The sequence below is a fragment of the Chlamydophila parapsittaci genome (genome assembly GCF_006385615.1).
In the GTDB taxonomy this organism is placed as follows: Bacteria; Chlamydiota; Chlamydiia; order Chlamydiales; family Chlamydiaceae; genus Chlamydia; species Chlamydia psittaci.
In genome coordinates this window covers 1-115343 of sequence record NZ_CP041038.1, presented here as the reverse complement: position 1 = coordinate 115343, position 115343 = coordinate 1, and the positions used below count along the sequence as shown (strand labels likewise).

The following is a 115343-nucleotide window of genomic DNA, read 5'->3' as shown; positions in this document are numbered from 1 at the left end:
TTAAAATTATCTTAAATATCTCAAGTTAAATAAAATAATTCGAAAAAACAAAAAACTAAATCGTATCATTTAAAATTTGTTTGCGGATATTTTTCATAAATTCCTGCATGTAGTGAAGATTGTGGATTGAGGACCAAATTCCTGCGTTAGGCTCGTGAACTTTGAAAAGATGTCGCAGATAAGCTCTAGAGATCTTTGAGGTACATGTTAGGCATCTGCACTCTGGATCTATAGGAGAGAGATCGTTAGTATAAGCTTGATTGGTGATTTTGATAGGGCCTTGAGAAGATAGGATTAATCCGTGTCTTGCGGCTTTAGTTGGATAGGAACTATCGAAAGAGTCTATACCAAAACTAACAGTCGCCTGTATAGAGGGAAGGTCTCCTATTCCTAAAAGGTGTATGGGACGGTCTTTGGACAAGTAAGAAGTTGTTATTTCAACAATAGGGACCATTTCGTTTCTATTTCTTCCTAGGCTTCCCCCAATTGCAAATCCGTCAAAAGGATGATCTTCAACAAATTCACAACCAATTTTTCTTTGTTTGAGATCTATACCGCCGTGAATCACACCATACATGGATTGATATCCAGGGTCTTTTTTATGGTAATCTAAGGAGCGCTTTTCCCATACGTAGGTTCGTGCACATGAGGATAAGAAATCTGCTGTGTTGGAGTGAAATGGTAAAAGTTCATCTAGAGGAATGATAATATCGGCACCTAGGTCTTTTTGTGCCTGTACAGAAACTTCTGGGGATAAGAAAAACTGGCTGCCATCTCGATAGGACTTAAACCAAACCCCCTCATCAGTAACTTCTAAGATGGATGACGATCCCTTTTTTTTTCCACAGCTTTTGATTTCTTCGGCAACGGAGCCGTAAGCAAGGCTAAAGATTTGGAATCCTCCGGAATCTGTGATTATGGGGGCATTTCTATTAATAAACTTATGTAGGCCTCCCATAGCGGCGATAACTTGTGCGCCGGGGTGGAGAAGAAGGTGGTAGGTATTGCAAAACATTAACTGGATATTGCTGTGGTCTACTACACCCTTCAGGGCACCATTTGTTGCCACAGGAACAAAAGCCGGAGTATCTATAACTCCATGAGCAGTTTCTATTTTGCCCACACGTGCTCTAGATTTTTTAGATTGATGGAGGACATGAAATTTCAATGCCACGATAGGAACCTGAAACCGTTACCTCAAGAAAACATTTCTGCTTCGAAAATGATAGAACTATTTTATAGAGCTCGTATTTTCTTGTAAATAGAATTTTAGGCAGCAAGCTCTTTGAAATAGCAAAAATTCCTATGTACCCACATTACCATTTTAGGTAGCGCTGCACTTTCTTAGACGTTTGCCAAAGACAGCAACGGGGACAGACACGGCGATTACACACATTTTGGTAATTAAAGAAAATAGAATGACATGAGTAATGTTCGCTACAATTCCGTAGAGGCCTAGAAAAGAAAATAACAATGTGTCTATGATTTGAGAAGAAACTAAGGATATGGCTGATCTGGTTCCGAATGCTTTATCTTTGAACAAGGTTTTTAGGTAGGAAAAGAGTTTAAGGTCTATAATTTGTACGAGGATTACTGTTACTAAAGAAGCTAGGGTTAATCGTAGTGTTGGTGAGAAAAGTGCGATAAAATAGTTTTGGGTAGTATCGTTAGGAGAGGGCTTCAGTGCAAGATGTAACTGGGTTAAAAGAAGAAAGGCTATAGTTATTACCCAAGAGCCAACCATAGCTTCGTTTACTTTACTTTGTCCGTAAACTTCTCTAGAGAAATTTAAACAAGACAGGATACCAATCGTATAAACATCAGCTGAGGTAATTTCTAGATTGCATAGCACAATTTGTTTTAACACAAAAATGTTCATAATCACTGATAGGGCAGCCAACCAGCCCGTTAACCAGCCTGTACTTTTAGAAGAAAAAAATATACCCGTAAACACAACAAAAACCGTTTGTGTTATGAAGATTATTTCGTTATGCATAACAGCATCTCCGTGGATTGAGTAGATTTATAGATCTAGGATTCATAGACAGTAAAAATAAAAAGGCATTCTGACCAGGAAACGACTTACAAGTATAGAAAAAAGGTCTTAATTTGTATCGATTTTTCTTGAAAGTTCAGAGAAAGTTCTCGAAGGTTATTCAAATAAAGATTAGAGTAAGTCGTTTGATTTTAGGCGAGCGATTTTCTAGAAGATGCATCTAGGTGTGATTGTTATTGTGTATTTTTCTCTTGGATTCATCCTGTTTTCACAATGAAGGAAATAATTTTATCCAGGAGGAGAATTAATATTCCCAATCCCATGGTTTCTAGAATTCCTGTTGTTATATGGATTTAAGGTTTTCTTTATCGATGAGAGACTGCCTTCTTAAGGCGAAGACACTCGCTCCTATGGGTGATGGGACCTGAGCAAATAAAGGTGTTATTGAGGAGGAAGATTTGGTTCTTGGAACTAAAGTTATAGACGGGTTGAAGGAAGCAATCTCGCTAAACTTCTTCTAAGGGTTACGTTGTTACTTGTATAGCGCATGTTTCGGGTAAGTTGGGGAGTAGAGTTTCTAACTAAGTCAGAGTGGGAGACATTACTGAAATAGAATACAATATTCTCCCACTCGTTGGGACTTATCTAGAACAGCAAGATTTGTTGATACATTCAATGAGTTTGGTAATGGAGCAATAGGCGAGGAATCCTATTCCACCAATGGTTAGGACCACGAGCAAAATAGTAAGTACTAAGATTGATGTTACGGCCATTGAAGAGATCTGTAAAGCGAGTAGAAGAGGAGCTAGACCTAAAATTTCAAAAATAGCGATGGTAGAGTGTTGACCTAAATCCCTAGCTGTATCCAGGCTTCTGTTTTTAACAGACCAAAGACTGTACATACGTGCTAAGCCTCGGATTGTACCTAAAATGGGTATAGAGCTTATCAGTACAGATAGCATGACTTCGTTAATAGATTCTCTATCATGTATTTGAATAATTTCCCCGTTGGAGCCTTTGCGAGCAAAAGCACTCTTAATTAGGTAGGGAGCACTCGTAGTTTGTTCTATAAAGTCGGCAGGTGTGTTATAACTTTTAATTAACATAGTTCACCAAATCTTTTGTTGAGGGAAACATTTTATCATAAATTATTAGAATCAAACCAGACTTATTTTAATAGAGGACACAGCAACCTATACGAGGGGAGGAAAGTTTCTATAATTGAATAGGCTCGGTGGTTGAGTAGAGCATTTGCAATAAAACAAAACTAAGAGTCTGATTGAGCTACTAGCAGATGGTGAGGGGAGTTATTTTCTAACTCAATTAGAAACTGTATTCCTTTTTGGCTACTAAGTAGTCGGGATGGTTTGATGGATTTTAGAAGAGCATCTGTGTACGGGTGCTTTGAGAACATGCAGTCCCAGGATACACGAAGTAACACAATTGAGAATTTTTAGTTCTATAATTTCATAAATCAATCCTTTTCCGTGACTTCCTTTGCGATGCAATTGATATTCACAATGACTTTTAAACGTTTAATTTTTATTCCTGTAAATAAAAGATGAGCAATGTTTTTTTTAATAGTTGTGTTTTCTCGGGTTTAGTACTCATTGCTTAGCCCTTCGAAGGAAGACTGTCAGAATGAGCGGTATTAAAAATCACAGGCTGATCATTGTTGTTGTCTTTAACCAACATTCTATTAATTATAGTTGTCCTCATAGCAGGGCTTTATGGTAAAGGAAGATCCGAAAGCGAGTAGATTTTGCATTAATTCTAAATGGTCTTGGGAAAGGGGGATTTAATTTTTAATAAAGTTTATGTGATAGAATTTTTCCTGTTAGGATTGCTTAGGGAATTTATCTATATTTATTTGAAGAATGAGGAGAAATATTCATAGTTTCTAGGGATTATATTATCACAAGATAAATCTTGTTAAAGAAGAAACTATAAGTTTAAATACCGCAGCGTAGTAATGGGTTTTTCAATCTTCGGTGCAGTGTTCTGGTGAATTCAAATAGGTTGCCAATAACATATGTGATGCGGAAATAGGATAAGAAACGCACTGATCTATCCCTTGAGTAAGAACTTCCAGTTCAAATTCCTAATTTTCCCAGATAATCAGCCGGAGCTAGTTAGTCCCGTGGAACTTTTCCCTAAATGTTCTGAAAGGGAAAAAGCTGTGCTATACAACATTAGGTATTTCCATTAGCTCCGCAATATGGGCCCTGAAATTTAAAATCTTACGCGACTCTTAGAGGGTTAAACTATTTAAAAATAATTTCCTATTCCGTTTGGAGACGTGTCCTCTCGGATAGTATAAGTTTTTTAATAAAAATCGGATTTATCTCGGTTATAAGGACGGAGATAGCTGCTTAAGAAAATAATTTCTTCTCCTTATTCGGTAACTAATCTAGCTATTAAATATTTTATACGGATAATAGTAGTGACGGCGAATCCTAAGGCGATAGTCACAGAAACTCCAATACTAATAGGAGCAGCAACTATAGATAATCCTTCTCCTAAGGTTCCTAAAGCTGCTAAAGACATTAGCGATAAGACGACTATATCGGTATCATAACCCTAGATATCCCTTGCATGCGCTAGGTATATTCTCCTTTTGGGTTGAATGATATTCAGTGAAGTAGGGAAGTTTGTTGTTTTGATTCGAAGTATTTTATATTTCCCAGAGTTTTCCTGTATCTTAGTTCCATAACCAATATTACACGTGCTTTTAAGGTATTGATTAGTAGTGGCTGTTGGATAATCTTTAGTGTATCCCCAATCCCGTTTTGTTTTCATTGTTTCTCATTGTTACTTCTAATACGTGTTATGCAGTATTTTTTATCATCTATAAAAGCCAACTAGTAATTCTTTGTAAAATTTCTATACCGCTAAGCAGAAACTCTGCGTCACTTGTTTATGAAACAGTATACTCCTCTTTGTGGTTTGTTAGTTTTCTTTTAGTCCTCACTTAAAACGCAGGATAATACTAGTAAACCTATGGCTGCACATAATAAGCCTAAAGTTCTACTAGATATTTAATAACCTCCACAAAATCAATGGATTAATTAAAATATGTTGTACCTCAATTAATTGTGTATTGTCATTAAAAATAAATTTTTAAGATTTTTGAATGTTGTTTTAATACTTCGGATATTTGTGTCTGTAGCGTGCATAAAAGCTATTCCAAAAAGCATGAGCGTGAGTAATCGGCTTGGTGGATTGTAAAGGTTTACAAATGAATAATAAAGAAGATGATCGAGAACTTATTGGTAGCTTTTTATGGAAAAAATATATATAGTCGAGCCTTTTCTAGAATGAATTTAATGCCTTATGAGTCTTCCAGAAAAAATTAACTCTTCCCGCTCTTCTGAAAATCAAAGTGAAACTTTTTCTTACAATTTTTATAACAAAAGTCTTCTCGCTTCCTCATCAGTGTTTAATAATCACAAAGATATAACCCTTTATAACTCCTTGATAAAACAAGATAATACTACAGAAGATGTTGTTAAAATTGGCGGGTTAATCCAGGAGAGTATTCGTAATGCTATAGAAAAAAAAAGTATGAGTTGGGGGAAGTAACTCCTTCCCATCATACAGGAAACTGGAAGACCTCTCTTTTATACAATGCCTCTCGTCTTCTTGCGCATTTGTTTTCGATAACAATACAGCCAACTAGAATTACACATTCTACAGTCTTATCTCAGTCAGACAAATTCAAGAAGACATCTTCTATGTCTTCTATTAAAAAACTGGTCCCTTCACAAACGGGTAATGTATCTTTTCCTACATCATCCTCTCTTACTAAAAAGATAAATAGGTCTAACAACAAAATACCGGGAAAGCGCGTGTCTAGAAGAAAGCGTGCAGAAGTAGATCCAAATCGAGGTACAGAACAGAAGTATGATCTTACTGATAAGAATATTGTTAGTCGCCTTCAATTAAGTGATCAGCAGGTAAAATCTTGTCAGAATGCTGTTAATAATTTAAGAAAAGCAACGAATCGTTACCAAACTCTTCGTGATAAGAACTCTAGGATTGGTCAAAGTTTATTAGTTCAGCAAGCAGAGCTTCTGGAAGAAATTCGAAAGAGACTTAAATTGCCCAAGGAGCATCCAGCTTCTCAGGTAATGGCAATGATCAAAAAAGAATACAAATCTCATCGAGTGCAAGTAGATAAGTTTCTCCACGGGATTTGGGTTGCAGGTTCACCTCCAGATGGCACGAATGAATATATCAGATCATTCCTAGAAGCATACGATGATTTTAAATTTTATTTTTGGGTAGATGAAAAAGCATATGGTGCTGCTAAGTTTACTTCCATTATGAAAAAAATTGCCTTTGATTCGGCAATTAAAAAGTTAAGGGCGAGTGTACCTAAAGCTAACCAAGAATTCATCAAAAAGTACGATGAATTGAAACAGAAATATCGATCAGAAAAAAATCGTAACCTTCAGAATCAATATCTCAAAGACATAAAATCTATGAGGGAGACCTATGCTGGTCTACATAAGAGTGTTAAAGATGCTTTTAATTCCTTCTTTCTTCAAGAGACTGTAATTCAACAGGATAATTTTTTCAATTTTTGCAGTCTTAAGGGTGTAGACTCTATTTCTGATCAAACACGTATAGACTATCTTGAAAAAGAGCTGCTTCTTCCTAGGGAAGAAGTAGAGGGTTATAAGAAACTGATAGAGAAAAACAAGAAGAAAATCGAAGAGATAGTTTCAAAAGTTAATAAGGATATAGGAGAAAATAGGGTTTTTATTAAGGACATCAAAGAACTAAAATCTATGCATGATAGAACCAATCTCTATAACTACAATACAGAGATGTTCTTACGATGGAATTACGCTGCTGCAACAGATCAAGTCAGAATGTACATGTTGAACGAGATCGGGGGAATCTATACTGACTTAGATATGATGCCAGCTTATTCTTCAGAAATTATAAAGATAATTGATAGGGTTGGAGGAAACGAATTTTTCGAGAATCTCCAAATTCGACGGGCCATATCTTATTTTGTACTAAAGCTTGTTAACGACCGCTCTCAGCCAATTTCTCTAGGTGAGGTTGCTCAAGAGTTGGACATATCCAGAATATCGTCAGAAGACAAAACAAAACTTTCTCGATTAATTGACGAGCTACAAACATTCTCCCAGTCTCATGAGAAGAAAGCCTTTTTTGCAAGAATGGCTCCAGACGTAGTTCGTGATTTTATGCCGATTTTACAACGATACCACAAATGGACAACAAAATGGAACGTTCGAGGATTGAATGGTTTAATGATGTCTCATAGAGGAAGTGGTATGACAGAGGCTGTTATTAAGGCTCAGCAGCAAGCTTATACAGAATTGAAAACTTTGAGACAGAATGTTCTAAGCGGTCAGTTCTTTAATGGTTTTGAAGACCTTTCGGAATTAGATCGCATGTCAATAGTGGGGGGTGCATTAGTTAAAGATTATCTTTCAGGATCTTTGTTTTATGATTTCCGTCAAGACTCTATTATTCCTGGTGCAGTCAGTACTCTAGGTATTTCAGGCCCCGACTTGATTGTAAATGAAATGAAGAAATTTTTCCGTGAGCAAGGTCCTATAGGGCAAGATTTCCTAGAAGATGAAGGAAGAAAATTAGGGAAGGAGGCTTTCTTAGGGGCATACAACAGACTGCCGGGGGATACTATTCACTTTGATTGGCTCAATCCCGTAACTATTGGAGCCAATGATGTAACGCCTGCAGACGATAGCACTTGGTGTGGAATTAAAAATTGGGATCCTGGTGATTTATTGTTTTCTGATTCCTCAGAATTAAGTAGTAAGCCTGTACAAAGTATATCTCGGACTACGGTTGATGTGCAAGAATTCACCAAACTATGGTCTGAACATTCAAAAGTTATCTGCTCTGTAGAATTGTTACAACGTTTTAACAAAGTTATTGTTAATCCCGAGTTAGACATTAGAGAAGTTGCTGAGCTAGATAGAAGTTTTTCTGAAGCAAAGCAAAATTTATCCCAAGACCGAATAGCAAAGGAAGGAGTATTTTCTTTACAATTACAATTAGCCGAGCTCGTTCGATCTGTAAAATTTCCAGTATCTAATCAGGTGAATTTTTTTCCTAATAGGCATAGTAATTTTGAGCGTGATTTAGAGAAGGCAGTTAAACTATATCTAAACGCTAACCCGCAAACTAAAATTGTTCTTTGGGAAAGTCCCCTAAGTGATCGTGTCTTATTTCTTAAGGACATGATTTCTATATCTGAAAGATTATTAGCGATTTCTAATTTTATTGACTCTGTAGATCAATCGCCTCCTTCTCACTCTGAGATTAATCTTTTGACTACGTACGGTGAACTTAAGGCAAAAGAAAGTTTAGATCTCTTATCTCCTTCAGAGCTTGATCGATTTTTACATGTTACAACTCAGATTTCTGAAAATGAAAGACTACAAAATAAAATTAAGGAGATTGAATACCAAATTACTTCGGGACATTTGTACAGGGATTATGAAAGGCATTTATCTTCCTGGTTAGGTTTATCGGATAGTGAACTTAAGAAAAAAATTCTATCTTTTTCTAAGGACTTATCACAAGATGGTAGCCTAGGTAAGATTGAGCAGAAAGAACTGGATCATTGGTACGTAGAAGTTTGTGAGAAAATATATGAGCAGCGTGTTACTGAATCTTCCTCTAGAATAAGAGAGTTTATGAATAAGTTTCAGCAAAATGAACGTGTTGTTTTGGTAAGTATGGATGAACATCTATCTAGTCATACCTTGTTTGAAAGGATACAACGGGAAGGATACGCTTTCAAAGATTTTCAAAACATTGCAATGTTGATGTTAGCAAACTCTGGGGTTTCAGGTATTTTTTCATCAGAAAGTTCATTACCAGCGCCTTCCAAGGAGCTAGTAAGTATTATGAAATCGGTTCTTGGAGAGGATTACGATGAGATTAGTAATAAGGCTATGCCTCTTGTATATGAACTCCTCGCTTTAGATAAGGACAGTAAAGAAGTTAAACAAGTTCAAGAACGTATACAACAGCAGGGATTAGAAGAATTAGGGGAAAAATTATCACCATACTCTGCTTCAAATTTACTTGTTCCACCTACTGATAGTAGTGTAACAGCTTTAGGAGTCCGTTATGGGATTGAGTATGACAGGGAATCAGAACACGTAATCGTGAACATGGCTCCTGGGATTTTTAATCCTGCCGGTTATACTATGGAGTTTTATTTAGAAGCTCTTTACGACATACACAGGGAGATTCATGCAGGGTCTTTGACAAAGGAAAAAGCTCAATCTATTCTTCAAGATAAAGGAGCAGACTGTTTTATAAATGAGCAAGGAATTGCTTCTCTGGTTAGATATTCGGACAGCATGTATTACTGTTCCTTAACTGAAGTACATCGGATATTAACAGGAGAGTCTTTCTTAGCAGAAGCAACTAAAAAACTAATTGGTGGTTTTCTACCTGGAATAAGCACCATTATCGATAGCGATAAGAACTTAGGTCGACCATTATTAACAGCTATAACAGCCTCTCCTGTGGTAAATCCACATGATTATCGAGGCGTGGGATTAAGCAAAGATTTATTGTCTGCTCCTCACGATGTCCCCTCAATACGTTCTATTGTAGAGGGTGCAAAATATACAGTATCCTCTTGGCCAGAGTTTTTCAATACGCATGCGGAAAGCTGGTCAGATTTAGCTAATCGTTTAGGAGGTAAATCAATAGACGTTCATCCTCAAACTTTTTTGTACAAAGTGGAAGGTCGCTGTATTGGGGTCTCAATGTTATATCTGCTAGCAAAAGATACAACCTCTTATAGTCTTATCCAAGATAATCTCACGGTGATTTCGTCTTTATATCAGGAAAAGGAAAGAGAAAGGTTACCGTTAACAAAAACTGATCAGGACTTGTTAGATAGAAGTACTACGTTAATTGACTGGTTACAATTTCAGGGAAATAAATATCTAAAGTCTCCAGAGGTTTTCTCTCGGATACCTTGGAGTCTTCTCACATTAAAAGACAAGTTTGAAAAAACACAATTAAAGAGTGTTTTAATTACTACACCTAATCATAGTTTAACTTTGCATAAGCTAGGCAATGATGTGTATAGGCTTACGGACCCTAATTTTGGACATACTGATTTTCCATCCGTTGAGAAAGCTTTTTATTTTGTAAGCGGAATTATGGAAGAATCTTATGAAATAAAAACACGTTATGGTTTCTCTGATTACATGCGTACTCAAGATCAGATAAAGGTGTATGTTCCAAGCACTAATCTATTCGAAAACACTTTATTCTCTGGAACTAATTTAGGATTAACTTCTAAACATCAATCTACTACTTTAGAAAAAATGACAGAGAGGGGAAAAGTTGTTATTAGTCAGATTGAAACCTCGTGGCGTACTCTATATCAAATTGGAGGTACTGTTGATCATAAAAGAATATCAGAGACTACAACAGTAGAAGATTTAAGTAGATTGAAGATAGACGGGAATGTTTTAGACAACTATCTCTCTAAGCATGTGTTGGATTTGGATATTTCTAGTTTGCTTCAAACTCTCTTAAAAACTCATGGTCTAGAACCCGGAACTAAGGGAATTAAAGGAAGAGCTATCGTGGATGTACCTAATGAAGTAGCTTCTCTTATCAAGACATCTAAGAACAAAATGGCAAAGATTCGATCCTCTTTGCAGGTAATGCTCGATCTGATTTCTAGGAAACTGAAATCAATATCTGTTACTGATAATGATCGAGCAAAGATCAAAAGTGTGCGTATCAATGATGATGATTTCCTAACGATAGAATTGGAAATCTCTAATAAACAATCCAAAACTATTACGTTTAATGGAGAGGGATTAGCTCATTCATTTAGACGTTTTAGTAATATGCTTAATGAATTATCTAGCACCGGGGTTTTGGATTTGGATTTAGGCATGTCCGTAGTTTCTCTAGTTCAATATGCTCGTATGGTAGATCAGGGAAAACCTACTGATGCGTTAGCACAATTTAATTTAGTGATGGGTGTGAAGGCAACGTCTGAATTAACTCTAGGGTCTGTGATTCAGGCAATGGGTAAGAAATTTATTACAGAATCAGGAGTGAATGCTTTTAGATTAGAAAGCGCTTTAGCATCTAAATTGCAAACAGTTGCCCATAGGGTTGGAGGAAGTGCGGGCAGAGCTTTATCTAGTGTAGCGAGGGTTTTAGAACTTCCTGTATTAGAGACGGTAGCTGGAGTTTGGAATCTATACAATAGTGTTAGCGTTCTTACCCAAGAAACCTCCTACAGTGAACAGATGGCTGCAAGAGTTCAGGTAGCTTTTGACTCTATTGCTCTTGCTCTTACATTATCAGCTGTTGCTGCTCCGTCTCTAATGTTAGCAGCAGGTCCGATTGCCGCTATTGGTATGGGAGCAGCATCAATCGCACGAAATGTGGCGTATCACGAATCTCGTCATGAAATATGGTTGAAATATAAAAATTTTTTGGAAATAGGAAGCGAAAACATCGTTGTTAGTTTACCCGAGAGAGGATTATTAGATTTTTCAGGTAACCAGGTTTTAGGGAATGTTTTTTTAGACTTAAGGAAGAATCCTCCGGTTTTTACAGGGGATCCTTCATACAATGCAAATAGATACGCAGGTCATCATCGAGAATTAACAGATAGGCAAGTTCGAGATATGTTATCCTATGCCTATAGTATTACACCTACGTACGCGTTGGCACAAGGGCATGCTAATAGTTACTGGCCAAGAAAAGTGCCTTCCATACCTAAAGGAATTTATACTACGGTCATTTTAGGATACGGTATCCAATATAAAGCTGTTACTGAGGTGATATATCTTTCCAATCAGATTGTTTGGAGAGAGGCTGTTATGGAGCCCGATTCACACTATTACCAGCCTCCTTTAAATCCTATATCAAAACAAACAAAAATTATAGCAGGGGATGCTCCTCTGACTGTTATACCGGTGCGGCTATTGGATGGAGATTCTAAGGAAACATTGCAAGCACATATGGATCAGGCAAAGTCTTATAAGGACTACAAGATCAGCATTCAAGGAGGATTAGGAGGATTAGTAGTTCAAATTGGTGGGGCTGGATTTTATGATTTAAAAGGAGATCCAAGAGCAGATAATGTTATTTCATTTCGTGCTATACCACAGCCATATTCTGTTGTTTTCGATCTTGGAAAAGAGGAGCAAGAAGTGAAAATAGTGAAGAACGATCAAGAATACAATATTCTCAAGATTAAGCAAGAAGGTTTTTCAACTATTTTCGGGTCCGAACGGGGTTATGATACTCTGAAAGGGAAAAATAATACGAGATTTTACCTAGGATTAGGTGGTGGTGCTGTGTACTCTGGATTAGGGACATGTTATTATCATATACCCGATATCCCTCAACATACTTCCATGTTTTTACATTCTGCATCTACTTTTCATACTATCACTTTAGATAAGAAAATAGACAAGATTAAGATGATGGAAGAAGTTTTAGCGTTAATACCTTCTTACCAAACAGAAGATTCTACTGCTGGATTACATTTTTATTCTGAAGATAGCAAAGTAGATATGTCTGTTTGGGTAGGAAAGGTTAAAATACTCTTATTGGATGGAGTGCAATTAGGATTACTACAAAAAGAACATCATCGTCTTACTTTTGGAATCACGGGGTGCGATCATAGTAAATGGCAACAACAACATCCAGAAGAGCCAGGATATCCGGAAAGTATTCTTAAAGCTTTGCAAAAACTATCTTGGGAATTTGATGAAGAATTTACCTTGATTCGCAAGGATAGTTCAGTGGTATTTAGTTTTATAAATCAGCAGTTTACCTATTATCCTCATCCATATGCGGATGTTTCAGTCCGTACCAGTTCTCAATATGATGTAGTAGTTAAAGGAGAGGAGGGATGCACTTATCTCATCAAATCTCTCCCGAATATTATGTCGAAAAGTATCACGATACGACTAAAAGAAAGTTTGGTGACTTCTGCAATTCTTGATTTATATTCTCTCGTTATTTCTTCTATAGAAGGCAGAATTCCATTGAATTTAGATAACAGATTAGAACTAAATATTTCGTCTCCTAGATATCACATTCCTGTGATTCTGGAATGGTCTGGAGAAGTGCCTAGAGGAACATTTATAGAAGTTACCGACGGCGTTCACGGTAATCTAGGAAAATGGTACGACTTGCTGATCAAAGACCGAGGAATTAAGCAATCTCTTTACAGACGGAGTATGTTAGTTGCCGATAGAATAGAAAGTGTATGGAGTTTAAATGATGCTATTACTCTACTTAATGCTGAGGATGATCAAGGTGATAATCCCATCCAATTTTTAGGCATAGAAAATAAAGAAGATGCAGATTTACAAGTTGCTGGAAGTTTACAGTCAGGAATTTTCATAGGCAGCATGGAAAATTTAAGATGGGTTACTGTTGTCCCTTCCAAAGTATTTAACGTGACTATTCCTGCACGTAATATTAAATATTTGTCCTTCCAGGGGGGAGCAAGGTCCGGGAAAAATATAGTATTCTATAGTAGGATATCACTGCCTGTTATCGAGGCAAGGCGACAACCTCTTGTTCTAATATCGAGAAATCAATGGAGATCTTGTAGTCGGATAGATGTTTACTTTACTTCCTTACAACTAGGAGATTTTATTCGTTATCGTGTGAGTGGCGAACAACAAGGACTTACTAGACAGTTGATGTATGCTCAGCGTTTAGTAAAAATAGTTGGGCAGGATTTTATTTTAAGGTTCTTTTATATTCGTGGGGGAGATGGAATCGGTAGTATTGATCTTAGGTTTAAGGATTTCTTTAACAAGTCTATTGAGAAAGATGAAAATATAGATGATAAAAACCTATCAATTAATGAGCAGTATAGAGAGCATTTAAACCTAAAATTAGGGTCAGAAACTTTTAGCTTAGCCATTTTAGCAACTGAATTCTTATCAACCCATCATGTAATTAATTTAGTACATCATAGGAATGTCAAATATCAATTGGAATTCCCATACCCCCTTCTTCGGTTTCCCGATACTAATGTTTTTGTTTATACGGTAAATCCTGACCATATTTACAGTTCTTCCGAGGATCTGCGTTGGCTACCAATAGATTCCTCTATGAAGAAATACGAACTTACTGGTTTAGCTAAACAAGGAGCTTCCTATTACCTAGACCCTGAGTCCGGAGACTTATACTTAACTCGAATAATATTATTCGGGGAAACTAGAACAGAGGCTCTCCTTGTGAAATTCCCTAGATATAAGTGTAAATGGAGGGAGTTTCAGAAAGTAATAGTGACAGGAAGAGACCTACTCACCATTGCAAATAGTGAGACTATCTCTCTATCAGGAACAACATTTTCCGGTCCTTCTGTACAGCGTATCCGATTTGATTATAACAAATGGTTGAGAGGAATTTCTAGTCAACCCTCTATTACTTCAATAGAGGTAGGAATAAACTCAAATAGCGATCAGGTTATTCATTATGATTTTATGAAAGGCGGAAAACATCATTCAATGGTCGACGTTGATTTATGGGATTTACGCGATAGGTCCAAACAATCTGTTAGATCTAGGGTGTATGACGATTATTTATTAAAAGAAGCCATTCATCTATGCGAGAGAGAGCAACAATGGAAAGTTCCTGAAAGCGTGTTAGAATACGCTGTTGGTTATTATACTCAAGTCACTTCGACATGGATCAAACACCAAGTAACGGCGGGTATAAAATTATCATTACCAGCAAATTCTACAACAATATCTCTAATAACATCTCAAGGGATGATGTTTACCAAGCAACAAGAACGGTCAGGCTATTCGGTACACTATAGATTAGGGGGGCTACATAAGGTGGCTAAACACGTGGTTCTAACCCAGATCCCAGGTAAAATGTTATGTAGTATCAAAGCAGACGTTATTGTTCTTATAAAAAAAGTTGACGTGTCTCAATACAACAGTAGGAACATTTATGTGGTTGCCGAGATTATCGGAGAGGATTTGGGAGAGACTACATTATTTTGATTATTAAAATAGCGTTTCTTTTTGATAACTTTATTAAGTTTATTAAGATTTTTTTATAATACTTGTTGATAGAAAAGTATGGTTGGAAATTTACAAAAGGAGTAAAATGTTTTTATATTATTGTCTATAAATAAACGAATAATAGCTCCGGATAAGCGCGTAGATTTCTTTACCTCAATTCTGTTTTCTCAAAGCTGTTTAAGTGAAATAGCTTAGGCTCAAAAATTTACTATTTTTTGTTTTGAGAAATTATCCAGACGTTTAGTATTAGTATGGGTGATATAGAAATAGAATCTTTAAACGTAAACGGAGTCTTAATGAGAAATATCTTATAAAATACGAAATGGTAAAGCTATATTTTTGTGCTTCAATATCATTTTCTCCTAGATACATAGATAAGAAAATGTCCTCTGGGCAGTCGGTGTTCTTAGAAAAAATGATGGAGTTTGTCGATGCCTTTCTTTGTATTTCTGGTTCTAGAATTCAAGTAATAGATCGGGTGGGAAGGGAGGAATTACTCTTTAGGTTGGTTAAACCGGAGTTTTCTTGCACGCAAAGTTGTATGAAGATGCTAGGATACCTTTTAGTTGTTCCGGTCATTATAGCTCTAGTTGTTAAACTTATTGCACATATTTTATTTTTTAATAAGTATCAGTTTAAACAAGTAAACTCTTGCGATTCTGTTGAGACGAGTTCTGTTGAGACGAGTTCTGTTGAGACGAGTTCTGAAACTGCACAAGTATCGGGAACTTCGCAACCGCAAGAAGTAGTTGCCTCGGCGATAATGTCGGAGGAAGAGATACAGGAAACTGAGGCGGGCGAAAGACGTACAGCTATTTCTCAAGATCTACTAGCAGTTTTTCAAGATAATTTTCCAAAAACTATAGGAGATCTATTAGTAGAGCAACATCTGAGCTTTGAAGAATTCCAAGTGTTTATAAATAAGCTTATTGATATTAAATATTCTGGTTCATTGAGTGTTCTACCGCCTTCTCTAAGTGAAAAATTGGCAAGGTTCGGTATAAGTAGAATTCTCGAATTTCTTAGTATGCGAGATACAGAATTTCTGTTTCTGTGCCAAAATAAGTTGGGGGACATTCTGCTGTCTTATTGCCCCTTTATGTGGTTGTCAAGATTTTGTGATGAGTGTGCTCTAGAAAGACATCGTTTTTTACTATCCCCTGTTCCCCAAGTGGCTTGGAAATCCAGGGCGTCTCTTTCTGCATACTGGGTTTCTCGATTAGGTTTTTCAGATGAGGAGACAACTATTTTTTCTCCTGTTTTCTGGATACTTGCCGAAATGATATCAGATTCCGAGTACGTAAATCTTGTTTACTACGCAAGCTCAGACAAGTGGGGCCAAAGTCAAGAAATTGTAGACGCGCTGCTAGTTCGTCATCGTCAATATGTCCGTAGTCGCTCAGAACCCAGTCTGAGAAATCTTAATCTTGACAGAGAACTTTATGCAAAACATTTGCTTTTGTTTGCAAAACACGGGTTTTCGTTACCTGGGCTACGTCTTTTGAGATGTCTTACTTTAGATCAGGTTCTAACTTTACAGGATTTGACAACGGGATTGCATGGAAATAGGTTGTCGAAATGGATGACGTCCTTTGGAAATGCCATTTATGATAAAGAGCGCTTCTACGCAGTATGTTTGCCTTGTGATTTCGGTCGCAATACGTCTTTTTCTCAGGAGATACTGTTGCTTACCTGGTCAGAATTAAGAGCACGCGGGGTTGGTAGGAGTGGGAGCGAGTTTGCTGAATATCTTAGTAGGGTCAGTGGCCGCCCTATTGTTATTTCAGATTCTACTTTTGATGAAGCTGAGGAGCGGAAAGTAAGGAAATTTGATTTGACCACAGGAGAGCTCTTGCTTAATCTGGAACCAAGAGTTGGGTTAGCTTCACAACAGTTAAAATGGACTAACTGGTCCCGGTCCGTATATCCCAAATACTCCTATTCATAATCACGCGTGGTAGTGCTCTCACTTGTTTGTTGCTAACGTCTGATAATATTAATTATGTTGAATTAATTAATATTATCAGAGGATTAACTCATAGTATAAAGATATTAATTGTTAGATACTTAACTGTATTATCTTTGGACAATTATGGGCTTGCCTCGGTATTTTCTCACGTCCATTCTTTTCAATCCTCGCCAAAACTAAAACCAATCGAAAACTAGCACCAAATATCAATCAGCATGAGGCAATGTAGAAAAATCTTTTGATCTTTTTCTGTCTTGGTATAATCATAAATTATTTAATGTAAGTGATTTGAATAAAAAACATTATTATCTTTTCTATAATTAAGGGTTCGAGTACATGTTTTGGAGGCTATGTTGAATCACTTAGAACCGGAAAGAACCGGAAAGAACCGGAAAGAACCGGAAAGAACCGGAAAGAACCGGAAAGAACCGGAAAGAACCGGAAAGAACCGGAAAGAACCGGAAAGAACCGGAAAGAACCGGAAAGAACCGGAAAGAACCGGAAAGAACCGGAAAACCGGAAAGACCGGAAAGAACCGGAAAGAACCGGAAAGAACCGGAAAGAACCGGAAAGAACCGGAAAGAACCGGAAAGAACCGGAAAGAACCGGAAAGAACCGGAAAGAACCGGAAAGAACCGGAAAGAACCGGAAAGAACCGGAACCGAACCGGAAAGAACCGGAAAGAACCGGAAAGAACCGGAAAGAACCGGAAAGAACCGGAAAGAACCGGAAAGAACCGGAAAGAACCGGAAAGTTCCCCAGAGATTACAAGAGGTTGATTGGAAATTGTTTCCTTAGACGAGAAGTTTTAACTGTTACGTATCTCGACAAAGTGGAACGCTCTTTATTTTGTGTGAGTGGTCTACCTCCATTTGGAGGAGGGTTTAGCCGTTCTTCCCCTTCCTCACCTACTTCCAGTCGTTTTTCAGAAGAAGTTTCTAAATCAAAATCCAAAGAGATATCAGTAGAACGTAGACAACTCTTTTCGAGCTATACTCCGAAGCTTAAAGATGTAGTGAAGGTTTATAAGCGTGATGCCAAAGTTCTCATTAATAAGAGATGTCTTACTGTAATATTTGGAGAAGTCTAGCCAAAAGTCAAATTTTAACAGAAAGAGATGTGAGGTTGGATCTTCAAGGGATTGATAAGGGTGTGTTCAATTATCAGATACAAATTGGTCCTTACACTGTAGCTGCAGTTTTAATAGAACAAGCAGTCTCAGAAATTAAAATTCCTTCAGAACAAGTCTACGCCATTCGTAAAATTAAATCCGGATTCCAACAGAGCCTTAGTAGTCAACATGTTTATCGAGTGAGTTTTAAGTCCTCTGTTGTTTTAGAGTGCAGCTCAGGTTCTGCTACAGATGAAGATGAAGAATTTGTACCTAGCAATAAAATTATTTTTAGAGCCTTAGAATTTCCTATAACCCCTGCATCTAAAAATACTACCTTCAATTTCTAACCTGTATCCCCATTAAAATAACATTTCGATGGTGGTCAGTTCTTTATTCTGGGTTAGGCGGTGTAAAGTATTCTTTACAATAAAATCGTCTAAAACTGCTTCAAGACAGTTACCTATAATTTCTTCTAGGTAAGAGAGTTTAGTTGTTTAAATTATTTTAAGTCTTTCATACGCTTTATGTTATAATATTGGAGATTTGTTATTTGGGAGGAAAGATGTCTTGTTTCATTTTTTCTAACTATTCCAGACCTACGCCTCTAGAGAAAACTGTTTCTTTTCTAGATTCTTGCTTTTACTTCGGAGGTGAACAATCCTACATAGTTGGTAGAGATCCTTTAAATAGAGCGTGGTCTCTAACTTTTCCTGGCCGTGCTTTGGCAACCTATGAAAAGGTCTTAAAAATTATCGGTATTCTCTCCTCCTTCCCATTACTCTTATTGCTTTAGCTATAAGATTCCTTTTGCATAGCTATCTCTCTTATAAGCGTCGTATTGTCTCCTTGGATTCTTTGGTCCCTGAAGATAAAAGGCAACTCCTCCTTGTCCATCCTGAGCTTTTACAAAATATACGCCATCTGCCCCTTGTTTATTCTTCTTTGCCTTTAGAAGACTGTTTCATAACTTTTGATTCTGAATCATCCTCAAAAATAGATAATCTGAACTTCTGGGTAAATTATCTCAGCTTATCTAGTAAATTGGATCTTTCTGGTATTAAGGTTCCTATATACAAACTCAAGAAAGTTCAAAAAAGCCCCTTTATTAAAGAACAGGCGACAGAATTTTCTATTAACTTTCCCCTACTTTGCCGAGAAATTTTAAAAACGGAGTCTGGGGATACTGTCAGTCAAAAAGGGTTAGAAAAGCTCTCTAGATTATTTTTAGCTTTCATAATTCATATAGCTGAGAAAAAAGAGAACGGCCAAATACAGAGTGTGATTCCCTTAGGGACTCCAGATATGCTGTGGGCAAAACTTTTGTTCTTTGATTATTCTGATGAGAACCCTGAAACAAGAGGTTTACTTGGGTCGAGGATATTAAAAGAATTAGAAAGATTAGGTGTTCTTGCTAGCCCAAAAGTCCATTTATATACTTTTAGTAGAGTGGTTGTTCACTGGCGCACCCCTAACTTTTAAGAAGAAGTTCTAGCTCATTATGTGATAGGTTTTTTGGCTTGTAGTAAGCAGACAACGTCATGGTTGTCTGAAAATTTAAGTAACAAAAGGCTTTTCCTTACAGAACTTGCTTATTTTAAATTGTAAGAAAGATAAACAACTGTCCTAGTTGAGATTGAACTTTCTAAGAAATCATTTTGAAGATAGAAGACTCCAGCCCCTCCCCTGCGAAGAACCGGATAAACTCATGAAAGCTAGCTTAACTCAAAGATCCTGAAGATATTAACAAAAAATCCGGCGAGGTAAAACCCATTTTAAACTTGCTTTTAAATACACTAAAGCGTAAAATATTACGCTCGTTCCTTTCTTTCATCCAAATGGGTAAAATATGATAAATTTGAGTAGGTTATGCAACTGCGCAAACTTAACAAACAATAGTGAAACAAGTCAAGGGGTTTGTCGCTCTAAGTCATTGAAAATAAGCCTGGCTGTTTTAGCGGTCGCCATTCCTATAATTCTTATGGTAGTTGGTGGCTTAGGACTGGCTGGAAGTGCTGGTTTAGGCTTATTAATTTTCGGTGGTATTGTTCTTGCTGTAATGGGTTTAGTTGCTGCTACCGCTTTTATTAGATCAAAACAATTTATTCCTGGATCTGGAATAGGGCTACAACCATGTCCCGAATTAACTGCTGAAGGAAGAGCTGCTTTAGATAATGTAATGCAGAAACTTAATCAAGAACGAGATACGCTGCAACCCCCAAATTGGGGAGGTTTACGAGAGCCAGTCAATCCCGATATTTCTCATTTACTTTCTTTAAAAAGCAGGAAAAATAATGAGGTCTTAGAATTATTGCATACCGATCAAAATGGTCGAGTGGCTTTCCCTGATGATGCAGCTTCTAGAGATCCAGTTCTTATAAATGCAGTTACAGAGTTAATGGAACTCTCTTTTGCTGTGAGTATGTACTCCCTCAGAGATTTAGAAGCATACAGGGAAAGGTTCCCAGAAGTTACTTCAAATTTAGAAGCTTTATCCCGACAAGAGTCTGCTTATTATAAAACATTTTATCAGATGTCAATTTCCTACTCTTTATTAAGACATTTACATATGTACAGCCAAAATGATGTTTCGGATGCAGATATTGCAAGTAGACGAGATAGATTCTACCAAGAAGGAACTCCTGAGTTTCAGTGGAGGTCCCTATACAATTGCTTCTGTCAGCAGGCTCGCTGGTATATTGGTAATGAACAAGAAGCTGTTCAAAGAGAGGGTCGTTTAATTAGGCATTCAACGCCTGACACTAGCCGTCGTAGCTTCGGACACCCAGGAACTACTCCAACTTAAAATATATCTATTTGATGCTTCTATATAGTGAAGGATGGGTATTCTGTTAATCAGGATACCTATTTTTTTTAGAATAAGAAGTAAGTAATGACTCCAGTATTTGAGAATAGATAGATACAGGGGTTTCTTTGTCTAAAGTCTACTTACCCGTACAAATACTCCCCGATATACTTCTGTAAATCTTTCAATCACATGCATTTCTACTAATTGCATAAGTATAGAATTTATCAAATTGTTATTTATTGTATTAGAAAGACATCCCCAGATTGTCATACTAGATGGAGAGTTTGGAGAATACTCTTGTCTATAAGGAATGAATACTTCTTCACGACTTGAATGTGCAGGAGATAAAAATTGTTGAATGAATTCAATAGCTAATTCTAGTTTAATTTCTTTACTAGAGAGACCTCGTAATAGAGGCTTATGTATAAGAATATGGCTTTTTGGAATTATAACTTGATCCAGATCTAGAGATCGGGCAATTTTCTTAATATCTAAAGAAGGTAAGGCAACAGTAACTTCTTGTGCGGTTGCTTCTCGTAATACATCCTTAAGGAAAGCACTGGGAACTTGTCTTAAAAAGGCAGACATTACATGTTTTGTGCTTTTATCTACATCTTCAACAGGTAGGCTGCTTCCAACTTCATTCATAATCAGTTGGTATCTATTTTGATGATGTTTAAATACGGCATTCTTCCCTAAAATATAAGGAACTAAGTTTCTTTTTTCATATTATGATAGCACTCTACAAAAGATTTTGAAGAGAAGTATCTCAGATTAGTTGTAGTATCCCCTTCAGGGGTTGAGGTGATAATCTCCTTGTGTTCCTCCTCATCATCGAGAATGACTACCCTTGCGCCCATGTCACAACCCACATACTTAGGCCAAGATATATGAGAGCTATCTCTTTTTTCTAAATAGCGTGCTTCTAGAACATTTTTCACAAAGGTAGCAATAGCAGATACTTCTAACTCCTCTGCATATGAATTTACTACCCTACGCATACTTATGGTATTATCCTTCAATGTGCAAACATAATTAGGATAGTTATCAAAGCGGAATTCTGCTTTGAGACCTTGGTATAGCGCCTGATTTTGTTTTGGAAGACTCGTAATTTTTGCTGTAATTCCGAATCTGTCTTTTAAACATATTGCTATGGACTTCTTTACGTTTTTATTTGTTAATCCATACCCAGCAATAAAATTTCTTCCTAATTGAATTAGGTTGTAAAGGTCTAAACTATGAGTGTCAATTTTATCTCGGCGTCCTAGAAAATAGAAGGTATAAGATTCACGAGAATCTAGGTAAAATCTCTCAGGGAGCACATTTAAGAATTCTTCTTGAGGCTTTAGTAACGTAATACCTTCGTTAGAGAGCTCTTGGTAAGCATCTGCTTCTGTTGTGAGAATCGTTTTTGTGTTTAGGGTATGTGAGATTTTTTGACATGTAATAAAAATATCTTTCTGAAGCGCTTCTGGTAAAGCAGCGTCAAGATATATACAGGGATACGCAATATGTAGATATAGATGTAGGGCTAAGCGTAGTAACCATGCCGTGATGGTAATAGGAATAAAGATCCAAGAGAATATTTTTAGTATTTTTTCAACGGTAGATATTGCTCTTGTTTCATGTTGAGTAACAAGTCTGATCCCCAGTTCGGATGATTTATCTATAACTTTTGTTTGTTTACCACCTAGATAGAAATATGAGTCTAGAGCAGCAGAGAACCTTTCTACCCGACTGGGAGAATAGAGTGGAGAAAATGTTACAGAGTTTAACATGATATTTTTGGGGGTTCTTTTACTTTAATTACAGGTGTGTCTTTAAGTATGTTTAAAGGCAAAATGTTCATCCTCTTAGTTACCATAGTTGTTTATTTTCCTCTTGTGAATCGACAGATTTAATCAAAGTAAGCACAAATCATGTTCTCAGTACTTTCGTAACTAGAAAAGATACCTATAGCAATAAGCTGATCCATGAGGCTCTCCCCTAGACATTTTTCTTGAGTCCCTTCAGGTTTATAGAACATGGATCCGCAGTTATTATATTGATTCATTAGAGTAGCCTCTCCTTCTCCAGGATTGCCTTTATAGAAGACTATCGTCTTGCGACCTGCAGTGTTTTGAACGACGGCTCTTCTGGCTATGAAATTGAGGAAGTCCTGTACTAATTGTCTCTTTTCTTGATTAGACAATGGAGTTTGTACGTGATCGGATGTAAATAGAGGGGCTTGGATATCTAAGGTCTTGTCGAGAAATTCTTGAGATAATAGAAAATGTAGATTTTTGATTTTAGATTTTATAGACCTTGGAATTTGGTTGAGCATTCCTTGGAGATATTCTGGAGGCACGTGTTGAAGTATCGGTATTAGGGCTGTAACGCGTTGTTCTCTTTCTTTGTTTTTATCCGTATAGGTTGTCACATGGCCAGGATCAATAATCAAAAGTGCTCGTGAATTTGTAGCACTGTCCAAGCGGACAAATTTCCTGTCTGATTTTGCAAATACTTTACCTGGGTATCCAGTAAGTACGGTAAAGTTCACAAGATCATTGAAAGCGTTTTGTAGATGATTATGTTCTTCTACACTTGTTGAAGCATCGTGTTTATTTAAAGTATGTTCTGTTAGATGAATATCGCGAATACAATGAATAATCACCCCATCTTTTAAGTGAATGCCTATAGGGTTACTTATCATTAGGTGATCTAAATTCTGGCGCTTAGCGGTATTGATTGATTGTATACAGTTCCACAAGTGTTTCATTAGCGCCTGTTCTCTTTCCTCAGGCGTAGCGGTTGTGACAGGAATGGCTAATGTAAATGCTATATTCGGGAGATTTTGTGATGTCATGGTAAGAAGCAACTGATTAGTAGTTTCTTCTCTATAAAAGTGGACAACCTTTAACCCTTCGCGATTGAGAGCAGTTTTTAAGGCGTTATTATCATTACGATATGCATAGCGAAGCGGTATAAATTTATTGCGAATAGCTTTAGCCTGATTTAAGTAGGACTCACAAGGAGTACCTAATCCCTGTTGGTCCATTAGGACGACCTTGCTGTTCAACGCCTTATGTAGAAGGAAGCGTATAAGCAAGGCAACTAATACGATAGGCAGTAAGACATAAGAAAGTATTTTTATGATCTTCTCAGCGATAGGCACATGCCGCCCTGAGCTGGATATACATAGGATTTCTTGAGTTCTTTCATTTCTTCCGACGATTTCTACTTGTTTCCCACCGAAATAGAAGTAGTTGTCTAATTTAGATAATATTTTGTCACAATAAGAGGGCTCTTGATTAAAAGGGCTTAAACAAAAGTTAGTAGATATTCTCATAAAGACGAAAACAATATTAAGAAATTAAAACATTATAGCATGAAGTGCCCATTTCTAGAATCACTTCTCTTAAACTTTTAACATTTTAATTAACAAAGACTAAGGAGTCTAGAGAAGGGATCTCTAGACACAAGAACTTTTAAAGAATTTCTTAGAATAAGGAATTCCCCTGGGAAAGAAGATGATCAACATAGTTGATATCATAATCTGAGTTAATGAATTTAGGGTTATCCAACATGAATTGATGGAAAGGAATTGTGGAGTGGACGCCTCCAATATGAAATTCTTTCAGAGCACGTTTCATAATAGCTATAGCTTCTTCTCGATTCTTTCCTTTAGAAATCACTTTAGCAATCATAGAATCGTAATAAGGAGGAATGGCATAGCCGCTGTAGCAAGCTCCATCTAGACGTATAGAAGGACCTGCTGGTGGAAGATAGTAGTCTAAACGCCCTGGAGAAGGTGCAAAATTGTTGCTAGGATCCTCAGCATTAATACGGCATTGTATGACGTGCCCTTTGAAAACAATGTTTTTTTGTTTCCAAGTAAGTTTATTCCCCATAGCTACATAAATTTGCTCTTTGAGAAGATCTATACCTGTAACTTCTTCAGTGATAGTATGCTCCACTTGAATACGCGTATTCATTTCCATGAAATAGAATTTCTTATCTTTATCTAATAAAAATTCTACTGTGCCTACGGAGTGGTAGTTTGCACTTCTTGCTAAATCAACCGCGACTTTCCCTACTTTTGCACGGAGTTCCGGGGTAAGTATAGGACTTGGAGTCTCTTCAATGAGTTTCTGCCTACGCCTTTGTACTGTGCAATCTCTTTCGCCTAGATGCACATAGTTCCCATGTTTATCTCCAAGGATTTGGACTTCTAGATGTCTGGGGTTTTCAATAAACTTCTCAATATAGACATTGGGGTTATTAAATCCTGCCTCTGCTTCCGCTCTTGCTGCTGAAAAAGATCTGAAAAACTCATCTTTTTCTTTAACAATACGGATACCGCGACCGCCTCCCCCAGCAACAGCTTTGATGACTATGGGGAAACCGATCTTCTCAGCAATTTTTAATCCTTCAGCTTCATCCTTAATAATACCTTCAGAGCCAGGAATTACAGGACATTTCACTTTCTTAGCGAGCTGTTTTGCTGCTATTTTGTCTCCCATTGTCGCTATAGATTCTGAGCTAGGACCAATAAAAGTCAGACCACAGCTTTCGCATATGGAAGCGAAATTTGCATTTTCACTTAGAAAACCGTAGCCAGGGTGGACAGCATCTGCTCCTGTAATTTCACAAGCAGCTAAGATATTCGATATTTTTAAGTAGGATTTAGCAGCTTGAGGCTCTCCTATACACACGGCTTCGTCTGCTAGGAGCACGTGTAAAGCTTCTTGATCTGCCAGGGAATATACTGCAACTGTGGCCAATCCTAGATCATGACAAGCACGTATAATACGTACTGCAATTTCCCCACGATTAGCTATTAAGACTTTTTTCATTACTCAGCTTTAACTATACGAAATAACTTAGATCCAAATTGTACTGCGTCACCGTTGGCGATGAGAACTTCAACAACGCGGCCGGACATACCAGCTTTAACTTCATTCATAACTTTCATAGCTTCTACGATACAAACAATCGTATCTTCAGAAACGACATCGCCAGGCTTAACAAAAGATGGGGAGTCTGGAGAAGGAGAACTATAAAATGTTCCTACTAATGGAGAGCTAATAAAATCCCCAAGAGCTTGTTGGGATTCAGTTTCTGTTTTTTCAGGAGCAACATCTTTAGCGATTGTTTTATTTGGATCCGTAGGAATAGGGCGCTCCTGAGAAAAACCTGCAAATAACCTACTGTCATAAAACACGGGTTCTTGATTAGGTTTATCTCCTGTGTCTCTTTCTAATTCAAGCTCTAGCCCTTCACGTTTTATCACAAAACGCTTCATGCTATTACGTCCCATAGCAATCATGAGCTTTTCTATTTGCTTTAAATCCATATGTATTTTCTCTTACCTTCTCAGCCTGAAGTTAGACGCGTTGAATATATTCACACGTACGCGTATCAATTTTTATAATATCCCCAATTTCTATGAAAGGAGGTACTGTAATTTCGATGCCTGTTTCTAATAAAGCTTTTTTTGTACCACCGGTAATCAAAAGTGAATCCCCGGGGAAATCTGTTTTAGACACCATTAACTCTAAGAAGTGAGGCAACTCTATAGAAAAAACAACATTATCATAAACCAAGGCAGAAACGGTGACTCCTGCTTTTAAGAATAAAAAATTATCCTTCATGATTTCTTTGGTGATATGGATTTTTTCATAATTTCCCAAATCAAGGAAAAGAAAGTGGTCGTCCTCAATATATAGATATTCAAGATTTCTGGATTCAAACTGGGCTTCTTTTATTTCTTGGCCAATTTTAAAATTTCTTTCAACAATCACTTCGGAATCAGCAGATTTTAACGAAGCTTTGATAAAAGATTCCCCTTTATTGCCTGTTACTTTAGAAACCGCTACGACTTTATAAAGACCGTCTTTTCTGGAAATAAACATTCCCACAGAGAGCTGGCTACTTAATACCATGATTTTCTCCTCGAAGTAGCAAAACTTTTTCTTCCATAGTCTGTTCGTTCTTTTCGAACATGTAAGATGCAGCCACTAAAATATCTGCACCTGCTTCACGACATAGTTTTGCGGAAGTCTCGTTAATTCCCCCATCAACCTCAATTAAGCAAGAATCTTCTAACCCCATGGTTTTTATTGCCTGTTTTGTAAAGCGGATTTTGTCTGGAATATCCGGAATAAAACCCTGACCACAAAATCCTGGGCGCACAGACATTAATAGTATGACATCACAAAAAGGGAGGAAGGGAGGTATGAATTCTATAGAGGTTTCTGGAGAAAAAGCTAACCCCGCTTGTATTCCACATTTTTTAATATAAGATAACAACTCTTTAAGATCTTCAGAGGCTTCGAAATGTACGATGATACGATCTGCACCTGATTTTACAAACTCCTCTACAAAATCAAACGGAGTGTAGATCATAGCGTGCACTTCTAAAAAGATGTCTGTAGATCTATTGATTGCTGCGATGACTCCTGGACCAAAAGTCAGATTGGGTACGAAATGACCATCCATAACATCAATATGGATAAGGTCTGCACCCGATTCTTCTATTCTTTTTGCCTCTGCACCTATGCAAGCAAGGTCTCCTCCCATAATTGAGGGGGCGATTAATGTCTTCTGACGTTGTTTTTTATTCACCTATAGCCTATTGCGAACAGATCAAAATTATAAAGAAGCTTCTTAAGGTGTAACTAGAAAATTATTTATCTCACCATATCCTTTAGGATAGGATAACCACAAGAAAAACTTCGGAGAGCATAGATTCTTACATCTTTTGATTAAAATTCCTAGATGTCTTGTTCGATTTAGATAAAAAATAGAGAGTTATTTCTTTTTATCTAGATTATCTAGAACTAATCTTAGGAGCCTTTGAAAGGTACAAGGCTCACTATTTCCTTTTAGACAGCGTCCGTTTTTTTTATCTATTAAATATCAATCGCATGCCGCTTTGTAAAGAACTTGATTTTATAAACAATTATAATTAATCTCTGCGAAATTAAAATTTTTAACATGGAAATTAAGTTATGACATCACCAGTAGAATCTGCTACAAGCACAGTGCTATTGAGTAACTCCTTATCTACTTCTGAAGGTTATGGAGCAGATAAAAGTGCGGTCATACCTATTGCAACTCAACTACCTAGTCCTTCATCACCAGAAGTTGCAACTGCTAAAAAGCTAGTAATTCCTGAGGTTAAGGTTTCGGTGCTTCAGCGCATTTTTCATCTCATTAAAATTATTTCTGCTGTTTCTTTGTTTGCGGTGGGTATAGCTGCTTTAATTTGCTTACAATTCGGGGTTGCTGTTTCAACTCTTTCTCTTGTTTTAATGATTGCCATCATGCTTGTTTCGTTTGTCATTGTCATTATGGTGATTCAGGATAGCACCCCCTCTCAAGTGGCACGCCGTATGAAACAACAACTTCATCAATTTAGCCAAGAAAACACACGCTTACATCAAGAAGTAGATACTTTAGTATCTGCAAACAGGGATCTTGCTAACCAAATTTCAGAACTTACACAGTTGCATGAGAAGTTATCTGATTTCGGCAATAAACTTGAAACATGTACGGGAGAATTTGATGAGCTTATCTCAGAGTTTAAGGTTAACTTGGAAGCTTTCAAATCTGTAGGTACTCGAGTTGAGACTATAATCTCTCCTTTTGAGCGTTTAGCGGAATCGTTAACAGGAGTGTTCTCTAAAGACGCTGTTAAGAACATGGTGGATGCTGTGAGCGCCTTGAGAGTGGAAATGGAGACATTAAAACAACATGTGGAGGAAAGTCGCGCTGTTCTACAACAGCTACAATCTGATGCTCAACTAAGAGAACAGCATTTACTTTACTTAGAACAGCGTAAGCAAGAGTTAGAAGCCGTTTGTTCGACTCTATCAGCTTCAATTGAACAATTACGTAGTTCTACTTCTAACTTACAAGCTGTTGAGAGCCGGATTGTGAGTGCTGTAAGTGAGGACACGAGGCGTGCATCATTGACCTCTACCACAGAAACGGCAGATCAGGGAGCTCTGAGAGATCCAAGTGGGGACCGCTATGGTGGATGGGGTGCGCAAAGCTCCTATAGACTTTCTCCATCAGTAACCATGAGCCGGTTAGAACAACGAGGCAGAAGAATCATAGGAACCGATGATCAAGGCTTCCCAATATATGAACAGTAATCCCAGTCATCGCATGATTAAAAAAGGCAGAGAGCTTCTTCTTGCCTTTTTTTATGTCTCTGAGTAAATTCTCTCTCTCATGTCGCGACACTTTTCCCATAAAAAGCACCGTTCTTATTCTAAGAAAGAAGATACCAAGTCTACATCTTGGGAGCCCATAGCTGAAGATTATCATAAGATCGTTCAGAGTGACGGGCATTACTATCATAGGGAAGTCATCCTGCCTAAATTACTTCCTTTACTCGATTTAAAATCAAAAGATCGTTTGGTAGATATCGGTTGTGGTCAGGGGGTTTTAGAACGGATGCTCCCTAAGGAATGTGGATATTTAGGTATAGATATCTCCCCGAGTTTGATTTCCATCGCAAGAAAATTGCGAAAATCTCGATCTCATGAATTTCTTGTCTCTGATCTTACGAAAAAGCTGAAGATAGAGAGTTCCCACTCTTTTTCCACAGCTGTGGCGATTTTATCTCTGCAAAATATGGAGGCTCCAGATCAGGCAATTGATAATGTTGCCAGGCTTCTTGGTGATCAGGGAAGATTCTTTATCGTGTTAAATCATCCTTGTTTTCGTATTCCTAGAGTCTCTTCATGGCATTATGATGAAGATAAAAAGCTATTTTCAAGAAAGATCGACCGTTATCTTTCTAAAATGACTATTCCCATTATTGCTCATCCGGGGGAAAAGCATTCAGAATCTTCGATTTCTTTTCATTTCCCCCTAAGTTATTGGACCCAAGCATTATCAAAACATGGGTTCTTGATTCAAAGTATGGAAGAATGGGTATCTCCCAAAAAATCTATAGGAACACGAGCGAAGGCGGAAAACGTTAGTCGCGAAGAGTTTCCATTATTTTTATTAATCTCATGTATTAAAACATATAAGAGTTAATAAATAAAATTTTTATTAACTTAGTATTAAATAATCACTTTTTATTAAAATAAGTAAAAAATGATTATTTGATTTAACTATGTTTCGAAAACTCTCGCTATTTTCAAAAAAAAAAAAGAATCCAAAGTCGGGATTTCGAAATAATCGTATCATTATGTCTTTCCTACTAGCTCCTAGAGTTTTATTAAGAAATGAGGTTTCTAAAGAAGCTTGTGTTTTGAGTTATTACGGTTTGTTTAGTTGCATACCCATACTCGTCTTTTTCTTAAGGCTATCCCAACATCTTTTTGCAAATCTGGACTGGAAGGAATGGCTTCTTGTTAAGTTCCCTGATTATAAAGGACCTATCCTGGCGATTGTTGAAGCTGCTTATCATTCCACAACGAGTACTATAGGGTTAGTATTGGTAGGAAGCTTCTTTGTCTTTTGCTGGGCAGGGATTCTTATGCTCTTATCTTTAGAAGATGGTTTGAATAAGATTTTTAGAACTGGATGGACGCCTATATCTATCCAGAGATTGATTTCTTATTTAATCATCACGCTAGTTAGCCCAATGATTTTCATTATTGTTTGTGGGTCCTGGATTTACATTACACAAATCATGCCTGTGGAGTACGCTAGACTATTTTCTTTAAGCCATTCGATTACTGCGTTATATGTATTTTCACGTCTTACCCCCTATTTTTTTATCTATTTAGCTTTGTTTTGTTGTTATGCGTTCTTGCCGAGAGTGGCTGTACAAAAGACAGCAGCACTCATTGCTTCCTTAACAGCAGGGACTATCTGGATCATGTTTCAAAAGGTATTCTTTTGTCTGCAGGTCTACTTATTTAACTACAGCTTTACTTATGGAGCTTTGGTCGCATTACCCTCATTTTTACTTCTACTTTATCTTTATGCGATGATTTATCTTTTTGGAGGAGCGTTTACGTTTCTCATTCAAAATCAGGGATGTAATTTTATTTTCCCTTCAGAGCAATACCTCCCCAATTGCTACATTAAACTTGTGGTATGTACTTATATTCTTTCCGTGATATCGAAAGATTTTGATCAGGCCTCTACACCTCCTACGGCAAAGACTATAGCGAAAAACTCGAAGATTCCCATTGGGGAGATATCTCAATGTTTAGATATTTTAGAAAATGAAGGTTTAATTCTCTTTCATAAGAGAGCGTATAAGCCTACTCATAACATTTCAGGCCTCACTATTAAAGACATAGTCGAGCAACTTCTTCACCTAAAAACATTTAATCAAATTCATCCAGACGCGGCGCTAAGTTTAATACAGAATAGTCTGAAAAATATGTTTGATCAAGCAACGAAAAGTCCTCACAACCTAACCCTTACAGATATTGCCGGAAAGATAAAATGAAACGAAGATCCTGGTATAAGACTTTAGGGATAAGCATAAGTTTGGGAATTTTCCTAACTTTTTTCTATTTCCTGCCTTCATTACTTTCTGAGGGATCTGGGAAATACCTTTTTCTATCATTGATCCACAAAGAAACAGGGCTTTCGTGTGATATTGAAGACTTGAAATTGTCTTGGTTAGGGCCTCAGTCTGCTAAGAAGGTTAAAGTTATCGGGAAAAATAAAACAGGAGAATTCTTCTCAGCAGAAAAGATAGAAATTGATGGGTCTTTACTTAGGCTACTTCTTTATAAGCGTCCTAAGGCTATAGCCTTGTCAGGCTGGTCATTGCAAGTGGATGAATCCTTGTCTATAGAACAACCTTCTGTAGGGAATTTGGATCCAGGAGTATTTCTTTCTTATTTAGTTCATAGTTCCATACTTTCAGAACATGGGTCCATAACTATGAAGACAGTTAAAGGGCAAACCCTAGTTCTCTCGGGATTTTATGTGGAGAAGACACCAGAGAAGTTGCTGGTTAAAGGTGTGGTTACAGAAGACAACGCTACAGGAAGAGTCTTCATAGAGAGCGTATTCTCACCGAAAGTCAATATCACTGCAGAATTACATTCTGTCCCCGCCTCCTTTTTTAAGCTATTTATAGCCTCGCCTATTGTAGATCGTATTCTTTCTGAAGAGGATATTATCGATTTGCACGCTGTTGCTGCACACAATAACGGTAAAATCGTTATGACAGCAACGGCTCAGGGAAGTCAAATCCAAGCTAAGTTGCAAGGGTATATTCATCAGTCGACTTTCCATATTGTAGAAGGCGGCTCTTCATTTATAGAATTACAGCCAAAAATCGCTTCTTTGTTGTGTTCTGAAGTGCTTTCTTTCCCTACGAAAATTTCTAGTCAGAATATCCGGGCGCATATATCTAATGCCAAAATCCCCTTAGACTTGACTCAATGGAAAAATATAGAAGCTAATCTTCAGGCAAGTCTTCCTTTAGTTGCCTTATCTCCTAAAGATCCTAACCTTTCTGTCCAGATAAAAAATGTAGAAGTGAGTATTAAAAAATCGACTCGCTATACCCATATCCGTGGATCTTCTGTAGCTGTATTTGGAGGCGCTGCTCAGTCTTACGTGCATGGAATAATGACTATAGATAGTAAAAAACAACGCACGGAATTTATTCTTCAACAGAATATGTTGCCTCATACCTATTTACGCGCTCTATTTCCTAGGCCGTTCGTCATTAATATACCTTTAGAAGTTCCTTACTATTCTTTAGAAATTCACGGTGAATATAAAAATTCGCAATTAAAAGCTGAAGCACACCTAGATAATTCCTTGCTGAAAATGGACTGTTCATATTCAGGGACTCTACAATCTCTATTATTTCAAGGGAGTGCTACGTATCATCTTGAGGAAAACTGGAGAAAGAAGTTTTCTCAACAGTTTTCTTACGCTTCAGCTACCTTTTCAGGAAAAGTTCAGATAGCGCAAAAGCACCTGTATTTTCCTAAGTTTTCAGGAAAAATCACGGCAGGAGAAAACGAAGTTTTCATACATGGGAAATTTGGAAAGCCTAATGAGCCTATACGTCCTGAGACTTCCTCAACTTTAATACATGGGAAGCTCAGCTCGCTACCCTTAAGCTTGTTTTCCTCCAAGTTAGTTCCTCTACAGCTTACCAAAGCGAGTTTCTCTTTACATACTGATGGAGGACGATCTTTAACTAAAGGAAATCTACAACTCATGATAGAAGATCCTGAAGATCCTTTAGCTCCCCCTTCAAGGATTCTTATTCCTGATGTTTTAGTTTCTGTTGTAGATCCTGAAAAAGCGATCGATATGAATAATATTAAAATCCAAAGTGCTGGCGAGGTTATTGACTTTCCTATCGATAGGATTCTTAGAATTCAGCAAAAAGAAGCGTGTCTATCTACCTATATTGGACCTACTGGAGATATGACATTTTCCCTATTATACAATCCCAAAGAAGAAGATAGGCTTATTCTTCATTCAGTTTTTAAAACAGAAGCTCTTAAAGGTGATGTGAAACTGATCATGGACGAGTCGTTAACTCTGTCTTCAAAAACTCAAGGGACTCTACAATGGGAAATCACTCCAGAACGTTACTTGGGATTTTTTGAAAAGGCCTCATGTTTTCCTTTATGTACACTACACAGAACCGCTATTGCTCGATTAGATATTTATAAGCTTTCTTGTGCTCAGCAAAAATCAGGGCTTTCTTGTCTTTCCTTACTCACAGAAGGCGGTTTCGAAGGATCTTTATCAACAAATCCCATGATTTTCTATGATCATGTTTCGAAGGAAACATTTATCATTAACAACCTTTCAGGATCTATATATTCGAGTAATTTAGATACTAAAGTGGAATATGACTTGCAGGGAAGTTGTCTTGTCCCTAGCCAAGAAAGTAAAACAGCTGCAGAGTTTCTCATACAAGGTTCTGTAGAACACCTGTTAAATCCCTCAGAAAGGGAATTTGAACAAACTGCAGAGTGGAAGCATATTCCTTCGTCGTTCATTACAGGAATCTTCCCTATCTCCCCTAGTGTAAAAACTAAAGTACTCTCTTTGGCCGGGCCAAGGATTAACGTGTCTATCAACCACCATTTCCTCAGGGGGGAAGGACCGATAACGGTAAAGGTAGACTCAACGAATCTCCAAGCGTATATTCCCCTCATTTTAAAGGAACAGTCTATTCTTTTAGAAGATGATCTTGTGGCTACCCTACATATTAATGAGGAAATTAATAGAGCGTTTTTCAAAGAGTTTAACCCATTAATCTCAGGAAATGCGTATTCACAACATCCTGTCTTACTCCAGGTAAGTAAAGAGAACTTCTATCTTCCCATAGCCCCTTACTCATTTGAAGAATTTCGCATACAAGCAGCAAGTTTAGACTTTGGGAAAATTTCCATAGCCAATACGGGAACTATGTATGATCTTTTTAAGTTCCTTGATATTGAAGAAAGCAAACAATTCGTTGAGTCATGGTTCACTCCTATATTTTTTTCAGTTCAAAAAGGAACGATTATCTGTAAACGTTTTGATGCTTTAATAGATAATCGCATACGCCTTGCTCTATGGGGTAAAACTGATATGATTAAAGATAGGATTTTCATGACGCTGGGGATCGATCCAGAAATCATTAAGAAATATTTTCATAATACTTCATTAAAAACTAAAAACTTCTTCCTTATCAAAATTCGTGGGTCGATCTCGTCTCCAGAAGTCGACTGGTCTTCTGCATATGCGCGTATTGCCCTATTAAAGAGTTATACTATTGCTAGTCCGTTTAGCACGCTAGCTGATAAACTTTTCTCTTCTTTGGGGGATCCCACTCCTCCACAAACGGTATCACCTTTACCTTGGGAAAAAAAACAAGAGCCCTCAGAATAGAGAGTTTTAATAAATTAATCTTTTGTTTTTCTTTTATAAACAAATAAATAAAACATTTATTAATTAAATTGTTTTATTAATATGCGGATTATAATTAATTATTCGCATGAGATAAAACTATGAGAAGACGAAATTCTTTCTTTAATCCGGTCTCCAAGAACACTGAACCTCTATCTTCTATGATTCAAAAAACTATAACTATGGTGGAAAAAATCAAGGGTGATACTAAGGATGCTGTGAACTTAGATCTCAATAAGATTTATACGGATATACAGGACATTAAGACGATTTTACAAAAGCAAACCAAAGATATAGATTATTTATATACAAAGAAAACTGATGAAAAAGTTCAAGATTTAGAGACAGATATGAGTCTCATGAAGATATCTCTTCATGGTCTTTTAGAAGAATTGAACGATTTAAAGATCCTGATAGAAGAAGGTATTGATGATTCTTTAAGTGATCATAATTACCTTGTTCAGAAAGTGTTAATAGAGATCTACCAGAAATTCTTGCCTATATCTGGTGGGATGCTCACAGGAAATATAGATATGAATCGTCATACGATCTCAGGTCTTGAAACGCCTAAAAACCCTAAAGATTCTTACGCGGCTTCTGTAGGGTACTTAAGTTCAAAATTGCGCCCTATAGAAGATAAACTGCATGAAACTCATGAAAAGGTCAAAAATCATGACAACTCTATAACTACATTGACGTTTCAAATGATGCCAGTTTCCGGTGGGAAATTTCGTGGTCTTGTAGATATGGATGGTTATAGAATTACAGGATTAGCCAACCCTAGAGAACGCTCTGATGCTATATCTTTAGAATACCTTGAGAAATATTTGGAATCTCAACATCTTTGTAAAGTAGCAGAAGAGGCTCCAGTACAACCACAAACTACGCATACGGAAGCCTATCTTTTTTCTTCTACAGGTTTGAGTCACGAGGTAGAACACCCCTTACCTCTAGAACTTCTTTCTCAGGGTATTTTAGGATTTACTTGGGGAGCAAAAAGCCCAACATTTTCAGGGAAATTCCCTATGAATTCTCTTCAATATTCTTTATCTGATGAAGAGCAAAGCTGTTTTGTACTTGACGACGATGTGTTCTATGGTAAGTATCCAGGAATTTATACTTGGGAGCTTACTCTGAAAGCTCTAATCCCCTCAATTCTAGATTATAGTCGCCCCTGTATAAAGCTTAAGATTTACTATGATTATCCTTCTTGGAACTCAAAGGAAGAGTTGCAAGGAAATATGAGTTCTATAGAAATGCCTCTGCATCGCGTGGGAATAACCACGATAGGAGGGTGTAACTATGATATTGTCGAACTTCCCGCTGGAAATGCTCGCGTATTTACTGTTCCTAAACACTGTGGCGGAGTATCCATACAATTAGAGAATGTTAAAGAAGGAGCCTTGGCTGAAGATCTTTATATCATACAAGCAGCATACAGCTGTAGTTGGCGACGTTACTAAATCATGCAACAGCTGCTATGAGCAGCTGTATATCTCCCCACCACTATTTTCCAGAATTCAAGTAGAGATTTAAAGGATGCTCATCGTCTAAATCACCATAACGCTTGTCATAGGTGCTTATAATTTCTCCCTGATCTACAAGGTATACCCGGTCTAAGCATCCTTGAACAAAATGCATGTCGTGGGTGGAGACACCTAAGGTCAGATTTTGGTCTCTCAAAGATTCCAAAAGACGTTTAAACGCAGAGGTAGAAAAAGGATCCAATGCAGATGTAGGCTCATCAAAAAGAAGGATACGCTTATCCATGCATAGAGAGCGAACTATAGCCACACGTTGCTTTTGCCCTCCAGAGAGTTGGTGAGGATAACTATTCGCGATATCTTCGATATCCAAGAATTTTAAAAGATTAAAGGTTTTATCTTTAGCCTCTTCCTTACTTCTATGCTTAACGATGATTTGTGGATGCATGCAGTTATTTAACACTGTCATATGAGGAAAAAGCTCTGGTTGTTGAAAAACCAATGCCGGGGATTCCCCTTCAATGGAAATATCCCCACTTGTAGGTTCTACTAACCCTACAAGTGCGCGTAATATGGTTGTTTTCCCTGAACCACTCTTACCAACAAAAAGAGTAATATGGCCCTCTTCTAAAGAGAAGGAAACTTTCGATAAAATATGCTTGTTGTTTATGGAATATGCAAGATTTCTAACCTTAACAGTCATACGCCCTCCCTCTTCTCAAGCAACCTAGCTACATAAGAAAACAATGACGTCATAAGCAAATATAAGGCTGCGCAGATACTATACATTTCCATGGGATTGAGTTCGCGAGAAACAATGTCCTTACTTACTTTAGTAAGTTCAGGAACTCCTACAACCATCAAAATGCTACTTTCTTTAATTAATGCAACAAATTCATTTGTTAAAGAAGGTAAGATATTTTTAAAAACCTGTGGGTAGATGATATAAAAGAAAATCTGCGACTTTTTGTAGCCCAAAACCTTCGCGGATTCCCATTGGCCTACTGATAAGGCATTAATCCCACCACGAATGTTTTCAGCAAGATAGGCAGAAGAATTGATGCTCAAAGCAATTAATCCCGCCATTAAGGGGGTAGGGTCCAACCTAATTATCGATGGTAAACCGAAGTAAAATATGAGAATTTGAATAAACAGAGGCGTGCCACGGATCACAGTGACATAGAGATTTCCTAGCCATCGCGTAATGCGGCAAGGAAAATAACGCGATGTCATTGTTCCGATAATTAAACCTAGAAAGGAGCCACAGAGTATGGAAATTCCGCTAACAAATAACGTATAACCACAACCACGTAGCAGTACTCTTGCTGTAGCAACCCAATGTTCCATAAATCAGCAGCGCATATTTATTTACGATTAAAGCATAATCATGCAATTAATCAGAAAAAACTAGCAAGAAGTTTTCTATATCTTTGGCTATTAAGGAAATTGTTGACTCTGAAATCGGCGTGATAAAAATTGTGTCATCCCCAGCTAAAGTTCCTAAAATACTTTCTGTAAACCTATTGTCAATTAAGCTGGCTATCCACGAAGCAGAACCAGGTGCTGTGCGGATAACAATTAAAGAGGAATTATGACGAACAGAAAAGACTAGGCGTTTGATATTTGACTCACCTACAGACGGTGGAAGAGAGTAACGTGCTCCTTTTTCCCCAGGGATTTTTATTGCATGAACTTTCCTTAGCCAACGGGAAACGGAGGATTGTGTCATGGCAATCCCCAATGAAGATAGTTTTTGACAAATTTCTTCCTGAGTAGAAGCTCCTTCTCGGCTTAAAATTTCTTTTAAAGCTTCGTCAACTGCCATATTCTTTTTCATTTTGCCTCTTGAAGTTTTCCTTGCTGATATTCAGAAGACCCCTTTACTATAGAACACTAATTGATATTTTTCTTTGGTTTTTATGCTTACTCTCGGGTTGGAAAGCTCTTGTGATGAGACCGCGTGTGCTTTAGTAGATGCTAATGCGAAAATTGTAGCCAATGTCGTCTCTTCCCAACAGGATCACGTTTCTTATGGTGGCATAGTTCCTGAACTAGCTTCTCGAGCCCATCTTCAAGTTTTCCCCTCTGTGGTGCAATCTGCTTTAAAAGAGTCAGGCGTCTCTTTAGAAGATATTGATTTGTTTGCAGTCACACATACACCAGGACTTATAGGTTCTCTAGCTATAGGCGTGAATTTTGCTAAAGGTCTGGCTGTGGGATGTCAAAAACCTATCATTGGAGTAAATCATGTTGAGGCGCATCTTTACGCCGCCTACATGGAAGCAAGCTCTGTGGAATTCCCTGCATTAGGTCTAGTCGTTTCTGGAGCTCATACCGCCATATTTTTGATGGAAGACCCTTTAACTTATAAGTTAATCGGAAAAAGCCGAGATGATGCTATAGGAGAAACTTTCGATAAAGTCGCGCGCTTTTTGGGTTTGCCCTATCCCGGAGGAGCTTTAATAGAACAACTCGCAGTTCACGGCTGTGAATCCTCCTATCCTTTTTCTCCTTCCAAAGTTCCCGGTTATGATTTGTCTTTTAGTGGATTAAAGACAGCTGTTCTTTATGCAATTAAGGGAAATAACAGTAATCATCGTACCCCACTGCCAGGGCTTTCTGAAAGTCAAAAGAACAATATTTCAGCGTCTTTTCAAAAAGCCGCATTCACTAGTATTGCGCAAAAACTTCCTAATATTGTAAAAAAATTTTCGTGCAGATCTATACTCGTTGGAGGGGGAGTAGCAAACAATAAGTATTTCCAAAGCTTATTAAAAAATACTCTAGATTTGCCTTTATACTTTCCTTCTTCTAAGTTATGTACAGATAATGCTGCGATGATAGCAGGATTAGGAAGAGAGCTATTTCTCTCAGAAAAAATCACTTCAGGAATTACTCCATGCGCAAGATATCAATGGGAATCTGCTTCGGTTTCCTTATCTCCTCTTCCCTAATGCTGCATGGATGTCAACATTTTCGCAAATCTCAAGACCACCTTTCTATCAACATGAAAGACGACCCGCGCTCTTTAGATCCTCGCGAAGTTCGTCTACTGTCTGATATTAATTTAATTAAGCATATTTATGAGGGGTTGGTTCAGGAAAATACACGCACAGGAAATCTAGAACCCGCACTTGCTGAGAGCTACTCTCTTTCTGATGATGGCAAGACCTATACTTTTTATTTAAAGAAGGCATATTGGAGTAATGGAGATCCTTTAACATCAGAAGATTTTATTGCTTCTTGGAAACAAGTGGTCAGACAAGAAGTTTCTAGTGTGTATAATTTTGCTTTTGATCCTATTAAGAATGTTAAGCAAATACAGCAAGGCGTGCTCTCTGAAGAGCATGTAGGGTTTTATACAAAGGATGAGAAAACTTTAGTCATTGAGTTAGAATCTCCAACCTCACATTTTCTGAAGCTTCTCGCATTACCTATTTTCTTTCCGGTGCATAAGGAGCAACGCGAGTTACACCAAACCTTGCCAATTGCGAGTAGTGCTTTTTATCCTAAAAAGATCAAACAAAAACAATGGCTACGTCTTAAAAAAAATCCTTACTACTACAACCAGGAACAAGTAAAAACTCAAGAAATTACCGTACATTTTGTCCCTGACCCCAATACCGCTGCCCTATTGTTTAATCAAGGCAAATTAGATTGGCAAGGTCCTCCTTGGGGAGAACGTATCCCTACAGAAACTCTTTCTCGCCTACAGTCTACAGGGAACCTACATTCCTTCGATGTTGCAGGGACGTCCTGGCTAACCTTTAATATCAATAAATTCCCCCTGAATCACACAAAGCTAAGGAAAGCCCTGTCTTTAGCGTTAGATAAGGAATCCTTAGTCTCCACAATCTTTTTAGATAGAGCAAAGCCTGCACAACATTTGCTCCCAAATAACTTACATACCTACCCAAATTTAGATCTTCCTACGAGAGAACAGCGTAAGCAGCTTGCTAAGAAACTTTTTAAAGAGGCCTTAGAAGAGCTCAATATCTCAGCAAAAGATTTAGAAAGTCATTCCCTGGTCTTTCCTGCCGGCTCTTCGGCCAGCGCGTTAATGGTACAATTAATTCGAGAACAGTGGAAAGATACCCTAGGGTTTTCTATCTCCATAGCAGGAAAAGAATTTGCACTTTTACAAACAGAACTAGCATCGGGGCATTTCTCTTTGGCAACTGGAGGCTGGTTTGCCGATTTTTCTGATCCTATGGCATTTCTCACCATTTTTGCTCATCCTTCAGGAGTTCCTCCTTATGTAGTGAACCATAAGGATTACATAACTCTTCTCGCTAAGATTCAAGAAGAAAGAGATCTTAATAAGCGTCGTGAGTTGATTTCACAAGCATCGCTATATCTAGAAACTTTTCATATCATTGAACCCATCTACCACGATGCGTTTCATTTTGCATCAAACAAAAAGTTATCCAATTTCCACTTTTCCCCTACCGGAGTCGTAGATTTTCGCTACGTTAAAGCCTCTTAATCTTTCAAAGTAACGATGAAAACATAAAGGAACTGATTAAAATGTTTTTAAGTTGCTCTAGGATGTATCCTCCGTAAATGTCTTGTAGTTTATGCCTCTAGAACCTGTCTGTGCGAAAATAAGCACTTTTCTCCATAGTTACTTTTATTCTTTTTTTGTTATCCTAAACATTTTTAGCTATGTCACGAGGTCTCAAAAGTACGATGGAAATGACAAGTAATGAAAATCAAGATGGTGGGAGAACTTTACCCCCGCGCCCCCCTTGTGTGATGGTAATTTTCGGTGCTACCGGCGATCTTACAGCACGCAAGTTATTTCCAGCATTATACCATCTGATCAAAGAAGGCAGGCTATCTAAAAACTTTGTCTGTGTAGGCTTTGCAAGAAGAAAAAAGAGTCACGAAGAATTTCGTGAAGAAATGAAACAGGCTATACAGAATTTTTCACGCGCTCAAGAACTCGATATCCGTATCTGGGAGGAATTCGAATCACGCATATTTTATCACGAATCGAACTTTTCTTCTGCGGAAGGCTATGCTTCGTTGAAGGAAAGACTTGAGGAGATTGATAAGCAATATGGAACTCAAGGGAACCGGCTATTTTATTTATCTACACCCCCAGATTATTTCCCCGAAATTATTGAAAATATTAATAAGTACAAACTGTTCTATCATGATCAAGGAGAAGGCAAACCTTGGTCACGCGTGATTATAGAAAAACCTTTTGGCGTAGATTTGCAAAGTGCCAAGGAGTTGCAAAGATACATAGACGATAATTTAGATGAAGACTCTGTCTATCGCATTGACCATTATTTAGGAAAAGAAACCGTACAAAATATCCTCACGATACGTTTTGCCAATACCCTATTTGAGTCTTGTTGGAATTCTCAATATATTGATCACGTACAAATTAGCGTTAGCGAATCCATAGGCATAGGTACTCGAGGAAATTTCTTTGAGAAATCCGGAATGCTTCGCGATATGGTGCAAAACCATATGATGCAGCTTTTATGTTTACTTACTATGGAACCCCCTTCCGTATTCAATTCTGAAGAGATAAAAAAAGAAAAAATCAACATCCTTAAGAAAATACGTCCATTTTCTAAAGATGATGTCATCCGTGGTCAGTACGGCACGGGAGAAGTCCAAGGAGTGTCTGTTCTTGGCTACCGCGAAGAGGAAAATGTCAACCCAGCTTCTATGGTAGAAACTTATGTAGCTTTGAAGATGTTCATAGATAACCCTCGTTGGTTAGGAGTGCCTTTCTATCTACGCGCAGGAAAACGTCTGGCTAAACGCTCTACAGATATTTCTATTATTTTTAAAAAGTCCTATGCGACTTTATTTGAACCCGAATCTTGTCGTATTTGTCCTATAGAAAATGATCTCCTCATTATTCGTATACAACCAGATGAAGGCGTAGCTTTGCAATTTAACTGTAAAGTCCCTGGGATGAATAATGTCGTGCGTCCTGTGAAAATGGATTTTCGCTACGATACCTATTTTAAAACAACAGCCCCCGAAGCTTACGAAAGATTACTTTGTGATTGCATTTTAGGTGATAGGATTCTCTTTACATCTAGTGATGAAGTCATGGCTTCTTGGGAGCTTTTTACACCAATTCTAAAGCAGTGGGAACAAGATTCTTCAGATGTGCTCTTCCCTAATTATGTTGCCGGATCTGCGGGACCTAAAGAGGCGGATAAATTACTACAAGCCGATGGCAAAAGTTGGCGTCCTTTGTAATATAACTTTATTTTGAGATGATTATGGCAACATTAGTTAACTTTAATGACACAAATAAACTCCTTCTTACGAAAAAAACTGAGCTATTCATTGATCTAGCAAGTAAAGATTGGATAGCAAGTGCAAATAAGTCGATAAAACAAAGAGGAGCTTTTTATGTTGCTCTTTCTGGCGGGAGAACTCCTTTAGAGATCTTCAAGTCCATCGTAATAAATAAAGAAAAACTTTCTGATCCTACAAAGATCTTTCTATTTTGGGGAGACGAAAGAAATGTTCCTTATACGTCTTCAGAAAGCAATTACGGCCAAGCAATGAGTATTCTTCAGGATTTACGTATTCCGGAAGAACAAATTTTCCGGATGGAAATCGAAAATCCTGAGGGTGCTGAGAAGTATCAAGACATTATAGAACGTACAGTCCCTGATACAAGTTTTGATATGATTATGCTCGGTATTGGTCAAGATGGACATACCTTATCGTTATTCCCGAATACAGAAGCTCTAAAAGAAAAAGAGCGCCTTGTCGTCTTTCAAAGAGTTCCTCAATTGGATACAGAAAGAATGACCTTTACGCTACCTCTTGCCTATAGGGCAAAGCATATCGTTGTCTACGTTCAGGGAGAAAACAAGAAAGATATTGTAAGAAGTATCTTTTTCCCTTCAGATAAACAGCGCGAAGCCTACCCTATAGAGCTCATTGGGCAAGAGAAAACTCCCCTATTTTGGATTCTTGCCCCTGATACTTACGACTCGAAGGACTTCGACTCGATTTCCTCATTCCACAAACTAGACATTCTCTAGTTTGCCTACCCTATAGGGTCAACGAATCCAGGAAGCAGTTATTGCCCTGAACGGATCGCGTCTTCATAACTTGGAGGAGCGTCTGCATAACCAGGATAAGGAGGAGCGCTTGGAGTAGTATGATTTGGGGATGATGCTGGTTGCTGACCTCTATTACTACCCAATTGCTGTACATAGGCGAGCTCTGAGTAGCTCAGCATATGTTTTGCCTGCTGATTCGCAAGACATTGTTGTGCTACAGTCTGGCTAAAGATGTTGCGCTGATACTCTTCAGGATGCAGAGATATTTGATTTGCAACCATAGTGTACAGTGTTGCTTTATTTAAGTGTAAAACAGCACTTTTTTGTTTTTTAGCCATATAAATAGAAGAGATTGCAAAACTTACAAAGCTTATAAACAATAAACTCCCCCCAGCAGCACAAGAACCAATAATTGCTGCAGAGATCGCAGCCGTGGCTAAAGGTCCTGTGAAGAAAATACCGAGTATAGCTCCCGCGGCTAAGGCCAATAACGCAATGGAGCAAATAATCGCACACACTAAGTAACCAATTTTCGCAGCTCTATAGTTTTTATAAGCAGAAGCTAACTCTTTATTTGCTTCTAGGGTAACAAGAGCAGCAGCTTTTGCTTTCGCTTTTTCTGGAGTGTTAGCTTGGAATGAAGATACATCTAAAGAGATCTCTCGATTCGTTTGTTTCAATCTAAAAATTTCCTTAGAGGCGCTATTGATTTTTATGGAGCTCAAGATAGTAGATCCTAAAGAAGCACCAAAAATTCCTAAAACTAAAGTAGCTAAGATACCCAAAATAAAGGATGAAAAAATAGAGTCTGAATTGCTGCCTCCACTAGTGTTTCCTCGACATAAGTCACATAAGAAACGGATCCAGAGTACATGTTCTATACAATGGAGTACGGCTTTCGAAGCTGTCATAATGGCAAAAGCGGACTCCGCCTCGGCATCAACACCAGGAGAGAGAGGAACTCCCGATAAAGCTACACTATTTATCGACGCTGAAGTTGCTTCCACGTGTCGTGTTAAGAAATTATGAACATGGGACCTGGAATCTAAACTCGTGAAGCTTAATCCCCCTTTGTCCGTAAAATTTAAAATTGCAAAACGGGCTTCGGTATTAGCGGACCCCACTTTATTATTTAAGGAACTAACTGACATAATTAGTGGACTCCACTTTATTATTTAAAGAATTAGCTGACATAAGTTTGATTTCTTAAACGTATTAAACAAATCAACGCGGAATTATAGACTATTTATAGTTTTAACTCACGATTATTATTCCATTACGAGTCTTTACAGTTTCTTAATTCTTTAAGATCTTTACCATCGGGCGATATGTTCTAGATAGAGAGGAGAACCTTCCATGAAACTTACAAAAGAATCCAAAGTGCCAATAGAAGCATAATCATTTTCATCCAATTTATATGTAAGCACTAGTCCGTGAATAATCGCACCTATGAAAGGAATAAGAACGAGATGCTCAGAGAGAATTTCTGTTTTTATTTCCCCAAAAACTTTACTGAGAGATGTTTCTTGGTTACGGCAACACGTCGCTAGGACGAGAAATTTTAATGTTTTTGCTACTATTTTGATCAGTAAAATAGCCCAAGATACAACACTAATAACTACAGAGATCACAGGGAAAGTAATAAGATCAAAAGCTACGCACATCGCTTTTGTAGTGGTTGAAAAATCACTAAGATCTTGTTTACCAAAAGTTAAATAGCACGCCATGGTATAACCTCAATTTTTATGTATGCTGATTATTGTTTTGTCTATTTCTTCTATCTTCTTCCATAACCTCTTCATATGTCGGTGGTCGCTCTGAATACGGGGGTGGAACAGGAGAAGTCATGAACTCTCTAGAATAATCAAGGAAGGTACTCTCAATCTCATGGGAATCGAAGATTCCTAAAGATTCTTCATGCTCTGGTTCTGTGTGTGGTGGGAAAGTGACGGGGTCTAAAAGTGCACTGTAGTGACTCAAACAGCTCCTAGCGATCGAGGAAGTAAAATGATCTGACTCTTCGGTAGATACACGAATGTTGTCACTAATATAAAGGCTCAGTAGAGAACGGTGTATAGAATCTATAGCCGCTTGGCGCTGTTTTTTACTATAATTTTCATAAGAAGATGCCAGCAAACCTAATAACAGGAAGGTTAGCCCCCCACATCCAAGAGCAGATGCTGCTGGAGACATGAAAAACGCGTCAGAAAAAACACTATGGGAATGAAAAGTAAATACGCATCCCACAATAAATACTATCAATGCGAGTACGGCGAGTATGCTTATAACCAGAGAAACGCTTTTCCAAGCAAGTAAAGATAAGGCGACTTTTCTTGCATGATATAACGCCGATGCTGAAGCGATATACCCACCCCGTTGAAATGGTGAAATGTTGTTATTCTTATTAAGAAAACAGATAATTTGTTTCTCTTTGCGGTAGAAAAGGAAACTCTTCCTTACCAAGGAACAAACTGCGATAACGCTTCTTACGACATTACCGAATGTATTTTGATAGATGTTGTTAAGTAAGCTACAGAGTTCATGAATGAACACCAGAAAACAGTGCGGACTTTCAGAGAAGTCTAAACAGGGACTACTTTGAGATCGAGGAAAACAAATAGAACAGTCCGCAATCAAATCTGCAGCGGGAACCGGCCTTTGTTGAGTAAAAAGCGTCTGCGTAAATGCTGTGATATTATTTATAATGAGTAAATTATTGATATCTTGGTCTTGAGAAGAGCCTCCGTTTATTAGATGCTCTAAGGGGCCATGCCTATGTAGTGAAATTTCATAAACAGCCGACTTTTCTCTTGTAATAGAACCGAAAAAATGAAGGATGTGGTTATTAGGAGAAAGATGAGAAATCGGTTGATGCATGGTTTTATAATTCTAATAAGAAGGAAATTAACGAGAAATTATAATTTTAATCCCCCTTTATTTCAAATTGTTTTAAACCATATGCACAATATATATAGTTATACTTAATTAATATTTTATAGCTTAACGATTGCGAAATAGGTGGGAATTTTTCTATTCTCTTCCTAGGATTTTGACTTTTAAAATTTTTCTTAGACTTCAGATGCTTATCTAAAGCATAGAGTATAAATTCTAAATATATTTAAATATCCTGTGGCTTAATTAAATATTTGCAAGTAGTTATGTTAAACAATGTTTTTTATATTATTATGGGGCCTCCAGGATCGGGCAAAGGCACACAATCACAGCGTCTTGCTCATCTGTTAAAGCTTCCCCACATTAGTTCAGGAGAACTATTTCGTTCTGCTATAGAGTCAGCCTCTCCTTTGGGGATCAAGGCTGCTGAGTATATCAACCAAGGTTGTCTGGTCCCTGATGAAATTGTTTGGGGTATGGTTCAAGAAGCCTTAAACCAACCCGAGTGTCGGTCTGGATGTATTATTGATGGGTTCCCAAGAACTCTAGATCAAGCCATTCTTTTGAATGATTTTTTTGTGCAATCTCACGCTGATTATCGTGTCATACAATTAGATGTGTCTAATGAAGAGATTATTCGTAGGATTCATTCTCGGTTCATATGCCCTTCTTGTAAATATGTGTATAATCAAAGTCAGGGATTTAGTGAGTGCCCTACATGTCAAATTAAATTAGTTCGTCGTTCTGACGATACTCTAGAGGTGATTCATAAGAGACTTGAGGGTTATGAGAAATCAACAGCTCCTGTAGTCGACTATTATCAAGAGCTAGGGAAATTAACACGTATCCCTTCTGAGGCATCTCCTGATGACGTTTTTCAAAGTATTGAAGCTTGCATAAAAGCTTAATTTTACTTTTAGATATTCTCCATATGGGCACATCTTTAATTATGGTTAGGAAAGATGAAACATTATCAACTGTATGCATCTGTTTCGGATCTTTCATCTGCACATGGAGATTTGGAGACGCAGTTATTGTTTGGAGAGCGCTTACTTGCTGGTAAGCTCTCCTATTATGCCTACTCGCAATTAATCCGTGATCACGATTTTTGGCGCCCCTATCCAGTCAGAAATATATCCTCGCAATCATCTTTTGCTCTTCTATCTCAATATATTTTACCTAATGCAATCGTTAAGTCTTTCGATGCTTTTTTAGAACCTTGGCATATCCCCTTGCCCTACGGGTCTCCATTAGCCATAGATTCTCAAGGGAAAGTATCCCTCCCTAAAGAGGTGAAAATTAGAATGAAGCTCCCTCTGGATAAGGAAGTCCCTTATTGTAATGTGAGCCACGTGCGTTTTTGTAATGAACCGTTCTCTATAGATCTTTTGCTGAAAGAATCTGAAAATTTCTTGGGAATTCCGTATGTTTGGGGAGGACGATGTCTCCACCACTCCTTAATAGATTATGGATTAGATTGTTCTGGTTTTTTAAATATTTTATTTCAAGCACATGGATTAAGTATCCCTAGAAATGCTAGAGATCAGTTCAAAGATTGTGATCTAGTAGAGTATTTCGAAGATCTCCCTCCAGGAGGTTTTGTTTTCTTAAAAAATGATCAGAATACACAAATTTCCCACGTAATGTTAAAGAAAAACCCGACGCATTTGATTCATGCGGTTCAAAATTTAGGAAAGGTTGTTCTTTTCTCTCTAGGCGTCGATATAGAGTTTAAGAAAGACAAATTTTATACTCTGAGTGCAGAAGGAAAGGCATTTTTTGGAATGCCAAAAAGAAGAAAGATTTTCTTTTAGAAAAGAAACTAGCTAGAAAATTTTTAGGAAAGTACTTTAGACGAAAATAAAAAAAGCAAGCGATGAAATTCGATAAGACTCTCGCTTGCTTTTGATGAAAATAACGGCAAACTCTAACGTTTAGAGAATTGGAAGCTTTTACGAGCTTTCTTGTGTCCGTATTTCTTACGTTCTTTCTTTCTAGGATCTCTTGTAAGGAAACCGTGACTTTTTAATTCTTGTTTAGAATCAACATTCTTTTTTAATAAAGCTCTAGCCAATCCTAAGCGTGTCGCAATAACCTGTCCTTGGATTCCACCACCGTTAATACGAATCACTAGATCAAAGTCATTGGAATAGCCAAGAACTTTTAATGGGGAGAGGATAGTAACTCTTTGAATTTCCAATGGAAAGTATTCCTCAAAGGCTTTTCCATTTACATCGATCTTGCCCGTTCCAGGACGAAGGCGAACGCTAGATACAGCTTGTTTTCTTCTTCCGGTAGCTACTGATTCTTCTATTGTATTTTTTACCACAATTTACCCCAAATTAAACATCTAATACGATCGGCTTCTGAGACTTAAACTCTTGATAACAATCCCCTTTCAGTATTCTTAAGGATTTTAACTGACGCTTGCCTAAACGAGTTTTTGGCATCATACCTTTAATTGCATGCTCGATAATATAAGAGGGCTTTTTTGCTATCATATTTTCAAAAGCAACTTCACGCATTCCTGAAATATATCCTGTGTAATATCGATATATTTTTTGACCTTTCTTCGCGCCGGTCAAATGCACTTTTTCTGCATTAATAACGATAACACCATCACCCATAGCTACGTGAGGTGTGTAAGTTACCTTATGCTTACCGCGCAAGATCTTTGCCACCTCTGAAGAAAGTCTTCCCAAGGTTTTACCTGCAGCATCGATAACATACCAAGACTTGTTCTGAGCTTCAGATGCTTTGGCAATGGTTGTTTTCGTGTCTTTTCTTTTTTCCATAGTAACATAACCGCCTTATCAGAAGGACGAATTATAAATTTGTGCAATTTTTTTTCCAAATAAAAAGCAATAAAAGCAATCGAGAGATGTATTTCCAAGTGTAAATAGATCATATTTTCAAAGGAAAATAAAATCTGTTTTTATGTGCTTGTGATAGTGTAAGGAGGCATTTCTCACTCCAATTTATTAGTCACATTAAATGACATTTTACAGTAAAATAAGATAGATTTATTTTTTTTGTTTTACAGAAAGAGTTTTTGCTCTTCTCTCTTTATTTTTTAAGAATCTTATTTACAATTTCATAAGAACTAAAAACTCATTATTGCAATAAAGTTTTTAGTAGAACTGTTTGATTGTTATAATCCTCGGATAGGAAACACACTTTGAATTCAATGCGTGTGTTTACAGATGTCTCGTTATAGGGTTTTTTAACTCTAATTCATAAGCTTAATCATAATTTCCAAGATCAAAACTAGCGCGTTTTAGGGTGTTTTTTATGCCAGAAATTATTTTACATTCCCTTTTTAAAAACGATTGCCGTTGTCATGCTTCCTATTCGTTTGATAAGCGAGTTCAAGATCGTATGACTATAGCCATAGTTATGGCTGTTATTTCTTCTATCAGTTTGCTACTGGCTCTAATTCCAGCGATTATCATGTCCAATCCTATAGGATTTATTTGGGTTGGGATTTTTGGCAGTATTGCTTTGGCTTTATTTGTTTTTGCAATTCTAACAAACTATTTGAGATCCAACCTCCCTAAAGGACTTAAAGAAACATTTAAGGATACATATCCTCCTGTTTTTTATGATTTTATTGAGAAAAAGCAACTTACTATTCAAGAGATACGACTACTTCTCGATGCTTTAGAACAGGCTAGCCTCGATAGGGACATGTCTTTTCATAACTATTTAGGTAGATTCACTCAAAAATTAAAAATAGCATTGAATAAACATGGTATTTCAGAGTTTGTAGATAGTCTAGAACAAATCGATCTTGCTTCTTTAGACTTAGTCTTGATTCAACATTGTCCATTGTATTGGTTAAGAAAGTTTATACAATCAGCCTCAGAAATTCCTGAGAGAGACTTTATTACAGGGGCATCTTATGAAGAAATTGCTTCATATTGGTTAGGAACATCCGGATGCTGTCATAATGCTGGAACCATTTTTTCGGAAAATGTCTATCTTCTTGCTCAGACGGTATCTAAGGAGGATTACGAGAAATTTTCTTTTCATGTTCAAAATAACGATTGGAACAATGAGGAATTATCTGCAGAAAAGCAGAGAGTGGCGGAAGATTGTTTGGAACTAAAGAGAGAGCATGATGAGAATGCCGTGGTTGATGACGCAAGATTCCTTTCAGAAATGCAAAATACCCTGTTAGAAATCTGTACACATGGAATTTGTTGGGAGCAATTAAATTTGGTGCGCTGTGTGAGTCCTGATGATTGGGGGTATTTCTGTGCTCTTGATGGGAATAAACAAAGAATACGAAAATTTGCTGTCCCCTGCCTTGGAGAAGTTTCAGATGAGAAACATCATTTATATGAACCTATGATTTCTCTTACCACGTGGCAGGATATTCGTGCTCTGGGTTTGGATAAGGAAACTCTTTTGAATCAAGGAATACGTAATCCTGAGGATAGGCTGATGAATTATTTTACTAGACAAGCGCGCTATCACGGGTCCATGGATTTACTGGAACAGGAAGTTTTAGAGCGTTTGCCTAGATATACTTTAGACTTTGCTACGGGAATCAAAACGACGCTATCTTAGAAAATCAGTTCTCCATTTTGTAAAACCCCTTCACGATGACATTGACGTGCGAGTTGCTTATTATGGGTTACAATAAGCACTCCACGTGAATCATGAGATTGAGATAGAAGCAGTTGATGGATGTATTCAGAGGTTTGATTGTCCAAATTGCCCGAAGGTTCATCAGCTAGTAAAATTGCGGGATTGTTTATCAGTGCTCTTGCGATTGCGACTCGTTGTTTTTCTCCTCCTGATAGGTTGCAACAGCGAGAGTGCGTTCTATGAGATAAGCCGACAGAGTCTATGAGTTCGAGAGCTTTTTTAAATGCAGGAGATCCTTTAGCGATATTTTGTCGTGCAATGCTTGCAGGCATTAACACATTATTGATTACAGTATCATCTTCTAATAGGTAGAAGTTTTGAAAAATAAAACCGATATGTTGGTTTCTAAATGCTGATAAATTGTAGTGTTCTTTTCTTTTCCCTAGGAATAGGAGCTCTCCTGATGACGGTGTATCTAGTGTGCCTAATAGATGAAGGAGCGTGCTTTTCCCGTTTCCTGAAGCGCCTGTAATCGCAACTACCTCCCCAGGATATAAGCTAAAGTTCACATTACGTAATATTTCGATATCTTGATTGCTTTGTAGAACAACCTTAGACAGATTTTTTGCTTGAATAAGAGGAGGCATAACTATTCCGCTTTTAAAATGTCAGAGACATGCATTTTAGCGACTTTTCTTGCTGGTAATAATCCAGAAATAGCAGCTAACACTAAAGTGCCTAAACCGAGTATGAAAATAGTCGGCACATGTATTTCTTGAGGAAGACCTTGACCGAAGAAAGTAGAGTTAAACGCTTCTCTGCCTTGTAAGTAACTTAAGCCTTGAGTAATTATTGAGAGATTTTTCATTGTTAAAACAGCCAAAGCTGTTCCAAAAACAACACCAATACCTCCAGAGAATGCTCCACAAAAACCAAAAATAGCCTTTAAGCTACGAGAAGAAGTCCCCATAGCTTTAAGAATTCCTATTTCTTTCTTCTTATTATTTACTAAGAGGATAGACATAGTTACAACATTGGAACAAGCAACGATCAGGATAATAATGGAGATCAAGAGAAATAGAACTTGATCACTACGTAGTTGATCTAAAATAGGCTTGAAATATTGATAATCATAGAGAGAAGATACTTCCCAATATTCCTGTATACCGGCTTGACTTAAGATAGCTTCAATTTGCTGTTTAATTGGTGTGATCAGTTTAGTGTTTGGAAAGAAGACATGTAAGCCATTATGCATGCCGATTCCCGTAGATTCTGAACGTATTTGAGAAGCTAGATCCATATCAATGAATACAATTTTACTTCCCATGGGAGATAAGCCAGGATTATAGAAGCCTATGACATATACAGGATGTTTGATCTCTTTCTGAGTTTCTGGGGAGAAAATACTGATCCCCCCCTTATCTCCTACGCGATACCCCATATCGCGATAATTTACAGGTAAGATGATCGAAGCTCCTCGGTAGGTATTTTGCAAATGTATAAAATCTTGTTCCCAACCTTCGGAAGAGCTATTAAAAGGGTTTAAAATCTCGGAACTATAATCTGTTTGTTCATAGGGAAGCACGCGATTTTGATACACTTCATCAGAAGGATAGGCAATAAATTGAGAAAATGTTCGCGATTCTGTTTTGTTAGGATCGACCATTCTTTCCATCTGTACATAACCAATGCCCTCTTCAAACTCTAAAAGTTGGGCGTGATTTTGCCCTAGATAGGGATTAAGAACTTCAAAAGCAATTTTTACAGGATCCTTTAATTTCCCATCTGAAGTTTGATCTGGTAGAGGGAAGTTTTCTGGTAAAGAGTAGTCCAAATTTGGATCATAGGGATCTATAAGAGAGGAAGCGAGCTTTTCTCCTATTGTCTTTGTTGTATACAAAGAAAGGTCAGCATGTCTGTCTATTTGATAGTAATAGGAATCATAATAAACAGATGAAGGAACGATTTTTACTGGAGAATGAAGCTGGGAAAGATCATGAATCCAACGTTGTTCTAAACCATAGATAACAGAAATGAAAACAATGGATAACCAAGTGACTAAAGAAATAATGCCTATTGAAAATATAGAAACAATGGCAGAAGATAATCTTTTTCTTCTTGGTATTAGATACTTAAAAGCAATTAGAAGTTCTAATTTCATGACCCACTCAACAACTTGAAATAGAAGCTAGCAGGTAAATTAAATCTTTTTACTTAGCTTCTTTGAAAATTACGTGTCTACGCAGTTTTCTATCATATTTTTTGAGTTCTAGTCGACCTGTTGTTTTTCTTTTATTTTTAACAGTCCAGTACATATCGGAACTTTCAGAACTTTTTAATTTAATGATTTCACGGTTCTTACTAGCCATTGATGAATCCTTTCAAGAAAATGATAAATCGCTTATGATACTATATTTATTTTCAAAAAGAATCAAGAAAACTTCCCCATAATTACAAGAGAATCTTCATGTCAACTAAAGAACAGTTTTTTTTTAAAGGGGCAACCTCAAAAAATAAAATTCATTTTATTAGTTTAGGCTGCTCAAGGAACCTTGTAGATAGTGAGGTAATGCTCGGAATTTTATTAAAAGCTGGTTATGAAGCTACCGAACTCCTGCAAGAAGTGGATTATTTGATTTTGAATACTTGTGGGTTTTTAAAAGCTGCTCGAGATGAATCTACGGATTATCTTCAACGAATAATCGATAAGAAGAAAGAAACTGCCAAGATTATATTAACTGGTTGCATGGTTTCTAAGCATAAAGAAGAGTTAAAGCCTTGGCTCCCCTATGTACACTATGTTTTAGGTTCTGGAGACGTTGAACATATCTTATCCGCTATAGAATCTAAGGAAAGTGGAGAAAAGTTATCTTCTAAAAGTTATTTAGAAATGGGGGAAATTCCTAGAAAATTATCCACACCGAAGCACTATGCCTATTTGAAAATAGCTGAGGGGTGTCGTAAGCGCTGTTCCTTCTGTATTATTCCTACCATTAAGGGAGGATTAAGAAGTAAACCTCTAGAGCAGATTATTAAAGAATTTCGCTTATTGTTAAAAATGGGAGTTAAAGAAATCATTCTCATTGCTCAAGATTTGGGTGACTATGGTAAAGATCTATCTAAAGATCGTAAATCTTGCTTACACAGTGTATTAATAGAGATGCTTAAGGCGCCTGTAAACTATAGGATTAGAATTCTCTATTTGTATCCTGATGAAGTAGGTGATACCCTTAATTGATCTTATGGAAAAAGATCAGTGCCTACTCCCTTAGTTGATATTCCCCTTTAACAAATAATCGGGTATTAAAAAAGTTGTTAAGAACAATATCTAGAGAACAAATTTTAGATTTGTTAACTAAGTTGCGTGCACGCATTCCCCATATCTATATTCGTTATTCGTTTGTCTCTTATTTTTGGATTCCCAGGAGAACGGGTGAAGAATTTCAGGAGCTCGTCGATTTTGTTGGAGAAGGATGGATCGATAATTTAGGTATCTTTTCTTATTCTCAAGAAAAAGGTTCTTTAGCTGCTGAGATGTCAAACCAAATCCCTCAGAGCATAAAATCAAAGAGATTAAAAATCTTTTCTCAAATACAAAAGAAAAATATTGAGAAACATAATAAGCAGTTTGTAGGGAAAAATTATGGAAGCTGTTATTGATGGATCCATCCAGATAGTAAACTTTTACTCACAACACGTTTGTATGGTCAAGCTCCAGAGGTAGATCCTTACATTATTATGAATGAAGCTCGTTTAGTTTCAGAATTTAGAGAACGTTATCTTATCGAAATTACGGGATATGTGGGTTATGACTTAGTTGGTCGAGCTGTGAACAAAGTGCCCGGAGAATATTTCCCGGGCAAAAGTTGAGTATATTTATTCAAAATAAGGCAGCTGCACTACATTCCAAGAAAATGAAGCTACCCGCCAAGAATACGATACGTTTTTCAGTATGAAATGCCCATTATCTCTTGCTAGAAATGTCGTCGCAATCCATTCCATAGGCTTAGGCCTATAGTAACTTGTTCCTGAACAAGTGGATCCTTGTAAAAGTGTCTCTTTCCCATTAACAACAGCGACTAACACACACTCTCCGCCCGTTCCGTTATCCAACCAGCCGCCGTGCTTTGACATAACGATGCTAATACGGAAAAGTTTAGGATTGTTTCTGGTAGCACGAAAATACAGATAACAAGAGTTTGCCCCTGTTCCTACATACACATGAGAATTTCCTTGTTGTTCAATTTTAGTTTCAAATTTATTCCAAGGAATCCAGACACCGTGATTCACATCCCCGCTGCCTACATGTCCTCCTGAAGTAGCAGAACGCATAGAAACTTCAGCTTTATTACTTTGAAAAACATGATAGGGGACATATTGTTGCGGCAATTTTTGAGTATTCGTGCTATATGGTTGTTGTTTGCATGAGATTGTATGATTGCTCAGGTTTACCCTACCAAAGAAGTTTGCTTGGTTTTTAGTCCCTGTCTTAATATTCATGTTCCCACTAACAAATAGGTCCTGCTTGCAATTGAGGTTCCCGTTTGTACAAGTTAGATTTTGAAGGTTAGTGTTTTTGGCTGTTATTGCTTTCGATACCGTTATAGCACGTTTTTTTTTCTCTTCAGATAGATCCTTAGAGTAGATATTAAAACGAACAAATGTGGGTAAACTAATATTAGTTTTAGGTGTTGACATATTTTAATCCTCCTCGGGAAATCTTGCTGCAAATGGGAACCAAATCACACTTATCGTAGAAAACATACTTTGTATATGAGCATGTGTATAGACTCTGACGGTAGGTTGTGAAGAGATATCTGAAACAGAGAAAATTGCATACAAGGCCGTCGATGTCCTATCTGTAGGATAATGGCCTCGAGTGTCTGCTGTGCACAAGTTTTCGAATTGACTGCCTTGATCCAGCCTTAAAAATAAATTCACTTCATCATTTCCTGAGTGTTGCCCTCCCATTCTAGTGATTTCAAAAGTGACCTGGTAGATTCCTGGAGTTTTAATCACAAGATCTTTACCCTCCACATAGAAGTAGTTGCGATACATCGATGTGTAATTTTCAATATCTTTTGAAGTTCCGCTTTTTAAATCTAAAATAGAATGTGCAGGAATGTTATATGTACCGCGATGGTCTAACATACAGGTATAGGCTTGTACGGAGCTTTTTTTATAGTAGTTGAATGTTAAAGCGTCGCGTTGAGAAAGAGGGTCTGAGATATTCCCAATACTCGAACTTTGAGAGGCGTTAATGCTGATGTCCCCATTTAAAACCGTCTCACGCAAAGAAAACCCATTGTTTCCTGAGAGTTCACTACCAGCAAAGAAATCACAGTTTGCATTTACGTCCTTTGTTACAGTTAATGTCTCAGCATCAAAATCATCTTCGATATTTAAATTGCCATCAATGTTTAACGTAGCATTCTCTAGGTAGAGGTTTTGGTCTTTAACTCCTGTCGCATCGAAATCAGTTTCTCTAGTTTGATTATTAGGATTATCTGATGTGAATCTAGAAATAGTTTTGTCTTTATCATCCATAGCTATTCCCCTTGGTTTGGGTAGAAAATGATTCCAAAATAAAAAGCGCTTAAAACTGCCCCATTACTTGTTAGCTGTGCGCAGAATAAATTTTCTTTTATGCTGTCTTTTGGATCATTTGTTATAGTGCCGTTCGGATCTTTAGCTAGATTAGAGACACGAAAAGCTGTAGATAAACTTGCAAATCCAGAGTATCCTCCCCCACTATAGATAGTATTGCTGCTATAAATGGTGCCTGAAGCATTTTTCAGATGCACGTCGCCTCCCCAGCCATTATTCCATCCCCAGCGTTTATTAATGCCGTAATCGATCATGTAGATACCTTTGCTTAATAATTGTACCCAGTGGGATCCTGGATACGTGACTTTTGAATCTCTATAGGAGTAATCTACAAAGCGTATGTGGGAAAAAATATTTTGCGATTGGTAGACCAGCCTATCGGTGCCGAGAATGGGAACGGGTTGCTGTGTATTAATGTTGATCCTTCCAAACTCATTGAGTGAGCAGAAAAAGTACTCAGGAGAACGTATATAATTTGCCGGTACTGGAGAGGACTGGTCTATAGGTCTAGCAACGTTACTCAATCTGTTGCCGTTCAAATTTATATATACATTGTTGCCAGTTATATTAAGGTCGTTAGCTGAAGTAAGTCCTTCTACATTGATTGTTCCTGAAAAAGTCGAGGTTCCAGGAGGATTTACAACTAAGCTACTCGTGGATTCTATACTTTGAGATGTGACGTCGTTGGTTTGTACATTCCCAGCAGCAACATCACCTTCAAAAGTCGAATCTATAGAAAAATAACAATCATTAGTGTTATTATTAGAAATAGTCATTTATTATTCCGATTTTTTTCTAATAAAAATCAGATAATAAATTATAGGTCAATTTTTAATATGTTTAATTTAATTCTGGTAAAATTAATTATATCTGATAAATAAAAAATAATAACGAAAAAGAAAGAAGAGAAATAAAGAAAATCTTGGGGGCGGCTGGATTTGAACCAACGTATCCGTAAGGAGTCGGATTTACAGTCCGATGCAATTGACCGCTATGCGACACCCCCAGAGAATGCTGGAGAAAGGACTTGAACCCTCAACCGTTCGATTACAAATCGAATGCTCTGCCAATTGAGCTACTCCAGCGAAAAATCAGGAACCCTATTGCTTGAAGAGAAAACTTTAATTAACCAATAGGAAGTCAATTTATACGCTATTGGTTATTTTCTTCCAAGTCAGAATCAGTATTTTCTGAAATACGGTAATCTTCTTGGGTGGGAATAAACTCTTCAGTAACAAAATTTTCTCCTCTACCGGAAGGATCTACAGACAAGCTTGTATCCATAACTTGGAAGTTATGTTTCTTCAATTGTTCAGAAATCAAACGATCTTCTTTAGATTGAACTTTTTTAATGGTTTTCTTTCCAATAGGAGTTTTATTTTTCGTAATTTCGTAATACGTATCAACCGCTTGCTTTTGTTCAGATGTGATGCTTCCAGAAAGACGTTGGAACAACTGCGTGCAACTATTGTCTGCAGCACTCGAATTTACAACTTCCGCAGAAAATTTGAACTTGCCTTCTGAAGTATAGCGTGCTGGTTGACTATCTTTCTTAAGGCAACATTGCTTATATTTCTTATTAGAACCGCATGGGCATGGATCATTTCTGTTAACTTTTTTTGTCATACAATTCTTCTCAAAGCAAGGCTTTTAAAGGAAAGTTTAAATAAGCTAAGGATAAAAACCAATTACAAGTTTTCATAAAAACTAATATTGTATTGCAAGCTTTATTCTATCCTTTTACTATTTCCCCATGTCTATTCTACACTTACATCCCCCGTGGACGAAATCTGGTAAACGTATAGAAAGCCTAGTGCGTAAGGCTTTGTATACCTACTCTATGTTGGAAAATCACGCTAAGATTGTTATAGCTCTTAGCGGAGGCAAAGACAGCCTTTCTTTGCTTTTAATGCTTAAAGCGATTTCTGGTAGAGGTTTCCCAAAGCTTGATCTTTACGCTGTGAATATCGGAGGGAAATATTCTTGCGGTTCAGAAGTAAGCAAGCAGTATTTAGCTAATATTTGTGATAAAATTCACGTCCCCTATAGTTCGATAACCTCTCCCTATGACCCTGAAGTTCCAGAGTGTTATTCATGTTCTCAAGTTAGAAGACGTTTACTATTCCAAGCAGCAAAAGATGTGGGAGCTACTGCCGTAGCTTTTGGTCATCATCGTGATGACGTAGTCCAAACAGCTTTGATGAATCTCTTACATAAAGCAGAATTTGCTGGAATGTTACCGGTTTTAGATATGGTCCATTTCGGTATTACTATCTTACGCCCTTTAATACTTACCCCGGAATCTTGGATAAGAAAATTCGCTAAGGAAAGTGGATTTTCTCGAGTTACTTGTCGTTGCCCAGTTGTATCTTTAAGAACAAAAACAGAAGAAGCATTAAAGTTACTAGAAGATGTTTTTCCTCAAGCAAGACATAATATTGCTTTAGCTATTGAACAACATGGATTGTCAAAAGCTCAAAAAAAATAAAACTAATTAAACATATTTTTATAGATTAGTCTTACTATTTTAATTATAGTAAGATTTATTTTTTTTTCGGTAATTTTATGCACAAAAGATTAAAGATTTTGTTAACTAATGATGACGGCATTTCCGCTAAAGGGATGAGTCTTTTAGTTGCAAATTTATTAAAAGCAGACTTTGCTGATCTCTATATAGTTGCTCCTACTACGGAACAGTCAGGGAAAAGCATGTCTTTTTCTTATACACAACCCGTCTCTATAGAAAAGGTGGACTATCCTCAGCCTGTTGCTGGGGCTTGGGCAGTTTCCGGTAGCCCAGTAGACTGCGTTAAGCTCGCTTTGGGAGATTTATTCCGTAATGATTTGCCTGATCTTGTACTATCTGGAATCAATCATGGATCTAATGCAGGAAGAAATATCTTTTATTCTGGAACTGCTGGAGCTGCTATGGAAGCCATTTTATCAGGTGTCCCCTCCATAGCTTTTTCTCAAGAACAACACATTTCTTTCTTTCAGGAAGAACATGCCCCTGAGATACTAAAAAGACTCTCCTTGTATGCTCTATCGAACCCTCTCCCGATTTTATCGGGCTTTAATGTAAATTTCCCTGCTAGCGAACATAACGAAGAGTGGAAAGGCATGCGACTTGTGACTACAGGAAAAGAATATGCCTGCGGTATTCCCAGACTTTTAGTTGGTGATGGGAAACGCAAGTTCTTTTCTTTAAGTGATTGTCAAATAGTTATAGATGAAGATATTTCCGATGAGTGTCGAACTCTTTTGGAAAATTACATATCCGTGGTTCCTTTGCTCGTAAGAAATTCTCCTCTAGCTTTAACTAGCGAAGCTGAGTTCCAACAGTTACAAGAAGACTTTGATAATTTTATGAGCTCTGAATCAGGTGTTACACTCTTTGATTAAACTGATCCCACCTCTTGGGTATTCCTAATTAGAAAATCGGTAGAACATTCTCTCTACCGATCTCTTCCATAGATTCTTGAATCCTCTACAATACAGTTCTAGTTTACTCTAAAAACATGAGAATTTTTTTTAGGGATACGCTGTTGTTCTTCTAGCTCTTTTTTTAAATTTATAACTATTTCCTCTAAAGAAACAAAGAAACGTGCGACAGACCACGGTCTGTGTATCTTAGCATTTTCTAAAAATCAGAAACGCTGTGGGAAACATCTTAGGGTGTGTCTTTCTCGAACTTTTACTTGCAACAACAAGCTTTATTAATTGTTAGAGTAAAAATGGTTGTGATTAAACTATTTCTTCTGCTAACTTATGCACCTAATCTTGTTTGGATGCGTAGCTCAGCGGTTAGAGCACCTGTCTTACACACAGGGGGTCATAGGTTCAAATCCTGTCGTGTCCATTTGCGGGAGTAGTTCAATTGGTTAGAGCACCGCCCTGTCAAGGCGGAAGTTGCGGGTTCAAGCCCCGTCTCTCGCGAACATACAATCAGAGGTTGAAAATGCCCCACGGAACTCGTTTAACGAAGTTTAGCTTTCCTCTGTACTTTTCCAAGACCCTAAGCTGGTTTATTCTTGGAGGATTTTTAGCTGCCTGTGGAGTTCAAATGGTTCTAGTTCCAAATGAACTTATCGATGGTGGTATCGTCGGTTTATCTCTTATTGCCTCTCATTTCTTTGGTCATAAATATTTGCCGTTTTGCTTAATACTCTTCAATCTGCCCTTTGTCATTTTAGCCTTTAAACAGATTGGTAAGTATTTTGTCATTCAGATGATGACTGCTGTGATCATCTTTTCCTGTGCCCTATGGCTTATTGATTCCTTACCTTTATGGTTTGGTTTTAGCCCTATAGTGTTTAAAGGGTCCGAAATGGAAACAGTAGTTTTCGGTGGAGCTGTTATAGGGGTAGGTTGTGGTTTGATCATCCGTCATGGAGGATCTACGGATGGTACCGAGATTCTAGGTATCATCATAAATAAAAAAAGAGGATACACCGTTGGTCAGGTTATTCTTTTTGCTAACTTTTTTATCTTTGCCTTGGCAGGTATTGTCTATCAGAATTGGCATACGGCATTCGTATCCTTCTTAACTTACGGCATCGCAACGAAAGTTATGGATATGGTCATTCTAGGTCTCGAAGATACGAAATCTGTGACCATTATCACCTCCTCTCCAAGGAAACTCGGCCAAATCCTTATGGAAAACTTGGGAGTGGGTCTTACCTATATTCAAGCTGAAGGTGGCTATTCTGGAGAGCCTAGAAACATTCTTTATATTGTTGTAGAGCGTTTACAGCTTTCACAACTTAAAGAAATTGTCCACAGAGAAGATCCCTATGCTTTTATCGCTATTGAAAATCTTCATGAAGTAATCAATGGTAAACGTACCAATTAAGCTGGATTGGTCCAAACCTTTTCTAAATTGCTCTCTATATCTAGCAAAGAGAGAATTTTTCCAACGATATCGTTATTAATATCTTCAATAGTTTGTGGTTTGAAGTACCACATGGGCATTGGCAGTAAGATTATCGCTCCATTTTGCGATAATTTTAATAAGTTTTCTAAATGGATGGAGTGTAACGGACTCTCTCTAGGAACTAAGATCAGCTTCCTTCGTTCCTTTAAGGCTACATCTGCAACTCTTCGTAAAAGGTTATCTCCTAAGCCGATTGAAATAGCTGCTACTGTAGCCATACTACATGGCACGATAACAGTCCCATCGACATGATAGGATCCAGAGGCCAATTTGCTTTCTATAGACTTGATATTATGTTGGTGAATATACCGATGACTTTCTTCAGGGATTAAAGACAGCAAAGAAGAGGTATCTAATTCATAATAGAGCGTTTTCATTGCTGCTGTAGAAAGAATTACCTCAACATCATGTTGCATTTTAGATAGTTCTTGTATGAGTTTGACGGCTAATACTATTCCTGAAGCTCCTGAAATGCCTACGATATAACGTTTCATTCGTATCCATCTATTATGAAATTAATAAACTTACCATGACGATAAAAAAGGATAAAGCAAGGTAGATGTTTCCCCTAAAAAAACATCTCTCAAGATTAACATGATTCTTATCCAATGCGTAATAGATTTTGATGGTCTTCCCAATAACTAATACAGGTAATAGCGACAGTATAAGCCCTAATTTACTAAAAGATGCCAGCACGGCCATGGCTATATAAGATAGCAAACTTAGCAGTAAACATACTGAAGCAATACGAACAGCCTTTGCCTTCCCAAAACATGCAGGAATACTATAGAGCTTTTCTCTCCTATCAAACTCGAAATCTTGAATCGCATAGATAATGTCATTAGCAGCAATAATCATAGCAGCTGTTATTCCCCATAGGGAGGCTATGATAAACATTTTTAAAGAGAGAGGTTTTGAAGATAAAGCATAGAAATTCATAAGAATCGCAAGGTAATAAATAAGACCTAAGATCCAATGACACAAATAGGTAAAACGTTTTGCATAGGCATAAATAATCATAAGTAGAATAGCCAATAAGGCTAGCCAGGAGCATTCCTTACTTAAAAATGTACAGGGAACTAGAAAAAATAAGGATGCAAGTACCGTGGTTAAGAAAACAAAATGTATCGATAATTTTTTAGCGGGTAATACTCTAGAAGTTGTTCTAGGGTTTTTCTTATCAATGTCACGATCAATAATCTGGTTTACCAGTATGCCTACAGTTCTAGCACATAGAAAAGCACAGCCACCTATGAGTACAGTTGAAAATCCTTTCTCACTGAATCCTGAAGCTATCTCAGGGAAGGTTAGAGCGAATACCGTAGTTGCAGCAAGAAATACGGCCGAAAATACAGCGTATTTTATGTTTAATAATTGTTGGAAATACTTTATCTGAAAGGAAAACATTTTTAACTGCTCAAGTCTATAGATAACAAATGCATGTCTTAAAATGAGGATAGAGATACAAGCTAGCGTATAATTAAAATAGTGTAAAGTTTAAAAACTAAATTTCCCCTGCCCTATCTTTATAGTATTTGCTAATTAAAAATAGTTGAGATTGTGTATAATAATGCATTTATTGATAAAACTAGTTTTGTAGAATGCGATTTCTTTATTTTTATTTCACATTATTGATGTGTATTTCCCCCACTTTTGGTTCCTCTCAAAATTGGGAACCTCAGGATATACACGATTGTGAGCAGATTATTTCCGCTACACAATTTCATCAAGATCATGGCCCCTGGATAGTGGTGGCTGGCGGATTCTGTCCTACAGATGAACATTATAAAAAAGCTCAGAATATAGGATATCTATTAGTTAAGAATGGGTACGCTGTGGTTACTGGAGCAGGTCCAGGGATTATGGAAGCTGCTAATGCTGGTGCTGTACGAGCTGGGGGGGGGGGCATCTCTAGGATTTATCTTAAAGGGTGAGGAATTGAATGATCACATACCCAAAGAAAACTATTTACAGGTTTCCCATATCTCTCATCGTTTAGAAGGCATGGTTGGCAAAGCTTCTGGATGTGTAGTGTTTCCTGGAGGACTAGGTACCGTAAGTGAATGTTTTTTTGCCCTAGACCACTTTAGATACCTAGAAGTTCCTCATCCTGTCGTTCTTGTAGGCATGCAATTTTGGGGGCCTTTAGTAGAGTGGATGAAAAACTTACATTATACGCATACATGTCCGGGACATTTATACCTAGTAGACTCATCAGAGGAAGCTGTGGACATCATTTTTTCTCATCATAAGAGACAATCGTATAGTTTCTCCTCTAACTAAGTCCAAACATAGGTAATCGCAAAAAAGCTTTAGCTATCGTTTAAAAAAAAGAATATCATGTTAATTTGTTGTGTTTATTAGAATACTCAAACTAATCTTCATTTGTTTTGTAAATAAAATTAGATTTACATCATTTATAATAAGGTGGTAACATGATTGTTTTTCGTATTTTTTCTTAAACTTATGCTTGTTGCTCCTGAAATTCAATTTAAAAACTCAGATAATGAAGTTAAAACTATTTCCATATTAGCAAATAATGTTAACTTCATTAAAAACGAGCGACAAACTTTTCTCGCAGTTATTGTAGCTCTTGCCTTAGGAATCATTCTTCTTATAGTTGGCATTTGTGTATTGATTCTTCCTTTAGGACTGACCTCGGCCCTAAGTATCCCTTTAGGCGTAGCAGGAATAGTTATAGGTTCAGCAGCCATCGCGTACTGTCTTAAGGTAGTCTACTATCAAAACGCTGTCTGGAGGAAAAATTATCTAGAGATTAGAAATGTTCTCAGAGAACATGGATTACCTCGTCCCCAAGAAAAGAATACGGATCCCATTCTTTCCATTCTCTTCCCCTCTTCATTAGATATTTTAACATACAGTAGAGTACACTCTATGGGGAAAACAAGAACAGTCATCGCAATGGTGAAAATCGTTCTTGGTATAGGCTGTATAGTTGGCGCTGTAATTTCTCAACTTCTTTTAACTACGTGGTTCCGCCCCGGTATCAGTCTAGGTTTGGGCATTACAGGAGCCGCTTTATTTGTTGGAGGAATTCAGGATATACATGCCTTCAGCTTGAGTGCTCAATGGATCTCTCATTTCTATTTGATGCAGCATGAACAGATAGCACGAAAGTCCGAAAAAGAGCTTTCAGAACAAGTTGTAGAAAGTGCAAAATCTTGTTCAACTCTATTAGAGAGTCATTTAGAACAAGCAAATCAAAGGAATATGGATTTACAAACTCAGATTACTGCACAGAATCTCAAAATTAGTTATCTTCAAAATCGTATTTCTACTTTAGAAGCTATGCCAAGTTCTCAATCTAATGAAGAAGTAGCTTCGACCTGGTTCCCTACTATTGCTTCATCAATCTCTTCAATCTCACGATTTTTCACCACGCCTTCCACGACTTATGATCAGTTTGATTGCTTGCCACCGGCTGATTGCTTACCGGCTATTACCTTCCCTCAACCTATGAGTGAGAGGGCCGAACTTCAAAATGAAACGCATCCCTCTTCTTCTGGCAGCGATGAACATGAAGATTCATTTGAAGATGCCTCAGAAGAACTTGATTTTGTCGGATAAGTCTTACTTTTTAGTCAAATAAAAAGTTTTAACTCTTTTAATTGCGATTAACTCTATATTATATGCGTTTAGTTAGTCTTTTTATTATAAAGATTTATTTAATCTTCTTTTTTCTCTAAGAAAATAATAATGAATTTGTTAAAATCTTACTGATTTTTATTATTTTAAATAGTTTCAGATATGATACTTTCTATATTACGGTCCTCCTCTCAAGAAGAGGCATTGGAAAGGGTTTCTGTATTAAATCGGATATGTCAGCACTCTCATGTTAGTCGCAAGACTGTGAGTTTAACTCTTATTGCTGTGGGTATTATCTTAGTTATATCCGGTATTTTACTCTTAACCTTAACGATTACAAGTTTACCTTCGGCATTTTCTATTGCTTTAGGAGCAACTGTTCTTGCCCTTGGGACGAGTTTGGCTTCCTTTGGTGTGGCTCTCCGTATTCTTAAAAAGCCTCGGGTGAATAATGAGGGTGAAGTCGTTCTGGCTACTGAACTTATGAATATGAAACAAGTAGTCGAACAGAAAACAGAAGAAGTTAATCGATTGCAAGGAGAAGTGAGTGCTTCTCAAACACAACTTGCAGAAATTTCTGAAGCACTGACAACTACAAGAGAATTGGGAAATAATCTTCAAAGTCGTTTGGATGAATCTTCAGAGTTACTAACTCAATCTCGTGAAAACTTGGGTGCTGTTGAAGCACGTCTACAAACAACTGAAGAAACTCTTAGTCAAAAAGAAGAACAACTTGCAAGATCTCAAGGTGAGTTACAAGCTGAAGTAGCACAGCTAGAGGCTCAAGTTAGAGATTTAGAATCTCAACTGCAGGAAACATCCGCAAATCTTGATCGAGCTATTGCGAGTCAGCAAGATTTAATGGAACGGCTTACTACCGACCATGAGTCTGAAGTCACTAGATTAACACGAATGTTAACTACAAAAACGGAAGAATTAAACTCAGCTCACGAAACAATTAGTCAAATACAAAGGCACTTATCAGAACCTGGCTCTTTGTATGTAGGCGCTTCCTCTCCTAAACCTTTAAGAAAAAGTGCTTCTACATTTTCATTAAATGGGAATACTGGTAGCCCAACAGAACGTATCAATCGCTTTACTTCTATGCTCAATGCTGGTTTTAGCAGATTGAGAAGGTCACCTGGAGCTGTGACACCAACTCTTCTAGGAGTTCATCTTTAAGTGATCACAGTGATCAATCGGATCAAAGAGATCAAGATAGCGAAGATCAGGAACTTGAAACAGCTGAAGAGGCTAAAGAAGAAGAATCATAAGATTATTTCTTCTGTATAGAGTATCTCTTAATGGACCCGAGGCGCAATGCTTCGGGTTTTTTTATATATCTAAACAAATATGTCTTCGTTCTTTTTGAAGACTCACAGTCTGATTTAAGAATTGTTGAGCAGATTTCCAGAGTACTTTTTCTGTAGATTCCCTATGTAGATTATCGGATAAAATGCTAGAGATATTGGGATGATCTTCGGCTGTAGAACACTCAGGGAAAAACTTTTCTTGTGCATTAGAATAGAAGAAATCTGTTCCTAGGACAAGTTGATCTAGAATTCCCAATTTTTCAGCATGATGGATATGCTGTTTTAATCCTTGTAAAGAAGACCCAACAAAGTAACTTACGATATTTAAACCAATAACCCCTCCTCTAGATGCGATTTCTTTTGCATGGGCATCAGTAAGATTTCTGGGGATGTTTTGTACTGATCGAAAGTTAGAGTGGCTAGCAAGAACCTGCATGTTAGGAAGCTTGTCTACCGTATAGTCTAAAATATCATCGGAGAGTTTATCACAACAATGGCTAAGGTCTATAGGAATAGCCAATTGATTCATAATTTCTAATAAACGTTTCCCATCAGAGGTAAGTTTATAGGGGTCACAAACTCCTCCCCCAAAACGGTTTCTTCCGTTCCATACAATCCCTAAATAAGCAATAGGCCCCATAGAAAATAGATCTAGGAGTTTTGTGAATAGCTCACTGAGATGTTGGGAATCAGAACCTAATCCCGAAGCATTTTCTATACTACGAATAATAGAGAGGGTATTTTCCCCAGCATCATGATTCAGGTTATCAGAATCAAAAGTAATTAAACGGATACGATTATCCGAATCAGGAAGGTGAAAAAATAGTTGATTTTGTGTATCAGCGCTTGGAGAGCTCATGCTATGCTCAGTAAATATAGCACAAACTTGCTTTCTCACTCCTCCAGAGAGTAATTGACTTGGAGAGCAGCGCACGCAAGGATCTTCATAGGAAAAAGTTTTATGAGAAAGAAGGTCGCAGTGCATATCTATGATCATGACATTCACCGAGTGTATGTATAACTGTATGGAATTAGATAAGGTCTTAGCTCTGGATATGCTGATGTTTCCTGATCGTAGATAAATACCACAACAGGTTCGACAGATCTTAATGCTTGTCTTAAGGTAGGGTAAAAATCACATGGTTTAGGGTTGTGGCAAATTACACCTTGAAATCGAGCGTTCTGCTCAAGAAAATTCTTTAGAGCATCTTCATCTTTTACTGTATAAATTTTTACGTGTTGAGAAAACATGTGGCGCGTGTGTAAGCAAGCATCTATCTTTTCCCCTACAACGTCTTCGATAACTTGATGAGGAATCATTCCCTCACGATAGATCTTTAAAGGATCTGCAGAGATTACCGTAGATTCCAGTCCGTAGGAACAACAGCCTGGAATAACACAAATATCTTCCTGACAGAAGTCTTCAAGCACTTCTTTAGAGGTGATTGCTGGAGGGAAATTGGAAATGTTTGCAGACGTTCCAAGTAGCGGTCCTGCGAGATCGATGAGCTTATTCACTATAGGAATAGAAAGAATCCTAAATCCTAGTTTCTCTTGGTGAAATCTAGGGTTTTTATGGTCAACGAGCAAAGTCAACGGCCCGGGGAGGAACTTCTGTGATAACTTAAGTGCATGTGTTGATAATGTACATCCCGAGAATTTTTCAATATCCTCAATAGTATTTACATACACAACCAAAGATTTTCCCTGATCTCTATGCTTTAAATCATAGATTTTCTCTTCGGCATTTGGGTAATTTAATGCCACTCCCAAACCATAAACTGTATCTGTGGGGAAGGCTATAACCTTGCCTTGATCTAAATAATCTGCAGCTTGTCGTAAAAAAAAATCTGGATCTGTAACAGACATAAAAACTCCAGAATTCGCTATTCTCTAAAATATTTCTCTGCAAAAAACTAAATTCGAGAAGACTTTAACATAGGCATGTTTCTAAATCCAATTTTTTCAATATAGGATCTATTTCACGAGAAGTATTAAAGTTATTAAAATAAATGACATTAATTATCTTCCCTATAGAAGAACGAATTATAAATTTTTCTATGTCTTGTGGGTTCAAAGAAACCCTTGATCTCTAAAATCAATCCGACTAATTTGGTCTAAATTTTCACTATAAGTTACTTTTGAGAGCATTCATGGAGTATTCATTTTTTCGTCGTAAGTTTGCTGGATTAGATTCCATAGTATGTCCTGGGGATCCCGATGATCCTATTATTATCTTTTGTCATGGCTATGGAGCAAATGCTGACAATTTAGCATTTTTCCCTTCAGCATGTCCTTTCAAAGGTGTACGTCCTACATGGGTATTCCCTCATGGTATTGAACAACTTTCTTATGAATTTGGGGGTGGAAGAGCTTGGTTCCCCTTAGACGTTCCTCTATTTCAGAGCTTAATTTCTAATCCGGATATTACCCCAGCAACAGAAGAACAATACCAAAAATTATTCAATATAGATTTTGAGAAACCAAAAGCAGCTTTAGAAAACCTTATTGAAGAGTTGGATCGTCCGCGATACGACATTATCCTAGGAGGCTTTAGCCAAGGTGCTATGATCACCACTCATCTTATTTTATCTTCAAAAATCCCTTATCGAGGAGCTTTAATTTGTTCTGGAGCATTACTATTAGAGAAAGGCTGGGAAAATAATATAAATTTATGTGCTAAGGTTCCTTTTATTCAAAGTCACGGATATCAAGATACCATTTTGCCTTATTACCATGGGGAACGGCTAAATCAGCTCCTATCTTCACGTTTACATGGAGAGTTTATTTCTTTTAATGGTGGGCATGAAATTCCTGCTGTTGTTTTACAAAAAATGCAGGAAACCATTCCCCTATGGACAAGTACGTTCAATTAATACCGAAGAACGATGATTCAGTGATGCAAGTTGTAAGGCTACCCATTCCATGCAGCTTGTCGCTGATGAAGAGTTATCTAAAGCTTGATAGGCTTTTTCTATAATCACAAGCACCTTTTCAAGAGGAAGTATAGGCAGATTAAGAATACCTTTAGCGTATTGCGGATAAGTCATAGCACTCGCACTGATATTTAAAGAAAGCATAAATCTATCTCTAAATAATGTTAAAAGAACTTCTAAAAGGTATTTAGCTTTATCTCTGAGCACTTGTTTATCTGTATCTGCACTACCTTTAACTATTTTTCCTACTTCTGTAATACTCATTTCTCCTGAGGCATACTTGAGTAGATAGGCGATTTCCTCTTCATTAGGGTTTGTCTTTTCTTGTCCTTGAATATGTATGGATAAACTCCGTGAAAGAATCGTTGCTGGTATACGTTGAAGTTTTGCAGATGTCAGTATGATTACACTGTGAGACGGAGCTTCTTCGAGGACTTTTAAAAATACAGAGATCGCAGGTAAAGTCATACGATCTACTTCATGAATAATATAGATCTTATAGTAGCCCTCATAAGGAAGTATTGCGATCTGTTTTTTTATGTCCCTAGGGATCTCTATAGAATGCAATCTTCCCTTTCCAGAAGGCTGAAACTCTTGAATATCAGGATGTAGTTTTTGGGAAATCTTATACCGCGCTTCAGGAGTATCTTTTAGAAGAATATGAGAGGCCAAGTTATAAGCATATTGAGAAAGAATGGATAATGAACTGCCGTGCAATAAAATCGCATGGCATACCTTACCTTGACTAATGTTATCAAGTAAGGCCTCCCAAGGTTCATTAGCTATCTTTCCTTCTATTTGCATAAGGCTAATTCTGTATAAGCGGTCATAACTTTGTTGAGTGATTCTTCTATAGGTTGTCTAGCATCTAAAACAAGATAGCTGTCAGGACGTGACTCGGCAAGAGATAAAAAACCCTCACGAATTTTTGTGTGATATGCCAAAGACTTATTTTCAAACTTATCAAAGGACTTTTGTTGTTGTTTTCTTTTTAGTCCTTCGTCCGCAGGAATATCTAAAAGGCAGGTAAGATTTGGAAGAATTTTTTTTTCTCCTACAACACTGTGACAGAGATTTGTCACATATTCCTTCCCCAGCCCTCCAACTATTCCTTGATAGACAATTGTAGAATCATGGAATCTGTCACATACCACAATTTTCCCTAATTCTAAAGCGGGGAGTATTTTTTCAGTTATGTGTTGTGCACGTGCTGCAAGAAATAAAAAAAGCTCCGTATAAGGAGAAATCTCTGTTGTGGAGGGGTCTAAAATCCAATCACGCACTCGCTCACCTAAGGAAGATCCTCCAGGTTCTCTAGTCGCTACAACTTCTTTCCCCTCAGCCATAAGCTTATCTTTTAGAAGTTGTGTTAAAGAGCTTTTTCCTGACCCTTCACATCCTTCAATTACTATAAACATGGCTTTATTCCTTTATACTTGTGGTGAGGCACTCTCTTCTTCAATATTCGTTAGAGTCTCATCTTCATTTAACGAGAGTTTTTCCATTGCAACAAGGGTATCACCCTCTTTAACGTGAACTAAGCGTACACCTTGAGTAGACCTTCCCATCACACGTACATCTTGCATGTTAATACGAATAGCCTGTCCTTGTGCTGACATGAGTAAGATACTATCGTGATCTGTCACAGAAATAGCTCCAAGAACATCTCCATTTCTCTCGTTGATAAGAATAGAACGTACGCCTACCCCTCCTCGATTGGTTTCTCGGAAATCTTCTACTTGAGAGCGTTTCCCGAAGCCATTATCGCAGACAACAAGAACAGATTGATCATCTCTAACAATTTGACAAGCAACAACACGATCTTTTTCATTTTTCAATGAAACTCCACGTACTCCACGTGCTGTTCTTCCCATAGGTCGTACCTTATCATGAGGGAAACGTACAGCCATCCCCAATCTCGTGAATAGCATGACCTTTTCGTCTTCGCTAGTAATATGCACCGCAGCAATAAGCTCATCACCGTCATCTATTTCTAGAGCGCGAATACCTTTCTTTCTAGGATTGCTGAACGCATCAAGAGCTACTTTTTTGACTACCCCGTGTTTGGTTGCTAAGAATAAGAATCCTGCATTTTCAAAATTCTTAATATTAAGAACAGCGGCTAATTGTTCTCCAGGACGAATACCCTCAAGAAAGTTAATGATCGGTTTACCCTTAGCTCGTCTTTCCCCTTCAGGCAATTGCCAGACTTTCAACCAATAACATTGTCCAAAATTGGTGAAAATCAACAGGTAGTCTTTTGTTGATGCTGAATATACTGCTTTTAAAAAGTCCGAACCTTTCTTCATGTCAAATCCAGAAACACCATGACCACCGCGTTTCTGTTCTCTAAAGACTTTTACAGGCATTCTTTTTACGTAGTCATCTCCTGATATTGTAATAATCACAGGTTCGTTGGTGATAATATCTTCAATATCACGAATGTCATCGGCATCAAATTCTATCGTAGTTCTACGAGGAGTTTTATGAAGCTTTTGAAGCTCTTGAAGTTCATTTCTAATGATATCTTTTACTAAACCTTCATCAGCAAGAACACGTTTGTAGTAAGCAATTTTATTTACTAACTCATCGTATTCTTTTTGAATTTTCTCAGCTTCCAATCCGGTAAGTTGGTATAAACGCAACTCAAGAATAGCAATGGACTGATGTTCAGTAAATCCGAACTTTTCAATCAATTGATGCTTAGCGTGTTCTTTACTATCACTATTACGGATGGTATGTACAACATCATCTAAACAAGAAAGAGCTTTTAAGAAACCTTCAAGGATATGTGCACGTGCTTCAGCTTTATTTAACTCGTAACGAGTTCTTCTGCGAATTACCTCTGTACGGTGGCGTACCCATGCAGAAATCATTCTATGAATATTCATTGTCCTTGGAAGATTTTTATCCAAGGCGAGCATATTCGCTCCGAAAGTCACTTGAATATCAGTGAATTTATAGAGACGGTTGATAACAACTTCTGATGACTCTCCCTTCTTAAGCTCGAGAACAACACGGATACCATCTTTATCTGATTCATCTCGAACATCGGAAATACCTGACAAAGTCTTATCGTTAACAAGATCAGCAATTTGTTCAATTAATCGCGATTTGTTTACATTGTAGGGCATTTCTGTAAGAATGATATTCTCACGATGTTTATCTGCGTTCTCTTCTACATGAAGACGTGCACGAACTTTGATCTTTCCTCTTCCTGTATAGTAGGTAGAGCGTATACCCTCACTACCACAAATCAGTCCCCCTGTCGGGAAATCTGGTCCTGGCATGACTTCTAAGATTTCTTCTATAGAGACGTCAGGCTTACTTAATACCAATAGCGTGGCTTCTATTAACTCTCCGAGGTTATGAGGAGGTATATTTGTTGCCATACCTACAGCAATACCAGAGGAACCGTTACAAAGAAGATTAGGAAACTTCGAAGGAAAAACAACAGGCTCGTGCTTCGTTTCGTCATAGTTAGATACCATATCTACAGTATCTTTATCTAAATCTTCCATTAGGAAGATCGCACTATGGGTTAAACGAGCTTCCGTATAACGCATAGCAGCCGCAGGGTCCCCATCAATAGAGCCAAAGTTTCCTTGACCATCGACCAGTGGATAACGCATCGCCCAGTTTTGAGCCATACGCACTAACGTAGGATAAATAACGCTCTCTCCATGAGGATGGTAATCTCCGGAAGTATCACCGCAAATTTTAGCGCATTTACGATGCTTCGCACCAGGAGTGAGGTTTAATTGCTTCATTGCATAAAGAATACGCCTTTGCGAAGGTTTCAAACCATCCCTGACATCAGGAAGCGCTCGAGAAATAATTACCGACATAGAGTAACGAAGGTAACTTTCCTTCATCTCTTCTTCTAGATTTTTAGGGACAATGATTTCTTCTTTGTTCAACATAGTGATAACCGTCTCCTAAATATCCAAATTATTCATCTTAACTGATAGAGCGTGATTCTCAATAAATTCTCTTCTTGGAGGAACTTCTTCGCCCATAAGCATGGTGAAGATATGATCTGCCTCAACAGCATCTTTCAATGACACACGAACTAAAGTTCTCTGTTCGGGATTCATAGTTGTATCCCAAAGCTGATCAGCATTCATTTCTCCAAGACCTTTATAACGCTGAATTTCTATACCTTTTCTTCCAAGGGCTTTGAGATGATCGATAACTTCTTTTAAAGTATAACAAGTATAAGGTAACGTTTTTGAATCTTCATTGGTTATCACCATTTCAGAATCTTTGGGATTGAGATAATGGCGAATATCTAAACCATAGTCTCGCAATTCCTCTTGAATTTCTGCAAAGATCGACGTTTTATATAATTCAATAACCTTCATAGAATCCGCATCTTCTCTAGATGCCATCTCTTCTTCTTTTTCCTCGGAAGAATAGAAATAGCGTCCACCTTGCTTCCCGCTTTGCGGAGGGCTATAATATAAAGGATAGCCTAAGGTTTCCTTGCGCATTTCTAAAAATTCAGAAAAAGGAACAGCTTTTTTCTCTAAAGCAACGATAAAGTTTTCTATGTTCAAGATAAGCTTGACAAAGCTGTCCAAAGCTTCTCCACTGATCTCACGATCTCCGTTTTTAAACACCAGTTTACTGTCACAAACTCCTAAAGTTAATAGATAATCATCCATCTCCTTTTCTGAAAGAATGTAACGGAAATCTTTTTTCTTGCTTACTTTGTATAAAGGAGGCTGAGCTATATAGACACATTCATTTTCAATTAATGCTGTCATATGGCGGTAGAAGAACGTTAATAGCAGAGTACGAATATGAGAGCCATCAACATCCGCGTCTGTCATGATAATGATACGTCGATAGCGTAGCTTACCTAAATTAAAATTATCCGATCCAATACCGCAACCTAAAGCTGCAATGATGGTTCCTATTTCTTGGTTTTGGAAGATCTTTTGTAAACGTGCTTTCTCAACGTTTAAGATCTTACCTCGGATAGGTAAAATAGCCTGAAAACGACGGTCTCTACCTTGCTTAGCAGATCCTCCAGCGGAATCCCCCTCCACAATGTACATTTCACATTTTGCAGGATCTTTTTCCAAACAGTCAATAAGCTTTCCAGGTAGTCGTGCGCTATCCAAAGCACTTTTCCTTAACGTCAGCTCCCTAGCCTTCTTTGCTGCCTCTCTAGCCTGAGCGGCAATGAAAACCTTTTCAACGATCATCTTCGCAATTTGTGGGTTCTCATCAAAGAAGATTGTTAGCGCTTCTCCAGTGATCTGTTGTGATACGGAACCTACATCACTATTTCCTAGTTTCTGCTTAGTTTGCCCTTCAAACTGAGGATTAGGAACTTTAACAGAAACTACAGCAGTGAGTCCTTCACGAATATCTTCTCCCGTCAACGAGAGCTTATCGTTCTTAGCTAAATTATGAGCTTTAATATAGGCATTAAGTACACGAGTTAGTGCTGTAGAAAATCCTGTAAGGTGGGTTCCTCCTTGACGCGTAGGAATATTATTTGCATATGAATAAATTAATTCAGAATATCCAGAATTCCATTGGAGAGCTGCTTCAAATTCAATGTCACCATCATCTCCAGTTCGACTTCCTGAAATATAAATTGGTTCTGGGAAAAGACTTTCTTTATTTTGGTTTAAATAACTAACGAAGGATTGAATACCTCCTTCGTAGAAAAAGATGACTTTATCAAAACTGACGTCACGATCATCTTCAAAAATGATCGTTATACCACGATTCAAAAATGCAAGCTCTCGCAACCTTTTAATTAAGATAGAGCGATCAAAAACACATGAAGAAAAGATCTTATTATCTGGGTAGAAAGTGATTTCTGTTCCCTGCTTATCGGTAGCTCCTAACAACTGCAAACCAGTTACAGGAACTCCTCTGGAAAACTCCATCTGATAAGCTTGCTTATCTTTGTATACTGTGGCTACTAATTTTTCAGCCAGGGCGTTAACGCAAGAAACTCCGACACCGTGCAAACCTCCGGATACTTTATAGCTATCCTTATCAAATTTTCCTCCAGCATGCAGGACCGTGAGAACAACCTCTAATGCGGAAACATCTCTACCTTGTTTTTTCGATTCCTTTTCATGGGTCTGAATTGGAATACCTCGACCATTGTCAGAGATAGTAATTCCACCATCTTCTAAAATCCTTACATGGATTTCAGAACAATAACCCGCCATGGCTTCGTCGATACTGTTGTCTACAACCTCATACACTAAGTGATGAAGCCCTGTGATCCCAGTATCTCCTATATACATTCCAGGACGCTCACGAACGGCTTGAAGCCCTTCTAAAACAGTGATAGCTGAGGCGTCATAATTTTTTTCTTTTGCGTCCATACATTATCCTAACAAAAACTGTATTTCCTTGATCTTAGCGTGAGGAACTACTTGATGCAAACGAGCAATTAAACTACTTTGATGCATTTGCTTTAGCGAAGCGTATAAGGAAGAATTATAAATCTTTACTAATAGAATATGATCCTTAAATCCTAAAGCTTGGAACATCCCATTATACTTGGTTCCCAACATTTCATTCCATGCTTCTATTACTTCTTTAGGATTAGCAGCAACAATATGCTCTATTTTCTTCAGATATCCGTTCAAGTAATGCTTTGCATGCTTAATTGTAGAGGCTGTTTTTTTAGAGTTTTTTGCTCTGAGTGACTCTCGATTCTTAAGGAAAGGAAACATAAAACACCTAAAAGAAATACAACATAAATGTTTGATCATACGTTGCATTAAAAGAATGCCTTATATCCAGCAACATGAAAAAAGTCAATACGGCTTTACGAGTTCTTTTGGCCGTCTTTTATAAATAACAACATGACCTTACTCATGTCGTGTTCTTAATAAAAATGAAACAAGAATTCAATGCGATGTCTCAAAACAGCAAGAAACATTAGACGCATGCTGGCTCTTCAAGATCATTCTCTAATCTTATGGATCGAAATCTTAAACTATTTCCGTTAACAACTCAAATCTGTTTGATTTTTGTTGAAAACTCTCGTTATGTTGACGACATCGTCTGGAGACAAGCACGTGATCACTCCCAATTTCACGACAACTAAAGACAACAGGAGGATCAACATAACAGCAAATGAAATGACGACTTTAAACACGGCAATAGCAAATTCTAGAATTATCAAAACAACTCCTAGACCTAAGCACTCAACAATACCTCTAAAATAATGCCCTGTTTTATAAGATAACACATCCTGTACTTTGTAACTGCCATCACCGAAATCCTTAACAATAACCTGAGATACTCCGGTCTTCGATCCAAACATTTTATTGTATTGCGCAACTGCAGCTATCCGCTTCGCTCCAATGTATATGCCAACTATAGGAATTGAACCTAGCAAGTTGATTTCTAAGTTAGTTGAGTATAGAGAACATTCAAAAGGAGAGCTGAAAGGACCTTTAGGCCCTAAAACTGCAGTACTCGACATCAATCCACCTTGATTTTTACATAAATTTTTAACAATCAAAAGAAAAATGGTAAAAGTCTTTCAAAAAAAATCAAGAAATCGTTGCCAAGTATGCCTTAAACCTACTGGCAACGGGGTAGATCAACTCTTACTTGAGCCATTCTACATGTATTACTGAAGTAAAAAGATCCCTTGATATTTCGCATCGAAGAAATCCTTCACAGAACGACTTTGCAATAGCTGTTGTAGTTTTTGCATTCTTGAGTCTTCCATATCTTCAGCACGTATTACAACAACGTTGGTGTACTTGGAAGTATGGACATCCTCTAGGTATAGACTATTTTTATATGGATAGATTCCCCCCGCAATGGCGAAGTTTCCAGGAATAACTGCAGCATCAACATCTGGTAAAGAAGATACCAATAAAGGTGCGGCAATCTCTAGAATAGTTACCTTTTTCCCTCCACAACCAAAGACATCTTTTGCAGTGATATCTAGATGAGAAGCTTCTTTGTAACTAATCAAATTGCAGTCTTTCAATAAGTCTAGAGCGCGTTGTTCGTTTGTTCTATCTATAGGAACTGCTATACGCAACTGTTCCTTGACTTTAAGCTCTTCGAGAGACTGGGTTTTACTAGAATATAAACCCAGCGGTTCTAAATGTACTTTAGCCAAAACAACAAGTTTTCCTTCGCAATGGTACCGAGCACACTCATCCTTTAAGAAGTCTTCATGTTGAAAATAATTTGCATCTATTTGCTTATCTAAAAGCAAACGGTTAGGTACACGATAATCATCTATGGGAAGGATTTTAAATTGCAGTCCAAGGGATTGCGCCTCTTTTTCTAAACTATAAAGCAGCTCAGCATGTGGTGTAGGACTTGCAGCAATTCGTAGAACTCCTTCTGAATTCTTGTGACAACCTGTTAAAGAGATGGCTAAAGCAAGTAGCGAGAGTATTTTGATTTTTTTCATAAAATCCCTCGATGTTTTAGTATACGCCGACCTAAAGTGTCTCCCAAAATTCGAATACCTTCAATGAAAAATAAGGTGATAATCAAGACAGATAGAGTAATTGAAAAATCAAAACGATAATAACCATACTGCAATAAAATCTGTCCCAATCCTCCTCCTCCAACAAATCCTGCAAAAGTAGAGCAAGCAATCAAATGGACAACGAGGTTTTTTAAAGAAAAAATGAGCTGGGGGAGAATTTCTGGAAAAAGTATATCTTTTAGTATTTTTATTTTAGGTATTCCTAGAGCAATAGCAGGCTCAACACAAGTTAACGCCCCGGTACGCAATGCTTCGGAAACGAAAGAGGCAACTAAAGGTAGAGCGCCAAAAGTCAGAGGAACTATTGATGCTGTAGCCCCCAAAGAAGTCCCTACTATCCAACGTGTTAAAGGGAATAAAATAACGATTAAAATAGCAAAAGGGATGGCCGTAAGAAAACTTAAAATAATAGAAACAACGGAATGAAAACCCTTCATCGGCTTTAATCCATAGGAAGCCGTTATGAATAATCCTAACCCTAAAAGCCCACCTAATATTAAAGAGAAAAAGAAAGAAGCGCATACCATATATAAAGTACTGCCTGTTTCCTTAACTAACATATAAATCATGTCTATTTGCATATCTACAATACCGCTATCTTGACTTCTGGACTTGCTTTACTATAACCCCTTTCTCTCTAAGAGAACTTTTTGCCCAATCTCTTTGTTCTTTTTCTCCAGATAAAGCAACAATAAGGAAACCCAAAGGAGTTTTACGAAAGAGATTGATATCACCAGAGAGAATATTCATAGAGATCCCTCCACTCTGGATGAGTTGACTGATCATTCCTTGAACTGCCAACCCTTTCGGAAAGCCTAATCTTAAAATTTCTTCATTCTCACCATATTCATAAATTCCCTTTGCGATGGAATGCATATGGAAAAGTTCTTCTGTAATCGTGCTCTGAGGATTTAAGAAAAGTTTTTCCGTAGGACCTAATTCTTCTATGCTTCCCTGATGCATAACCAAAGTCTGGGAACAAAGTTTTTTCACGATTTCGATTTCATGAGATACGAATACTTGGGTGATCCCCCTTTCTTCATTCAACTGCAACAATTTATCCACAACATCCTCGGTTGATCTAGGATCCAAAGCGGAAGTGATTTCATCACAAAGCAAAACCATAGGGTCAGAGACAATAGCTGTGGCAATCGCGACTTTTTGTTTCTGTCCCCCACTTAATCTACTTGGATATGCATGTTTTCTCTCGTAAAGATTAAAAAAATGCAAAGCATCATCAACCTTCTCTTCGATGAGAGATTTTGTCATCTCTGGGCAACGAACCTTCAGGGGGTATGCAATATTTTCAAACACTGTTTTTGCTAAAAACAAGCCGCAGCTTTGAGAAACATAGGCAACCCGCTTAGCAAAGGCTGTGCGAGAAATTTTTTCTATTGGGTTAGAAGTATGGAAACCAGCTATCGAGATGGATCCAGAAGTTGGCTCCACAAGAAAATCAAGACAGCGTAACAAAGTGCTTTTCCCAGAGCCACTATGACCAATAATGCCAAAAATTTCACCAGGATACACAGAGAAAGAGATACAGTTTAGAATACGATGGTTCGCTATTTCCTTGTTTAATTCTTTTACAGAAATGATGGGAGAGTTTTGATTAAACACAAAGAAAACCTAAAAACAAGATATGCTGGTAAATCTATAATAGATCAGCCTTTATGTTTAAAGGATAAAAAGTAAATAGAGATTAATTTAATAAAACCCCCATTCCACAAACATCCTGTTAATAAAATAACAGAAATATGTTTTATGATAAAAGTTGAGGAAGAATAGCCCCCGCTATTTTTCTAGATTCAATGAGGCGCAGCAATTCGCGTTCAGAAATCCCTAAAGCCGAGCATAAACCACCTATTTGTTTATAGGTAAACAACCCTAGGGAATGTCCTCCTAAAATTAACGTAGAAACTGCAGAAGCTATAGCAGCCTTACCAGCATAGGGAAGATAATCTTTCAGACGAGTTTGTAATTTCGGTGCACTACGAATAGCTTGTAAAATACAGAAAATTTTAGATGTTGATGTAGGCGGATGCTGACGCAAGAACTCTACTGTCTCTGAAAATGATGAACTTAGTTGAGGATCAGGGCCAGTGCCTAAACTATAAGCTAATCCTGAAACACCTGATGGCAAGTGATCACCTAATCTCTCAAAAATTCTTTGAGACTCTCTTATAAGTGTAGTATCTTGTTCGGCTGGGTCTCTTTCAGCTAGATCTCCCATCACTGTGATTGCACGCAAATTATAAGGGTCGATACCTTCAAATGGTATATTAACAGCAGCCTGTGAAGCAGGCATAGCCCTGCCATGCGCATTTACATCATGGATCTGCATAATCGATTGGATGTCTGGATTGTTTCTCCCGTGTACAAACACTAAAGCCCCAATAATATTTCCAGAATTCAACATTTCTAAAACTAACATCTTATCTTCTTGAGGTAGAGAGAGTTTTTCTACTGACCCCACAATATTCGCAGCGAGACTCTGGTTGCAGAGACACCATCCTGAGAGCAACACGTTCAAACTTACCAAGGATGCTGTATAAGCTGATGGTTGGTTTAATGTTTTGATTAACCGAATAAGAGCAAAGAGGTTGTCTGCATGCTGTACATTTATGAGGGTATCGTGTAACCAGAAAGCTCCCCAAAGATCACTGGAGAATGCTGCTTTAGCATTACAAGTAATGGACAAAATAGAGTGATTATCCGCACCAAAAAATGGTATTGTAGACATGGTGAGCACGTCTCCAACGCTCACGGGCATTTCTCCCCGCTTTACCTTCTCCCAGATTTGCTTTATGCCTCTACAAAAAACAGAAAAGGATTTAGTAGCTTTACTATGTTCTCTTCTATACTTAGAGTGTTCTTCTATAGAAGGATGTTGCCCACCCGCTTGCGCAATGTCCAGGAGGCGCATAAGGTTGGATTGAAATAAAGCATCTACGTTCATTCTCTCCAAATCAGGAGCGGTAGCATCAGAAGTCGATGGTTGTTCCTCATCAACTGAAGCTGGAACTCTTTCGGGAGAAACCTCCTGTTCTTCACCTACTGTTGATGCAGGAATTCCTTCTTCAGGCTGATCTTCAGTTGCAAGATCCTCAAAAACGGAATCCTCAGTTTGTGTCGGGACAGGTAAAGGTTCTGAAAGAGACGGAGAGGGTGTGGGAGTAGAAGTTGATGATGTTTCATGAATCGCATTCGAGCTAGAAGTTGTGGATACTCGATTAGAAACTAGTCCAGAAGCTGGTTGTTGTGATCTTAATCCATATCTCGGAAGTTGTGTGATCCTTTGCGGCTCTACACTTTGTAAAAAGTCTAAAGAGAAATTACAGAAGGTAGTTCTTAACTCTTTAGAAGCTTCAGAAAGCTCAGAAAAGATTTTTCTAATTTTAAGGAAATAAATAGCTAAAGATGTCAAGGATACTGCTGTTGTACCCAAAAGAACCAACCCCAATATTACAGTAAAGGCAATAGGAGCCCCAGGAATTAGTTGAAGAATAAGAATAGTTAATAACAAGATAGCTGCAACTACAGAAGAAATTAAACCAATAATTTGGGACTGTCTTATTTTACATGCAGTATCCTTATCACTAGAAACAACAGAAACTAGTTCAGAAGAGACATCATGAATAGGTTCATTCGTAGTAGTGTTAGTTCGAAGATGAGGATTAATTGAAGGTTGTGACATTTAATTTTACTCTAAAATAAAGAAAGCGCTACTCCATTTTAAATGTTTAAAGATTTTAAAAAGTATAGTTTTTTCTCTTTTTAATGATTGCTTTTATAAAGATTCTTGACAAATCTTACTCATTAACCCCAAACTAACCTTTGTTACCACTTAAGGAGACTGTATTTGTATGTCGAAGATATATGATTTGCTAGGCGATGACGCAGAAGCTTTGTTAAAACACAAATGCAAACATATCCTCAAAGAAAATCTTACACTTCCCTCACTAGATTTTGTCGATAAAGTTTTTTCTTATTCTGATAGAAACAACCTTGTATTAAGATCTTTACAGTCAATGTTTTCCCACGGAAGGTTGGGTAATACAGGGTATCTCTCAATTCTTCCCGTAGACCAGGGAGTAGAACATACAGCGGGGGCATCTTTTTCTCCCAACCCCATCTATTTTGATCCCGAAAACATTATTCGCTTAGCGATTGAAGGAGGATGTTCTGCTGTGGCCTCTTCTTATGGAGTTTTAAGCTTACTCTCAAGAAAATACGCTCATAAAATTCCTTTTATGTTGAAGCTCAATCATAACGAGCTATTATCCTACCCAACAACCTACCACCAGATTTTCTTCAGCCAGGTAGAAAATGCGTACAATATGGGGGCTGTTGCAGTTGGAGCCACCGTGTATTTTGGTTCTGAGACATCTTCAGAAGAGATCATTGCAGTTTCTCGCGCTTTTGCACGAGCTAGAGAACTAGGATTGGCCACAGTATTGTGGTGTTATCTACGAAATCCCCACTTTATCACTAATGGTGTCGACTATCATACAGCTGCTGATTTGACCGGTCAGGCCGATCATTTAGGAGCAACTTTAGGTGCTGATATCGTAAAACAAAAACTACCTACATGCCAAGGTGGTTTTAAAGCTATTAAATTTAGTAAGACCGATGATAGAGTATATTCCGAACTCTCTTCAGATCATCCAATTGACCTGTGTCGTTATCAAGTGCTGAATAGCTACTGTGGTAAGGTAGGACTTATTAATTCTGGAGGTCCCTCCGGGAAGGATGACTTTGTAGAGGCAGCAAAAACTGCTGTGATTAACAAACGAGCTGGAGGTATGGGGCTCATTTTGGGAAGAAAGGCTTTCCAAAGACCTATGACCGAAGGCATACAATTACTAAACTTAATTCAAGATATTTACTTAGACCCGAGTATTACAATAGCGTAATCTAAAGAAGGCTCTTATGCACACCCATTCAAAACCCTCAAAACCTCTAGGAACTTTTACTGTTGGAATGTTATCTCTAGCAGTAGTAATCAGTTTAAGGAACCTACCTCTAACAGCAAAACACGGCTTATCCACTCTTTTCTTCTATGCATTAGCCGTATGTTGTTTTATGATCCCTTATGCACTTATCTCTGCAGAATTAGCATCATTTAAACCTCAAGGAATTTATATTTGGACTCGTGATGCCTTAGGAAAATGGTGGGGATTCTTCTCAATATGGATGCAATGGTTCCATAATATGACTTGGTACCCAGCGATGCTTGCATTTATTGCAAGTACCCTGGTGTATAAAATTAATCCAGATCTAGCTCACAATAAAATCTATCTGGCTACTGTTATCCTCGCTGGATTTTGGGGTTTAACCTTCTTTAATTTCTTCGGAATTAGTACATCAGCGTTGTTCAGTTCAATCTGTGTTATCATAGGAACTTTGATCCCAGGTGCCATTTTAGTCACTTTGGCTATTTTCTGGATTCTATCTGGTAATCCTATAGCCATTTCCCTTTCATGGGGGGATCTAATTCCTGATATTCACGGTATGTCTTCTTTTGTATTGTTAGCAGGGATGCTGTTAGCCCTATGCGGATTAGAAGCTAATGCTAACCTTGCCTCTGATATGATCAACCCTAGAAAGAATTACCCGAAAGCCGTGTTTATTGGAGCAATTTGTACATTAGCTATCTTGGTTTTAGGATCTCTTTCTATAGCCATTGTTATTCCAAAAGAAGAAATCAGTTTGGTTTCGGGGCTTGTTAAAGCATTTTCTTTATTCTTTGATAAATACAATCTTTCTTGGATGACAAGCATTGTTGTAGTTATGACCATCGCAGGATCTTTGGGAGAACTTAACGCATGGATGTTCGCAGGAACTAAAGGCTTATTCGTCTCCACACAAAATGACTGCCTTCCTAGAATGTTTAAAAAAGTAAACTCAAAGAATGTCCCTACAAACCTTATGTTATTTCAAGCTATTGTAGTCACTGTGTTTACTTTGATATTCCTGTGTCTAGACTCAGCAGATTTAGCGTACTGGATCCTTAGTGCTTTAAGTATACAAATGTATTTAGCAATGTACATTTGCCTATTTATTTCAGGTCCTATCTTACGTATTAAAGAGCCAAAAGCTCAGCGGCTCTATTCAGTTCCTGGGAAATTTTTTGGTATCTGCCTACTTTCATTCTTAGGAATACTTTCTTGTGTATTTGCTTTATGGATTAGCTTCTTACCTCCTCAAGAAGTCACACAATTATCTGGGGCTTATAAAATAGGATACTCCGCCTTTTTATTATTAGCCTTCTCAATAAATTGTATGATACCTTTTGGCATCTACTACGCTCATAAAAAATTCATTAAATAAATCTAAGAGAATGCACAAAAGTAGTACCTTAAATCCTTTTTAAGGACTGCTTTTTGTGTTTCTTAATCACAGACACTCCGTCTTTCCCAAAAGCCTGAGAATAAATTAAGACAGCTACTCAGTAAATAAATGTGGGAATAAAACTTCTAAAAAACGATTTGAAGAAATCACAGAGATCAAATCGTTAAAACTCAAGCCTAGGTGATTCGCCCTAACACTGAGTTCTCGTTCATTCGCTATTCCTACAGAAAACAAACCTGCAATTATAGGCTCTATTAAAGATTTCCAATAACCTATAGGCATTGCCTTAGTCAGTAATCCTTGGATGAAACTTTGATATTTAGAATGGCTATGGAGCAGTTCTATAAGCAAAAAGGGATTCGCTAGTAAACTGTAATAATTTTCCATAATAAACTGATTTAAATCGTATATACCCTTTAGATTCCTCGCCAAAGCAAATCTAAATTTCCAAGAAGAACATATAGGTAAATTCAAACAAAATGTCATTCTTAAATTAAGGTTATCTATCAGTTCACGTAATGAAGGATCATTTTGTGTATACTCATCAGAGTTCATACTATTTTGTATAGTATGACATTTTCTAGCAGCTAGAGCATGTACGGATGTGTTTAAAAAATCCGCAAATCGAACACGTAATTCTGGTTCGGCTCTAGAGAAAATGAGCTGAATGAAATTTCCCTCTTCTAAATAAGCACGGTCCTGCGAAGTAAGAAGTTGAGAGTTATAACCTTCAAGAATTTCTATGCAGGGCTCCCCCACATATAAACCGTAAAGCCAAAGATTGAACGTTTGTAAAGCTCTAGAAATATAAGTAGTATTACCGTGATTGGTATTCCAAGATTCAGCAACATCTATAAACTTCTTAAGGAGGAAATTATTGATCTCTGGTTTCTCAAGAATAAGGACAATAAAATCTACAAAAGAATGCTGCTTTAAAAGTTCGCTCCACATTTGCAAACAATAACACAAGGAAGTCTCTTGATTCCGAGAACGTAATGAGGGAATAAACAGATCATTGATTTCCCTAACGATGCCCTTTATTAAGTTTCCTGATTCCCTTCCACAATGCATAATAGCGTTAGTAAAGGTCATGGCAAAATTCATAAAAGAAACGTGCAGATTTTCTACTCGCTCAGAAATGTTGTCTCTATAAGAAGGATTGTTGCGATACAATGTTCCAGTAATAAATACCCGTTCAGGAGTGCCTACTGATAATGTTTGGATCTCTGTTTCTTGTACTTCCTCTGGAACGGTTAAGTTCAATAATGTTTGTAAAAAAGTTTGTTCATCGTCAGAAAATTCCATTTCGTTAGGAAGAGCAATCTTGGGAAAGATCCTCTGCTCCGCATTTAAAATAAAAACAAGAACCAAACCTATCAAACATACTGCTGTAATCGCACTAGAAAAACAGATAAGAGCTATTGAAGAGGTAAGAACATTAGAGCCAACAAGTACAATACCTAGAATAGTAAGGACAACAATAATAGAGAAAACGACAACCATAATGGCGGCATCTCTAGAAACACACCGCTGGTATCCTTGAGTATCTAAAAGTAGATCTGAGGAATCTTTTTTAGAGTGTAAGAGAAATACTGAAGAAATAAGAACCTTATGAAGTTGATCAAAAATATAGAAAAACTATTAACTGAAAAAACAAAAGTTCAAGAAACCTGTTATTAAGAAGAATATCACCATAGACATAATATCGTTTAATGCCGTGACAATAGGTCCTGAAGCTAAAGCTGGGTCTACACCTAATTTCACAAAGAAAAATGGGGAAAGAACGCCTAAAGTAGTCGCTGTTAATGATGCTCCTAAAACACCTGCTGCTACAGTAACCCCAAGCTGTAATCCTCCTCCTGAAAAAAGATTCATCCCTATGAATCCCATAAGATAAACAACAATCCCACAAAGAATTCCTAAAGCAACTCCAGTTAATAAACCAATACTCATCTCTTTAAATATGGTTTCTCTACGTCTTCCAAATGAAAGAGTCCCTGTAGCCATACTACGCACTAAAATCGTACTACATTGAACACCAACGTTCCCTGACATTCCATTAATTAAAGGAATAAAGAAAATCACGAGAGCTAGCAGTGATGGGGCAATCTTTTGAAAATAAGCCATCACTGAAGCACTGACTAGTCCAGCACAAAGAGTAACTAATAACCAAGGAGCTCTTAGTAAAAACCTCTGAACAACATGACAACTATGATACCCTACATCTTCTGTTGTTCCCGCCATGCGAGCTATAGTTTCATCGGCGATATCTTCAATAGCCTCTACAACATCTTCGTATGTAATCGCGCCTATTAAAAAATTCTCTTCGTCAACAACCGGTAAAGCAGCAATTTTATAACGTTCTACTAAATCAACAACTTCTTCTCGAGTCGCATCAGGTAAGACTTTATGCTCTACTTGGCTCATGATCTGCTTTAAAGAGATTTCAGGAGGATTAATGATTAGACTTCTATCGGTAACTACACCTTGAAGCTCTCCTTTAAAATCTAAAACAAACACCAGCCGGGTTAAATCTATTCCCGGATTATTTCTAATACAAGCGGAAACATCTTTTACGGTCGTTTCCATCAAAAAAGCAAAAAACTCATTCGTCATGAGCCGCCCTGCTGTATTCCGACCATGCTTTTGTAAATCACGAATTTTTAATGCTTTTTTAGAATCTATCAATTCTAAAATTCTACGGTACCGTCGATCAGGAATATCATCTAATACCCATACAGCCTCATCTGGAGGCATCTGATCAATCAATGCACATACTTCTATATCAGTCAATTTACGAAAAATAGCCCAACGAGAAGCAGAATCCGTATTAATAATAAAAGCAACTCGAGAAGCTATACATGAGAGATTTTTATAAAGAATAGCACGTGAATCTGGTGGCAAACAAGAAACAGCATAAGCTAAGTCTATAGGATTATATTCACTAACAATCTTGGAAAGATCGTGGGAATGTATATCAGTAGATAAACAGGTAAACGCTTTCTCTAACTTAAAACTTAGCTCATCATCCAAATGGCTAGTTTTTGAATCCATTAAGTTTCCTGAACCAAGAGCTGCGTCTAGTTTCTCTTCGCCTCTGTTTTGTTCGCCCACCATAGTTTACCTCTTTGATTAGCCACAACTTCATGAAACTCGTGCCCAGCTCGCAAATTTGCTAAACACGGATCATTTAACCACCGCGATTCTGTAATTTTAAAACCAAAATCAACAGAACGCATTACCATGGCCCAAGCCTGACCTATCTCTTTTTTAACAGCATAAAACTTACCTAAAGTGTAATAAGCTTCGCTACACCCTAAGGCAACTGCCTGTTCTAAATATAGCCTAACTAATTCCTCGGATTCCAAACAACGTCGTTTCCAAAATAAAAATAGCCACGCCTCTCCTAATAAGAGTAGTAAATCTTCTTGATCAGGACATTCATCTATTAACGAATTCAAAATAACTAAAGCCTGTTCAACCAAAGACTCATCTTCTAATAGTTTCCCTTTTCCTAAAAGAGTAGATGCGATAATGACCTTGGCTCTGAAGGACCGTTTATCTTCATCTATAGCGGATAATAAAGTATAAGCCTGATCATAATATTCTAGAGACTCTTGAAGATTTGCTAATAAATAACAAGAATGTCCCCACAATTCCAAAATTTCTATTCTACAGGTAAGATCCCAAGCTTTACGATAGTATAGTAAAGATTCTTCTAAATAAATTTCCTTATAAGCAAGATCTGTTGTTGCTTCAGCTAAACATTTTAAAGCTAAGCCTCTATCGCTCCAAAATAAAAATACTTCAGGACGTAAAGAACATAACCTCTTCATAATATCAACAGCTTTATGCAACAATCTCACACTTTTTTTTCTTACCCCCCAAGCAAAATATGCATCAAAAAGCTTCTGCCACCCGTTGATATTTTCTGCATCCCATTCAATACAAGATTTAAAACAAGATGCAGCAGCGGCAAAATTCGCATCGTCACCAAAATATAAAGCTGAGCAAAGCTGTACCACCCCTAACGCTTGAATTAAATGACTATTCCCAGGAAAAGCTCTCATTGCGGCAACTAACCGCGTACGGTTCTCTTTAAATAGATTGGGTTCGTCTAAATACAACCCAAGGACTGCTATTCCATTCGCGAGAAGCGATGATAAAATAATCGGGTCTGCTCCTTTTTTCTGAGCTGAAGCAAGCTTATCCAACCCCATTTCTATGTGCTTCATGCTGCTGTTAAGCCAACCGGAACGAATCAACAATTCCCCCCACAACACCCACAGCTCAGCAATATGAGGATATGCTTGCACCGTTTGATACAATACCTTATTCGCCTGATAGAAATGCTCTTTTTCATAAGTTAGATCAAATAATCTTACTACTGCTAAAGCATAGTTATAGCGATAATTCTCATGAGCTGCGCTATCAATATGACGATTAAAGCTCAGAAAAATAGCCTTAGACAAGTGATCTATAGCTTGTTCTATATAGGAAGACTTTCCCGATTCTAGCCCGAAAAATTGCAAACATTCGGCATAATCTGCGTGAGCACTTGCTCGATTTGGAACCAGGCTTAATACCTTAGAAAAACATTGAGAGCTTCGTATAAGAGCTGCCGTTTCTTTGCTTTTACAATATAATGTTAAGTAAGATTTTCCTACAGTTTCATATACATAAGCAGTTGCTAAATAAGAAACTTCCTCGTGTTTTTCTCCGCGACAAAAATGCTCCCAACCTAATCTATCATTCAAATGAGGATGAATCTTAAGTAACTGTTCTAGGACATGAAAATCTTTGAAGACCTGATCTAAGAATTTAGTGTCGCTAGTTAAAGAAAATAATTCAAAATTCGCACATACTTTAGCAGAACACAAAGAGAGTCTATCCGAAGAGCTAATGCCTAATTTTTTAAATAAGATATCTATGTAGGCTAAAACATCGACCAAGATTCGAGAATTTTTCTTATTCACCCCATACTTCATCCCGTAGAAAATGATGATTTTTAAAACCACGATATGATCTCGGGAAAGCATCAATAGGCTCTCTGATAAAGATAAATAGCCCTCAGCAATCTCTGAAGAACCTTCAAGGTCTACTAACTCGGAAATAAGAAAATTTATGAATGCTGATGGACAACCGAATTCGGGGATTATATCGGATTCTCCGTGAAAATTTTTAGAAGAAATGAAAGGTAAGGATGATCCCATCTTGTGACTGCTGTACTGTCATATTCTCTTCTTCATACAACTTAGAGGATACCATAAAAGATTGAGTTTCTATTCCTAGCGGATACAACCCTAAGTTATACTACTGTTGAAGGTTTTCTGAGACAAAAAGCTTAGAATTTCAAAACTAATATACCTAGATAGTAAACGTAAAAGTGTCTGACAGAAAAACTTTGAGGCTAGTTTAACGCATTTAAGTTTTTCATCAAAAATATTTTAGATGGGAGTTTAAAAGAAAACAGACTAGATCAATTCTTCTAACTCTACATTGTTAGCACTGTCCAATTCCTCATCATGATTACTTTCTTCAATTTCAGAAGCAGGAATAACAGCTATTCCTGGATAAATAGGTAGACTCTCTTGAGGATAGTATTGCACCGACGTATGAGCACCTGACACAATCTTTCCTTCTCTAAATAAAAACATACCAATAGGTTGAAAACATCCAATTAGGTAATAACTGAATTGTCCTAATCCTTGTCGTGTACCTCCTCCTTCAAATTTAAAATTATGCTGAGGAACTGCCAACCACACGCCACGAGAACGAATCACATCATTATTCCAATCTCTTTCAATACAACTATAAGCAACTCGCCCTCCTAAAGGGTTTAATAAACCATAAAAGACTGCCATCATTGAAGCTGTGCCATAAAAAGGAGCCTTCAGAAGGTTAACGAGAGATCTAGCCATTTCTCGAACTATATCCTTAAAAATAAAGCGATCTTCTTTAGAGATATCTGTTTTAGAAACACACTGTATGACCATTTGCAAAAGTATATAAAAAGGAATCACTATAAATCTGATCAAATTATAGACCATTTTAATCAGAACAACAAACGGAACTGCTATTAAAGGAAATACAAAGGTTGGGATTCTATAATCTATACCATCTGGATAAAAATAGACTAATGCTACTCCAGAACCATTTTTATCCAAAGTTGACAAGTCTATATGAGTTTCTTGAATTCTTTCTTGAATACGTTCTTTTTCTTCAGCTTTAGGCTTGTAATAGTGACATAGTGGCATCGGAGCCCAAACCCTATTCCCAAAAGGTTTGATTACTGAGCCCGCAAGAACATCTACTTTCCTGCTAATCCTATACAAGACATACATGCCCCCTGTGAGTAAAATCGTGGGAACAGCTACAGCTACAACAACCGCAACCCATGTCATGACAAAAGCTTGAATTTGTAAGGTTCCAAGAAGCATAGCTAATAACACTAAAGTTACCAGCACAGATAAAGCAATGACGGCAACACGTGTTTGACGATTTGCCTGATATTTCTCTAGTTCCAAATGACTGCGAGAGCTTTTCATAATCTTGGACTCAAACACATTTTTCCAATCTGTTTCGTCCGGAAAATGGTTAGGTCCAACAGGAGCTAATCTTTGGTTAACTGAGGATAGATTAAAACAAGACATGCTACACTTTAAAAAAGTTTTATTTTATTTTATTTCAAAGAAAAGAAATTCTCGAAACACTATACTCTTATTACACTTTTATTAAAATTTTTTTAGTGCCAATCATGAGAAAGAAAATCGCAAAATCGAATTACAACCTCTTATTATTAGGAAGTATGTTAGCAGGATTGGGTCTAGCTTCCTTTAATATCCCCTTGATATTTCAAAGCGCAGAGATTGTATCAGGAATTTTTTTAAAATTGTTAAAGTTTTTAAGTCTTCCTCTAGTGTTTTTTGCTATTGGCTCTACGATCACGTCAATTAAAAATTTTCAAATAATGTTGTCCCTGGGCAGCAAAGTACTCTACTACACGCTTCTTACTACTATCATAGCTGCTACAATTGGTTTGGGATTATTCCTCATTATCTACCCTGTTATGCCATTAGAAGAAGCTACGGCATCTGCTTCAGCCACATGCTCAACGGGATACCTAAAGGTCTTGGCAAATACAATTCCTGGAAACATTCTTGAGCCATTTTTAGAGAATAATGTTATCTCTGCGACATTTTTAGCTGCTTTATTAGGGATTTCCTCTCTTTTCCTCGCTGAAAAAGAAAAGCATTTCACTCAAACACTATTCTCAACGTTTTTTTCTATTCTTCTTAATATTGCTAAGGGGATACTAAAATTACTCATCCCAGCTACCATGGCTTTTTCCATTCTGTTCTACAAGGAAGTCACTCACAGCCAAGGAAACTTAGTAATTTTTAGTAAATATCTCCTTTGTGTAGTAGGAGCGAACTTAATTCAGGGGTGCATTGTCCTTCCATGGCTTTTGAAAGCCAATAAGCTTTCACCTATCAAAATAGCTAAAAGCATGTCTCCTGCATTAATTACGGCCTTCTTTTCAAAGTCCTCTGCATCTACATTACCTTTAACCATGGAACTAGCTGAGGAAGAACTCAAAATCAAACCATCATTATCACGACTTGCCTTTCCTCTATGTTCTGTGATTAACATGAATGGTTGTGCAGCCTTTATCTTAATTACCGTGCTCTTTGTTGCCACATCAAATGGTGTGAGTTTTTCTATTTTCTCTATGATTGGTTGGATCTTTATTGCGACGCTATGTGCTGTTGGCAATGCAGGGGTACCCATGGGATGCTTTTTCCTAGCTTCCTCTCTGATTACTTCAATGCAAATTCCCCTACATTTATTAGGATTAATTCTTCCTTTCTATACCGTCTTGGACATGATTGAAACATCTCTAAATGTCTGGTCTGATTGTTGTGTTGTAAGTATGACAAACAAACACTTTTCAGATAAGTTTATTGAATTAGAGTAAATGTAATGAGCAAAAATTCCACCCATTTTTCTTCTAGACTAGGCTTTATTTTCTCCATGATGGGAATAGCCGTTGGTGCTGGCAATATCTGGCGTTTTCCTAGAATTGCAGCACAAAATGGCAATGGGGCCTTTATTTTAATTTGGCTTCTTTTTTTATTTATCTGGTCTATTCCTCTTATTATCGTAGAGCTTTCTCTAGGAAAATTAACAAAGAAAGCTCCAATAGGCACCCTAATCAAAACAGCAGGTCCAAAATATGCCTGGTTAGGAGGCTTTATTACTTTAGTAACAACGTGTATTCTAGCTTATTACTCGAATATTGTTGGGTGGGGTCTCAGCTATTTCTATTACTCTATTTCCGGGAAAATTTATGCTGGAAATGACTTTTCTCAATTGTGGGAAACACACTATCAAAGCCTTTCCCCTCTATTCTTTCATTTCCTGTCCCTGTTTTTAGCTTATATGATCATTCGTAAAGGCATTGTACAAGGCATTGAGAAGTGCAATAAAATTCTTATCCCCTCATTCTTTGTGTGCACCCTAGTCTTACTCCTAAGAGCTATTACACTTCCTAACGCCATGCAAGGAATCAAACAGCTCTTTACTCTAGATTTCACCTCATTATCTAGCTACAAATTGTGGTTAGAAGCTCTAACCCAAAATGCCTGGGATACCGGAGCTGGTTGGGGATTACTCCTAGTATATTCAGGATTCGCCTCAAAAAAAACGGGTGTGGTGAGCAACGGAGCTCTTACAGCAATATCGAATAACCTCGTTTCCCTAATTATGGGGGTCATTGTATTTGCTACGTGCGCTTCATTAGATACTTTAGGCACAACGCAATTACAACAAGGCGCAGGCTCATCTAGTATAGGTATAGCTTTTATCTATCTTCCAGAATTGTTTACCCGAGTTCCAGGCTCTGCCTATCTACCCGGTATTTTCAGTTCTATATTCTTCCTGGCTTTTGCTATGGCCGCTCTTTCATCAATGATTTCCATGCTGTTTTTGTTTTCGCAAACACTCTCAGAGTTCGGCATCAAAAAACACATAGCGGAGTTATCCGCCACAATCATCGCCTTTATTCTTGGTGTGCCATCCTCTTTAAGTCTGTCTGTATTTGCGAACCAAGACACTGTCTGGGGAATAGGGTTAATTATCAATGGTCTTATTTTTATCTATGCAGCAATAAATTACGGGCTACCACATTTAAAAAAGAAAATTATTAACGCTGTTCCTGGGGATATACACCTCAACAAATCTTTTGATTATATAATAAAATATTTACTCCCAATCGAGGGAGCTACTTTACTGTGCTGGTATTTTTACGAAGGGCTTTTCCCTGAAGACGCCAATTGGTGGAACCCTATATCTGTTTACAGTCTTTCTAGTTTGATTTTACAATGGTCTATAGGGTTAGTTATTTTATGGTCCTTAAACAAAAAACTTTCTAAGTACTTTTCTTTGCATAACTTAGATAATTAAAAGCTTATGTCTTGATATATTCTGTTCTTTAAGATATTCTGTTTTAAGTTTTGTTATTTTTTCTCAAAGCAACGCAAGGAATCATATGTCAATAACAACGCCATCGTCGTCATCTGATCAAGTCGGTGATCAAGAAGCTTTAAATAGAGTCTTACTTAGCTTTGACGGAAGAATTAGCTCGTTAGATAGTCAAGTGAGGCAAATCGAAGAGAGAATCAGCTTATTAGATAGATCTGCTTCTCAATCCGTTGCCACAGGAAATAATGTGGCGAGTAATATGGCTCTTTTAAAAGACGAAGTAGACAGTCTAAAAGGGTGTTTAAATACAATCACAGAGCTATTATTCGAATCACGGGCAAATCACAATGCAGGATTTCCTCGTTCTGAAGGTAACTCCGCCTATATAGTAGGTTCCCGGCCTCCCTCCACTTGTTCGAAACTTGCAGCAGTAGTATTAACGCTTTTAGCTCTCATTGCTATCACCTTGCTTATTATGTGTATCGTTGCTGTTTGCGGAGGCTTCCCTCTATTTATTTCTCTACTTAACATGTATACAGTCGGTGCCTGTATATCTCTACCTATTATCTCATGTGCATCAGTTTCCATCATGATTCTCTGCACAATATCTATTACTTCTTTACTAAGAAGCAGACCTGCAATCTACATGGTAAACAATTCTCAAATAGAAGCTTGATTATTATAAAAGAATACTTAGGAGAAGTTAGACATTATGACCTCTGTAAGAACCGATTTAAATACAACCGAAACATCGCTACCTCCATTAAGTGCACATGAAATTTCAGCACAGTTATCTACTATTCAGGCGGCTGTATCAGGTCTACAGCAACAATATTCAGCGGGATGGACTCACGTTCCGGGCACAGCATCTGGAACAATAGATCAAAGCTACCTGATGCGTATAATGCAGTCGCACATGGCAAATACTTCTGCAGTCGTTTCTGAACTTAGAACGGAAGTTGCTGCAATCAAGACAAAACTACATGGGTTGTCTTCCCCAGCGGGCGTTTGCAGTGGTCCTATGGCTTTATCAGCATTCTTGCTAGCCATCTCTTTAGTTGCTATTATCATTATTGTTTTAGCTTCCTTAGGACTCGCTGGTGTACTGCCTCAAGTTGCTGCCATTTTAGTTAATACAGCAAACTCTATATGGGCTATTGTTAGTGCCTCAATAGTAACGGTGATCTGCTTAATTAGTGTGCTTTGCGTTTCATTAATTCGTCACAACAAACCCTTGCCTCTTGAAACTAGATTAACAGGAAATTAAAAAAATAAATTGTATAAAATTTATTATTGTTTAATCACCTAGACGCACCTTGAAATTAATTAATTTCATCAGTTAATATATTATTTTCTTAGGTGGGTTTGCCATGCAAAAAGCCCTTCGCTTGCTATTGAATCTGCATCATGGAGAAGAGAGAAGAGCCCTTCTATTTTTAGCTTTAGGGTTAATTTGGGGAATAGGTTGTTACGGTTCCTTAGCATTAAGTGAAGGGCTTTTTCTCGAAAATGTAGGAACAGAAGGCCTGCCCTCTATTTACTTGGGCTCATCATCAATTCTATGTCTTCTATCTTCACTGATTCTTTACAATTTATGTAAAAAAAGAGTTGCTCCAAAGACATTATTTCTATTGCCCATAACCAGTATCATTGTATGCAACCTCTACCTTTTTTGTTACGCAGTCACATGTAGTGAAATTCCCTCAACGCCACTACTGATTTATCGCATGCTCACATGGAGCTCTATAATATTAGCTTATACAAATTTCTGGGGATTTGTAGACCAATTCTTTAATATTCAAGATGCTAAAAGACATTTCAGCATATTCAATGCCATCATATTTTTAGGGGATGCTATTGGTTGCGGAATCGTTAACAGAATTCAATACATAGGGATTGAAAGAATTCTCGTACTCTTTGTCGTAATTCTGTTCAGTTGCTACCCTATCGTGCATTATGTATCTAAATCTCTAAAGGAATTATCCGAAGACCATGACCATTTTATAGACACTGGTCATCCTCCTTCTGCTTCAAAAGCTTTTAAACTCTGCTTAAAGGATAGCTATACCTTCTATTTACTATGTTTTTATTTCTTAATGCAGCTACTTGCTATCGCGACAGAGTTTAATTACTTAAAAATCTTCGAACATCACTTCGCAGAACGAGACACATACGAACTTACAGCACATATCACAAAGTGGTCATCCTGGATTTCTTTAACAAACATGTGCTTTGCTCTGTTTGCCTACAGCAGAATTGTAAAGAATATGGGGGTGAACAATATTATCCTTTTTGCCCCCCTATGCTTCACTAGCCTGTTTTTCTGTTGGTCATTTAAAACCTCACTTGGCATTGCAACCGTCGGTATGGTAGCTCGTGAAGGATTGACTTATGCTTTAGATGATAATAACCTGCAGTTGCTGATTTATGGGGTTCCTAACAGTATTCGAAACCAGATTAGAATTGCAATAGAGTGCTTTATTGAGCCGGTAGGCATGTTCGTGTGGGCTCTCCTATGTTTTGCTATTTCCTACCAATATACAGTCTGTCTTGTGATATCCCTTATCACAGTCGTCTTAGCTTGTTTATTACGGTCATACTACGCCAAAGCCATTTTAAGAAACTTATCTTCTCAAGCTATCTATCTGAAAAAAACCATGCTAGAATGGATAAAATCCATGACTTTAAAAGAGAAGAGACAAACAGAACTGTTACTACTCACTCATCTAAAGCATCAACATGAAAAACATCAAATCTTTGCCTTCCAGCATTTGCTAAATCTTGGTAGTCGTAGTGTCCTTCCTAGTTTATTAGCTCATATGAATAAGCTGAGCTTACCAAGTAAGCTAAAAACCATGGAAATGCTAAAGAATAGTCTCTGGGCTAGAGATTTTCTTACTCTAGAGCTCCTAAAACGATGGTCAATGACTACACCACACCCTTCAATTGCTGCCGGAATACATCTCTATTTTGCAGAACATGACTTATTAGGCATCTCTGATATTTCTGAAGACCTTTATGATGAACCCGGTGATAAATTACTCGCCGCAATTCTTACAGTTCGCCGGCAAGAAATCTGTGGACAATATCGTGATATTGCAGATGCACGTCTTAAAGAACTCCTCACCTCCGCAGATTCTCGAGTAGTATCCATTGGACTTTCTATTCTCACCCTAGAAAAAAATCCTGACAATTTCTCTACTTTGGTCGAATTCTTAGATAACACGAATAACAAGATTTTTATTCAAACATGTAAGGCTCTACACGCATCTGTGAAAACCTTACACAAGCCTTACTGCAAGAAATTACTACAAGTACTAAGACACCATCTTCATAACGAAGAAGCCTGTGACTATCTATTGAAAACAATTAGTGTTATTTTAGATGCTTCATTAGTGAAAGAATTCCTCATCACCACCTCATTATTAAAAAGCACCTCTAGGAAACAGGCTGAGTCGATTATTATAGGATTACCTAAAGAAACAGCAACCGCATTCCTTCAGATTCTTTCTGATAATAACATACACAACCGTTGTCGTATTCTTGCTGCCAAAGCACTTTGTAAAATTGATAACAAACTCTTTAGGAAACACGCTTATAAAATCGTAAAATCTAAAGCCTTAAAAGCTATCTTTTATGATTATCATAAGAATTATATTCAAAAATCCTATCCTAAATACAACCTCAGCCTATTAGTTAATACCTTAGAATCCAACTATCAATCTGAAGTGAACTTCATGTTTGAATTCCTAGGTATTTTAGGATCTGTAGAACACTCTGATATACTTATAAGAGCCCTAACAGGAAAAAATAAAAAAGCAAAAGCACAAGCACTTGAATCTCTAGAAAAAAATTGCGAAGATTATTTATTTGCTCTACTCGATCCCTTCATTAATAACCCAGGAAAGCGTAGTGAAAAATACTATCTAAAATGTGGTGTTATTCCTTTAACATTAAAAGAGTTATTGAATATGATGGAAAATTCTCCTTCATATTTAAGTAAACTTACAGCCAGACAGTTAAAGGAAGAATTAGCAAATTGCGACGCTGATTTTCAACCAGTACCGCCGTATTCGACTTTAGATGAAGAGCATACAAATCACAATAAAGATGACTCTGACAATCTAGCTACTTTCTTTACTATTTAGCCAGGAGTCTCTTGATGAATTTAATTGACCGCGCCTTCCTTCTAAAGAAAAATCCTATATTTAATTCTTTAGATATGGACATCCTCCTTGCGATTTCAGATAAAACTGAAATCATGATCTTTAAGCCTGGAGTAAAAATATTTTCTATAGAAGAACCCAGCTTCAGCTTATACATCATAGTAGAAGGTTACGTCAAAATTACCGATAACAGCTCATCTTTATCTGTTACAATTTCATCACAAGAGTGCTTTGGAGAAGAAAGTTTATTCAGCAACAAACCCAGAGAATATAATGCGGAAGCAATAACTCAAGTTCGTACCCTCACTTTAAGTAAGGGACAATTTCTGAGTATTGTTGAAGAATGCCCTTCAGTAGCTTTATCGCTCCTAGAGCTATACGCTAAGCAAATTACTTTTAGACATCCCATCTCATAAAAGATAATCTAAAATGCATTCCTGAATGCATTAAGAAAATAGTCATGTAAAGAAAAATAAAAGAAATGGTGCGCTATTTTAGTGGAAATGATGCACTAAGGATACAAACGCACCTCAAAAGGAGTAGTCCAACTACTGGCCCTGACGTGTTTTAATATATGTGAGAACGTCGCCTACAGTACGTAATTTTTCTGCATCTTGTTCTGAAATTTCAAAGTTAAACTTTTCTTCTAAAGTCATAATCAACTCTGTTAAGTCTAAACTATCAGCATTAAGATCCTCGATAAATGAAGAATTCTCATTTACCTCACTTGGATCTACCCCAAGTTGCTCAACAATAATTGCCTTTACATCATCTTCTAAACTCATTGCTATATCCTTATGTTTTATCTACACAATTACCTAAAATTTCCTAAAAAGAGAAAACAACCAGTATCACAAAAATCTAATTTTTCAATCTAGATTGTTTGCAACCTATTTAGTATGTCATACCTCCATCAACACTCAATACCTGAGAAGTTATATAAGAAGATAAGGGTGAAGCAAGAAATAGTGCTACGTTAGCAATTTCTTCAGGGAAACCCATTCTCCCCATAGGAACATTTTTTAACCATTCGCTTTTTAAATTATCATTTAACACTCTGGTCATATCAGTATCAATACACCCAGGAGCTATGCAGTTCACTCTAACGTTTCTTGCAGCAACTTCTTTAGCTAACGCTCGACTAAACCCTATAATACCAGCTTTGGCAGCTGCATAATTGGTCTGTCCTGGACTCCCCATTAAACCAACAACTGAACTAATGTTAATGATAGACCCAGAACGAGCTTTAATCATAGGACGAATTACACTAGAACATACATAGTATAGGGAATTTAAATTAGTGTTAATCACAGAAGACCACTCTTCTTCAGACATACGCATTAAAAGATTATCTCGAGTAATCCCCGCATTATTTACTAAAATATCAATATTACCATGTACTGTAATAAAATTCTGAACGGCCTCTTTTACAGATTCACTCTTACTAACATCAACTTTAGCAAAAGTCGCAGGTCTTCCTATTTTCGATAATTCTTGAGCAGCTTTCTTACCACCCTCGTCATTTATTCCCCAAATCTCAACGTCCGCACCTTGCTCTACAAAAAGCTTACTAATGGCAAATCCTATACCTCTAGATCCCCCGGTAACGATCGCTTTCTTTCCCAACAATATACCATTCATATATCTATAGCCCTGATAAAAAATTATTGATGCTTTCTACTGTACCTAAACTTTTAATAGGTTTATTTAATCCTATAGAACGATTCAATCCAGCAAGAACTTTACCTGGACCAAGTTCTAAAAATTCATCAACTTCTAAATCTATTTTAGAACAACTTTGATACCATAACGTGGGGGAAGTCATTTGCTTGACTAAACACTGAAGAATTTCATCATTATTCCTTAGAAAGTTGGCTGTAACATTAGATACAAAAGGGATTTCAGAACTATTCATATTCAAATCATATAAGTAAGGCGCTAACTCATCTTCAGCTGACTGCATCAGTGGAGTATGAAAAGCTCCAAATACTTTTAATAGTATCGCCCTTTTGGCTCCTAAATCTGTAAACAATTTAACAGCTTCTTCTATTTTTTCTCTTAGACCAGCAATAACTATCTGTTTAGGAGCATTGTAATTGGCAACCCAAATCCCCTCTCCTAAACTTTCTAAATTCTGCTCAATAACGTCGGCTGTCAAACCCAAAACTGCTGCCATGGCACCAGGACTTTGTTGACAAGCCTGATTCATAAATTGAGCACGTTTACTAATAATATTAAAGCCATCAACTGAAGAAATACGTCCAGAAGCCACTAGAGCTGTATACTCTCCCAGGCTTAAACCTGTAACCGCTGCAGGAGTTATAGAAGTTCTTGAAGATAAAATTTCAACTACAGCTAAACTATGCAAGTATATTGCTAGTTGGCTGTATGCAGTTTCAAGCAACTTCTCTTCAGGCCCGTTAAACATAATGGAGGATAAAGAAAATCCTAAAGTCTCATCAGCCAAAGCAAACACTTTCGCTGCTTCTGGATAGTTTTCTACTAAATCTTTACCCATACCAACGTATTGACTACCTTGACCTGGAAATAAAAATCCTATTTTTTTCGTCATTTAACTTTCTACCTGTTGTAAAACAACTGCTCCCCAGGATAACCCCCCTCCAAAAGCAACTAGAAGCAAGTATTCTCCAGAGTGAATTGTATGCGATTGTAATAACTCATCAAGAGCTATGCATACAGAAGAAGCAGCTGTATTTCCATACTTACACAACGTCTTAAATACTTTACCTTCGTCTATTTCAAAACGTTTAGCTATAGCGTCAATAATTCTTTCATTTGCTTGGTGAGGAACCAACCAGTCTATGTCACTCTCTTCAATTCCAGCGCCAGCAATACAAGTTTTAGCAGCGGACTCCATGCGTCTTACTGCATGTTTAAACACTTCTTTCCCTTCCATAGAAATAAAATGCTTACCCGCTTCTAGAGTCTCTTGGGAAGCAGGAACACGACTCCCTCCAGCAGGAAGACTCAATAGATCGGCTACACTTCCGTCTGCTCCTAAATTCACATTAGTGATTTCTAAAGCTCCAGGACGACTCTCTCCAATAATGCAGGCAGCACCTCCATCCCCAAAAAGAACACAGGTATTTCTATCCTTGTAATTTACAAAAGAAGAGAGTTTATCTGCGGCGATAAGCAAAACATTATTATACATCCCTGATTCGACATAGGCCTTAGCTACTGATAAACCGTATAAATAACCGGTACAAGCAGCCATACAATCAAATGCTGGAATGTCTTTTATCCCCAAATAAGCTTGAGCCAAGGCTGCACTTGAAGGGAAAATATAATCCGGGGCTGATGTAGAAAAAATAATACATTCTATTTGGTCTTTAGTTAGACCTGCTTTCTGTATTGCTCTTTCAGCAGCTTTAGCCCCCATTATGGATGTATATTCATTAGCTGCTGCAATACGCCTTTCTTTGATTCCGGTTCTTGTTACTATCCATTCATCCGAAGTATCAACCATCTGTTCAAGATCAGAATTAGATAGGATTTTTTCGGGCAAATAAGAACCTGTAGCCCATATAGATGCCTTTCTTGTTTTTTTCACGCACAACCATAAATAAAGAAAAAAGCTAGTATACTATTCAAAGAGTTTATACCCTAACTTTTATTTTAAGTATTTAAGCACTTTCTGTGACCCTGAGATACAATAAAAAATTATAGATTTCCAAAATGCTAAAGTATCCTGACTATTTATCCAAACTCATCTCCTTTCTTAGAAAACTCCCTGGGATAGGATTTAAAACAGCAGAAAAACTAGCTTTCGAACTATTAGATTGGGATAAGGATCAATTAGAATCCATGGGGAAAGCTTTTTCCGAACTCTCTGCTGCACGCAGCCATTGTCCCACTTGTTTTTGCTTGAAAAGTCACCCAGAAAGTCTTTGCTCATTTTGTCAAAACAATCGAGACACATCTATATTGTGTATCGTAGCAACTCCTAAAGATATTTTTGCTTTAGAGCGCTCCCAAATTTTCAAAGGTCACTATTATGTCTTAGGAGCCTTACTATCGCCAATAACGGGAAAACATATTGATGCAGAGAGAATGCATTTACTAAAACAACGTATAGAATTTTTAAAACCGAAAGAAATTATTCTAGCTCTAGACGCCACTCTAGAAGGAGATGCTACAGCCCTTTTCTTAAAACAAGAGCTTTCTCATTCCTCCATATCTATTTCTCGTTTGGCTCTAGGTTTGCCAATAGGATTGTCTTTTGATTATATAGACTCCGGAACGCTTGCTAGAGCCTTTTCTGGCCGAAACCCATATTAAACTTGAAATAAAACCTTTGCACTTTTAATTTTTTTGGTTATAAAAACATAAGTATCTCTAGAAGCACTTTCAATGTTTAAGATAGTAAGATCTTGTTAAAAAACATCCTAGTCCTTATTTTTGTGCTTACTTCAATAAACAAGTTTTTCTGCCTAGGGGAAATTCTTTCGAATGTTCATGATGCGAAATAAAGTTATTCTGCGGTTTACCGTTCTGGCGCTAATCCACGCCCCATTAGCTCTAGCGGCTACAGAAACGGTTAAAGAAGGATACACACTCGTTGAATCTATTACGATTACAACTGAAGGTGAAAATTCTTTAAACAAACATCCGCTACCGAAATTAAAAACGAAAAGTGGCTCTTTGTTTTCTCAAGCAGATTTTGATGAAGACCTACGCAATCTATCTAAAGATTACGATAGAGTAGAACCAAAAGTTGATTTTTCTAATGGCAAAACCACGATTTCTTTGCTTCTTGTTGCCAAGCCATGCATTCGAAAAATTTCTATTAAAGGGAACGAAGCCGTACCCTCTCATAAGATTCTTAAAACTCTACAAATCTACGAAAATGATGTATTTGATAGGGAAAAGTTCTTAAAAAATTTTGATGAGCTTAGAGTTTACTACCTTAAACGCGGTTTTTTTGAATCACAACTCTGTTATGAATTAGATCATAATGAACACAAGGGTTACATTGATGTCCTGATCCAGATTCAGGAAGGTCCTTGTGGTAAAATTAAAAAGTTAGAAATTTCAGGTCTCAATAGATGTGAAAAGGCAGATGTCAAAGAACTGATTCTGACTAAACAGTATTCAAAAACTACTAGTTGGTTTACAGGAAATGGTCTGTATCATCCTGACATTGTTGAGCAAGACTCGTTTGCTATCACCAACTATTTACATAATCTAGGCTATGCTGATGCAACAGTTACTCCAAGACGTGAAGTAGACGAATGTGGAAATATCGTACTCTACATGGATGTCGATAAAGGCCCTCTGTATACTTTAGGTCACGTACATGTTCAAGGATTCGATGTACTGCCTAAGCGCCTTGTAGAAAAACAATTATCTGCGGGTCCTGATGATATTTACTGCCCCGAAAACATATGGGAAGGCGCACAAAAAATTAAGAATACTTATGCAAAGTATGGTTACATTAACACGAATGTTGACGTAACATTTTCGCCTCATGCCTCACGTCCTGTTTACGACGTAACTTACCAGGTAAGTGAAGGATCTCCTTATAAAGTTGGTTTAATCAAAATCACGGGAAATACTCATACAAAACATGATGTGATTTTACACGAAAGCAGCCTATTCCCAGGGGATACTTTCAACAGATTAAAACTGGAAGATACTGAGCAACGCCTCAGAAATACGGGTTATTTCCAAAGTGTCAGTGTATATACTGCACGTTCTCAATTGGATCCATTAGACAATGCTGAAGAATATCGAGATATCTTCATAGAAGTTAAAGAAACTACAACAGGAAACTTAGGATTGTTTTTAGGTTTTAGCTCTTTAGACAATTTATTTGGAGGAATCGAGCTTTCTGAAAGCAATTTTGATCTTTTAGGTATCAGACATTTGTGCTCTAAAGGTTTTAGATGCCTAAGAGGTGGTGGAGAGTATTTATTCTTAAAAGCAAACTTCGGGGATAAAGTCACCGACTATACTCTTAAATGGACAAAGCCTCACTTTTTAAATACACCGTGGATTCTAGGTGTCGAACTTGATAAGTCTATTAATAGAGCTCTTTCTAAGGATTATTCCGTTGAGACTTATGGTGGAAATGTCAGTACCACGTATATCTTAAATCAACAATTAAAATACGGTATCTATTACCGGGGTACACAAACTAGCTTATATAAGAAGAAAAAAGATCAAGCCGGTCCTGATCTTGCTGCTAATAAAGGCTTTATATCTGCTGCCGGTGTAAATCTAAATTACGATTCCGTAAATAACCCTAGAAACCCTACTACAGGTATACGTAGTAGCGTAAATTTCGAAGTTTCTGGTCTTGGTGGTACCTACCACTTCACAAAACTCTCTTTAAACAGTTCGATTTATCGTAAGCTAACAAGGAAAGGGGTTTTGAAAATCAAAGGAGAAGCTCAGTTCCTTAAACCTTTTGGAGACACAACTATAGAAGGCATTCCTATTAGTGAACGCTTTTTCTTGGGTGGAGAAACTACTGTTCGGGGATATAAACCATTTATCATTGGTCCTAAGTTTTCTCCTACAGAACCTCAAGGTGGATTATCCTCTCTCCTACTTACGGAAGAGTTCCAGTATCCTTTAATCAATCAACCTAACGTGAGTGCTTTCGTCTTCCTAGATTCAGGATTTATTGGACTTAAAGAATACACTATCCGTTTGAAAGATCTTTGTGGAAGTGCTGGCTTTGGTTTACGCTTTGACGTAATGAACAACGTTCCAGTTATGTTAGGATTTGGTTGGCCATTCCGCCCAACAGAAATGTTTGAGGGAGAAAAAATTGATGTTTCACAACGGTTCTTCTTTGCTTTAGGAGGCGTCTTCTAAATATAGCTGTGAAAAAGTAGCAAAGCTCTAAATCTTTGGTTGTCTTCAGAGAGAGCTTTTGCTAATCTAAAGCTCTTCATCTCTTAGATCTTATAAAGGTTAATATGAAAAAATCATTAAGCTCTGTTTTTCTCACTTTTCTAACTTTAGCGGGTATGCAGCAAGTTTTTGCTGATGAAAGCTCTAGCGAGTGTCGCTTAGGCGTTGTCAGTTTGAAACGTTGTTTAGAGGAATCTGCTTTTGGGAAAAAAGAAACCGAAGAGCTAGAAAACATGAAACAACAGTTCTCAAAAAATTCTGAAAAAATGGAAGAAGAACTGTCGTCACTTTATAATAAATTACAAGACGAAGATTATATCGAGAGTCTCTCTACTTCAGCTGCTGAAGAATTAAGAAAAAAGTTTGAGGATCTTTCCGCAGAATATAATGCCTTACAATCGCAATACTACCAAATGTTGAACCAAACCAATATGAAAAGGGTTCAAAAGCTCATACAAGAAGTAAAAAAAGCTTCTGCAAAAGTAAGAGAAAAAACAGGTTTGTTCGCGATCTTGAACGACGAAGTGGTTCTATCCATTGATTCTAGTGCTGATAAAACTGATGAGATTATCAAAATTCTTGATGAATCTTTCAAAAATAACTAAGATACCTCAAGAACCAAGGAGTTTTGTATGCCTCAAGAGCTGGTCTATACTCTTCAACAGTTAGCAGACTTATTAAAAGTTGAAGTTCAAGGAAATACAGAAACTCCTATTTCTGGTGTTGAAGAGATAAGTGCAGCTAAAGCTCACCATGTCACTTTTCTTGATAATGAAAAATATGCTCGTTTTATAAAGATTACTGAAGCTGGAGCTATTATTTTATCAAAGGCTCAAGCTCAAAAGTACGGTCATTTAAATAAGAATTTCCTTATAGTTTCAGAATTCCCTTCTATAGCTTTCCAGAAATGTATCGAATTATTCATTTCTCCTGTTGACTCAGGATTCCCAGGAATTCACCCTACAGCTGTTATCCATCCAACAGCATCCATAGGCAAGGATGTTTGTATAGAGCCCTATGCTGTTATATGCCAACACGCATGTATTGGAGATTCTACCTACATTGGGACTGGTAGTGTTATAGGTGCGTATTCTACTCTTGGAGAACATTGCTTAATACATCCTAGAGTAGTAATTCGCGAACGTGTAGAGATGGGTAAGCGTGTGATCGTCCAACCTGGTGCTGTTATCGGTTCATGTGGTTTTGGTTACATTACCAATGCTTTTGGCCGGCATAAACATCTTAAGCATTTGGGGAAAGTGATTATCGAAGATGATGTTGAAATAGGAGCGAATACTACCATAGATAGGGGTCGTTTCAAAAATAGCATCATACGTGAAGGTACCAAAATCGACAATCAAGTGCAGATAGCTCACCATGTAGAAGTTGGGAAGCATAGCATGATTGTTGCACAAGCAGGAATCGCTGGTTCTACAAAAATTGGTAACCACGTGATTATTGGAGGGCAAACAGGAATTACAGGTCATATTTCAATCACAGACCATGTAATTATGATGGCTCAAACAGGAGTTACTAAATCTATAAGTTCTCCTGGTATCTATGGAGGAGCTCCTGCTCGTCCATATCAAGAAATTCATCGTCAAGTTGCTAAAATCCGTAGCCTACCTAAATTAGAAGAACGTTTAGGAATGTTAGAAGAAAAAGTTAAGGGATTATCTGCACAATCTGAAGAATTACAAATAACCCCTTCATAGAATTATAGATGTATAGATTTAAAGCGTCTTTTCAAGGTAAGAATTTTTATCACGCTTTTATTGACAATTGCTGGACTTACTTGACCCGTGGTAATTAATTGAGTTAGTACTTTAATTCCCTTCTTAAGCTCTTTAAGACTAGAAAAAGTAAAGCACTCGACTCCATGATTCAGTGCTTTTATTGTATTCTCAACATTCGTCAACATAGAACATCCCATAAATTTCAATCTTGAGAAGTCTACGTCAATAGCTAAACCTCGTATCGTGTTTGCTAAACTATAACGTAAAGCTATGGGACTTGGTGTGGTTGTCGTAGGAGAACAATCACAGTGATGTAATTTTCCTTGTATATTACCTGAATATTTTAGTCCCCTGAGCAACTCAGAATAGTTGGTCATATCCATACTGACTATTTCTTGAAAGATTAATGAAATCATAACCCCATAATCTTTAAGTAGCTCTCCTAAACCAATTCCTACCTCATAAAGATTTTTGCAGTCCATTAAAGATAAATCCCGCTCCAACAAATAAAATTCCAAGCTATGAGGAATAGTACATCCCAAAAGTAAATGAATTATCTGAGACTTATTGAAATCACGAACATACCTACATTGCTTTTCAAAAGAACCACAAGAAAATAATATTCCGCCTAAGCCATAGTTCTGTTCAATCTGTTCAACTGAACTTACAAAATCCTCCCACTCTATTCCACAAGAGGGAAGATAAAAAAATAATTGAGCTAACTTCTTATCCATGGAAGTAAGTAGAGAAAATAGCTCTTTTGTTTCCTCTAACTCCTCGTTTTTATAGGGCATCCATTGCGTTTTTTTTAAATAGTTACTAGCACCTTCTCTCCCATCTTGAAATTCTTGAGCAGAGGCAACAACCCGTTTAGTTATAGTTAATAATTTTTTCTTGAGTTCATTATCTTTCTTATTGTCGTTGTCACTGGGAGAATTTGGATCTCTCATGACACCATCTATCTGTTCCACATAAAAATGATTCTGACGATTTAGTCTGCTAAAAACGTCCATGTGTCCACGGTCCTTTACTTCTTGGTCAGAAATACACAAATGGGAAGATATTAAAGATTTTTCTTTTTTTAAAAAACTTAATTACTTTTTTGGTCTTGTCTTTTCAAATCCATGACTTTATAATAGAGTGAACTTAATCCTTGACGCAACTCTCGTATCAAGATATGCCCGACGCTTTTCATTACAATATCGCTTCTCAAGAATCTGATGAGGCAACTGTAAAAAATATTATCGATATATATGGCTCCTCTCGTTGTGTAGAACTCTTGAAATACATGCTACTCATTCGTGAGTTTGAAACACGAGGAGAAGAGGCTTATTTGGAAGGTTTAGTTGGTGGTTTTTACCACTCCTATAGTGGTCAAGAAGCGGTTGCGACCGCAGCATTGGCTAATACAGGATTAGATCAGTGGTTTTTCTCTTCCTACCGCTGTCACGCTCTTGCCATATTACTGAATATCCCCTTGCGCTCCCTTGCAGCAGAATTACTAGGTAAAGAAACCGGTTGCGCGTTAGGTCGAGGCGGGTCCATGCATATGTGTGGTCCGAATTTTCCAGGAGGATTTGGAATCGTAGGAGGTCAAATTCCCCTAGCCGCTGGAGCGGCATTCGCTATCAAATATCGGTGTGAAGATAAGATCTCCCTAGGATTCATTGGAGATGGAGCTGTTGCTCAAGGAGTATTTCACGAAACATTGAATTTTACTGCTCTACATAACCTCCCCTTAATGCTGATTATAGAAAATAATGGCTGGGGCATGGGGACCGCTCTCAATCGTGCTATTGCAAAACAACCGATAGGAGAATCCCAAGGGGCTTCTTACGGTATACGCTCATTCACGTTAAACGGCTTTGATCTTTTCAATTGTCTTTTAGGCTTTAAAGAAGCTTATGAGTACATGCAAAAAACGCGGCTTCCAGTCATTGTTGAATGCTTATGTTCTCGATTTAGAGGACACTCCATTTCTGATCCCAACTTGTATAGAAGTAAAGAAGAAATGCAATGCCTTATAAAAAAAGATCCTATCATGTTCGCTAAAAAATGGCTGATCAACTTGGGAGTAATCTCAGAAGAAAGTTTTCAAGCATTACGTGAAGAATGTAAGAACGAGGTTTTAAAAGCTTTTACTGAAGCAAAATCAGATCCAGAACCCACGATTGCCACATTAGAAGAGGGTGTGTATGCCTAAGTATGTTACATTAGAAATCCGAGAAGCTATTAGAGAAGCTATTGATGAAGAGATGGCGAGGGATCCTAATGTATGTATACTAGGAGAAGAAGTCGCTGAATATAACGGTGCTTATAAAGTTACAAAAGGCCTTTTAGATAAGTGGTCATCATCAAGAGTTATTGATACACCAATTAGTGAAGCGGCATTCGCTGGTATAGGGATTGGAGCGGCATTAACCGGTTTGCGTCCAATTATAGAATTTATGAGTTGGAATTTCTCTTTAGTAGCTGCAGATCAAATTATTTCACATGCTGCAAAAATGCATTATATGACTGGAGGAATCTTCTCAGTTCCCATCGTATTTCGTGGTCCTAATGGTGCTGCAGCACAAGTATCTTGTCAGCACTCTCATTGTGTTGAGGCCCTATATGCTAATATCCCGGGTTTAATTGTTATTGCCCCATCGAATTCTTATGATGCTAAAGGACTATTAAAATCTGCTATTAGAAATGACAATCCTGTTCTCTTCTTAGAAAATGAGTTAGAGTATAATCTCAAATGCGAAGTCCCCGTCGAAGAATACTTAATCCCTATTGGGAAGTCTCGAGTTGTAGAAGAGGGTAAGGATTTAACAATTATCACCTACGGTCGAATGGTTTCTATCGTAAAACAAGCTGTAAAGGTTGCTAAACAGCGTTATGGTCTTTCTATAGAAATTCTTGATCTACGCACAATTAAGCCACTAGATATCTCTGGAATATTTTCTTCAGTAAAGAAAACAGGAAATTGTATAGTTGTAGAAGAGGGTCATTACTTTGCAGGGATCTCTGCGGAAATCATTACGGAAATTACAGAACATATTTTTGATTACCTAGATAGCCCTCCTTTAAGAGTGTGCCAAAGAGAAACTCCTATGCCGTACAACAAGACATTAGAGCAAGCAACTCTGCCCAATGTGAATCGTATTTTAGACACTATCGAAAAAATCATGAGGTAAATTTGTGATTTCTCTATTAAAAATGCCGAAACTTTCTCCCACCATGGAAGTAGGAACTATCGTAAAATGGCATAAGAACAATGGCGATAAAATAGAGTTTGGTGATGTTCTCTTAGAAGTATCAACAGATAAGGCTGTACTCGAGCATACGGCAAATGAAGAAGGCTGGTTCCGGGATTGTCTTGTTAAAGAGGGAACAAAAGTACACATAGGCACACCTATAGCTGTCATATCTTCGGAAAAGGATGAGGATTTCAACTTAGACACTATCCTTCCTAAAACTCCCGAGCCAGAACTTCCTGTAGAAAATGTTCAACTAGTGGAAGAAGAAGTCACGAAAGTGCAACCATCCGTTGCCCCCATGCAGTTAGCCTTTCAATTTAAACCTGAACCTCCCCTGTCTAAACCTCTATCTTTAAAAGTAGATTCTTCAAAATCCCCCATTTCTCCCCTAGCTAAACGTGTAGCGAAGGAAAAAAACCTGGATATTTCTGGAATCAAAGGTAGCGGTCCTGGCGGACGTATTGTTGAAAAAGACCTGGATAAAGCTCCTACCAAAGGTATTGCAGGTTTTGGTTACCCTGAAGCTCCTGAAGTGCATCCTGGATCCTATCACGAGGAAACTCTTTCTCCTATTCGAGACATCATTGCACAGAGGTTACAAGCTGCGAAAGCCTCTATTCCACATTTTTATGTAACACAAAAAGTTTATGCTTCGCCGTTGCTCGCCCTGCTTAAGGAACTACAGGCCCAAGGAATTAAGCTGTCTATTAATGACTGTATTGTTCGTGCTTGCGCCCTAGCTTTAAAAGAGTTTCCTGAAGTAAATTCAGGCTTCAATAGCGTCGACAATAAAATTGTACGTTTTGAAACTATAGATATTTCGATAGCTGTGGCTATTCCTGATGGAGTGATTACTCCTATTGTACGCTGTGCTGATCGCAAGAACATAGGTATGATTTCTGCCGAGATTAAAAGCTTAGCTTCTAAAGCGAAATCTCAATCTTTAAAAGAGGAAGAGTATAAAGGTGGGTCTTTCTGCGTTTCCAATTTAGGCATGACAGGAATTACAGCATTCACAGCAATTATCAATCCCCCTCAAGCAGCTATTCTTGCTGTGGGTAGTGTTCAGGAAGAGCCGATAGTAATCAATGGAGAAATTCTAGTTGGTTCTACGTGTATATTGACATTGTCTATAGATCACCGTGTAATTGACGGATATCCAGCCGCAATGTTTATGAAGCGATTGCAGAAAATCTTAGAAGCTCCTTCTATCCTGTTATTAAATTAAAAGTTTCGCGTTTTTCGACAACAACAAGCGTTGCTAATAAAAGTCATTCATATTGGATTAGCAGCGCCTTTTTCTTAAGATTTATGATTTGTAGGAACGTTCCATATATCTCTGGCATAGTCAGCAATAGCTCTATCACTAGAGAAAAAGCCCATGCCGCCTACGTTATATATCGATTTCTTTACCCATTCATCTGTGTTGTGGAATAAGGTAGCCGCAGATTCATGAACTTTAATATACGATTCTAAATCCGCTAAAACAAAGAATGGATCACCTTCATGTAATAATCTATGTACTATAGGCTTGAATAGTTCTTTGTCTGAAGTGTTGAAAAATCCTTGATCTAGTAATTTTAACACATGAGCAATCTTGGGATTGTTATCACATATAGCCTGTGGGTAATACTCTCGCCTTATTTTGGCTATTTCTTCTTCTAACAAACCGAAAATGAACATATTGTCCCTACCAATATATTCCGACATTTCTATATTTGCTCCATCCATGGTTCCTATTGTTAGGGCACCGTTTAAAGCAAATTTCATATTTCCTGTTCCGGAAGCTTCCATACCTGCTGTAGAGATCTGCTCCGAGATATCAGAAGCAGGCATAATCATCTCAGACATCGTCACTCGATAATTTGGAAGGAAGAGAACTTTTAAGACTTCATTCACCTGAGGATCGTTATTTACACAATCGGCAACGCTATTGATAAGTTTAATGACTAACTTAGCAAACGCATATCCTGGAGCCGCTTTTCCAGCAAAAATTACTGTTGTTGGGACAATACTCGAAGATACATTCTCCTTAAGATCATTATACAGATAAATCACCCTAAGAATGTTCATTAACTGCCGTTTATATTCATGAATACGCTTTACATGAAAATCAAACATAGAGGAGGGATCTATGTTCTCCCCGGTTTCTTTTTTAAGTTTTAATGCAAAATCCTGCTTATTATTAAGCTTAATTTTATGCCACTGTTCTCGAAAACTCGCGTCATCAGCAAAAGGGATCACCTTGTGAATTTGAGAGAGATCCGTAATATGAGCACTCCCTATCGTTTGCTCTAATAATGCATCCAAGCGAGGATTACATAAGGCGAGCCAACGTCTTGGAGTAATCCCATTAGTTACGTTAATAAATTTATCGGGGAAAAACTCTACGAAATCTTTAAATAATGTGGTTTTTATAAGATGAGAGTGAAAAGCAGAGACGCCATTAACTTTAGACGAACCTACAACAGCTAAACTTGCCATATTGACATGTTTATCGCTACCCTCCTCAATAATAGACAATGCTCGACGCTTATCGTTATCTCCAGGAAATCTTTGAGAGACTTTCTCCAACCATCGAGAATTAATCTCATAGATAATCTCTAAATGTCTAGGCAATAGTCTTGAAAAGAGATCTATAGACCAACGCTCTAATGCTTCAGGCAAGATCGTATGGTTTGTATAATTGAATATGCGCGTAGTCATATCCCAAGCGGTATCCCAAGGGAGTTCTTCCCTATCAACCAAGATATGCATCATTTCAGCTATTCCTAATGCAGGATGGGTATCATTAAGCTGCACAGCTACCCTGTTAGGGAGATTATCCAAAGAAATATGTGTTTTCGTATATCGACGAAGAATATCTTGGATTGTTGCAGAAACTAAAAAGTACTCTTGCTTTAACCGCAGCTCTTGCCCCTCAGAAATAGAATCATTAGGGTATAACACTCTGGAAATGTTCTCTACTAATGCGATATCTTCTATGGCGCGAATATAATTCCCATGATTAAAGTAATTAAACTCAAATCCATGTGGAGATTGTGCTTGCCACAAACGCAAGGTATTTACAGTATCTCTACCGTATCCTGGGATAGGTACATCATAAGCCATGGCTAGCACTTCTTGAGTATCTACAAGATCAGCAACTTCTTTTCCTCGAGCATCTGTATAATGAATTACTCTACCGTAAAAGCGAACAGGATAGAGATATTCCCCTCTACATATTTCCCAAGGGTTACCATAACGCAACCATTCATCGGGGGCTTCTACTTGATAACCGTTGACAATTTTCTGATCAAAGATACCATAATCGTAGCGGATACCATATCCATAAGCAGGAATTCCCATGGTTGCCATGGAGTCTAAATAACACGCTGCAAGTCGTCCTAATCCCCCATTCCCTAATCCTGCATCTGCTTCCATTTGTATTAAAGTATCGAAATCATAATTCAATTCTTCTAATGCATTACGAACAAGATCCAGCATTCCTAAATTCAGAAGATTACTTTTTAAACTTCTACCAAGTAGAAATTCCATAGAAATATAGTAAACACGCTTAACATCTTGTTCGTAGTAACTATTCTGAGTTTTTAGCCAACCTTTAGCTAACCACTCCATTACAGTCTTTGAAACTGCTGTAAATATATCTCTTGCTGAAGCGGATTCCGGAGATTGTACTACACCAAAATACAGACGATTTAAAATCGCCTGCTTCATTGTTTCTACGTTTACCAAATTCTTATCAAAATTCATAAGTCTCCGAATCGAGGAATAAGCGGGAAGTGATTTTTGTATTTCCATAAGAAAAATCTAAAAAAAAAGAAAGAACTTAGAAGGAAGATATCTTGAAGCAAAGGGAGTATGAAACGAATCTCTATAAAAAATTAAAATCGGAATCAAAAGAAGGAAAATACTCTGAGGGTAAAAATCTGAGATCCCATAATTATGCGTATTCAAATTGATCTGAAAATAACAATCTGCTAAACATTTCTTACATTTTTTATAATTCAGTAACTTATGATCTCAGCACATGCATTTGGAGCGTTCTCTGGACGAGCAAATAGAAATGTCTTTACTCTGAGCAATTTTAAGAGCTCCGATTCTACTAGGGATCAAAGACCTAGAATCTCTCAAGACACAGTAAGCAGAACTAGCCCTCGTATGGATAGGCAGCCTAAATGTCGTATGATTCAGCATACAGCTCTTTGGGTAACTTTAGGAGTAGTCTCTATCTGTTCGATGAGCTTGTTATTAACAAGTGGCTATTACGCAACGCCTACAATTTTAGTAGCACTCATTTTACAGATTATTTTGACACTAGTGTCTATGGCATGTTTGATGATCAACTACGCTCTGAGGAAAAAGTTAGTTTAGGCTAGCAAGGGATTTCTTCTTCAGGGAAAAACTCAAGACTTTTATACGCTGAAGTTAAATACTTCATTAAGTCTTGCGTAGCAATACTAATGTCGTGCCCCCCTTCTTCTACTTTTTGCGAAATAGCACGTATTGATGAAATTACTGTTGAATGATCTCTAGAAAATACATCCCCTATCCTTACATAGGACAAAGACAATTTCTGCCGACATAAGTACATAGCAACCTGTCTAGGCAATACATATTCTCGAGATTGTGAACGCCCTAAAATACTCTCTGGAGACACTCCATAATACTTAGCAACAGCGCGCACAATTCCTGAAGGAGTTAAACGCACGCTTTCCGCAGCCTCTAAAACATCGTGTAAGAGAGATTGTATATCATCTTCATAGAGCAGTTGTTGAGACAATTTCTTATAAGCAACACGTTTTGAAAGCAGATTTAACGCATGTAATAACGCTTTCATATCTGAAGATAATGCATGAATTAAGAAGTCCAAAGCTGAGTCTTCTATGCGAATAGATAGTTGCTCTGTTTGTCGCATCAGAAAACTTCTTAATCCCTCTTTCGTTAAAGGATGAATAGGAACAGCTACTCCCCATTCAAAACGACTAATTAAGCGTTCTTCCATTGCTTTTAAGTCCGCAGGAGCATACGCCGACGAGATAACAATCAACTTACCTTCTGTTTGTAATGAATTAAAGGTATGGAAAAACTCTTCCTGAGTAGCTCCTTTACCTGAGAATACTTCTATGTCTTCTATAAATAAAGCATCGACATTACGGTAAAAAGAACGAAACCTCTGCATTTCTCCAGAACGTATTGCTGAAACTAAATGTTCAGTAAATAAATCTGAAGCAACGTAAAGAATCTTACCTCCAGATTCTCGGAGCACATTTACAGCAGCTTGCATTAAATGTGTTTTCCCAGACCCCTCTGGTCCAAAAAGATAAATCGGGTTAAAAGGAAAGCCTGTAGCATCTTCTGCAGGTTTTGTAAACTCCTGTAAAATACGAAACGGCAAGTCATTTTCAGGAGTCACAAGAAAATTAGCAAAAGTCATCTCAGGATTTACATTGCCATACTGCATAGTAAAGTAGGCAGTTTTTTCCTGCTGCATCTGCTTTTCTTTATAGAAAGGAGTAGTTTTATCAAGGGAAGTAACGTGAACGCGAATTAATTTCCCGTTATTATTCACTAAACTTGTTTTTACTTTGTGGCGTATATGCTCCTCAAACCAAGTCACTTGAAAAGAGTCTTTAGCTTCAAGATACAAATTACACGCATCAAAACATAGGACTTTTAACGACCTTAACCATTTGTCTACAGTACTCGTACCGATTTCTTTTTCTTGTAGCAAAAGAAAGTCTTCCCACGCCCGCAT

At 37.5% G+C, this 115343-nt stretch carries 87 protein-coding genes, 4 tRNA genes and 6 pseudogenes; 45 read left to right on the top strand and 52 right to left on the bottom strand.

The genetic code is table 11. From position 1 onward, the window contains the following. Positions 1-55: 55 nt before the first annotated feature. From tgt to FI836_RS05190, 4 genes are all read right to left on the bottom strand, one after another. Entirely contained in the window at positions 56-1174 is a 1119-nt protein-coding gene (gene tgt, locus FI836_RS00480) for a tRNA guanosine(34) transglycosylase Tgt (RefSeq protein ID WP_014944549.1), read from the bottom strand. 150 nt (positions 1175-1324) lie between these two features. Further along, entirely contained in the window at positions 1325-1996 is a 672-nt protein-coding gene (locus tag FI836_RS00475) for a queuosine precursor transporter (RefSeq protein WP_014943869.1), read from the bottom strand. A gap of 641 nt (positions 1997-2637) precedes the next feature. Continuing rightward, positions 2638-3102: a hypothetical protein gene (locus FI836_RS00465; RefSeq protein ID WP_014943868.1), complete on the bottom strand. Its 465-nt coding sequence runs from the start codon at positions 3100-3102 to the stop codon at positions 2638-2640. A gap of 1288 nt (positions 3103-4390) precedes the next feature. Next, complete coding sequence (locus tag FI836_RS05190) at positions 4391-4543, bottom strand: hypothetical protein (RefSeq protein WP_014943866.1); 153 nt, start codon at positions 4541-4543, stop codon at positions 4391-4393. Positions 4544-5329: 786 nt separating this feature from the next. Between FI836_RS05190 and FI836_RS05270 the strand changes: the two genes are divergently transcribed. The 7 genes and pseudogenes from FI836_RS05270 to FI836_RS00435 all read left to right on the top strand — a co-directional run bounded on the left by FI836_RS05270 (position 5330) and on the right by FI836_RS00435 (position 20949). After that, complete coding sequence (locus FI836_RS05270; RefSeq protein ID WP_014943865.1) at positions 5330-5578, top strand: hypothetical protein; 249 nt, start codon at positions 5330-5332, stop codon at positions 5576-5578. Beyond that, a complete protein-coding gene (locus FI836_RS00460; protein WP_234885808.1) occupies positions 5566-15042 on the top strand; it encodes a LifA/Efa1-related large cytotoxin in 9477 nt (3158 codons plus the stop codon). The genes FI836_RS05270 and FI836_RS00460 overlap by 13 nt, the downstream gene beginning before the upstream one ends. Before the next feature lie 343 nt (positions 15043-15385). Continuing rightward, the gene (locus FI836_RS00455; RefSeq protein ID WP_139934551.1) at positions 15386-17011 is read left to right on the top strand and encodes a DUF1389 domain-containing protein; all 1626 of its coding nucleotides are present in this window, start codon (positions 15386-15388) and stop codon (positions 17009-17011) included. A 371-nt stretch (positions 17012-17382) separates the two neighbouring features. After that, the gene (locus tag FI836_RS00450) at positions 17383-17811 is read left to right on the top strand and encodes a hypothetical protein (protein ID WP_139934550.1); all 429 of its coding nucleotides are present in this window, start codon (positions 17383-17385) and stop codon (positions 17809-17811) included. Between the two features lie 53 nt (positions 17812-17864). After that, positions 17865-18493 (top strand): annotated as a pseudogene (locus FI836_RS05390) (MAC/perforin family protein). A gap of 215 nt (positions 18494-18708) precedes the next feature. Continuing rightward, positions 18709-19625: pseudogene (locus FI836_RS00440) on the top strand (DUF648 domain-containing protein). A 367-nt stretch (positions 19626-19992) separates the two neighbouring features. Further along, positions 19993-20949, top strand: coding sequence for a hypothetical protein (locus tag FI836_RS00435; RefSeq protein WP_013462677.1), 957 nt, complete (start codon positions 19993-19995; stop codon positions 20947-20949). 132 nt (positions 20950-21081) lie between these two features. Here the strand turns inward: FI836_RS00435 and FI836_RS05385 are convergent. The 6 genes and pseudogenes from FI836_RS05385 to rpe all read right to left on the bottom strand — a co-directional run bounded on the left by FI836_RS05385 (position 21082) and on the right by rpe (position 27558). Then, positions 21082-22730, bottom strand: a pseudogene (locus FI836_RS05385) (DUF648 domain-containing protein). A gap of 119 nt (positions 22731-22849) precedes the next feature. Continuing rightward, entirely contained in the window at positions 22850-24280 is a 1431-nt protein-coding gene (locus FI836_RS00425; protein ID WP_014943856.1) for a DUF648 domain-containing protein, read from the bottom strand. A gap of 151 nt (positions 24281-24431) precedes the next feature. Continuing rightward, positions 24432-25787 carry an acetyl-CoA carboxylase biotin carboxylase subunit gene (gene accC, locus FI836_RS00420; protein ID WP_014943855.1) on the bottom strand — a complete coding sequence of 452 codons (1356 nt, stop codon included), beginning with the start codon at positions 25785-25787 and terminating at the stop codon, positions 24432-24434. Beyond that, the gene (gene accB, locus FI836_RS00415; RefSeq protein ID WP_006343228.1) at positions 25787-26287 is read right to left on the bottom strand and encodes an acetyl-CoA carboxylase biotin carboxyl carrier protein; all 501 of its coding nucleotides are present in this window, start codon (positions 26285-26287) and stop codon (positions 25787-25789) included. The genes accC and accB overlap by 1 nt, the downstream gene beginning before the upstream one ends. Positions 26288-26318: 31 nt before the next feature. Beyond that, positions 26319-26876, bottom strand: a complete 558-nt coding sequence (locus FI836_RS00410; RefSeq protein ID WP_014943854.1) for an elongation factor P — start codon at positions 26874-26876, stop codon at positions 26319-26321. Continuing rightward, the gene (gene rpe, locus FI836_RS00405) at positions 26863-27558 is read right to left on the bottom strand and encodes a ribulose-phosphate 3-epimerase (protein WP_006343226.1); all 696 of its coding nucleotides are present in this window, start codon (positions 27556-27558) and stop codon (positions 26863-26865) included. The genes FI836_RS00410 and rpe overlap by 14 nt, the downstream gene beginning before the upstream one ends. A 386-nt stretch (positions 27559-27944) precedes the next feature. On the opposite strand from rpe, the gene FI836_RS00400 reads away from it, so the two are divergent. The 5 genes from FI836_RS00400 (at position 27945) to FI836_RS00380 (ending at position 36257) form a co-directional block, all read left to right on the top strand. Beyond that, positions 27945-29093 (top strand): IncA family protein, encoded by a 1149-nt coding sequence (locus tag FI836_RS00400; protein WP_014943853.1) that lies wholly within the window; start codon positions 27945-27947, stop codon positions 29091-29093. Between the two features lie 79 nt (positions 29094-29172). Then, entirely contained in the window at positions 29173-29988 is an 816-nt protein-coding gene (locus tag FI836_RS00395; protein ID WP_014943852.1) for a class I SAM-dependent methyltransferase, read from the top strand. A 79-nt stretch (positions 29989-30067) separates the two neighbouring features. Next, positions 30068-31360 (top strand): YhjD/YihY/BrkB family envelope integrity protein, encoded by a 1293-nt coding sequence (locus FI836_RS00390; protein WP_139934549.1) that lies wholly within the window; start codon positions 30068-30070, stop codon positions 31358-31360. Then, entirely contained in the window at positions 31357-34776 is a 3420-nt protein-coding gene (locus FI836_RS00385; RefSeq protein ID WP_041460079.1) for a hypothetical protein, read from the top strand. Before FI836_RS00390 ends, FI836_RS00385 begins: the two co-directional genes overlap by 4 nt. A gap of 119 nt (positions 34777-34895) precedes the next feature. Beyond that, positions 34896-36257 (top strand): hypothetical protein, encoded by a 1362-nt coding sequence (locus FI836_RS00380; RefSeq protein WP_014943849.1) that lies wholly within the window; start codon positions 34896-34898, stop codon positions 36255-36257. A 43-nt stretch (positions 36258-36300) separates the two neighbouring features. Here the strand turns inward: FI836_RS00380 and FI836_RS00375 are convergent, their stop codons facing one another. The 3 genes from FI836_RS00375 to argR are packed head-to-tail and all read right to left on the bottom strand — an operon-like array spanning position 36301 to position 38115. Further along, the gene (locus tag FI836_RS00375) at positions 36301-36981 is read right to left on the bottom strand and encodes an amino acid ABC transporter ATP-binding protein (protein ID WP_014943848.1); all 681 of its coding nucleotides are present in this window, start codon (positions 36979-36981) and stop codon (positions 36301-36303) included. Beyond that, a complete protein-coding gene (locus tag FI836_RS00370; RefSeq protein WP_006343219.1) occupies positions 36978-37625 on the bottom strand; it encodes an amino acid ABC transporter permease in 648 nt (215 codons plus the stop codon). Before FI836_RS00370 ends, FI836_RS00375 begins: the two co-directional genes overlap by 4 nt. A 46-nt stretch (positions 37626-37671) precedes the next feature. Next, positions 37672-38115 (bottom strand): arginine repressor, encoded by a 444-nt coding sequence (argR, locus tag FI836_RS00365; protein WP_006343218.1) that lies wholly within the window; start codon positions 38113-38115, stop codon positions 37672-37674. Positions 38116-38197: 82 nt separating this feature from the next. Here argR and tsaD point away from each other — a divergent pair, with 82 nt between their 5' ends. The 4 genes from tsaD to pgl all read left to right on the top strand — a co-directional run bounded on the left by tsaD (position 38198) and on the right by pgl (position 43309). Beyond that, positions 38198-39232, top strand: coding sequence for a tRNA (adenosine(37)-N6)-threonylcarbamoyltransferase complex transferase subunit TsaD (gene tsaD / locus FI836_RS00360; protein ID WP_006343217.1), 1035 nt, complete (start codon positions 38198-38200; stop codon positions 39230-39232). Continuing rightward, positions 39178-40764 (top strand): peptide ABC transporter substrate-binding protein, encoded by a 1587-nt coding sequence (locus FI836_RS00355; RefSeq protein ID WP_041460078.1) that lies wholly within the window; start codon positions 39178-39180, stop codon positions 40762-40764. Before tsaD ends, FI836_RS00355 begins: the two co-directional genes overlap by 55 nt. 203 nt (positions 40765-40967) lie before the next feature. Next, complete coding sequence (gene zwf / locus FI836_RS00350) at positions 40968-42509, top strand: glucose-6-phosphate dehydrogenase (RefSeq protein WP_014943846.1); 1542 nt, start codon at positions 40968-40970, stop codon at positions 42507-42509. A gap of 23 nt (positions 42510-42532) precedes the next feature. Beyond that, a complete protein-coding gene (gene pgl / locus FI836_RS00345) occupies positions 42533-43309 on the top strand; it encodes a 6-phosphogluconolactonase (RefSeq protein ID WP_006343214.1) in 777 nt (258 codons plus the stop codon). A 38-nt stretch (positions 43310-43347) separates the two neighbouring features. On the opposite strand, the gene garD (FI836_RS00340) is transcribed toward pgl, so the two are convergent. The 3 genes from garD (FI836_RS00340) to garD (FI836_RS00330) all read right to left on the bottom strand — a co-directional run bounded on the left by garD (FI836_RS00340) (position 43348) and on the right by garD (FI836_RS00330) (position 46207). Next, complete coding sequence (gene garD, locus FI836_RS00340; protein WP_032742277.1) at positions 43348-44481, bottom strand: inclusion membrane protein GarD; 1134 nt, start codon at positions 44479-44481, stop codon at positions 43348-43350. A gap of 162 nt (positions 44482-44643) precedes the next feature. Then, a complete protein-coding gene (locus tag FI836_RS00335; RefSeq protein ID WP_006343212.1) occupies positions 44644-45057 on the bottom strand; it encodes a hypothetical protein in 414 nt (137 codons plus the stop codon). Between the two features lie 16 nt (positions 45058-45073). Continuing rightward, on the bottom strand, positions 45074-46207 hold the full coding sequence (gene garD, locus FI836_RS00330; protein ID WP_006343211.1) for an inclusion membrane protein GarD: 1134 nt from the start codon (positions 46205-46207) through the stop codon (positions 45074-45076). Between the two features lie 281 nt (positions 46208-46488). Between garD (FI836_RS00330) and FI836_RS00325 the strand changes: the two genes are divergently transcribed. Together FI836_RS00325 and FI836_RS00320 are read left to right on the top strand one after the other, a co-directional pair. Then, positions 46489-47130: an adenylate kinase gene (locus FI836_RS00325; protein WP_006343210.1), complete on the top strand. Its 642-nt coding sequence runs from the start codon at positions 46489-46491 to the stop codon at positions 47128-47130. A 54-nt stretch (positions 47131-47184) separates the two neighbouring features. Then, complete coding sequence (locus tag FI836_RS00320) at positions 47185-48036, top strand: C40 family peptidase (RefSeq protein ID WP_006343209.1); 852 nt, start codon at positions 47185-47187, stop codon at positions 48034-48036. 113 nt (positions 48037-48149) lie between these two features. Here FI836_RS00320 and rpsI read toward each other — a convergent pair whose 3' ends face one another. Together rpsI and rplM are read right to left on the bottom strand one after the other, a co-directional pair. Next, complete coding sequence (gene rpsI, locus FI836_RS00315) at positions 48150-48551, bottom strand: 30S ribosomal protein S9 (protein WP_006343208.1); 402 nt, start codon at positions 48549-48551, stop codon at positions 48150-48152. A 13-nt stretch (positions 48552-48564) separates the two neighbouring features. Then, on the bottom strand, positions 48565-49017 hold the full coding sequence (gene rplM / locus FI836_RS00310) for a 50S ribosomal protein L13 (protein WP_006343207.1): 453 nt from the start codon (positions 49015-49017) through the stop codon (positions 48565-48567). A gap of 496 nt (positions 49018-49513) precedes the next feature. Here rplM and FI836_RS00305 point away from each other — a divergent pair, with 496 nt between their 5' ends. Next, complete coding sequence (locus FI836_RS00305) at positions 49514-50794, top strand: DUF1389 domain-containing protein (protein ID WP_006343206.1); 1281 nt, start codon at positions 49514-49516, stop codon at positions 50792-50794. On the opposite strand, the gene FI836_RS00300 is transcribed toward FI836_RS00305, so the two are convergent. The 3 genes from FI836_RS00300 to rpmG are packed head-to-tail and all read right to left on the bottom strand — an operon-like array spanning position 50791 to position 53184. Then, positions 50791-51462, bottom strand: coding sequence for an ABC transporter ATP-binding protein (locus FI836_RS00300; protein ID WP_006343205.1), 672 nt, complete (start codon positions 51460-51462; stop codon positions 50791-50793). The genes FI836_RS00305 and FI836_RS00300 overlap by 4 nt on opposite strands. Before the next feature lie 2 nt (positions 51463-51464). Next, the gene (locus FI836_RS00295; RefSeq protein WP_006343204.1) at positions 51465-52976 is read right to left on the bottom strand and encodes an ABC transporter permease; all 1512 of its coding nucleotides are present in this window, start codon (positions 52974-52976) and stop codon (positions 51465-51467) included. 49 nt (positions 52977-53025) lie between these two features. Beyond that, on the bottom strand, positions 53026-53184 hold the full coding sequence (gene rpmG, locus FI836_RS00290; RefSeq protein ID WP_006343203.1) for a 50S ribosomal protein L33: 159 nt from the start codon (positions 53182-53184) through the stop codon (positions 53026-53028). Between the two features lie 98 nt (positions 53185-53282). Here rpmG and rimO point away from each other — a divergent pair. Next, positions 53283-54685: pseudogene (gene rimO / locus FI836_RS05380) on the top strand (30S ribosomal protein S12 methylthiotransferase RimO). 6 nt (positions 54686-54691) lie between these two features. Here the strand turns inward: rimO and FI836_RS00280 are convergent. The 6 genes from FI836_RS00280 to FI836_RS00255 form a co-directional block, all read right to left on the bottom strand. Next, on the bottom strand, positions 54692-55513 hold the full coding sequence (locus FI836_RS00280) for a hypothetical protein (RefSeq protein WP_014943841.1): 822 nt from the start codon (positions 55511-55513) through the stop codon (positions 54692-54694). A 3-nt stretch (positions 55514-55516) separates the two neighbouring features. After that, positions 55517-56362, bottom strand: a complete 846-nt coding sequence (locus FI836_RS00275) for a hypothetical protein (protein ID WP_014943840.1) — start codon at positions 56360-56362, stop codon at positions 55517-55519. Positions 56363-56364: 2 nt separating this feature from the next. After that, positions 56365-57198 carry a hypothetical protein gene (locus FI836_RS00270; protein WP_006343199.1) on the bottom strand — a complete coding sequence of 278 codons (834 nt, stop codon included), beginning with the start codon at positions 57196-57198 and terminating at the stop codon, positions 56365-56367. Positions 57199-57345: 147 nt separating this feature from the next. Then, positions 57346-57428 (bottom strand) — tRNA-Tyr (locus FI836_RS00265). 6 nt (positions 57429-57434) lie between these two features. Next, positions 57435-57507, bottom strand: a tRNA-Thr gene (locus FI836_RS00260). A 67-nt stretch (positions 57508-57574) separates the two neighbouring features. After that, a complete protein-coding gene (locus FI836_RS00255) occupies positions 57575-58048 on the bottom strand; it encodes a YecA family protein (protein ID WP_006343198.1) in 474 nt (157 codons plus the stop codon). Between the two features lie 127 nt (positions 58049-58175). Between FI836_RS00255 and FI836_RS00250 the strand changes: the two genes are divergently transcribed. The 5 genes from FI836_RS00250 to FI836_RS00230 all read left to right on the top strand — a co-directional run bounded on the left by FI836_RS00250 (position 58176) and on the right by FI836_RS00230 (position 61274). After that, a complete protein-coding gene (locus FI836_RS00250) occupies positions 58176-58910 on the top strand; it encodes a tRNA 2-thiocytidine biosynthesis TtcA family protein (RefSeq protein WP_014944535.1) in 735 nt (244 codons plus the stop codon). A 77-nt stretch (positions 58911-58987) separates the two neighbouring features. Then, positions 58988-59824, top strand: a complete 837-nt coding sequence (gene surE / locus FI836_RS00245) for a 5'/3'-nucleotidase SurE (protein ID WP_139934548.1) — start codon at positions 58988-58990, stop codon at positions 59822-59824. Positions 59825-60208: 384 nt separating this feature from the next. Continuing rightward, positions 60209-60281: transfer RNA gene (locus tag FI836_RS00240), tRNA-Val, on the top strand. A 3-nt stretch (positions 60282-60284) separates the two neighbouring features. Next, a tRNA-Asp gene (locus FI836_RS00235) sits at positions 60285-60358 on the top strand. A gap of 22 nt (positions 60359-60380) precedes the next feature. Continuing rightward, positions 60381-61274: a YitT family protein gene (locus FI836_RS00230; protein ID WP_006343195.1), complete on the top strand. Its 894-nt coding sequence runs from the start codon at positions 60381-60383 to the stop codon at positions 61272-61274. Here the strand turns inward: FI836_RS00230 and FI836_RS00225 are convergent. Further along, positions 61271-61849 carry a flavin prenyltransferase UbiX gene (locus FI836_RS00225; RefSeq protein ID WP_006343194.1) on the bottom strand — a complete coding sequence of 193 codons (579 nt, stop codon included), beginning with the start codon at positions 61847-61849 and terminating at the stop codon, positions 61271-61273. The genes FI836_RS00230 and FI836_RS00225 overlap by 4 nt on opposite strands. A 13-nt stretch (positions 61850-61862) precedes the next feature. Further along, a complete protein-coding gene (locus FI836_RS00220) occupies positions 61863-62762 on the bottom strand; it encodes a UbiA-like polyprenyltransferase (protein ID WP_006343193.1) in 900 nt (299 codons plus the stop codon). 227 nt (positions 62763-62989) lie between these two features. On the opposite strand from FI836_RS00220, the pseudogene FI836_RS00215 reads away from it, so the two are divergent. The 3 genes and pseudogenes from FI836_RS00215 (at position 62990) to FI836_RS00205 (ending at position 66235) form a co-directional block, all read left to right on the top strand. Beyond that, a pseudogene (locus FI836_RS00215) lies at positions 62990-63638 on the top strand (LOG family protein). Positions 63639-63821: 183 nt separating this feature from the next. After that, entirely contained in the window at positions 63822-64943 is a 1122-nt protein-coding gene (locus FI836_RS00210) for a CPSIT_0556 family inclusion membrane protein (protein ID WP_017001366.1), read from the top strand. A 180-nt stretch (positions 64944-65123) separates the two neighbouring features. Further along, a pseudogene (locus FI836_RS00205) lies at positions 65124-66235 on the top strand (incA family protein). Between the two features lie 61 nt (positions 66236-66296). On the opposite strand, the gene FI836_RS00200 reads toward FI836_RS00205, so the two are convergent. Further along, positions 66297-67271, bottom strand: coding sequence for a dipeptidase (locus tag FI836_RS00200; RefSeq protein WP_006343189.1), 975 nt, complete (start codon positions 67269-67271; stop codon positions 66297-66299). Between the two features lie 5 nt (positions 67272-67276). Next, positions 67277-68143 (bottom strand): L-threonylcarbamoyladenylate synthase, encoded by an 867-nt coding sequence (locus FI836_RS00195; protein WP_006343188.1) that lies wholly within the window; start codon positions 68141-68143, stop codon positions 67277-67279. A 284-nt stretch (positions 68144-68427) separates the two neighbouring features. On the opposite strand from FI836_RS00195, the gene FI836_RS00190 reads away from it, so the two are divergent. Then, entirely contained in the window at positions 68428-69150 is a 723-nt protein-coding gene (locus tag FI836_RS00190; RefSeq protein ID WP_006343187.1) for a hydrolase, read from the top strand. Here FI836_RS00190 and FI836_RS00185 read toward each other — a convergent pair. The 10 genes from FI836_RS00185 to FI836_RS00140 form a co-directional block, all read right to left on the bottom strand. Continuing rightward, positions 69127-70014 carry a DNA polymerase III subunit delta' gene (locus tag FI836_RS00185; RefSeq protein ID WP_006343186.1) on the bottom strand — a complete coding sequence of 296 codons (888 nt, stop codon included), beginning with the start codon at positions 70012-70014 and terminating at the stop codon, positions 69127-69129. The two genes, FI836_RS00190 and FI836_RS00185, sit on opposite strands and share 24 nt — an antisense overlap. After that, on the bottom strand, positions 70005-70628 hold the full coding sequence (gene tmk / locus FI836_RS00180) for a dTMP kinase (protein WP_006343185.1): 624 nt from the start codon (positions 70626-70628) through the stop codon (positions 70005-70007). The genes FI836_RS00185 and tmk overlap by 10 nt, the downstream gene beginning before the upstream one ends. 12 nt (positions 70629-70640) lie before the next feature. Further along, positions 70641-73133 (bottom strand): DNA topoisomerase (ATP-hydrolyzing) subunit A, encoded by a 2493-nt coding sequence (gene gyrA, locus FI836_RS00175; RefSeq protein WP_014943836.1) that lies wholly within the window; start codon positions 73131-73133, stop codon positions 70641-70643. Between the two features lie 15 nt (positions 73134-73148). After that, on the bottom strand, positions 73149-75569 hold the full coding sequence (gene gyrB / locus FI836_RS00170) for a DNA topoisomerase (ATP-hydrolyzing) subunit B (RefSeq protein ID WP_015386102.1): 2421 nt from the start codon (positions 75567-75569) through the stop codon (positions 73149-73151). Between the two features lie 3 nt (positions 75570-75572). Continuing rightward, on the bottom strand, positions 75573-75923 hold the full coding sequence (locus FI836_RS00165; protein ID WP_006343182.1) for a DciA family protein: 351 nt from the start codon (positions 75921-75923) through the stop codon (positions 75573-75575). A gap of 275 nt (positions 75924-76198) precedes the next feature. Then, on the bottom strand, positions 76199-76681 hold the full coding sequence (locus tag FI836_RS00160) for a hypothetical protein (protein ID WP_006343181.1): 483 nt from the start codon (positions 76679-76681) through the stop codon (positions 76199-76201). Between the two features lie 150 nt (positions 76682-76831). Beyond that, a complete protein-coding gene (locus FI836_RS00155; RefSeq protein WP_014943834.1) occupies positions 76832-77635 on the bottom strand; it encodes a MetQ/NlpA family ABC transporter substrate-binding protein in 804 nt (267 codons plus the stop codon). Continuing rightward, a complete protein-coding gene (locus FI836_RS00150) occupies positions 77632-78297 on the bottom strand; it encodes an ABC transporter permease subunit (protein ID WP_032742272.1) in 666 nt (221 codons plus the stop codon). Before FI836_RS00150 ends, FI836_RS00155 begins: the two co-directional genes overlap by 4 nt. Positions 78298-78310: 13 nt before the next feature. Next, on the bottom strand, positions 78311-79336 hold the full coding sequence (locus FI836_RS00145) for a methionine ABC transporter ATP-binding protein (protein ID WP_006343178.1): 1026 nt from the start codon (positions 79334-79336) through the stop codon (positions 78311-78313). Between the two features lie 142 nt (positions 79337-79478). Continuing rightward, positions 79479-81413, bottom strand: coding sequence for a CT214 family putative inclusion membrane protein (locus tag FI836_RS00140; RefSeq protein ID WP_014943832.1), 1935 nt, complete (start codon positions 81411-81413; stop codon positions 79479-79481). Between the two features lie 169 nt (positions 81414-81582). On the opposite strand from FI836_RS00140, the gene FI836_RS00135 reads away from it, so the two are divergent. Next, entirely contained in the window at positions 81583-82632 is a 1050-nt protein-coding gene (locus FI836_RS00135) for a class I fructose-bisphosphate aldolase (RefSeq protein ID WP_014943831.1), read from the top strand. A gap of 16 nt (positions 82633-82648) precedes the next feature. Continuing rightward, positions 82649-84049 (top strand): amino acid permease, encoded by a 1401-nt coding sequence (locus FI836_RS00130; protein WP_006343175.1) that lies wholly within the window; start codon positions 82649-82651, stop codon positions 84047-84049. A gap of 114 nt (positions 84050-84163) precedes the next feature. Here the strand turns inward: FI836_RS00130 and FI836_RS00125 are convergent, their stop codons facing one another. The 4 genes from FI836_RS00125 to FI836_RS00110 all read right to left on the bottom strand — a co-directional run bounded on the left by FI836_RS00125 (position 84164) and on the right by FI836_RS00110 (position 90723). Further along, complete coding sequence (locus FI836_RS00125) at positions 84164-85573, bottom strand: CT214 family putative inclusion membrane protein (RefSeq protein ID WP_014943829.1); 1410 nt, start codon at positions 85571-85573, stop codon at positions 84164-84166. Positions 85574-85711: 138 nt separating this feature from the next. Beyond that, the gene (gene mgtE, locus FI836_RS00120) at positions 85712-87124 is read right to left on the bottom strand and encodes a magnesium transporter (protein ID WP_006343173.1); all 1413 of its coding nucleotides are present in this window, start codon (positions 87122-87124) and stop codon (positions 85712-85714) included. A gap of 26 nt (positions 87125-87150) precedes the next feature. Further along, a complete protein-coding gene (locus FI836_RS00115; protein WP_014943828.1) occupies positions 87151-89283 on the bottom strand; it encodes a hypothetical protein in 2133 nt (710 codons plus the stop codon). A 261-nt stretch (positions 89284-89544) separates the two neighbouring features. After that, positions 89545-90723, bottom strand: a complete 1179-nt coding sequence (locus FI836_RS00110; protein WP_014943827.1) for a hypothetical protein — start codon at positions 90721-90723, stop codon at positions 89545-89547. Positions 90724-90827: 104 nt separating this feature from the next. Here FI836_RS00110 and FI836_RS00105 point away from each other — a divergent pair, with 104 nt between their 5' ends. The 6 genes from FI836_RS00105 (at position 90828) to FI836_RS00080 (ending at position 98135) form a co-directional block, all read left to right on the top strand. Then, positions 90828-92048 carry a dicarboxylate/amino acid:cation symporter gene (locus FI836_RS00105; RefSeq protein WP_006343170.1) on the top strand — a complete coding sequence of 407 codons (1221 nt, stop codon included), beginning with the start codon at positions 90828-90830 and terminating at the stop codon, positions 92046-92048. 5 nt (positions 92049-92053) lie between these two features. Then, complete coding sequence (locus FI836_RS00100; protein WP_014943826.1) at positions 92054-93535, top strand: sodium-dependent transporter; 1482 nt, start codon at positions 92054-92056, stop codon at positions 93533-93535. 85 nt (positions 93536-93620) lie between these two features. Then, positions 93621-94229, top strand: a complete 609-nt coding sequence (incB, locus tag FI836_RS00095; RefSeq protein ID WP_006343168.1) for an inclusion membrane protein IncB — start codon at positions 93621-93623, stop codon at positions 94227-94229. A gap of 36 nt (positions 94230-94265) precedes the next feature. Further along, positions 94266-94820, top strand: a complete 555-nt coding sequence (locus tag FI836_RS00090) for a hypothetical protein (RefSeq protein WP_014943825.1) — start codon at positions 94266-94268, stop codon at positions 94818-94820. Positions 94821-94923: 103 nt separating this feature from the next. Beyond that, on the top strand, positions 94924-97701 hold the full coding sequence (locus FI836_RS00085; RefSeq protein ID WP_139934547.1) for a hypothetical protein: 2778 nt from the start codon (positions 94924-94926) through the stop codon (positions 97699-97701). A gap of 14 nt (positions 97702-97715) precedes the next feature. Then, the gene (locus FI836_RS00080; RefSeq protein ID WP_006343165.1) at positions 97716-98135 is read left to right on the top strand and encodes a cyclic nucleotide-binding domain-containing protein; all 420 of its coding nucleotides are present in this window, start codon (positions 97716-97718) and stop codon (positions 98133-98135) included. A gap of 132 nt (positions 98136-98267) precedes the next feature. On the opposite strand, the gene acpP is transcribed toward FI836_RS00080, so the two are convergent. From acpP to FI836_RS00060, 4 genes are all read right to left on the bottom strand, one after another. Beyond that, positions 98268-98504, bottom strand: a complete 237-nt coding sequence (acpP, locus tag FI836_RS00075) for an acyl carrier protein (protein WP_006343164.1) — start codon at positions 98502-98504, stop codon at positions 98268-98270. A 109-nt stretch (positions 98505-98613) separates the two neighbouring features. Further along, the gene (fabG, locus tag FI836_RS00070) at positions 98614-99360 is read right to left on the bottom strand and encodes a 3-oxoacyl-ACP reductase FabG (protein ID WP_006343163.1); all 747 of its coding nucleotides are present in this window, start codon (positions 99358-99360) and stop codon (positions 98614-98616) included. Positions 99361-99364: 4 nt separating this feature from the next. Then, positions 99365-100291 (bottom strand): ACP S-malonyltransferase, encoded by a 927-nt coding sequence (gene fabD, locus FI836_RS00065; RefSeq protein WP_006343162.1) that lies wholly within the window; start codon positions 100289-100291, stop codon positions 99365-99367. Beyond that, on the bottom strand, positions 100292-101293 hold the full coding sequence (locus FI836_RS00060) for a ketoacyl-ACP synthase III (protein WP_006343161.1): 1002 nt from the start codon (positions 101291-101293) through the stop codon (positions 100292-100294). 125 nt (positions 101294-101418) lie between these two features. On the opposite strand from FI836_RS00060, the gene recR reads away from it, so the two are divergent. The 4 genes from recR (at position 101419) to lpxD (ending at position 106319) form a co-directional block, all read left to right on the top strand. After that, entirely contained in the window at positions 101419-102021 is a 603-nt protein-coding gene (gene recR / locus FI836_RS00055; protein ID WP_006343160.1) for a recombination mediator RecR, read from the top strand. A 171-nt stretch (positions 102022-102192) separates the two neighbouring features. Continuing rightward, positions 102193-104565 carry an outer membrane protein assembly factor BamA gene (gene bamA, locus FI836_RS00050; RefSeq protein WP_006343159.1) on the top strand — a complete coding sequence of 791 codons (2373 nt, stop codon included), beginning with the start codon at positions 102193-102195 and terminating at the stop codon, positions 104563-104565. Between the two features lie 104 nt (positions 104566-104669). Continuing rightward, a complete protein-coding gene (locus FI836_RS00045) occupies positions 104670-105209 on the top strand; it encodes an OmpH family outer membrane protein (RefSeq protein ID WP_006343158.1) in 540 nt (179 codons plus the stop codon). A gap of 27 nt (positions 105210-105236) precedes the next feature. Then, complete coding sequence (gene lpxD, locus FI836_RS00040) at positions 105237-106319, top strand: UDP-3-O-(3-hydroxymyristoyl)glucosamine N-acyltransferase (protein WP_006343157.1); 1083 nt, start codon at positions 105237-105239, stop codon at positions 106317-106319. A gap of 2 nt (positions 106320-106321) precedes the next feature. Here lpxD and FI836_RS00035 read toward each other — a convergent pair whose 3' ends face one another. After that, positions 106322-107353: a hypothetical protein gene (locus FI836_RS00035; protein ID WP_006343156.1), complete on the bottom strand. Its 1032-nt coding sequence runs from the start codon at positions 107351-107353 to the stop codon at positions 106322-106324. A gap of 164 nt (positions 107354-107517) precedes the next feature. On the opposite strand from FI836_RS00035, the gene pdhA reads away from it, so the two are divergent. Genes pdhA through FI836_RS00020 form a run of 3 tightly spaced genes read left to right on the top strand, consistent with a single transcriptional unit; the run spans position 107518 to position 110813 of the window. Then, positions 107518-108543: a pyruvate dehydrogenase (acetyl-transferring) E1 component subunit alpha gene (gene pdhA / locus FI836_RS00030; RefSeq protein ID WP_006343155.1), complete on the top strand. Its 1026-nt coding sequence runs from the start codon at positions 107518-107520 to the stop codon at positions 108541-108543. Next, positions 108536-109522 carry an alpha-ketoacid dehydrogenase subunit beta gene (locus FI836_RS00025; protein ID WP_006343154.1) on the top strand — a complete coding sequence of 329 codons (987 nt, stop codon included), beginning with the start codon at positions 108536-108538 and terminating at the stop codon, positions 109520-109522. Before pdhA ends, FI836_RS00025 begins: the two co-directional genes overlap by 8 nt. 4 nt (positions 109523-109526) lie before the next feature. Next, positions 109527-110813, top strand: coding sequence for a pyruvate dehydrogenase complex dihydrolipoamide acetyltransferase (locus FI836_RS00020; protein ID WP_006343153.1), 1287 nt, complete (start codon positions 109527-109529; stop codon positions 110811-110813). 74 nt (positions 110814-110887) lie between these two features. Here FI836_RS00020 and FI836_RS00015 read toward each other — a convergent pair whose 3' ends face one another. Beyond that, positions 110888-113338, bottom strand: coding sequence for a glycogen/starch/alpha-glucan phosphorylase (locus FI836_RS00015; protein WP_006343152.1), 2451 nt, complete (start codon positions 113336-113338; stop codon positions 110888-110890). Between the two features lie 264 nt (positions 113339-113602). Here FI836_RS00015 and FI836_RS05250 point away from each other — a divergent pair, with 264 nt between their 5' ends. After that, positions 113603-113959: a hypothetical protein gene (locus FI836_RS05250; RefSeq protein WP_041460077.1), complete on the top strand. Its 357-nt coding sequence runs from the start codon at positions 113603-113605 to the stop codon at positions 113957-113959. 1 nt (position 113960) lies between these two features. Here the strand turns inward: FI836_RS05250 and dnaA are convergent, their stop codons facing one another. After that, complete coding sequence (gene dnaA / locus FI836_RS00005; RefSeq protein ID WP_006343151.1) at positions 113961-115343, bottom strand: chromosomal replication initiator protein DnaA; 1383 nt, start codon at positions 115341-115343, stop codon at positions 113961-113963.

Coding starts and splice junctions, on each gene's coding strand:
- garD (WP_032742277.1), bottom strand. CDS start 44,481: ATGTCAGTTAGTTCCTTAAATAATAAAGTGGGGTCCGCTAATACCGAA.
- rpmG (WP_006343203.1), bottom strand. CDS start 53,184: ATGGCTAGTAAGAACCGTGAAATCATTAAATTAAAAAGTTCTGAAAGT.
- FI836_RS00410 (WP_014943854.1), bottom strand. CDS start 26,876: ATGGTATTAAGTAGCCAGCTCTCTGTGGGAATGTTTATTTCCAGAAAA.
- FI836_RS00305 (WP_006343206.1), top strand. CDS start 49,514: ATGCCAGAAATTATTTTACATTCCCTTTTTAAAAACGATTGCCGTTGT.
- FI836_RS00335 (WP_006343212.1), bottom strand. CDS start 45,057: ATGGCGTGCTATTTAACTTTTGGTAAACAAGATCTTAGTGATTTTTCA.
- FI836_RS00270 (WP_006343199.1), bottom strand. CDS start 57,198: ATGACTATTTCTAATAATAACACTAATGATTGTTATTTTTCTATAGAT.
- FI836_RS00155 (WP_014943834.1), bottom strand. CDS start 77,635: ATGAAAAAAATCAAAATACTCTCGCTACTTGCTTTAGCCATCTCTTTA.
- FI836_RS00465 (WP_014943868.1), bottom strand. CDS start 3,102: ATGTTAATTAAAAGTTATAACACACCTGCCGACTTTATAGAACAAACT.
- zwf (WP_014943846.1), top strand. CDS start 40,968: ATGGAAATGACAAGTAATGAAAATCAAGATGGTGGGAGAACTTTACCC.
- FI836_RS00165 (WP_006343182.1), bottom strand. CDS start 75,923: ATGTTTCCTTTCCTTAAGAATCGAGAGTCACTCAGAGCAAAAAACTCT.
- FI836_RS00230 (WP_006343195.1), top strand. CDS start 60,381: ATGCCCCACGGAACTCGTTTAACGAAGTTTAGCTTTCCTCTGTACTTT.
- FI836_RS00300 (WP_006343205.1), bottom strand. CDS start 51,462: ATGCCTCCTCTTATTCAAGCAAAAAATCTGTCTAAGGTTGTTCTACAA.
- FI836_RS00085 (WP_139934547.1), top strand. CDS start 94,924: ATGCAAAAAGCCCTTCGCTTGCTATTGAATCTGCATCATGGAGAAGAG.
- argR (WP_006343218.1), bottom strand. CDS start 38,115: ATGAAAAAGAATATGGCAGTTGACGAAGCTTTAAAAGAAATTTTAAGC.
- surE (WP_139934548.1), top strand. CDS start 58,988: ATGCACAAAAGATTAAAGATTTTGTTAACTAATGATGACGGCATTTCC.
- FI836_RS00475 (WP_014943869.1), bottom strand. CDS start 1,996: ATGCATAACGAAATAATCTTCATAACACAAACGGTTTTTGTTGTGTTT.
- FI836_RS00375 (WP_014943848.1), bottom strand. CDS start 36,981: ATGACTGTTAAGGTTAGAAATCTTGCATATTCCATAAACAACAAGCAT.
- FI836_RS00110 (WP_014943827.1), bottom strand. CDS start 90,723: ATGTCTTGTTTTAATCTATCCTCAGTTAACCAAAGATTAGCTCCTGTT.
- tsaD (WP_006343217.1), top strand. CDS start 38,198: ATGCTTACTCTCGGGTTGGAAAGCTCTTGTGATGAGACCGCGTGTGCT.
- FI836_RS00435 (WP_013462677.1), top strand. CDS start 19,993: ATGATAAATTTGAGTAGGTTATGCAACTGCGCAAACTTAACAAACAAT.
- FI836_RS00295 (WP_006343204.1), bottom strand. CDS start 52,976: ATGAAATTAGAACTTCTAATTGCTTTTAAGTATCTAATACCAAGAAGA.
- FI836_RS00385 (WP_041460079.1), top strand. CDS start 31,357: ATGAAACGAAGATCCTGGTATAAGACTTTAGGGATAAGCATAAGTTTG.
- FI836_RS00225 (WP_006343194.1), bottom strand. CDS start 61,849: ATGAAACGTTATATCGTAGGCATTTCAGGAGCTTCAGGAATAGTATTA.
- FI836_RS00025 (WP_006343154.1), top strand. CDS start 108,536: ATGCCTAAGTATGTTACATTAGAAATCCGAGAAGCTATTAGAGAAGCT.
- gyrA (WP_014943836.1), bottom strand. CDS start 73,133: ATGTTGAACAAAGAAGAAATCATTGTCCCTAAAAATCTAGAAGAAGAG.
- FI836_RS00140 (WP_014943832.1), bottom strand. CDS start 81,413: ATGTCACAACCTTCAATTAATCCTCATCTTCGAACTAACACTACTACG.
- FI836_RS00380 (WP_014943849.1), top strand. CDS start 34,896: ATGAGAAGACGAAATTCTTTCTTTAATCCGGTCTCCAAGAACACTGAA.
- FI836_RS00185 (WP_006343186.1), bottom strand. CDS start 70,014: ATGCAAATAGAAGGAAAGATAGCTAATGAACCTTGGGAGGCCTTACTT.
- FI836_RS05250 (WP_041460077.1), top strand. CDS start 113,603: ATGATCTCAGCACATGCATTTGGAGCGTTCTCTGGACGAGCAAATAGA.
- FI836_RS00100 (WP_014943826.1), top strand. CDS start 92,054: ATGAGCAAAAATTCCACCCATTTTTCTTCTAGACTAGGCTTTATTTTC.
- FI836_RS00320 (WP_006343209.1), top strand. CDS start 47,185: ATGAAACATTATCAACTGTATGCATCTGTTTCGGATCTTTCATCTGCA.
- FI836_RS00045 (WP_006343158.1), top strand. CDS start 104,670: ATGAAAAAATCATTAAGCTCTGTTTTTCTCACTTTTCTAACTTTAGCG.
- FI836_RS05270 (WP_014943865.1), top strand. CDS start 5,330: ATGAGTCTTCCAGAAAAAATTAACTCTTCCCGCTCTTCTGAAAATCAA.
- FI836_RS00450 (WP_139934550.1), top strand. CDS start 17,383: ATGTTGAATCACTTAGAACCGGAAAGAACCGGAAAGAACCGGAAAGAA.
- FI836_RS00255 (WP_006343198.1), bottom strand. CDS start 58,048: ATGACAAAAAAAGTTAACAGAAATGATCCATGCCCATGCGGTTCTAAT.
- FI836_RS00455 (WP_139934551.1), top strand. CDS start 15,386: ATGGTAAAGCTATATTTTTGTGCTTCAATATCATTTTCTCCTAGATAC.
- gyrB (WP_015386102.1), bottom strand. CDS start 75,569: ATGGACGCAAAAGAAAAAAATTATGACGCCTCAGCTATCACTGTTTTA.
- acpP (WP_006343164.1), bottom strand. CDS start 98,504: ATGAGTTTAGAAGATGATGTAAAGGCAATTATTGTTGAGCAACTTGGG.
- FI836_RS00105 (WP_006343170.1), top strand. CDS start 90,828: ATGAGAAAGAAAATCGCAAAATCGAATTACAACCTCTTATTATTAGGA.
- FI836_RS00080 (WP_006343165.1), top strand. CDS start 97,716: ATGAATTTAATTGACCGCGCCTTCCTTCTAAAGAAAAATCCTATATTT.
- FI836_RS00210 (WP_017001366.1), top strand. CDS start 63,822: ATGCTTGTTGCTCCTGAAATTCAATTTAAAAACTCAGATAATGAAGTT.
- FI836_RS00395 (WP_014943852.1), top strand. CDS start 29,173: ATGTCGCGACACTTTTCCCATAAAAAGCACCGTTCTTATTCTAAGAAA.
- accC (WP_014943855.1), bottom strand. CDS start 25,787: ATGAAAAAAGTCTTAATAGCTAATCGTGGGGAAATTGCAGTACGTATT.
- incB (WP_006343168.1), top strand. CDS start 93,621: ATGTCAATAACAACGCCATCGTCGTCATCTGATCAAGTCGGTGATCAA.
- FI836_RS05190 (WP_014943866.1), bottom strand. CDS start 4,543: ATGTCTTTAGCAGCTTTAGGAACCTTAGGAGAAGGATTATCTATAGTT.
- FI836_RS00150 (WP_032742272.1), bottom strand. CDS start 78,297: ATGCAAATAGACATGATTTATATGTTAGTTAAGGAAACAGGCAGTACT.
- pdhA (WP_006343155.1), top strand. CDS start 107,518: ATGCCCGACGCTTTTCATTACAATATCGCTTCTCAAGAATCTGATGAG.
- pgl (WP_006343214.1), top strand. CDS start 42,533: ATGGCAACATTAGTTAACTTTAATGACACAAATAAACTCCTTCTTACG.
- FI836_RS00400 (WP_014943853.1), top strand. CDS start 27,945: ATGACATCACCAGTAGAATCTGCTACAAGCACAGTGCTATTGAGTAAC.
- FI836_RS00015 (WP_006343152.1), bottom strand. CDS start 113,338: ATGAATTTTGATAAGAATTTGGTAAACGTAGAAACAATGAAGCAGGCG.
- FI836_RS00160 (WP_006343181.1), bottom strand. CDS start 76,681: ATGTCGAGTACTGCAGTTTTAGGGCCTAAAGGTCCTTTCAGCTCTCCT.
- FI836_RS00390 (WP_139934549.1), top strand. CDS start 30,068: ATGTTTCGAAAACTCTCGCTATTTTCAAAAAAAAAAAAGAATCCAAAG.
- FI836_RS00325 (WP_006343210.1), top strand. CDS start 46,489: ATGTTAAACAATGTTTTTTATATTATTATGGGGCCTCCAGGATCGGGC.
- tmk (WP_006343185.1), bottom strand. CDS start 70,628: ATGTTTATAGTAATTGAAGGATGTGAAGGGTCAGGAAAAAGCTCTTTA.
- FI836_RS00425 (WP_014943856.1), bottom strand. CDS start 24,280: ATGAGAATATCTACTAACTTTTGTTTAAGCCCTTTTAATCAAGAGCCC.
- FI836_RS00115 (WP_014943828.1), bottom strand. CDS start 89,283: ATGGGATCATCCTTACCTTTCATTTCTTCTAAAAATTTTCACGGAGAA.
- garD (WP_006343211.1), bottom strand. CDS start 46,207: ATGCATCAACCGATTTCTCATCTTTCTCCTAATAACCACATCCTTCAT.
- FI836_RS00355 (WP_041460078.1), top strand. CDS start 39,178: ATGCGCAAGATATCAATGGGAATCTGCTTCGGTTTCCTTATCTCCTCT.
- dnaA (WP_006343151.1), bottom strand. CDS start 115,343: ATGCGGGCGTGGGAAGACTTTCTTTTGCTACAAGAAAAAGAAATCGGT.
- lpxD (WP_006343157.1), top strand. CDS start 105,237: ATGCCTCAAGAGCTGGTCTATACTCTTCAACAGTTAGCAGACTTATTA.
- fabD (WP_006343162.1), bottom strand. CDS start 100,291: ATGACGAAAAAAATAGGATTTTTATTTCCAGGTCAAGGTAGTCAATAC.
- FI836_RS00195 (WP_006343188.1), bottom strand. CDS start 68,143: ATGTCTGTTACAGATCCAGATTTTTTTTTACGACAAGCTGCAGATTAT.
- FI836_RS00280 (WP_014943841.1), bottom strand. CDS start 55,513: ATGTCAACACCTAAAACTAATATTAGTTTACCCACATTTGTTCGTTTT.
- mgtE (WP_006343173.1), bottom strand. CDS start 87,124: ATGGATTCAAAAACTAGCCATTTGGATGATGAGCTAAGTTTTAAGTTA.
- FI836_RS00135 (WP_014943831.1), top strand. CDS start 81,583: ATGTCGAAGATATATGATTTGCTAGGCGATGACGCAGAAGCTTTGTTA.
- FI836_RS00090 (WP_014943825.1), top strand. CDS start 94,266: ATGACCTCTGTAAGAACCGATTTAAATACAACCGAAACATCGCTACCT.
- recR (WP_006343160.1), top strand. CDS start 101,419: ATGCTAAAGTATCCTGACTATTTATCCAAACTCATCTCCTTTCTTAGA.
- FI836_RS00190 (WP_006343187.1), top strand. CDS start 68,428: ATGGAGTATTCATTTTTTCGTCGTAAGTTTGCTGGATTAGATTCCATA.
- FI836_RS00125 (WP_014943829.1), bottom strand. CDS start 85,573: ATGGTTGTCGTTTTCTCTATTATTGTTGTCCTTACTATTCTAGGTATT.
- FI836_RS00250 (WP_014944535.1), top strand. CDS start 58,176: ATGTCTATTCTACACTTACATCCCCCGTGGACGAAATCTGGTAAACGT.
- FI836_RS00220 (WP_006343193.1), bottom strand. CDS start 62,762: ATGTTTTCCTTTCAGATAAAGTATTTCCAACAATTATTAAACATAAAA.
- FI836_RS00275 (WP_014943840.1), bottom strand. CDS start 56,362: ATGGATGATAAAGACAAAACTATTTCTAGATTCACATCAGATAATCCT.
- rplM (WP_006343207.1), bottom strand. CDS start 49,017: ATGGAAAAAAGAAAAGACACGAAAACAACCATTGCCAAAGCATCTGAA.
- FI836_RS00035 (WP_006343156.1), bottom strand. CDS start 107,353: ATGGACGTTTTTAGCAGACTAAATCGTCAGAATCATTTTTATGTGGAA.
- accB (WP_006343228.1), bottom strand. CDS start 26,287: ATGGATTTAAAGCAAATAGAAAAGCTCATGATTGCTATGGGACGTAAT.
- bamA (WP_006343159.1), top strand. CDS start 102,193: ATGTTCATGATGCGAAATAAAGTTATTCTGCGGTTTACCGTTCTGGCG.
- FI836_RS00130 (WP_006343175.1), top strand. CDS start 82,649: ATGCACACCCATTCAAAACCCTCAAAACCTCTAGGAACTTTTACTGTT.
- FI836_RS00200 (WP_006343189.1), bottom strand. CDS start 67,271: ATGATCATAGATATGCACTGCGACCTTCTTTCTCATAAAACTTTTTCC.
- FI836_RS00370 (WP_006343219.1), bottom strand. CDS start 37,625: ATGGAACATTGGGTTGCTACAGCAAGAGTACTGCTACGTGGTTGTGGT.
- fabG (WP_006343163.1), bottom strand. CDS start 99,360: ATGAATGGTATATTGTTGGGAAAGAAAGCGATCGTTACCGGGGGATCT.